Genomic DNA, 113,631 nt, shown 5'->3' with positions numbered 1-113,631 from the left:
GGGTGTTGTGCTGGTTGTGTTCAGATAAGCTGATTCCATCCGAATGCGAACGATCTGAGTCGCTCGTTGGCAGTTTCTGCTTCGGCGTTGCTGAAACGGTTTGAGGGTGTCATAGAACTCTTCTCACACCGTGATGATCGTACTTCTCGGATTGTCTCCGCGTTCGTACTTGGTGATCGCGACGACGAGACGAAGTCACAGGGTGAACCGCCTCGGGGTCAAGCCCCGAGGCTTCCCGTTTCAACGACGCGACTTACAGGAACCGACGAAGACTGTCCTCCATCGGTTTCCACAGCGGTCGCAGTCTCCACGGGCGTCGATTCAGCCTGTCCCAGACCTATAGTAGTCGGTAGAACTTTTTACTCAGAGAGATATGTTGCCTGTAATGGATCACCTCAACGAGATCTCCGTCAAAGAACTCCAAGAGGCGCTTGACAATGTTGATGGAAACAAGCCGACTCAACGGCTGTTAGCTGCGATCGCGTACAAAAACGGCGTCACGCAAACCGAACTTGCCGAGTGGTACGACACAGAGCGAAAGACGATCTATAACTGGCTCAACCGACTCGATACCGACGAACCGCTTGAACAAGCTGTTACAGATGCTCACCGATCTGGTCGGAAACGAAAAATATCAGAAAAACAGCAAAAAGAGTTTGAACAAACAGTCCACGAATCACCCGAAGAGATCGGCGTTGACGCGCCGGCGTGGACGCCGGCGCTCGCACAAGAATATCTTGAAGAAACGTACGGCGTCGACTACTCAATCCCAAGCTGCCGGCGGTTGTTGAAAGAAGCGGGATTGAGTTATCAAAAACCACGCCGTTCAGCCGCTGAATCCGACGAAGACGACCAAGAAGCGTTTCACGACGAGATCAAAAAAAGCAGCGAGAGATGGACGCCACAGTAGTCTGTATCGATCAAACCAAGAAATCCGTCCAAGTCGAGCCGCGTGCCGCGTGGTTTCCGCGCGGCACGCGGCCTTCTGTTGAATTATCCGGTCAACGGGAGTACACGTGCTTGCTCGGCGCAATCACCGAGGACGGCGATCGCTTTTTCTCACGGCTTACCGAGTACATCACCGCCGATCACGCAAAACATTTCAGTTTAGCACTATGTGACGAATTTGAAGAGGATCTGATCGTCGTGCTCGATGGCGCACCGTATTTTCAGGCATCGGCCGTCACGGACCTCGCGGCCCGTGACAACCTCGCCTTTGTGACGCTCCCGTCATATTCGCCGGATTTGAACCCTATCGAGGAATGTTGGAGACAGCTCCAAGCAGCTCTCAGCAACCGGTTCTTCGACTCACTCGGTGAACTTACAACAGCGATCGACACCGCTCTTGACCAAATTTCTATCCCAAAAGTGAGCAACTATTTCTAACGTCTACTATATGCTGGCTGTCGAACTCTCGGTCCATGAACACGCGGTCAACGTCGACAAGCTCTATTGCTGAGTCGAGGAGGTCCTCGACGATCTCTAGGCGGGTGTCACCCTTCCGGATGGGACGTGCGTCAAGAACCAGTGGTACGGAATCACCGACGAGCTGGACGGTCGCCCACTGATAGGCGTACTCGGCGGTCTTCTCTTTCGTGCCGATAATCTCGTCTTTGTGGCCCGTCCGGTCACCGGTGAACGGGTCGGCTTCCGTCGTGTCGATAGCGATACAGCTGCGCTGGTACAGGCTTCGCATCTGGGCCGTCCGATTGACGAGTCGCTGGGCAGCCCCGCGATACATCTCACGGATGCGCTCGATAGACAGGGATCGTATCTGGTCTCGATGATTATGACCGAGAGGCGTCCGCTCGCGTGTCGTGTCGTAGCGGAAGCTGCGGGCGCCCTCATTGGCGGCGAGGTTCTCTTGAAGGCCGAGATACGTTTGTAGGTTCCAAAACGCGTTCTCGTGGATAGCACAACCACTCGCGCGGTCGAGCGAAAACACCGGATAGACGAGGTGGCTGACGTGAGTCGTGAGCTGTTGTTTGCGCTCGAACGCAGATGGGCCGGTCGTCTCGTCGTCATCGGTCTGGCGACGCGGAATTGTACGCGGCGGGGTCCGTGGAACCGAGACCCCAGCGTCGGACGCTTTGAAGAGGATCGTCCGCGCGGCAGTTTCGATACACTCGCGGAGGTCGGAGGTGAACCGATAGTGCCAACTCCGCCAGAGCGTCGACTGGTCGGGCACAGTCTCGAACCCGAGGCGACGGCGGAGAGAGGGTCGGTCTTACAGATACGAGCAGAGTGCCGTTTCGTAGTCCCACCCGTAGAGTTCCTTGAGGAGAAACCCACGGAATAGCACCACCATCTCGTACGTCGTGCTCCCAGTGTAGCGGTCGTGAGCGTCGAATTCGACGTAGGCTAGCGGCCAGTGAGCGACGAACGCTTCGATAGAGTCGTGGGCGTCGTGGTCGAACCAGACGGTCGCGAGGACCCGGACATCTTCAGCAAGGCCGGCTGTTGAACTCCGGTCGTAGAGGGGCGTCGCATGATAGGCTGGCCAGTCGTAGTAGGACGTCTGGGCGATGCGACGGTACACAGCACGTCGAGAGGATTGTGTCGGTGTCATCGGACAGCGCTACTATAACTGACGACAAAAGCTACTTTGGTGAATCACCCACTCGACAGTGCTCAATACAGAGCACACACCTATAACCTGAATCCTCACACTTCCATGCCGTCAATAAACACAGTCGTTGTATCCCCCGCGTCACGTGACGTTGGTCAACGTTGGCGTCAAGCGGTTGTATGTATGCGACGCTTACCGGTCGCGGACCGGACCGGTACGCGGCTCCCACGGTCGGATCGGGCGGCTGCGGAGGCGGCGCGATCCGCTTCGAACTGGAGCGTCCGCGGCGGACCGTCCGCCGACCGTCTAATCGGGTCTCGCGATCGGTTTCAGTTCACGTTGCGGACGGGTTTAGATAAAAGTACCATGGTATATAAGGTCATACACTTATGTTGGATATAGTAATTATTAGAGACAGGCACGTCCTCGCGGAAGAGGGTCCGGTCCCCGTTCAACACAAGTATGACACCACAAATCGCCACCGAACAGGACCGGGAGACCGACCGAGACGGACCCTCGCGCGGCGAGATTTTCACCGCGTTGAGCAACGCACGGCGACGAAACGTGGTCACTTATCTGGAAGAACACGGGGATGACGCCCGGGTCCGCGACATCGCCGAGCAGCTGGCGGCGTGGGAGAACGACCTCGAAATCAACGAGGTGACGTACAAACAGCGGAAGCGCGTCTACACCGCGCTCCACCAGTCTCACCTGCCGAAGCTGGCGGAGAGCGGGTTCATCGACTACGAGCCGAACAGAGGGATCGTCTCGCTGACCGAGGAGAGTCGAGAGCTTCAGGCGTACCTCGAAGTCGTCCCCGAGAACGAGATCTTGTGGAGCGAGTACTATATGGGGCTCGCCGTCGTCTGCGGACTGCTCTGCGGTGCGGCGTGGATCGGGACGGTCCCGTTCGCGGCCGTCTCTGGCTACACGTACGCGGTCCTCTTCGCGGTGGTGTTCGGCGTCTCCGGGGCGGTACACCGCACGGTGACGCGCCGGAACCGGGTGTAGGCGCTCGGGGGGGGACGCAACTTAGTGTTTAGTAGACTCGGATGGTCCGTTGAAATCCTCAGCAGTCGATGTTTCCACACTCAATCTTCAGTACGCAGTTCCCATCGACCGGCTGTTTCAGGTGTTGACATCCTCCTCCGCGTAAACGCGGAGGAATCCCGAGCGGTGGGAGTTTCAGGTTTCCAGTCCGATCACCGGACTACCACACCTTTCGGGCACGGGTAGTCCCACAGCGTCGATGTGGTGGACTGCTGGCGGTGCCAAGCCGCCGTTACCCCTATCCTCGACCATGTATGGCGTCCCAATGTTGTTTTTGCCACGGGGGCGCCAGCAGGCGTCAGCGGAGTTGGGGATATCGTGTCGCGTGCTTTGAGCGGTCGGCACAGACACACCCTTCGAGGATGTAGCGTTCACCGACTACCCTTTCAGATACTGTCTCGTTACGCGGGCGGACAGGCCGCCTCTGAAGGACGGTCCGGAATCCGCTCCGTTCCGACCGATTCCTACCTTCAGATAGAGCGGCCTGTCAGTTAAATCTCCGTCTGTGAAACTCTGTACAGACGTTCGGCTAGTGGATAGCTTCCCACCATGTCGGCTTCATCACCCGCCTAAAGGCGGGTGTATTCGCCTTGCCGTCTCTATAATGTATCTGAAGAAGAGGATTTTAACAAAGCCTATTCTTCCTCTCTGGATGTCCGGAACGATTCTTTGAGCGCATTTCGAAGAATACTGTTATCTAACTCATTTTCTTCAATACCAGTACTGGTTGCTCGAAATCCGATTCCCTCATCATTCAGAAAGGCAACAATGAGCGGGTATAGTTCCTGTGCATCCCTTTCTAGGTCCTGAATCTCGTCCAGCTCCTCTATCATATCATACGATACCTCACCGCTGTCAACTTTTTCTGGGTCTAGGCCAATCCACGTGGCTATTGCTCGGTCGTCCTCGTTAGTATAGTGGCGGATAACTTGGTAGAAAGCGAATCGATCTTCCGGACGTATACCGCGCTGAACGATAGATTCTGTCTCCTCGTATCCTCGTTCGCGTATTTTTTGTCGAGATCTGCGAATTTTGTGGTATCGTAGACCCTCTCCAAGAGCATATCTCGTTTCTGCCCAACCACCCGAAGCCTCGAATTTTCACGACCGTTTTCGTTATCCTTGCTCATTTTGTATTGCTATTCTAAAATTACAAGTGGTAGATACTAAATTGGTCCCCGTATCTGCTACGCTCGCAGAACAGCATACAACAATACCGGAGAGTCGTGCGGTCGGCACGCAGACATACTGAACGGGTGACTCACCCCGTACTGACGTCGAAGGAAAGGAACATATCGGTTCCACCTTCTGAAGCTGTGACCGTAACATTGAGATAGTTGGTCTCATCTTCAGTTGGGTCTATTAGTGTAGTTCTTCGACGAGCGCAGCAACCGCCTCGTCGACGAGATCGCTGTCAAGGCGACCTTGCCAGAAGTCGATATCCTCGTGGTCGATCGATTGTACTCCCCACGGGACAATCTGACTCTCATCCGGGGTCCCACCACGAAGCCAACTCTCACCAGGAACGTCGATCAGGCCGTCCATCCAGGATTTCGACGTCAACGTGAGCGCAATATACTGCTCCCCGTGGAACGGACGGCCTTTATGATTCAGGAGAATGAGCCAGGGCCGAGCATCTTCCTCGCCTTTGAACGGATCATCCCCGTAGACGACGTCGCCACGCTCGAAAATTGGTCTCTCTCCGTCGGTCACTATTCGTCCTCGACGCTCGGATGCGGTTCCTCGGGTGCGTGTTCGCGCCAGGACTCCTTGTCCTCTGTACCGAGTCGCTGGTTGAACAGGGCGGTCGCCCGTTCGTACCCGCTGTATCCGTCGAGTCGCTCCGTGTCGTCGGTTATCGCCCAGTACGTCGCTTTGTGTTCAACGAGATCGCGGCCCTTCAGTCTCGAGAGCGCGGTGCTGACCGCGCCCTCATCGAGACCGATCTGAGAGGCGATCTCGCGAGCCTTGAACGCGCGATCATCGTTGGCGGCGAGAAATCCGAGGACCTGATCCGGGACGGAGAGTTCCTCGAGTTCGTCCTCGCTCGTCTTCTCGAAGGTATCCCGGTCGATGGACATTATTGAGCAGAAATACGGTGTCAACCGTAATGAGAGTTAGGTGTGAAAGTGGTGAAAACGCTGAAGGAGATACTTCGTCCGTAGACCCGTCGAAGCAGTTCGAGAATCGTAGACATTGAGACGGCCAGTCTTAACTACTGTATAGGTCGAGAAGTTTTGCAGTTTCGGAGGATAAGCTAGTTCCAGGTCGAATTAGCATCAATTCGTGGTGATTTGGAGCGTTCTGGGATCAATTCTGAATCATTACTCTCGAACTACCAGACGAGCGTATGAAATTGCGTGAATTTTGGCGCTGCTGAATAGGGTTGTCACTCTCGAACGGCAGACTCAGCGAGGTCTCAGCCGGTTAGTCGTGCGGAATCAACGCTGACATGACGGGTTTCGATTGCCCGACGCTCTCCTTGTCGACGGCCACGACGGTTTCTTTCCCGATGTTCTCGGTCGGAGCGGATACGCAAAGAACGCACTCAAAAGTACGTCCCGCAACTCACGACGACGTACAACGCGGGCGACCTCCACGACGACCACCCTGTTCGGTTCACCAATGAGGGCCTACGACTCGACCACAAGCCCGAGAACGCTATTGAGTGGTTTGTCAAGATTCCGCACCACGAGGACTATTACCTCTGGATGCCAGCCCAACCGAACCCCGAACAGCGGGACTGGTTGGAAGCGTTGAACGCTGGTGATGCGGAAATGGGCGGGGGTCGGCTGTTCGAGCGAGAGGGGACGTGGTTCCTCCACGCCACCGCTACTCGCGACGTTGAGGAAACTTCTGAGGTGTCCGCCGAAGAACGGACGCCCATCGGAGTGGACATCGGGGAAGCATCACTCGTCACGGTGTGTCACCGCGACGATCACGGTTCTCCGACCGCACCTGAACTGTGGGCCGACGAAGGGAAGACGGTTCGTCAGCTCCCTAAGAGCTACTTCACCGCCAAGCGCCGACTCCAGACGCGCGGAAGCGAGCGTATCGTGGAGTCGTTCGGTGGCGACCTATGGAACCAGATAGACGACGTGTTCCACCGCGTCACCCGCGAAGTCGTGGAGTACGCCGAATCCGTCAAGAATCCCGTTCTCGTTCTGGAAGACCTGACGTACATCCGGGAGTCGATGGACTACGGTGAGTTCATGAACCGGCGTCTCCACGGATGGGGGTTCGCCAAACTCCACGCGCAGATACGCTACAATGCCGTCGAGAAGGGGATCCCCGTTGACACGGTGAATCCGCGTAACACGTCGAAGGAGTGCTACGGGTGCGGTGAAGTGGGATACTGCCCGCGACAGTCGACGTTCACGTGTACGAACGACGCTTGCTGGATGGGCGAGTACCATGCGGACGTGAACGGCGCGACAAACATCGCAGACCGCTACCTCAGCGGAGGGAGCCATTCGAGAGAACACAGAGATGACGATGACTCGGCTGAGGATGGGGGGCGTTTGACCGCCCCACAAGACACCCACGCCGATGCTGAAACTCAGCAAGGGACGCGTGGAACGAATGCGTCTTGAAACCGCAGGGCCGCTCTCAGCCTGAAATCCCGTGGTGGGATTCCCGCGTCTTCAGGCGCGGGAGGAGGTCAATGGAGCGCGTCGCCTGTATCGAGCCAGCGAAAAGGATCCAGTGCTCGGTCAGTGCCCCATCGCGCCACCGAGGGGCTGGTAATGCGGGAACATCGGATGTGGGAGGTGAACACCGAGTGCCATCAATCCGTGCGCAAGCAGCACGTACCCCAGCACGACGAACACCACACCGAGTAGCCGATGAACGCGTCGCCGGTGGGCGACGTCGATCGATTGGATAATCGTCCCATAGAGGAAAACTGCCGGAATCGTCCCGATGCCAAGGGCACCGAGAGCGATTCCCCCTGTGGTCGGGGAGCCGCTCGCGAAGGCGAACAGATACGCGGGATACAGCATCGGGCAGGGGAGAAACGCGTGGACGGCTCCCAGCCCGACAATACTCGGGCTGTTCACGTGTCGGTGAACTCTCGCTGCGAGCCACGACGTAACGCGCTGGACGCCAGGGATGCGAATATCGCCTCCGCTTCCACCGATGACGTACCGAACGCCCGTCGCCACAATGAACCCTCCGACCGCAAGACCGACAACACCTCGCAGGAGGTCGGCGATCGGTGTCAGCTGGTCAGCGGTAACGAATACGACGCTCCCGAGCGCGCCGAAGACGGCCCCGAGAATCGCGTACGTCGTCGCCCGGCCGACGTTGAACAGGAAATGCTGGCGAACCTCGTAGGTCGTGAGATGACCGGCACGCCCGTCGTTGGCTGTCACCGTCCCGCCATCGGGCTGCGGCGTCATCTGTTTCGAGTACATCGTCACAAGTGGACCGCACATCCCGATACAGTGTGCGCCGCCCAGCACGCCGATGAGGACGAAGAGGACGACGTCAATCCGGAGGAGCGACTCGATCATAGTCGTTCTCGGTTGCGTGCGGATTTGTATCGTCTGGTGTACCTCTCGAATAAGACTGTATGGATGATGTCGAGTGAAAAGAACGCATCAAGATGGCTTTGTTGAAATCCTATTCTTCAAACATTTTCTCGCATGAAACAGTCGATTGATGAGAGCCCCAAAGCGACCGTATCTCGGCTTGTGACAGGAACTATGCTCGCAGGAACGGTCCGTCAAACATGGTCTTCGTACCTGATGAGCTCCCGGATCAACTCTTAGTTGATTACGAAAACGCGACCGTGTATGGGGATTTGGAACAAGAGAAGGTGCTTCACCAAGGCAAGGTTCGTGTTCTCCCAAACGGGTGGGTTGCGTTGCCCACTGACCGACTCCTGTCTCCTGAAGCGGTACACCACATCGATCCATAGAGATCCGGTACTGAGCGATCAGGGTTGTGAAACTATCAACCGTTGAGTATTTCAACAGAGCCACACGACTAACCCGCTGAGATCTCGCTGGGTCCGCCGCTCAAGAGTGACAACCGTATCCAGCAGCGCCAAAATCCACACAATTTCGTACGCTCGTCTGGCAGTTCGAGAGTAATGATTCAAAATTGATCTCGGAACGCTGAGAATCACTACGAATTGATGCTAATTCGACCTGAAACTGGCCTATCCTCCGAAACTGTGGGAAACGTGTTGACAAGACAAATCGGGGACTGTTTCGGCCACAGAAGTACGTTGGAACAATTAATTTCGAGCCCAGTTAGGTCGGGATATGAGCTGGACCCGTCGTAGAGTGCTCGCGTCCATGGCTGGTGTATGTGGGGCCTCCGGATGCCTTGCCTCCCCTGACCGATCACTGCCGACAGCACCGACCAGTGGATGGAACCAGTCACGATGTGATGCCCAGAAAACGGCTACATCCGATGTCACAGTCCCTGAACGCGGAAATCTAGCGTGGGGCGGTGGCAGTGGCCAGATGCTGTCGGTAGTGGCTGATCAGACCGTGTATACTGTTGACGATGACGATGGCCTTACCGCACTCAATGCCCAAACCGGCGAGCACAGGTGGCAAACAGCCCTCGATCACGACCTTGACGATACGGAACCGGTTGGTGTCTCAGGAGGCATCATCAATGATCAGTTGTTAGTTGCGACCCGGGGGAGGCTCTATTCGTTCAGTACTGCCGACGGCAGTGAGCGGTGGCAACGAAAGCTTCCGGGGCATGTATCTTCGATATCGACGACAGTCGTCCCAGATCGACAGATCGGGCTGATTGATTTTACGCACGGTCAGAAGTACTACATTATCGCCGTTACGGCCGAGTCAGGCGAGATCAAATGGCGAGATTCTGTACTGCGAGGCGGCGGACGTGGACTAGCAGTATTTGACGATCACGTATATGTTACTGGAACATCTAAGACAGGTGAAGAAGTTCTACGCTGTCTTGAAATAGACACCGGGGAGTTGATCTGGCAGCAAGGAATCGCAGATACTGACCGCTATTCGACGCATGTCTGTGTGACGAGTGGTGTCCTAATCGGTGAGGGAGCCGATATTACTGTCTATGATCATAGCGACGGAAAGCAGAGAGCATCTGTAGAGTTTCCGCACGGACGGGTTCGCAGTATCGCCGTTGACGATGGTACCGCTTTCGTGCTTTCCGAATCCGGTCTCGCAGCGGTATCGGTGCCAGACGGCGGCAGGCAGTGGTCTCTGTCGAGAAATCCGACCCGACATTTTGTCCGCGGCCCACTCGCAGTTGGGCGCGAAAGCGTCGTCGCACCAGTGTTCATGGAATCGCTTGGTTGTCCAGCAGTCGTTGCGTTTGAGCGGATCGATGGAACACGGCGTTGGCACTATACTCTCGGTGACGACTTTGCGTGTGGAACGATCTGGTCTCAACCAGTCCTCGCCGACGGAGCAGTGTTTATCGATACCAGCCCGCATACTGTGACTGCTCTTGGAGATCTTTCCCAGCAGGATTGACTCTCTGTGGCTCTGTTGAAATCCCATTTTTCAGGGCGAGAATCCCGCCGTTTACGGCGAGGAGGATGTCACAGCGGATATCGCAGGGCTGTGATGCGTGGTTTCGGCTAAATCATACTGACTGCCGGGGTATCAGCTCTCACAGGCTTTACATTCGAGGATATCTCGGCTGAACTTCTGTGCGGCGTTGACACTGTGTTGGTAGTAGAGACTCTTCACCCCTTTTTTCCAAGCCTCGATGTAGAGCTGGTTGATCTCCTTGACGCTCACTTCGCTCGGATCGATTGAGACGTTCAGGCTCTGTGCCTGGTCGATGTGTTTCTGCCGCTGCGCTGCCTGGTTAATGATCGCCATCTGTGGAATCTCGGCGAAGGTCTTGAACACCTCCTTCTCCTCGTCGGTTAGGCAGTCGAGGTGTTGGACGCTCCCGTCGTTCTGTGCGATGCTGTCCCAGACTTCACGCTCATCTCTGCCTCGCTGTTTCAGTATCCCCTCGAGGAATCGGTTCTTCTGCGTCGATTTGAGCTTCGCACCGTCACGGACGAAGTAGTTCGATTTTAGTGGTTCAATGCTCGGACTGACCTGCCCCAGGATGACGCTGCTGGATTTCGTCGGGGCCACGCTCATCGTCGTTGCGTTCCGGCGACCGTAGCCGTCGAGCACTTCCGGCTCACCGAACTCGTCGGCGAGCCGACGACTCTCCTCGTAACTTCGCTCCTTGATGGTGCGGAAGATTGCCTCATTTTTTTCCATCGCCTCCATGCTGTCGAACGGAATCATCTCGCTCTGGAGGTAGCTGTGCCAGCCGAGGACGCCGATGCCGATCGCCCTGTGCCGTTTCGCAAACCGCACTGGCCGTTCCATGAACTGCGTCCCCTCCGCCTCTTGGATGAACTCCTCCATGACGGCGTCGAGGAACCGCGTCAGCGTCTCTACTGCGTCGGTGTCTTTCCACTCGTCGTAATGGAGCGCGTTCATTGACGAGAGACAACAGACGAAACTCTCGTCCGGCGTGGCGGGCAGCGCAATCTCGGTACACAGGTTGGAAGCGTTGATCTCGTAGCCCTTGTCCTTGTATACCTGTGGCTTCCCGTCGTTCATGTTGTCCCGGAAGATGATGTACGGGACTCCGATGTTGATCCGCGTCTCGATGATCTCTGCCCATGTCTCTCGCTTCTCCTCGTCGCCGTCGACCATCGCCTGGAACCAGTCGTCACCAATGATGACGCCGTAGTAGATGTCCTGTACAGGGTCGCCCTCGGTCTTGATGTTGAGCCACTCGTCCAAGTCGTCGTGTTCGATGTCGATGTACCCCGCGAACTGTCCGCGCCGCGTCTCTCCCTGGCTGACAACGTTGATGATCGTGTCGAACAGCTCGGTAAAGCTATAGCTCCCGTTGCTCTTGCCGTTGTTCGTGATCGGGCTGCCTCGGGGCCGGATCTCGCCGAAGTACCCGCTGGTCCCGCCGCCCAGCTTGGTCATCTCGCCCACTTCGGCCTGTGTGTAGAGGATGCTCTCCATGCTGTCCGCCATGTAGCTACCGAAGCAACTGATGGGCAGGCCTCGGTCCAGACCGAAGTTCGACCACACTGGACTCGCGAGGCTGTAGAAACCCCGACTCATGTAGTCATAGAACTTGTCCGCAAAGCCGTCATCATCCAAGATTTCTTCAGCCCGCTCTCCGATCTCTCTGACCCTTTCCTCGGCTGTGACGCCCTCAAGCAGGTACCCCTCGTTGAGGAATGCCCTGCTATCCTCGTTCAGCCAATAGAACGGTTCCTCGTGCTGCTGTTGTACCTCGTCGAGTGCTGGTTCTGTTTGTGCCATCGTTAGAACATGTCCTCTGCGGTAACGCTCTGCGAGTGCTTGTTGTACGTGGTCGACCGCTTGCTGAAGAAGTCGTTATCCTTCGTCATCATGATGTCCTCATCGAACCACCGCGTCTCCTCGAGCAGGTCATCGTCCGGGTCGAATATCGGCTCGACACCGACGTTCTCGAGGCTCTGATTGAATCGATCCCGGAGGAATGCGTCGACGTGCGCCCGGGGAAGGAACTCCAGTTCACCCTCACCGAAGATCCAGTCTAGTATCTTCATCTCGGCCTCGAACGCCTGCTGACAGGCGGCTTGGACCTCTTCTTCGAAGTCTTCGTCGAAGAGGTCCGGATTCTCCTCGCGAATCGTCTCCACGAGTTCGACACCGAATAGCCCGTGAATCTGCTCTTCCTTGCTGGTCGCCTCGACGGCGTTTGCGATCCCCTTGAACTTCTTTTCGTGTTTGTCGAAGCTCGTCATGATGAGGAACTGCGAGAACAGCGAGACGTGTTCAACGAATGTGGAGAACAGGAGGAGACTCATCACGTACTCCTGTGTGTCGTCGCTCTCGCTCTTCTCAAGATACTCGTCGAGGTAGTCAATCCGCTCTTCGATTGCGGGGACGTCGGTCACCTCCTCGAAGTCTTCCGCAATCCCCAAGATGTCGAGGAGGTGACTGTACGCGTCCATGTGTCTGACTTCACTCTCTGCGAAGGTCATGCCGACGTTCCCGACCTCTGCTTTGGGCATCTCGTCGTAGATGTCTGCCCAGAATGTCTTGACCTGGACCTCAATCTGCGCGATGGCCAGCATTGTCCGCTTGATAACGGCCTTCTCGGCAGAAGTCGTGTTGACTTTGAAGTCTTGGACGTCTCCTGAGAAATTGAACTCCGTGTGAACCCAGTAGCTGTTCCGTATCGCGTCTTTGTACTCAAGAACGTCGGGGTATTCGTACGGTTTGAGCTGCGTTCGTTCGGAGAAGATGTCAGTCTCTGACTCTCCGCCTGTGGTTTTGCTTTCAGTCATTGGTACGTACTCTGGAGGAATCGTTCTCTGTTGGGTGGTTTCTGTTGCCGTCGTTCTCTGTGCGTCTGGACCTGGGCCATGCTCGTCCGGTCAGGGATTGACCGAGCATTCGTTTGATCTGCGTATGGTTGTATCATAGTGAACCGTCCGAGGCGTCGAAGTCATCAAGTTCTGCATCCAGGACCGCATCAAGTTCTCTCAAGAATTCCTGCGGCTCAGAGAATGCTTTGTAAACGGAGACAAACCGAATGTAAGCTATCTTATCGAGCGTGCGGAGGTTCTCGGAGACGAGTTCGCCGATGAGACTCGAAGAGACGATCCGTGCCTCTTGATCTTGTAGTTCGCTCTCGATATCGTCAACGAGAGTAGTCACTGTTGTCTCCGTCACATCTCGCTTCTCAACGGCTCGCTCGATCCCTGCGCGGAGTTTCTGTCGGTCAAACGGTTCGATGGTTCCGTCGCGTTTTTTCACTTGGAGGGATTCCCACTCCGGACGTTCGTAGGTCGTAAAGCGGAACGAACAGCGTTGACACTCGCGGCGTCGTCGGACGGAGGTTCCGTCGGTACTGGCCCCTGTATCGATGACGCGTGTTCGCTCGTTCCCGCAGTCCGGGCAGTTCATAGTTGTCACTGCTTAATCCTCCATGGTCTTAACCCCATATGTGGTGCCTCTCGATTTTGACCGCAACATCTGGTGGTGAGGGCTGTCACATAAACCTTACCCAATAGAATTGGAATAGTACAATTCAGTTTGATTGCCGGGCGTGGGTGATTGGGCTCAGATGTATTGAGCACACCAGGTTCAACTGCGCTACAGCGATTTTTTCGAAGACAGTTGTACCCCGCTGTGGGGTAGCAACGGTCGTACTCAAACATTTGGAGGGTCGCTCATAGGAAGCAGATTGTTGGTCGCAGTAGTGACCCTCGATCTGGGGTAGTAGAATCCCGACGAGGAGGACGACGTTCATCCCGACCCACGGCCCGAAGTTCTGAATCGCGAGTGGAAGCCCAGTCGCGAGGATACCCAGACTGACCCAGTCGAGACTCATCAGATCCGTTGTCGGACACGACCCCGAAAGCACCTGCGCCCGATGGACGGGATGAGCGAGGTGAACGGTCAGTCTCGTGAGCAAGAACACCGGCACGAGAAGCACGTACGCGAAGAGACGAATCTGGAGTCCGGCCGTCGTAGCGACTGCGCCGACGGCGGCCGCGGTCGAGAAGTCGAGCACGCCGTTGACGAACCAGAAAGTCAGGATCGACGGCGCAAACAGACACCCGTGTAAGATAGCGGTGAGGTGCCCCGAGGAATACGAGAACTCCTGTGAGAGGAGGTCGCCGAGACTCGAGCGGAGCCGCCGCCCGATGTCGACGAACCGAGCGGCTCGACTCGACGCGTCGGCGTCGCTCACCGTCGGCACCCGCTCGGTTTTTGTGGCGCTGTCTCTGAGTCCATGGCCGACCAGTCACTGGAAGCGGTTCCCGGGCCGCGTTCTTGGATGCCGTCTCGGCCACCTTGCTCGGCATCGGAAGCGCGTGAATGGCGCCGGCCACGTCGTTGACGGCCTCGCCGGTCCGCGTCGAGCCGTGCGAGCTCTCGCATTAGCGGTCGATCCCGTCGATCTCGAACCTTGCGCCGCCGTCCGCGGACTCCTCGACGCTGATCTCCCAGCCGTGTGCCTCCGCGATTTCGGCGACGATGGCCAGCCCGAACCCGGTTCCGTCCCCCGTCGTCGTGTGACCCCACTCGAAGACGTCGTCCTCGTCGTCAGCCGGGACTCCCGCCCCGTCGTCCGCGACGTAGAAGCCGTTCAGTTCCGGTCCGTCGAGCACGCCGACCCGAACGGTCACCGACGGTCCGCCGTGGTCGCGGGCGTTCTCGAAGAGGTTCACGAGCAGTTCGTGAAGGCGGTCTCGGTCGGCTCGGAGCGTCGTCGACGACTCGATCTCGAGGCTTGCCGGCGCCATGTCACAGTCGGCCCAGACGTTACGCGCGATCACCGCTAAATCGACATCCTCCCGCTCGTGAATCAGATCGCCTTCTCGGGTAAGCTGAAGGAGCTCCGACAGCATCTCTTCCATGCGGTCGGCGGCGTCCTCGACCGCGTCAAAGTGTTCTGCGTCGCCGGTCTGTCTGGCGAGTTCCGCGTGCCCCTGAATGATTGAAAGGGGGTTCTGGAGGTCGTGTGAAACGATACCGGCGAACCGGTCGAGCCGTTCGACCTTCTGCTCCAGCCGGCGTCGGGTTTGAACGCGTCCCGAGATGTCCCGGAGCATCGCGATCATCCGTCTCGGTTCGGCGTCCGCCGTGCCCGCCGTCGACTCCAAGGCCGCTCCGGAGACCTCGGTGGGGACCTTCTCGCCGTCCTTCGTCAGACACGTGAGATCGTCTGTGAAGCCGGTTCCCTCGCTTTTGACCTGTGAGATGAACTCCTCTCGAACCCGGTCGATGTCGTCCGGGTGGATGCCCTCGGGATCCATCGAGAGCAGCTCCCCGCGGGAGTACCCCAACAGCTCGCACGCGCGAGGATTGACGTCGACGAACGACTCGGTCTCGAAGTCGACGATCATGACGGCGTCGTTGTTGTGCTCGAAGACCTTTTGATACCGCTCTTCGACCGATGCGGGGTCCCCACCGGTCCCGCTCGCCTCAACGCCTTCGCCGCCGTCCGTTGATTCGTTGCCCATGTGTCGGCTGTCCGGTTTGCGGTTCTGGCGGTCGGTTCGACCGGTCGGACCCGAACGGCGGGCCGACAGTTGCGGCCGAAGTCTGTTTCCGCCTCTCTATGGTCAGTTACTGCTCCGATGATATAATATTTCACTGGCCGGACGCAGGGGACATCGGGCGGCTCTCGTGTGCCGGTGCGCTCGGCGATGTGCCGGTCTTCCCCGACGCGCGCCACGGCGTCGCAGACACAGCGGATTACTCCGGCTTCCGCGCGTCCGCGTCGACAAACGTCTCACAGGTGAGACAGTACTCGCGCTCCTCTTTCAGCTCCGACGGCTCGATGATCGCGAGCCGGCTCTCGGTCTCGTCGCCGCAGGTCGGACAGGTGGCGTCTCCGCTCATAATTCGATCTGAATGGGTCTACGCTTCGTCCCCGAAGTTCTCCTCGTAGGCGTCGGGGTGATTCTCCTTGGCGTGGTCTTTCAGTTCGTCGAGCGTGTCGAACGTCGCGCCGCAGTCACACGCGTGGATATCGCCGTCGTCGTGGTCGTGATCGTGGTCTGACATCGTATCTGATAATATGCGGACCACGATTAAATAGCCCCCGCGGAAGTGTACGCTAACCGCCTCGGCGGGAGCACACTCATGAGTCGACAATCACGCGATCGCAACGGAAGCGGAGGGTCGGACGGAACGGTCGACCCGGAGGGGAAGGCGCCGCTCTCGACGCTCACAGCCGAGCATGCGAAGCTCCTCTCGGAGATCGGGACGGAATTGAGCGAATCGAGCGACGCGATCGAGTCGCTGTCTCGCGGTGCCGCGGAGGCGAACGAATCAAGCTCCGACACAGCGTCGCTGGCGGAGACGGCCCGAGGGTCGGCCCGTGAGGCGAACGCCGACGTCGACGAAGCGAAGATCGCTGCCGCCGCAGCCGAGGAGAAACTGGAGACGCTCCGTGAGACAGTCACCGAGATCGACGACATCGTCGCGATGCTGAACGAAATCGCCGACCAGACGAACATGCTCGCATTGAACGCCTCTATCGAGGCCGCCCGCGTCGGCGAGGCGGGCTCCGGTTTCGCCGTCGTCGCAGACGAAGTCAAAGACCTCGCCGAACAGGCTCAGGAGCGCGCGACGGAGATCGAGGCGACCGTCGAGGATGTGCGTTCGACCGCCGACGAGACGATAGCAAAGATCGAGACGGTCGACACGCGGACGGACACCGCGGCAGCGTCGATTACGGACGCGGTCGACGACCTCGACGGCATCGCCGACAGCGCGGTTCGAACCTCCGAGAACGTCGACGAGGTGAGCGAGACGACGCAGGCGTACGCGGACGACCTCGACCACATCGCCAGGGACGTGATCGACGCGATCAGTCAGGCCAACGAGATCGACGAACGGACGGACCCCGCCGCGGAACAATAAGTCGCGTCGAAGCCGCCGGACTCGCACCCCTCGCTTAGAGCTCCATTTCGGCCGCCGAGTCGACCTCGAACCGGGTAACTTCCGGTTCGCCGGCGAGCAGGTCGGGCAGCGCCGCCTCAAACTCCTGGAAGTGGTCGGTCTGCGAGTGCGCCTCGAAGGCGGCCTCGTCCTCGTACTGCTCGAAGAACCGGACCACGTTCGGGTCATCCACGTCCGTCGCCGGCCGGTAGTCGATCATCCCCGGCTCGGCGCGGGATTTCTCAGCGAGGTCGGCGATCAGATCGAGTGCCTCCTCGCGCTTGTCGGGGTCAATCGGGAATACGGCGTGTAACACAATCATGCGACTCCCGCTCGTCGGCCGCGACGGATAAATCCCGGTCGCGAGGGCGCGCGATTCGGGCAAACGGCCGGAGCGACGAGGGGCGACGAACGCCAGCGTAAGCTCCGAGAAACCCCGTTACGTCCGCGTTACCCGTGAGACCCGTGCGTGATAATCGGCACCGACGAATTAAATCGGAGACCGTCACAGTCGCTCACATGGATTCGCGACAGATCACGGGCTGCGTCCCGCTTGACCGTCGGCGGAGGTGGGCCGAGTGACGTCGGATCGAAGCCGCCGCAGGGCGGTTCGAAGTCGACTCGTCCCCGCCGTAGTGGAACAGAACCGGCTCGTCAAGTTCGGCCTCTCGATCGCCTTCGTCATCGCCGCGATCGCGGTGACGGGCCTCTTTACCATCCGCCAGACGGCCGGGGTCGTCGACCCGGCCGCCCACGCTGCCGTGACACGAAACATTCTGTTGATTATCGGCGTCGCGATCGTCGGCCTCGGAGCTGTCGGGGTGGGACTCGCACGTCCGACGATCCGTGAACTCGATGAGCTTGGCCGACGGGCAGAAGCACTGGAAGACGGCGATCTCGATGTCGACCTCGAACCGAAGACGAACGACGAGATCGGCCGGCTATACGAATCGTTCGACGCGATGCGGACCGCGCTCAAGAGTCGTATCGAGGACGTGGAGGCGGAGCGGGAGCGCGCCCGCGAGGCCAAACGCGAGACGGAACGGTTTGCGGATACACTCGAAACCCGTGCCGAGGCCTTCGCAGGAACGATGGGCGAGGCCGCCGAGGGAGACCTTACCGCTCGGCTCTCAGTCGAGCGCGACGACCCGGAGGCGCTTCACGAAATCGCGGACGCGTTCAACGAGGCGCTATCAGAGCTCGAGACCACTGTCTCCGACGTGCGCCGCTTCGCCGACGAGGTGGCGGACGCGAGCGACGCGATGACGACGAGCGCGGAGGAGGTCGCCGCGGCCGCCCAGGAGACGAGCGGGTCGATAGACGAGATCTCTGCCGGCGCGGAGAAACAGAACGACCGGCTCGTCGAGATCGCCGGCGAGATGGAGACGATGTCCTCGACGACCGAGGAGGTCGCCGTCTCGGCCGAACAGGTCGCATCGACGTCGGAACGGGCGACCGAGCTCAGCGACGAGGGCCGATCGGCGACGCGGCGCGCCGTCGAGGAGCTCCACGCCGTTGAAGAGCGCTCCCGGTCCGCGACGGAGGCGGTCAGTCAGCTCGAAGCCGGGATGGAGCGCATCGGCGTCATCGTCGACACGATCACGGAGATCGCCGACCAGACGAACCTGCTGGCGCTGAACGCCTCGATCGAGGCTGCGCGGGCCGGCGAGGCGGGCTCCGGGTTCGGCGTCGTCGCCGACGAGGTGAAGAGTCTGGCCGAGGAGACGAGCGAGGCCGCCGCGGAGGTCGAGTCGCTCATCGCGGAACTCGAAGAGCGGACCGACGAGAGCGTGACGGAAATGACGGCGATCCGCGAGCGGATCGACGCGGGCGTCGACACAGTGGAGGCCGCAGAGGCCGCGCTCGCCGACATCGACGACCGCATCACCGAGGCGGACGACGGGGTCAAAGAGATATCCGACGCGATGGACGAGCAGGCCCGCGCGGTCAACGACGTGACGACCTCGGTCGACGATGTCGCCGAAATCAGCCAGCAGACCTCGACGAACGCCTCGTCGGTCGCAGCCGCCGCGGAGGAGCAGGCCGTCTCCTCGGACCGCGTCTCGGAGAAGGTGGAGGGCCTCGCCGAGCGGACGACTCGCCTTCGGGAGTCACTCGCGACGTTCCGGACCCACGACCGGACGGAGACGACGGGAATCGAAGTAGACTCCGACGGCACGGCCTCAGCCGCCGACGACTGATGTGGGGTTGGTCACTCCCGAACTCTCGGGCCCGGGCCGGCGCTGCCCCCGTAACCGCAGCGTAACAACGTAACGGAGTCCCCCGATAGCGTTTATATAGGCTACTACCGCCGATCCGTATGGGAAAGTACGCGGTGTTGCTCAGCGCGGGCCCGGACAGGACCGGGAGCGCGCTCAACGGGGTTGAGTACGCGCTCCGGCTCGCCGACGGCGGCCACGACGTGCGGGTGTACCTAGACGGGCGAGCGACCCGGTGGCCGGACGAGCTGTCGACCCGCGCCGATCACCCACTCCGCGACGGGCTCGACCGGGCGGTGGCCGGCAAGGTCGAGGTCGCCGCCTGCGCCTTCTGCGCGGCCGCGTTCGACGCGACCGCGGGCTGCCGAACGGCGGGGATCCCGCTCCTTGGAACGGCCGGCGAGGAGCACGGGCCGGACGTGGCGGCCCTCGTCGACGACGGCTACGAACTGCTCTCGGTGTCCTGACGGCCATGCGGTCGGGGGCGCCCCCCCCGTCCGCCTCTCCGCGGTTGGTTTCTTAAGTACGCGTGCCGAACGAAGTCTCGAGAGAGACGCTGAATGACCGACCGGCATCACCCGCTTCGCCCGACGGCATGAGCGACGCCCCCGAACCCGGATCGGCGGCGGGCGACGACGCGGAGTCGAGGGTCTTCCAACGGCTGTTCGAGCACACCCCCGACGCGGTCCTCGTCATCGACCCCGAGGCGAACCGCATCCTGCGCTGTAACGATCGGGCCTGCGAGCTGCTCGGATACGACCGAGAACGCCTCCTCTCGCTCGGCCCGCCCGACATCCACCCCCACGACTACGACGTGTTCGAGGCGTTCGTCGAGCGCGTCCGCAACAGGGGGAGCGGGTTCACCGCGGAGCTGTCGTGTCACACGCGCGGCGGCGAGGTCGTCCCCGTCGACGTCACCGCGACGACCGTCCGGTTCGAGGGGGCCGACCGAATACTCGCGATCGTGCGGGACGCGTCGGCGCGCACGGAGCGAGAGCGCGAGCTGCGCCGCCGGTCGGCGGCGATGGCCGCGGCGGACGACGGAATCGCCGTGCTCAACGCGGACGGTGTCGTCGTCCACGCCAACGCCGCCTACGCCTCGCTGTTCGGGTACGACGACCCGGACGCGATCGCCGGCGCGGCGTGGGGCGAGCTGTACGCGACCCCGGACCGGTTCGAACTCGACTGTCGACCCGCGGTCGTCGAGTCGGGAGAGTGGCGCGGCGAACTGACCGCCTCCCGAACGGACGGCGACGAGCTGCCCGTCCGCGCGTCGGTGACGGGCCTCGAAGACGGCGAATTCGTCTGCGTCGCCCGCGACGTGAGCGAGGAGCGCCGTCGGGAACGCCGTCTCACCGGGGTGACCGAGGCGAGCCGCGAACTCCTCGCCGCCGCCGACCGCGACGACGTGAGTCGCATCGCGATCCGGACCGTCGTCGGCGCGCTGGGCCACGAGATCGCCTGCGTTCGGCTGTACGACCCCGACGCCAACGAGCTGGTTCGGACCGCGATGTCGGATGCGGCCGCGGCACTCGTCCGGCAGGCGGTCGCGTACGACCTCAAGTCGTCGAACGCCGGTGCGGCGTACCGGAGCGAGGAGACGGTCCGAAACGAGTCGAGGACGGACGACGCGTACACCGACGACCCCTGTCGGGCCGAAGTCCACGTGCCGCTCGGCGAGTTCGGAGTGCTGAGCGTCTTCGATCGCGAGGCACCGCTGACAGAGGAAGACGTCCGGCTGATCGAGCTGTTCGCCGGCGTCGTCCGCTCGGCGTTGACCCGCGCCGAGCGCGACGAGCGGCTCCGGTCTCGGCAGGACGAACTGGAGCGTCGCCGCGAGGAGCTGTCGGCGGCCGACCGGTTCAACACCCTCGTCACCGAAGTGATTCGGTCGGTGCTGCGGGCGACCAGCGGTGCGGCGGTCAGACAGTCCGTCTGTGACGAGCTCGCCGACTCGTCGCTGTACGAAGCAGCGTGGATCGCGACCGTCGGGACGGAAGACGACGCCGACGCCGTGACGATTGACTCCAGTGCGGTCGCGACGGACTCGTTCAGCGAGACCGACGCGGAGTCGTTCCTCACGTCGCCGTTCGCGCGGCAGCTGGTCCGGCAGGCCAACGAACGGGACGCCGCGGTCGTCCAGCGGCGGCGGTTCGAGTCCGAGAACGATACCGAGGCGGGCGCCGAAGCCGATTCCATCGCCGCCGCGGTCCCCGTGGCCTGCGGCCGTCAGCGGTTCGGCGTCCTCGCCGTGGCTGGGACCGAGGAGAGCGGGTTCGCCGAGGCGACGCAGAGCGGACTCGAACTGCTCGGGGAGACGCTCGGGTTCGCGATCATCGCCGACCGGCGCCGGAACACGCTGATCGAGAGCGACGCGGTCGAGTTGGAGTTCTCCTTCGCGAGCCCGCTTGGCGACCTCTCCGCGGCGTTCGACTGCCGGTGTGACCACCTCGGGAGCGTCGCCGACGGCGACGACACGCACGCGTACGAGACGCGGATTACGCACGGGGACTTCGACGAGATCCGATCCTTCCTCGACGAGTATCCCGAAATTCGCGAGTGCCGACTCGTCGAATGTCGCGGCGAGACGTGTACCGTCGAAATCACGGTCGCGGGCGCGCCCCCGAGGCTGCTCGCCGAGGCCGGGTTCGGACTGGTGTCGCTTCACGCGAGCGACGGCGACACGAGGCTGATCGCCGAGGTTCCGAACGACGAGGACGTCACGCGCGTGCTCGACGCGCTCTCGGAGTACTGGGACGACGTCGAGTTAGTCGCCAAGCGCCAGACCCCGACCCGCGGGGCGGACCTCCCGGTCCCGACGGACGGCGCGGCGGGGCTCACCGACAGGCAGCGGTCGGTCCTGGAGACGGCCTACGAGAAGGGGTACTACGACTGGCCCCGTGACCACACGGCCGAAGAGATAGCCGAGCACCTCGACATCGCCTCGGCGACGCTCCACCAACACCTCCGCGCGGCCGAGCACGCGCTGGTCTCGTCGTTCGTCGACGACGAGTGAGCGCCGCGGGTCGGACCGAGTACCTACGTGTCTCGGTACCCCTCGCCCGAGACACGTAGCGTGGGTGACCATACCGGTGGCGCGTGACGCACAGTGTATGAGCACCGAACCGATCCCGCTGTCCCGACTCGACGGCTCGCACGAGCGCACGCAGCGCCTCCTCATCGAGGTCGCCGACGTGTTGGGCCACAAGTGGCACCCGGTCATCCTCACGCAGCTGCTGAACGGAGAGCACACGTTCAGCGAACTCGCCGCGGCCATCGACGACGTGTCGAACAAGATGCTCTCGGACAGCCTCTCGACGCTCGAAGCGGAGGGGCTCGTCGACCGCGAGGTGGTGAGCGAGAAGCCGGTCCGGGTCAAGTACGCGCTGACCAGCCGGGGCCGTGAGTTGGAGGCGGTCCTCGATCCGATGCTCAGGTGGGGCCGCGAACACTTGACTGAGAACGGGGCGGAGCGGACGCGGAAGCCGACGACCCCGCGCGTTCCCGGTCGCCCCGGCAGAGAGGTGGCGGACGATGAGTAGCCGAACCGACCTGCCGACGGAGCTCTCGCCCGACACGCGGGCCGAACACGGAGTCGGTCAGCGAGGAGCGAGAACCGACGAGCCGAAGCTCGCGGTGAAGGCCCCCGACCGCGAGGAGGTGTTCCGGACGGTGTTCGGCCTCGGCGAACAGGACGTCCGAACGTACGACGCCGTCATCGAGGTCACGGGAGCGACGACGAGCGAACTGGCCGATCACCTCGACCGCGACCGCAGCAACGTGAACCGGTCGCTGAAGCGGCTCCGCGAGACCGGTCTCGTGACGCGGGGCCGCCGACTGCTCGACGAGGGGGGTCACGTCTACCAGTACTACGTCAACGACGAGGCCTCCGAGGACCTCGTCGCTCGTGCGGTCGATCGATGGCGGTCGGCGGCGCTCGACGCCGTCGCGTCGGAGTAGCGCCGCCCGCCGTCGACCGTCCACTCCGTCTCTATTCCGTTTCACTCCCGGGCGCGAGCCCGAACGCCTCGTCGCGGACGTGGTTTTCGACGAGCAGCAGGTACGTCGCCTGGCTCCACTGGAGGTTCGAGTTCCACCTGACCCGGCCGCTTCCGTCGACGCGCTCGGGGAGGAGCCCGGCGCTCGTCGTCCACTCGCGGGCGTCCTCGAACACGTGGTCGGCGACCGCGTCCGGGTCGCTCCCGCCGAGCCAGCGGGCAGCGTCGGCGTACGCCTCGCAGAGCGGCCAGCCGCCGTCCTCGACGGTGCCGGTCGGCGTGTAGCGGTCCCCGGGATACCGACCGAGACAGGGGGAATCGCCTGCGACCCACGCCTCGTCGTCAGCGGCCGCGAGCGTCGCGGCGACGGAATCGCTGTCCGCGTCGACGACGTTCCACGGCCAGACGGCCATGAACGCCGCCGCGTCGGGCCGAGCGTCGGCCGACGGGTCGGACGGCGTCTCCGGGCTGTCGGCCGTGACGAGCGCGTCGCCGTACGGCGTGGACTTGAAACAGTACTTCTCGAAGTTCTCCGCCCAGACGGTCGCCTGCTCGCGGCACTCATCTGCGAATCCCTCGTCGCCGCTCGCGTTCGCGAGTTCGCCCATCGCGCGGAGGCCGGCGATCGCGGCCGCGGTGCCCTCGGTGCTGTGGCCCCAGATCTCCTCCCACGGGTCCTGGTGTTTCTCCGGGAAGCCGTAGCCGTTGTCGTACGAGAGCAGGAACTCGGCGGCGCGCCGGGACATGTCGTAGTGCTCGTCGAGGAGGTCGTCGTCGCCCGTCTCCCGCCAGACGAGCCAGTGCGCGTATATCGGACCGCCCACTTGGTCGAGTTGGAGCGCCCGCCAGTGAGCCTCGCCAGTGACGTAGTAGTTCTGCCACCACGTCCCGTGTCGGTCGATCCCCCGGTCGTCGACGACGTCGCCGGTGATCTGGTTCTCGTCAAACCACCGGAGCGCGAGCCGTGCCTCATGCTCGGCCCCGGCCGCGATCAGCGCCTGCGTGATGATCACCTGATCGCGCGGCCAGATGAACTTGTACGTCATGTCGCTCGGCTTGAACGCGCCGGCGATGACGCCGCAACAGCCGTCCTGCGCACACTTCATCGCCGTCAGCGACCGCTCGTACAGGTCATTGACCGCGGGGTCGTCCGTCGGGCCGTCCGACACCGTCTCGTGCCACTCCTCCCACGCTGTCGCGAACGACGCCCGCTCCGACTCGTACCCCCGATCGAGGAGCCGGAGGGCGTGTTCGATCGCCGACTCCTCGCCATACCCGAACCCCACCCCAATGAGCCACGACGCCGCGTCGGTCTCGCCGACGTACAGCCCGACGCCCACGTCGAGGTTCCCCTCGGCCCCCTCGGCGTCGTCGATGAACCCGTCGTTTCCCTCGTAGATGTCTGCCCAGGCGCTCCGGTCAGGCCCCGCCGTGACGCCGGTGTGACCGATCCGGCGGCCGTCGAACTTGCGGTCCCCGTCCCGGTCCTGCGCGAGCGCGAGCCACCGGTCGCCGTCGGTCGCGACCACCAGTTCCGCACCGTCCCGCTCGGTGACGAACGCCTCCTGGACCGCGTTGGGGTCCTCGTGGTCGTGGCCGTGGATCCCGAGGTTGGCGACGGTGTAGAACGTCCGCTCCGCGACCGTCTCGAAGTCGGCTTCCGTCTCGATCAGCAGGCCGCAGGTGTCGACGCTCGCGACGACGCGCTGCGTGAGGGTTCCGGTTGATCCCGGCCCGTCGAAGCGGTTTTCGAGGGTGATCTCCGGGACCGTACTCGACGCGTACGACACGTCGCTCTCGACGGCGTCGTCGCGGGCGTCCAGCGTGCGTCCCTCGTCGGCGTTCCACGCGAGCGCGTGAAGGTCGTAGAACAGTTCGATGTCCGACCGAAACGCTGAGGTCTCCTCGATGATCGCCCCGTGGCGGCCGCGCTCGGGGTCGTCGTACATGTTCGCGGTCAAGAGAACGTTCGCGCCCTCCTCGCGCGGGGCGCTGAGGATCGCGTCCTTGTCGCTCGGAACGGCCGGCGCGTTCGATTCGATTGGCATGGTTAGTGAACGATTGACGCGCTGATAAGACCGTGGCGGAAATGTGTCTATGTTACCAACCGTCACGACAGGTGGGGGTTCTCGCGGTCGGTGACCCGTCGGTAACCCGCTTACCTGACGGTTCGGGAAGGAATATGTCGTCGGGGACCCTCCGATCACGTATGTCATCCGACGCGGCTTCCGGCGACGGCGCACAGGCGGGCGGAATCGTCCACGTGGAGAGCGCGGCGTCCTTCGAGGAGACGATCGCGGAGAACGACCAGGTGATCGTCGATTACTTCGCAGAGTGGTGTGGCCCCTGTAAGCAGCAGACGCCCATCCTCGAAGAGCTGTCGGGAACGATCGACATCCCGATCCTCGGCGTCGACACCGACGAGCACAACGGACTCGCCGCCGAGGCGGGCGTCCGGTCGATCCCCACGGTCGCGATCTACCGCGGCGGCGAGGAGGTCGAGCGGTTCGTCGGCGTCACGGGCGCCGACGAGATCCGGGCGGCGCTGGAGTGAGGGCGGGAGGCGCTGAGGCGGTCTGACGGAGATCGGACCGCGGTGGCCGTCGACGCGTCTTCCTGTGTCGGTCCGTCTCCGCCGAGCATCTTAGCCCGTAAACCGTCTCAGCGACCGCATCGTATTCGGATCTGCGTTGCTGAGCGCCGGACGCGGTGGCTACCGGACCGGCATCGTCGGACGGCAATTAAGAGAGCCCGGAGGCTTACGCGCTCTCGTCCCGTCGGTCGGCACGTACCGCCGGGGACAGAGCGGCCCCCGCGATGCCGACCGCAGTTGCGACGTTCAGGTAGCGCGTCGGCCGGGCAAACCCGACGGCGACCTCGACGACCACCCAGACGAGGAGCGCCAGCGCGACGCCGATCGCTCCCGACCACGCCCACCGTCGCCGCGTGTAGAGGCCGTAACAGACGACTGATGACGCCAGACCGAACACCAGAAACAACGCGAAACCGGGAAGGAGGAAGTTCTCGATCGGTGTGTTGTCGAGCGGCCCGGTCGACAGTCCAACGAGTTCGCCGGACGGGGCCACGAGTAGCGCCGTGCCACCGGCGAGCGCGCGAACGGATAGCTGTCCGAGCAGCAGAAGTAGGAACCAGAACGAGATCGGACGGCCACGGACACTCATCGTCCGGACTCGAACCGCCTCGTACACGAAAGTTAGCAATTTCTGAAGCAGCGAACGGCCTGTACCGAGAACAAGATCGGTCCGGGTGTGCGACCGAGGCGCACGCTCATAGTGGTTACTTATAGTAACCGTTCGTCTTCACTCGTATGAACGAGAGCACAGACCACACGAACAGGGACGACGGAACCCGCGACGGGACCGACGACTGTACGACGACTGGGTCGTTCGACGACCACGGCATCGACGACGGGTTGGAACTGATCCGGCGCACCCACTACCGGCTTGTCGCCGACGGCGACGACGCGTTCGAGCCGACGGCCCGGTTCCTCAGCCGCCTCGCGGACGCGTTCACGCGAGCGTACCTCACCGCGACCGACGCCTACGAGCTCCCGCCGCACGTCGCGGCCCCGGTCGACGACGCGCGCGTCTGGGTCGGGGTAGAGTTCGCGGACGACCCCGACGCCGACCTGCGCGGGGAGGTGATTCCGGCGTTCTACCGGCACGCCGCCGGCTTCCACTGCGCGTACCGGGACTGAGGAAGGCGATCTAATTGGGGCAGCCCGACATCGGCGAATTACCGTTTCGGCCGCCCGGGTGCGGTCCGTTCAGACCGCGTGTGCGCGACCGCCGCAGTAGCCGGCTATGTTTATATATTGACGAGTATCATGTATGATCATGTCTGACACGATAGAGTGTCCGGAGTGCGAGGCAAGCATCGATTCGACCGACGACCTCGAAACGGAGGGCGAAGTCGCCGAGGTCGAACCGGAGGACGACGGTTCGTTCCAGCTCTACGAGAACCACGACCTGTTCCTCTGTAAGAACTGCCGGAAGCCGCTCGGCATCTCCAGGCCGTAGCCCGTCTCGCGGTCGGGGGACGATTCAAGAACCGACGCGTTCCGTCCCGCGTCTGTGCGTACCGGCTACAACACGGGTTTTTGTTCAGTCCGTGTGTTTGCGGTCGTATGTCACAGTCACTCGACACGGAGTCGTACGACGTGGTCGTCGTCGGCGGGGGTCCCGCCGGCCAGACCGCGGCGCTGTACAGCACTCGGTTAGGCCACCGCACCGCCTTGGTCGACCGCGGCGGCGGCCGCGCGGCGATGATGCAGGAGGTCCACAACCTGATCGGCACGCGAGAGGAGACGAGCGGGAACGAACTGCTCGGAGTCGGGAAGGAACAGCTGGAGGAGTACGGCTGCGACCTCCACCGCGACGTGATCGCCTCGTGTAATCGCGGGAGCGACGACCGCATCGCGCTGGAGGGGAACAGCGCGGTATACGAGACCGACGCCGTCGTCCTCGCGACGGGATTCAACGACGTGCGCCCCGATCCGCCGCTGCCGCGAACCGGTCGCGGGCTCCACTACTGCCTCCACTGCGACGCGCACATGTTCGTCGACAAGCCGGTGTACGTGATGGGCCACGCCGAGAGCACCGCGCACGTGGCCGGTATCATGCTCAACTTCACCGACGACGTCGACATCCTCACGCGAGGCCACGAACCCGAGTGGAGCGGCGACACCGCCGACATGCTCGAGAACCACCCGATCGACGTGGTGAGCGCGGACGTCTCCGGCGTCCAGAACGGCGAGGACGGCTGGCTGAAGGCGTTGGAGTTCGAGGACGGGACGACCCGCGAGTACAAGGGCGGCTTCGCGATGTACGGCTCGGAGTACAACAACGGGCTGGCCCGCGAGCTCGGCTGCGACCTCAACGACGACGGGACCGTCGACATCGGCGATCACGGCGAGACTTCTGTCGACGGCGTGTACGCGGTCGGCGACGTGACGCCGGGCCACAACCAGCTCCCGATCGCGCTCGCCGACGGCGCGAAGGCCGGCATCTCGATCCACTTCGCGCTCCGGGAGTTCCCGCGGACGCCCGAGGCGCTGCGGGAGGCCGGCCCCGTCCGCGACGAGGAGGTCCCCGGCATCCCGGACGAGCTGCTGGAGCAGGCGGTGGACTTCCACACGTACGGCGGGGACTGACCGAATTCAGCGGTCGTCGGACCCGACGGCTCCGCCGTCGACCCGAGCCGCGTACTCACCGACGAGCCGCGCGTACGCCTCGGCGTTCTGCGCGAGCGCGTCGACCGTCGTGTACTCGTCGGCCGCGTGGGCGGTGTCCGTTCCGAAGCCGAACTCCACGGTCGGAATCCCGTCGTGGCGCAGGTCCTTCGCGTCGCCGCCCCCGGTCGCGCTCCGACGGTAGACCTGCCCCTCGACGACCGACTCCGCCGCGGCCGCGCTCGCTTCGACCAGCGGCGAGTCGATCGGCTCGTAACTCCCGCGGCTCCACGAGACGTCCGCAACCGATATCCCCTCGATACCGCCGAGACAGCGCCGGATCGACCCGAGCGCGTCACGGGTCTCGACGGTCGCGGTCAGCCGCACGTCGACCTCCGCCCGCGCCGATGCCGGAACGGCGTTGACCGCGCTGCCGCCCTCGATCACGCCGAGGTTGATCGTCGGATACCGAAAGAGGTCACGGACGGTCTCGGCGTCTAACTCCTCCTCATGGAAGCCGACCGACTCCTCGACTATCGGCGCCATCTCCGGGGCGACGTCCAGCTCACGCGTCCCGAACTCTCGTTTCAGTCGGTCGACCGCGGCTGTCAGTCGGTCGATAGCGTTGATACCGAGCATCGGCCGCGACCCGTGTGCGGCCTCGCCGGTCGCCTCTAGCGTCAGCCAGATGGCGCCGCGGTCCGCGATCGACACCGCGCAGCGGCCGTCCCGCGAGGTCGTCTCCCCGATGACGCAGGCGTCGGGCGCGAACTCGATCGCCTCTCTGACGCTCGGGAGGCCGGCGTCGCCCCCGGTCTCCTCGTCGCTCACGAACGCGAACTGGAGGTCGACCGGCGGCGCCGCGTCGGACTCCGCGTACGCGAGCGCGACGTGAACCATGGCGGCGACGGCGCCTTTCATATCCGTCGCGCCCCGCCCGTAGAGCCGGTCGCCATCGCGCTCGCCGAGCGGGTCGCGCGACCACTCCGTCTCGTCGAACGGGACCGTGTCGAGATGGCCGACGAAACACAGCGTCCGATCGGCGGCGCCCGGCAGCGTCGCGACGAGGTTGGGCTTCTCCGGGTCTACCGCGATCCGCTCGACGTCGACGCCGGCCGCCTCCAGCCGCGACGCGATCCACGAGACCGTCGCCGCGGTGTGGCCCGGCGGATTAGCGGTGTCGTGGCTCAGGAGCGTCTCCGCGGACGAGACGAGCTCCTCCCGGTTCGCGGCGAGGAACCTCTCGACCGAGTTCGGAAGGCGTTGCCGCGTCATCGACTCACGGCATTTCTCCGTCCATCGGCCCGCGGTACCAGCGCCCCGTCTCGGTCCCGCACTCGGCGCACCGGGTGATGACGGCCTCGCGGCCCGACGCCTCGCTGTCGTCGCCCGGTTCGGTGACGCGGTCGAACTCGCTGTCCCGCTCGGCGTCGCAGTCGGGACAGTACCGGAGCCGCGGCATCTCGCCGTACTCCAGCGGAGCGCCGAGCACGAGCGCGCGGACCGGCTCGTCGCCGCGGTTCCGGCCGCGCTGGAGCTCGTCGCGGCCGAACCGCACGACCTCGTTTGCGTCCACCTCGACCGACCCCTCCTCTGTTTCGAACGTCGCGGTGCCAGAAATAACGTAGAACGCTTCCTCCTGAACCTCGTGGCTGTGGTACGCGAACGCGAAGCTGTCGCCCGGTTCGAGCTCGTAGTAGTTCACGGCCATGTCGGTGAGCCCGAGCGCGTCGGTGAGCGGTCGCATCGCCGCGGCCGGCTGGAGCGAGTTCTCCACGTCGTCGACGCGGACGCGTTTCATACCCGCCAGTGCGCGGCCAGTCGAATAAGCGACGCGGCGCTGTGCGGTGACGCCCCCAACCCGCGAGCGACCGAGTTATGGCGGGCGAGCGCCAGTCGCCGACGTGACCGTCCGACGAGTCCTCCCGCGGGACGCGATCCCAAGCGTCGACGAGCCTCGGTTCAGCGGCGCGTACGATGGGGACGCCGACGACCGCGTCGTCGCCGTGACCGACGCCGATCCGCCGCGCGCATACCCCGTGCGGTACCTTCAGTTCCACGAGGTTGTGAACGACGCCCTCGACAGCGGCGACGGCGGCGATCCGATCGCCGTCACGTGGTGTCCGCTCTGCGGGAGCGCGGTGGTGTACGACCGGACGCACGCGGGGCGGACACTCGAGTTTGGCGTCTCCGGAAAGCTCGCGGACGACGACCTCGTGATGTACGACCGCGAGACGGAAAGCGAGTGGAAGCAGTCCACCGGCGAGTGTATCGACGGTGCGTTCGAGGGCGAATCGCTCGCCGTCCGCCCGGCAGCAATGCTCTCTGCCCGAGAGTTCCGTGAGTCGTACCCGGACGGCGTCGTCCTCGACCCGCCGGGCGGCGAGAGCGAGGCCGCGAGCGACGGCGACGATCCCGCCCCGATTGACTACGCCGAGTCGCCGTACGAGGCGTACGCCGCGGGCGAGGGGTTCGGGCTCGCGGCACACCGCGGCGCGGCCGACACCCGGGAGTGGGACGGCCCCGCGGATCTCGATCCGAAAACCGTCGTGTTAGGCGTCGGTTTCGACGGGAACGCGCTCGGCTTCGCGTTCTCTCGGGTCCGGCCGGCCGGCGGCGTCGCGCGGGCGACGGTCGGCGACCGGGACGTCGTCGCCTTCGCGACGGACGACGGGATCCACGCGTACGCGGACCCCGGTCACGAGTTCGAGTGGAGCGACGCCGGCGTCGTCGGCGACGGGACGACGTGGGACCCGGCCACGGGCGCCGCGGCGGACGGGCGCCGGCTCGACCGGCTCCCGGCGCGGCGCCTCTACGCGTTCACGTGGCTGGACGACCACGGCCCCGAGGCGTTTTATCGACCCGACTCGCTCGACTGAGTCGACGTTCTTCACCGAATCGACTCCCTCGGCCGGGCCGACCGTTCACCGCCGACGTTCCGCCGCGCCTACGCCCCCGTACTCGACGCCGGTGAGGTCGGCGACGTCGCGCTTCCACGTCGTCAGGTCGCGGCGCTCGAACTCGGTCAGCGAATCGTGGCCGCACGCCCGGGCCATCACCTTCATTAACTTCACCGTCGCGGCGAAGTAGTTGGCGAGCCCCTCGGCGGCCGAGTCGATCACGAGCCGGTCGCGAAGTCCCTCCTTCTGCGTCGCGATCCCGACCGGGCAGTTGTTCGAGTCACAGGCGCGCATGCCGAGACAGCCGATCGCCTGCATCGCGGCGTTCGCGACCGCGACGCCGTCGGCGCCGAGCGCCAGCGCCTTGATGAAGTCCGACTCGGTGCGGAGCCCGCCCGTCGCGATCAGCGTCACGTCGTCCGCGTTGCGCTCGTCGAGGTGGTGGCGTGCCCGTGGAATCGCCGCGATCGTCGGCACCGAGATATTGTTTTTAAACACGTCTGGGGCGGCGCCCGTTCCGCCGCCTCGCCCGTCGAGTATCAGGTAGTCCGCCCCCGCCTCCAGCGCGAAGTCGATGTCGTCCTCGACGTGTTGCGCGGAGAGCTTGAACCCGACCGGAATGCCGCCGCCGACATCGCGGACGCGGTCGGCCATCGCCGCGAAGTCGTCCGGCGTTTCCAGGTCGTCGAACCGCGCGGGGCTGACGGCGTCGGTGCCCGGTTCGAGGTCCCGAACCTCCGCGATCTTCCCCTGGACCTTCTCGCCCGGGAGGTGGCCGCCGGTGCCGGTCTTGGCGCCCTGGCCCGCCTTGAAATGGAACGCCTGTACGTCCGCGACCTTCTCGATGTCCCAGCCGAACTTCCCGGTGGCGTACTCGTAGAAGTACCGCGAGTTGACGGCCTGCTCCTCGGGGAGCATGCCGCCCTCGCCGGAGCAGACCCCCGTCCCGGCCGCGTCCGCCCCCTTCGAGATGGCGACCTTCGCCTCCTCGCTCAGGGCGCCGAAGCTCATGTCGCTGACGAACACCGGGATCTCCAGTTCAAGCGGGTTCTCGGCGTTCGGGCCGATGACGAGCCCAGAGTCGACCGGCGCCTCGTCGTCGAGGGGGGTGCGGTCGAGCTGGGCGGTAAGGATCTGGAGGTCGTTCCAGCTCGGCAGTTCCGTCCGCGGAACTCCCATCGCGGAGACGCTCCCGTGTTCGCCGATCCCCTCGGGCCCCTCGCGGGCGAGCTTCTGGATGTAGTGGGTGTGCGGCTCGGTCTCGGCCTCCGGCTCCCCGTAGAACTCGGGGTTCACGGCGGCGTCCACGTCGTCCGCCTCCTCGGCGCCGTCCGGTAAGTCGTACGGCTCCGGGTGGTCGTCGGCCCACTCGGCGACCGCCGCCGCGTCGACGTACACCGCCGCCTCGCCGTCGTCGTCGGCCTCGATCCACGCCGGGAACTTCTCCAGCCGCTCGGAGTTGTCGTACTCGCTGATCCCGGTGTCGTACCGGTAGTCCCAGCCGTGGACGCCGCAGATGAGGTCCTCGCCCTCGATGTGGCCGTCGCCGAGGAGCACGCCGCGGTGGAGACACCGGCCGTACAGCACCGACACCTCGTCGTCGTACCGGACCACGACGAGGTCGACGCCGGCCGCTCGGGCGTGGGTGGGCTCCCGGTCTCCGAGGTCTCTCCACGTCGCGACCCGCTCGGGGTCGCGGGCGCTCTCAGCGCTCATCGGGTCCGTCGCTCCTCCGTCGGGCCCGTGCGTCCGTCGCCGCTCGTGCCGCGCTTCGCGTCGCCGATCACTGGCGCCATTGATGACTAAATCCTCCGTCTCACGGGGTATAACCCTCCGGTGAGTGTGACGTAACCGCCCCGTCGAACGTCGATCTCTCGCCGGTCGACGATCGAGTGTCGTGTGAGGGAGTCACATGAACGTAACCGTGTCACGCGCCCCTCAGAGAGCGTTTATGTAGAGCGTCGCGTCGTGGAGGGTATGGCAGCCGAGACCGAGGCGGCCGCGTTGGAGCCGCTCACGACCGCTGAGATGGAATCGACGATGGCCGGGATCAAGCGGATGCTCAAGATCGGGGCTGCGTTCGCCGCCGTCGGCTACCTGCTGGTCGGGTTCGCGCTCTTCGTGGAGATCACCGCGTTCCACCCGCTGTTGGAGGAGTACTTCACCACTCACACCGGGTGGAGCCTCGCCGGCGGCGGCGCGGACCGGGCGGGGGAAACCGCACTCAACTCGCAGCTCGCGACGATCCACTCGTTCCCCTCCGTGCTGTTGTGGCTAAAGCTCGGCGGCGTCGCGCACGTCCTCGTCGGGATCTTCGTCGCGCTCGCGGCGATCGTCCGGACGCTGGCGCTGATGCCGCACCGCCTGGCGTACGAGCTGGCGGACGAGTAGGTCCGCGCCGACCGTCGCCTCTCAGCGCCTCGACAGCGGGACGGCGAACTCGTCGCCGAAAGGGTCCTCGTACTCAATGTCGAGCCGGTCGTACACCGTCGCGGGAATCGAGAGGTCGACGAGACGGAGGTCCCCACCGATAGCCGCGAGCCCGGTTTTCGGCAGCGCGAGCGTGACCGTGTGGTCCGGCTCGACCGCGGCTCCCGGGGTCTCACCGGTGGTCGCGTCCGTCCCGGACGGGACGTCGAGCGACACGACCGTTTCCGCCGTGTCGCCCGCAGCCTCGATCAGCTCCGCGGCGGCGCCGCGGGGCGCGCCGGTCAGTCCGTAGCCGATCAGCGCGTCGACGACGAGACCGTCGAGCGCCGCGTCGACCTCCGCGTCGCCGTCGGGCGATCCGATCGACACGTCCATCGCTTCCAGGATTCGCAGCTGTTCCGCAGTGACGCCGTCGAGCGCGGCGGGGTCCCGGTCGAGAACGACCCGTACGGGGAGGTCCCTGTTCGCGAGGTGGCGGGCACACGCGAGCCCACCGCCGCCGTTGCCGCCGTTGCCGGCGAGCACCGCGACGTGGCCGTCGCTCCCGTCGCTCAACCGGACGTCGAGGACGGCCTCGGCGAGTCCCCGACCGGCGTGTTCCATCATCCGGCGGAGATCGAGGCCGATCGCTTCGACGGCAGCGCGGTCGACCGCCCGCATCTCCGCAGCCGTGACCGCCGTCACGGGGCGCCCATCGGGGTCTTCGAACGCGGACCCGTCCATGCGGCGTCGTTCGAGGCGCGCGTCAAAAACGGTTCGGGGTCGGAGAACGCGGGAGCTACAGCGTGATGACCTGGTCGACGCCGACCTCGCCGAGCGCCTCGTAGAGGTCGGGGAAGCAGCCGACCGTGGCGCCCTGGACGGTGTCCGTCGGCTCGTAGTGGTCGCGGCCGTGTTCGTCGGTGTGGTCGAACTCGGCGAGCCCGCGGCGCGTCGCGCACTGGTCACAGAGCATGAGCAGGATCTCCTGCTCGGCCGCGACGTCCGCGAGCCGCTGGCCGAGCGGGTCGTCCTTGCGGAGCGCGTACGTGTTGTCGTGGAAGAAGAACATCCCGACCACGTCGGCGCCGTGCGCGCCGGCCTCTAACTGCGGGAGGATCATGTCGCCGAGCACGTATTCAATAGTCTGTCCGGCCGTCGCGAAGACGTATGCGACCTTCATATGGTGGGGACGGACACCGGCGGAATTATTGCGATGACTCCGGCAGGGTTCCCCGCTGTCGGTGACGGGTCAGACGACGACCGCGCCGAACGGGTACGCCGGCGTGTCGGCGGTCCAGACGGTGCCGTCCGCGACGTCGACGAGCGAGATCCGGTCGTCGTCGTAGTGGGACGCCACGAGCCGCCCGCCGCCCACCGGGGCCGCGACGAGGCTCGGTGCGTTCGTGTCGACGAGATCGCCATCGAGCGAGCGGAGTCGAGCGGCCTCGGCGTCGAGCACCCACCAGCGACCGTTCGCTCTGAACAGATCGACCGGGCGGGAGAACCCCTCGTGGACCGATTCGAGCGTCAGATCCGGCGAGAACTCGTGGACCGTCCCGTCGGCCCTGCCCGGGACGAATACCCGGTCGAGGGTGACGACGAGGTCGTACGGATCCGCGCCGACCGCGGCCTCCTTGCGAATCTGTCCGACTCGGGTCGCGGGTGCGTCCGGATATCGGTCTCCGTGACCGGCCGGCTCGAATGCGACGATCCGGTCCCCCTCCTGATCGACGGCGTACCCGTGGTGCCCGTCGGGCGCGAGCGCGACGCCCTGTACCCTCGCCTCCGGACCCACGTCGACCGAACGGATCCGCTCGTGGGTCGCGGTGTCGACGACGTCGACGACGCCATCGCGGCGGCTGCCGCTGTAGAGGCGTCGTTCGTCGGGACCGACCGCGAGTTCGTGCGGTTCCGCGCCGACGCCGATCCGGTCGGCACGTGTCAGTTCCACCGGATCGATCACCGCGAGCGCGTCGCCCGCGGAACAGGCGACGTACAGCTCGCCGTTCGCGCTCGCGAAGTGCGACGGGCCCAAGACGCCGGTGTCGACGCGGGTCACCTCGCCGCCGGGGGCGACCGCGGTCACCGACCGCTCGCCCATCGTCGCGACGAACGTCCGGTCGGCAGTCGTCGTCGCGTGGACCGGGTGGCTACCGACCGGGACCGAACCGAGCGGCTCGCCCGTGGCGAGGTCGAACAGCGCCAACACGTCGGCGCCCTCGCAGGGGACCGCGACGACGCGTTCCGGCGCGTCGCCCGGGTCCCCGTCGGGCCCGACGTCGTCGCCCGCGTCCCCGCCGGCTGCGCCGCTCGCTCCCGCGTCGGCGCCCTCGCCGCTCATCCCGTACAGGAGAAGTCGCCACTGCTGTCGTCGCCACCGACGCTCCCCTCGGTCTCGACCACGACGTTCGTCGCCGTCTCGACGGGGTGTCGGCCGCGGTCGTCCGCGTTCGTCCACTCGCCGAAGCCGCCGTCGTAGACGCGGACGTCCTCGAACCCGATCGCCCGCAGCGTGAGCCACGTCGAGGTCGGGTCGACGTTGTCGTCGCCGTACACGACGACCGTCTCGCTCCGGTCGAGTCCCGCCTCGCCCTCGTACAGCTGAACGAGCCGGCCCGGGTCCGTCATCCGGCGGCCGGCGACGTTCCCTACCCAGTGGACGTCGACCGCGCCCGGGAGGTGGCCGTGGCGCTCGTGGTCGTCGTTCAGCGCGGCCGAGCCGGCCGCGGCCAGGTACGCCTCCGGCACCCGCACGTCGACCAGCCCCGGGCCGCCGTCGTTGAACGAGCCGACCCGCTCGGCGAGCCACCCACGGGTGACCCACGTCGACGGCGCGGGGTCGGGCTCGTAGTCGGCCGCCGAGACGTCTCGGCCCGACCCCGTCCCGAGCCGGCCGTTCCACCCGTCGAGACCGCCGTTCAGCACCTTGATCTCGCCCCGGTGGCCGACCGCCGCGAGCGCGAACGCGGTCCGCGTGACCCGCGAGCCGACGCTCGCACCGTACACGAGCACGTCGTCGTCGGGCGCGACGCCGACGGACCCGAACGCGGCCGCAATCGCGTCGGCGTCCGGAACCGCGCCGCCGTCCGTGCCTGTCCGGCTCGTGATCGCGTCGAAGGGGACGCGGCGGGCGCCGTAGATCCGCTCCTCGCGGAACCGCGCCGCGTTCCGCGCGTCGAGGACGACGGCGTCGTCGCGGTGCTCGGCCAGCCAGCTCGGGCCGACAAAGTGGGCGACGTTGCCCGTCACCTCGTACTGCGCCGCCACGTTGGCGGGCGTCGAGACGCTCAGGCAGCCGGCCGTGCTCGCCGCGCCCGCGACGGTCGCGCCGGCCGCGGCGCGGAGCAGTCCGCGGCGCGTCGCGTCGCCGCTCCCGTCGTCGCCGTCGGGCTCCGGGATTTCTTCGGCCATTAGCCGCAGTAGCAGTGGTCGTCCATACACCACGACGCCTCCATGTCGCCGAACGTGATCCCGAGCGACGCGAGCGAGGCCTGGAGGTTCGACACCGCGTCGCTCTCGGGGCGGACGGTGCCCGCGGCGGCGCCCGTCGGCGACTCGCCGACGTCTATCGTCGTCGCGACCTCGCGGTTCGCGTGGTCGATCACCGCGAGCTGGTTCGCGGTCTGGACCGGAACGTACAGCTTCTCGCGGTTCGGTCCCCACGCGCCGGCGATGCTGGCGCCGCCGACGTCGAGCGTCGTCGCGTACTCGTTCGTCTCTAGGTCGATCACGCCGACGCCCTCACCGGGGATGAAGAGATACGCCGCCGAGTTGTCCGGGGCGACCTCGCTCGTGATCGGCGCGCCCGGCAGCCCGTCGTCGCGAGTGACCTTCGCGATCTCCTCTGGGTTCTCGGGGTCGGAGATGTCCCAGACACTCTCGGAGCCCTCGCGGGGTACCTCGGGGTCGCCGCCGAGCGTCCCCTCGCCGTTCTCCACGAGGAGCAGCTCGCCGTCGAAGGAGGCCGTACACATGAACGGGAGGACGTTCCCCTCGTTCACCGGCTCGCCCGCGTCGACGCGGGTCACCGTCTCGAACGGGTCGACGCTCAGCACCCGGATCGCCTCGTCGGCGACGTCGACGACGAACGCGTAGTCGCCGTCCGGCCCGAGCGTCATGTCGCAGGGGCCGACGTAGCCGGTCTCGATCTCGGCGGTCACCTCGCCGAACGTATCGCTCTCGCGGTTCGCGTCGACCCGGAAGATCGCGTGGTTCGCGTCGCCCTCGGGGTCTAAGCCGGTCGTCCCGCCGGAGGCGATGAGGAGGTGCTCGCCGTCCGGCGTCAGGTTCGGGTAGTTCGGGCCGAACCCGGTTTCGACGTACGCCAGCTCTTCGAGGGTCCGCTGGTCGACGGCGCGGACGCCCCCGGCGACGTTGAGCCAGAGCACGTCGTGGTCGGACTCGGCGCCGGTGGAGTACTGGTTGGCCGGGAAGGAGGCGGTGGTCCCGAGGAACCCCGAGGTGACGAGCTCATCGGCCTCGGCGTCGATGACGCTCAGCGTCCGGTCGCCGTTGTTGAACACGAACATCGTCGGGACGGCGTCGCCGTCGCCGCCGTCGCCGCCGCCACCGCCCGAACAGCCGGCGAGGGCGGCGGTCGCGCCGACCGTCCCGGAGGCCTGAAGCAGGCGGCGCCGGTCGACGCCGTCCGCGAATGGGTTTCGGCGGTCGTCGTTCGCCAGCTCCTCGCCCTTCGCGGGTCGCGGGGGCGCCGTCTGCCCCCCGTCGCCGGAGTCGCTCGACCCGCAGCCGCAGTTATCGCTCATACGTCTCCGATGATTTCTTGCGGCTAAAGCCTCGCCGAACGCCCGTCTCGTTGCCCCGTGTCCCACGTTCCAGCAACACTTGCGCGAACCTGCGATAGAAGGGGTTCGTTACCGTGTCCGGCGCGGATTTAGGTGCGAGGACGGTAGAGCAAGGCGATGATACTCTCGCCGAGCGCCTACATCGGCGTCTCGATTGCCGTCGGTCTTGCCTTCGGGATTCTGCTGCAGAAGGCGCGCTTCTGTTTCGTCAGCGCCTTCCGCGATTTCGTCGCGTTCAAAGACACCCGCGTGCTGAAGGGACTGCTCGCCGGCATCGCCGTGATGACCGTGTTCTGGAGCCTCCAGGCGACGTTCGGCTACTTCCGCGGCTTCTGGACCCCCGCGTGGGGGCTTGGCTCGCTGTTCGGCGGCTTCGTCTTCGGGCTCGGGATGACGCTCGCCGGCGGCTGCGCCTCGGGGACGCTGTACCGCGCCGGCCAGGGGTACCTCCAGTTCTGGCTTGTCCTCCTGTTCATGTTCGTCGGCTACATCCTCTTCGCGTTCGCGTTCCCCGTCGCGGAGACGTACTACTTCCAGACGCTGAACCCGTTCGAGGGGCAGACGCTGTACCTCGCGCTCCCCTTCTCCCCGGCGGTCACCGGCGCGCTCGCGGTCGCCGTCGGAACGCTCGCGTACGCGTTCGTGAAGGGGCGGAGCCAGCTCCCGGACGACCCCTCCGGCGGGACTGGCGTCGCCGCCGACGCGCGGGCGCAGGCGTCGCTCGGTGCCTCGCGCTCGGTCGCGGCGGTGAGCACCGGCCTGCGCGGCATCGCCGACGGCACCGTCGAGTACGTGCGCGGCCTCCGCGACGACGACCGCCCACTGAAAGCTCGCCTGCGCGACTCGTGGGACGCCCGGACGGCGGGCGTGGCGATGGCGCTCGTCGCGAGCCTCTGGTTCTCGGTCCACGGCCACTGGGCGATCACCGGCAGCGAGGCGCGCTGGGCCGGCTACCTCCTCGCGCAGACGGGCTTCGACGTCGCGAGCGTCGACTACTGGGGCTCGGTGCTGTTCCGCGACGGGAACATCTCGCTCACCATCGACATGCTGATGATCGCGTCGCTGATCGTCGGCTCGTTCGTCGCCGCGTACGCCTCCGGCGACTTCCGGATCCGGAAGCCGAAGCTGAACCGCGTGCCGAACTACGCGGTCGGCGGCCTCCTGATGGGCGTCGGCTCGCGGCTCGCCGCCGGCTGTAACATCGCGAACCTCTTCTCCGGGGTCGCGCTGCTCTCCGTCCACTCCTTCCTCGCCGGCGCGGGGATCATCCTCGGCGTCTACGTGATGACCCACTACATGTACCGCGAGGTCGGCTGCGCGATATAATCGGGTTTCTCGACCGGTTTCGACTTTCCTAGTCGAGGCGGTGACGCGCGTGGGATTGACGAAGTGACTTCCGGGGGATCGATGGCGCAGACCTCCAAAGCCCCAGCCGCTCGGCGATGCGCGATCGACAACTGCGCGGTGAACACCGCCAAAGCCCCAGTCGTGAGGCGGGCGCACGCTCGCTGTGCTCCTCGCTCAGTCGCTCACTTTGTTCGCTCCCTCGTTGCGGTGCTTACGTCGCCTGCGCCCGCCTCACGACTCCCCTTTTGAGTCCCACCCCGCACCGCTCCGCACAGCACCTCGCGACTCCCTCGCGCGTGCGATTCGCGGCCTTCGGCCGCTCGTCGGCACGCACCACCGCCTCGCCGTATCCACTACTGGAACTGCGTCGAAGTCGTGTAGCCGCGACGCCACTCGAAAACAGAAAACGCCGGAAAACCAGGCCGTCCGCTCAGGCGTCCGCCGCCGCGCCCGTCTCCAGTTCGAACGTCCACTCCCCGTAGCCGCCGGCCATGCTGGCGACGACCACGTCGTCCTCGACGCCCTCGTAGCTGCTGATCAGCATCGCGGCCTGCTTCGAGGACTCGCCGACGGGGCACGCACAGACGACGTCAGTGTCGTCCCAGTCGATGTCGGGGACCCGCGACGGGAGGTCGCCGAGCGGGACGTTGATCGAGCCGGGGATGTGGCCCCGCTCGTACTCCTCGGGCGGTCGCGTGTCGATGACGCGGATGTTCCCCCTCTGGACGCGCTCGTTGACTTCCTCGGGGGTGAGCTCCTCGACCATGGTTACTCCTTCCGCATGAAGATGCGGTAGCGGCCGTCGCCGGACTTCCACACCTTGGCGGTCGCGTCCTCGCCGACCGCCTTCGGGACGTTCTCCGTGCTGGGCACGTGATCCGTCTCCTGAACGAGCACGTCGCCGGGCGAGAGCCCCGCGATGGCCTTCTTCGCCTCGACCTGCGGGTACGGACAGACCTCGCCGGTCATGTCCTGCACCTCGGTCGCGTCCTCGAACAGCGCCTCGGCGGTCTCGTCGTCGAGCTCGTCGGGCATCTCGACGACGTCGTCCCACGATAGTTCACTCATATACACTCATACGACACTCGTCGTGGAACCCCTTTCGTGACCGGCAGGCTTCTCCCGTATCTCGGACGGGCGTTCGCCGCGCACGACCGCGTCGAGGTCCGAGACCACCGTTTCCGTCGGACTCTTATTCGGGAGCGGCAAACGGAGGGTATGACCGGACACGCCGTCGACGAGTCGACGATCTTCGAGACGCCGCTGCTCGAACTCGACCTCAATTTGGAGAGCGACGCCGCGGTGTACGCAAAAGCCGAGTGGTTCAACCTCTACGAGGCTCCCCACGGCGGCGGGTCGATCAAATCGCGGATCGCAAAGGGGATGCTCGACGGCGCCGAGGAGCGCGGCGACCTCGAGCCCGGCGTGACTGTGATCGAGCCCACCTCGGGCAACACCGGCAGCGAGGTCGCTCGACTCGCAGGGGCGCGCGGCTACGACGTTGAGATCGTCATGCCCGACAACGCCGCCGGCGGGAAGGTCGAGGCCGTCCGCGACGCCGGCGCCGAGATCCACTTCGTTGACGCGGACTTGGGGTACGACGCGGTCATCGAGCGCTGCGAGGAGATCGTCGCCGCGGACCCCGACGCCTACTACCGCCCGAACCAGTACGAGAACCCCGACAATCCCGGAACTCACGAGCGGACGACCGCACGCGAGATCCACGCGGCGACCGACGGCGGGGTGACCCACTTCGTCGCCGGCGCCGGGACCGGCGGGACGATCACCGGAACGGGCCGCGGGCTGACGAACCTGACCGACGGGGCCGCCGAGATCGTCGGCTTCGAGCCGGAGGAGCCGCTCCACGCCATTGACGGCCTAAAGTACCTCCGCACGGGCGACCACTACCACCCGGAGACGTACGACGAGTCGGTGCTCGACCGGAAGCTGTACGTCCCGACCGACGACGCCTACGACCGCGCCCGCGCCCTACGTGAGCGGTACGCCAATGACCCAATCCCGATCGCCGATGCCGGGCAGTACGACGCGGAGACGATCCGCGAGCACCTCCGCGTCGACGGCCAGTTCGTCGTGGGCACCTCGGCCGGCGCGGGCGCGGCCGCCGTCGCGGCCCTCGACGCGGCCGGCGACCTCGCAGACGACGACGCCGTCGTGTTCATGCTGTGCGACCGCGGCGACAAGTACGCAGACATCCCGCTGTGGGAGGAGTACCTCTGAGCGCCCGAAAAGAGCCGAGAAGTGTCGACCATCTTATCGGCCGCCGCTCGCCGCGGGGATGACCCGCACCTGCGCGTCGTCCGGAACCTCCGCGTCGAGCCCGTCGACCGGAGTTCCGTCCACGTAGACGTTGATGAACTCCTTGATCTCGCCGTCCTCGATCACGCTGTCGCGCAGCTCGTCGCCGTGTTCCGCGGCGTGGTTGTCGAACAGTTCTGCCACCGTTTCGCCGGCGACATCGACCTTCGACGTCGCTGACCCGCCGACCAGCGCGGCCGGGAGTTTAATTGTGGCCATACCGCTCGTTCGACGCTCATCCTCAAAAGGGGCGTGTCGACGGCAACGTCGACCACGGTCTGACACGGTTGCCGTCCGCGTCGGAGTGAGTTCCGCCGGTTCCGGCAGACTCGCAACTTCTCAACGGTGGCGATACCGGCAGCTACGGAACTCTCGCCGCGGCGATCGGCGCGTCACGCGCCGTCTGTGCGCCCGCGACGCACCTCCGAGATGGCGGCAGTACCCACCGGTGGACGGCCGGCTTAACCGTCCGCAAACGGTATAGAAGCGTGAATGAGTGATCTCGACCTCGACCCAACGCAACTCGACCGCTACTCCAGACACATCATCCTCGACGACGTGGGGCCCGAGGGACAGAAGGACCTACTGGACGCGAAGGTGCTGGTCCTTGGGGCCGGCGGGCTCGGCGCGCCGATCATCCAGTACCTCGCCGCTGCCGGCGTCGGCACGCTCGGCATCGCCGACGACGACGAGGTTGAGCTGTCGAACCTCCAGCGACAGGTCATCCACGGTGACGACGACGTGGGCCGGAAGAAAGTCGACTCGGCGGCGGAGTTCGTCGCCGACCTCAACCCCGACGTCGACGTCGAGCGCCACGAGCTACGCGTCACGCCGGACAACATCGAGGAGCTCATCGACGGCTACGACTTCGTCGTCGACGGCACGGACAACTTCGAGACGCGCTACCTCGTCAACGACGCGTGTACCCTCGCCGGGATCCCCTTCTCGCACGGCTCCATCTTCCGGTTCGAGGGGCAGGTGACCACGTTCGCTGGCGACGACGATTCGCCGTGTTACCGTTGTTTGTTCCCGGAGGCGCCGCCGGCCGGGATGGTCCCGAACTGCGCGACCGCCGGCGTGTTAGGCGTCTTGCCGGGCACCGTGGGCTGCCTCCAGGCGACCGAGACGGTCAAACACCTCATGGGCAAAGGCGAGAGCCTCGACGGCTCGATGCTGTTCTTCGACGCCCTCGACATGGAGTTCGACAAGGTCGAGATCCCCAAGCAGGACGACTGCCCGGTCTGCGGCGACAACCCCGCCATCGAGTCCGTCCACGACGTGGAGTACACCGCCTCCTGTGCGATCGACGTCAGCGGCGACTCCGAGCCGGAGATCGAGGCGAGCGACTGAGCCCTGTCTGACCCGCTGTCTTCTCTCGGTTTTCCGCTCCGGTTCCGACTCCCGGTCGACCCGGCTACCGTTCGCTCCGGACCGACACCGTCTCCTGTTCGAACTCGTCCGCATCGTCGCGCCAGCGCCACGACCCGACGAACGGGTAGCCGTCGAGCGCACAAATGACGTACGAGTGGCCCGGCCACGTCGCCCGCGCGGCGTCCGTTTCGCTTGGGTGCGTCGGGCCGGTCGGGTGCGAGTGGTAGAAGCCGACCACGTCGAGGCCCGCGTCCTCGACAGTCTCGATCAGCTCGAACTGCTCTTCGGGGTCGATCAGGTACCGGATCTCGGGCGTCTCAGCGACGTTCTCCGCGGCGTACGTCTCCGTGACGACGCTCGGGTCGCCGTCGTCGCCGTGTTCGCCGGCGAGGACGCCGCAGATTTCGGCCTCGCCGCCCTCGTACGCCCGATACACGATGTCGTCGTACGCCGCTCGCGTGAGTTCGATCATGTCGGGAGATGGCCCGACGGCGTCATAAGTCCGTCCCGACCGGCAACGGGCACGGCGCGTAAGAGGTAACGGCAGTTGTCGAGGGTGCGATTCGATATTTATATTCGGGCGTGAGAGAACCTCGCATGAGCGACGCGTCATCCCGATCACCGACACCGACGGCTGATGAGGCTCTTCATACGACTCTCGATATGCCGTTCGAGGACGCCGTCCCCTTCGTCCAGATCGAACACGAACTGGCTGATTTCGAAACGGTACGCGTCACTCGCCTCGATCAGATGATCGCGGGTATGCTCGGACACGACGACGTTGAGCGAACCGCTCTAATTGTGGTCTGTCACCCAGAAATCGCACATGACGCCCTCCAGATCGATCCAACCCTGGCCGGCATGTTACCGTGTACGACGACCGTCTACGAGCGCGCTGCGGACGACCGCGTCCATGTCCATCACGTCTCAGCGACAAAGGCGATCCGGGACTTAGGTTGCGCGCCAGCCGACTCTGACGAGGCTGTAGAGGACTTGGTCGCGAAGACAGGCGAGCTGATGGCTGTCGTCTGGGCGAACATCGAAGAACACGGTCAAAAATAATAGGCACCGCCGAGCTGGTCGCCCGGATTAGAACGTGATGATCTCGTAGTCGTCGTCGACGAGCGAGCGGATGCTCGGGTGGCCATCGTACTCGTCGAGCGTGACGAGCCCGGAGTCGGCCACGGCGTCCTCGACGCCGAACGCGCCGGAGCAGAAGTCACAGACGGCGGCGTCGTCGCGGACCGCCTGGTAGAGCTCGTGGTAGTCGCTCTCTTCGTCCTCCAGCTCCGGGATCCACTGGGTACCGGCGCCGTCGAAGATCAGTTCCAACTCGTCGTCGTCGTTCTCGGCGAACTCCTTGGCCGCTTCGAGCGCGTTCGCGAGGCGACCGTAGTCCGAGTGCGATTCGTTACCGGCGAGAATCACGATTGCTGCTTTTGCCATCGTGGTCGTTTATAAAACACACACGTACAAAACCCGTCCGCGGGTGTGTGTTCGGAACACCTTCTCGGCACGCGATAGCGTGTCAGGTTCGTCGGAGCGCACTACGAGAAGTCCTCGGCGTCGAACGACCGCGGCTCTGGTCCTTGGTCGACGAACTGTACCGACCCGTCGTCGATGGCAACGAGCGCCGCCACCCCGCCGTACCCGTGCGTCTGGTCGTGACCGCGGACGACGACCCGGATGACACCGTCGGGAATCGCGACCGTCGCTGACCGCGTGAACGGCTGCTCGGAGTGAGCGTGGAGCAGCTCCCGGCGCCTGAGCCGCGTCCCGTCGAGTCGCTCGACCTGCCACCAGTTCGCGTACCCCTCCTCGCCGTCGTCGTCGTGGTGGAGCGTCACGTCGAACGCGTAGCCGTCGTCCGTCGCCTCGAACGCGACGTCGACGACGTTCGCCTCTCGGAGGTCGCGGTCGTCGGCAGCGGGCGGTTCCGATTCGGTTCCGACGCTCGCGCCGCCATCGGTGTCGTTTCCGGACCCGGTGTCGGCTTCGGGACCGGCATCCGCTTCGGGACCGGCGTCGCTCCCGGCGCAGCCGGCCAGGGCGATCGCGCCGCCGCTCGCGAGCCCCGCCAACAGTCGGCGCCGAGGGAGGTGACCGCGGTCGTTCATACCGGGCGTTCGGCGGAGAGCGACAAAACTGCTCTGGCGACCGGCAAGTCGCCGTGTTCGACCGCGGAGTGGCTGTAACGGCTATCCGTGGTGATGATGTCCGTGGTCGCGACCGCCGCCGCGCGAGAACTGCCCGGAGAAGGCGCGGTCGACGACTTCTGAGAGCGCTGGATGGATGTGGACCGCGTCGCGGATGTCCGCGACTGTTCCGGAGCCGGCGGTCATCGCGACGACGACCTCCTCGATCAGGTTCGACGCCTCGGGCCCGATGATATGGCACCCTTCGATGTTGCCGTCGAGGTCGATGAGGACCTTCACGAACCCCTCAGCGTGCATCGCGCTGCCGCGGGCCGTCTCGTCGTACGCATACGTGTTGGTGGCGTACTCGACGTCGGCCTCGCGGAGGTCCTGTTCCCGCGCACCGACACCGGCTACTTCGGGCGAGGCGAACACCGCGAACGGCATCGCCGAGTAGTCGACGGGTTCCGCCTCGTCACCCAGCAGGTTCCGGACAACGGCCTTCGCCTCGTGGTTCGCGCTGTGTTTCAGCAGGTACTCGCCGACCACGTCACCGAGCGCCCACACCCCCTCGGCGTCGGTCCGGAGGTACTCGTCCGTCTCGACGAATCCCCGCTCGTCGGTCTCGACGCCTGTCGCGTCGAGGTTCAGTGAGTCGGTGTTCGGGCGGCGGCCCGCCGCGACGAGCAGCGCGTCGCCCGAGACGGTCATGCTCTCCGCCTCCTCGGGCGCACCGACTGTCTCTCCGCCCGCGCGGACCGAGTCGGCCTCGGGGTACGGTCGGGCCTCGACGGTCACCTCGCCGTCCGCCTCTTCGGCGGCGACGGCCTCGTACCCGGCGTACACGTCGAACCGGTCGGCGTAGCGGTCGGTAAACGCCTCGCCGACCTCCTCGTCGGCCTCGGGGAGGAGGTTCTCTCGCCGGCCGACGATCGTTACGTCGGTGCCGAACGTCCCGAAGAAGTGGCCGAGTTCCGCGGCGATGTAGCCGCCACCGACGATCACGAGGCGGTCGGGCGCCGACTCCAGCCGGAGCGCCTCCGTGCTCGTGAGGTAGTCCACGTCCTCGATCCCGTCTATCGGGGGGATCGAGGGACGAGTGCCGGTCGCGACGAGGACGGTGTCGGCCCGCAGCGTGGCGCCCGCATCGTCGCCGTCGACGATCTCCACGGTGCGGTCGTCGACGAACCGCCCGGTCCCCTCGAAGAGGTCGTGGGCGTCCGAGGACTTCAGCCCCCGTCGGATGGAGTCGGAGCTCTCAGAGACGTCCTCCGTGACTTTTTCGACGATCTTAGCAAAGTCGACACCGTTGACCTCGGCGTCGATCTCGAACGCGCCGGCGCCTTCGACTGTCTCCATCACGTCGGCGTGGTAGAGGAGCTGTTTCGAGGGGATACAGCCGCGGTTGAGACAGGTCCCGCCGAGTCGCCCCTCCTCGACGACCGCGACCGAGTTCCCCCGGCCGGCCATCGCGTTCGCCACGTCCAGTCCCGACCCCGACCCGATCACGAGGAAATCAAACTCTTGCATGGATTGATCGACGGGATCTAAGGTCATCAACCCCGGTCCGTTGTGGCGTGAGTTGTACACGACCGCCCAGAACCGGTGTGCGAGCGTTTAGACGCCGAACGTTGTCACGAGAACGATTCCGCCGACAATCCCGAAGACGACGCCGAGCCCGCGCTCCATCAGCCCGCTCGGAACGTGTTTGCCGACGCGGGCACCTATTGTTCCACCGACGATTACACCGGGAATCGACCAGACGACGACGTACCACACCGGCGTCGCCGCCAGCGCGTGGACGGCCGCCCCGGCGACCGCGGCGATCGCCAGCACGAACACCGACGTGGCGACGGCGACCCGCGGCGGCATCCGACAGCGCGCCACCAGTTGGGTCGTCACAATCTCGGGAAGGCCGGCGCTGATCAGCCCCGTGATCACTCCGCCGAGCGCCGCGAGCGCGACGCCCGGCGGGCGCCAGCAGGTTGGGTAGACGAACCGCTCGCCGTCGGTAGCGTTGACAACGGTGGTACCGCACTCCGCGTTCTTCTTTTCGAGGAACTCGCCCTCGCGCTCGCCGGGTTCGGTCTCTTCCGGAGAGTCCGAGTACAACAGGAATCCGCCGAGCACGAACAGCCCGACGCCGAACCCGCCGCGCAACAGCGTGTCTGGGACGTAGTGCGCCGCAAACGAGCCGATCACGATTGCCGGCAACGCGCCGACCAACAGCCACTTCGCGGTCGCGTAGTCGACGACGCCCTGTTTGACGTACGACCGGAGCCCGTTGCCCATCCCGAACACTTCAGTCATCAGGCCCGCGCCGACCGCCTGCGCGGGGCCGAACCCGACGGCCAGCAGAAAGAACGGGCTAAAAAAGAGCGCGCCCGAGACGCCGGCCGCGATGGCGATCATCGAGAACAACACTGACGCGGGGAACACCCACCAATGATCGAGGACTCGATCGACCGACACCACCGAGAGTAGCGGCAGCGGGTCGACCCCGGTCGCTAGTACGAGTGCGCCTGACATCGCTTACTCCGGATGGTGAGCGCCGTGTCCGACCCACAGCAACAGCAGGTGGGTCGAGATCGCGAGCGGGAGCCAGCCGACCGGCAGCGCCGCCGCGACGGGATCGACGGCCCCGATGACGTACGCCGTCGGGAACGCAATCGCCGTCCAGAATGCGACGCGTCGAACGGTCGCCTCTATCCCGCGACTGACCGCCGATCCGGCCGCCGCGGTACAGCTGTGTACCGGGCGGTCGTCGCGCAGGCATCCCGGGCCACGACCGTCCGCGTTCGTGTTCGTGCCCACGCCTTACACCGGGAGCAGCGCGATTCCCGCGCCCAGTACGACGCCGTAGACGACGTGGAAGAAGCCGAACGCAGCCATCGTCTTCGGGTCGGGTTCCATTGCGAGGACGATTCGCATCCAGAACATCATTCCGCCGACCATCAGGACGAGCCCGAAGGCGAGCCCCCACAGGACGCTCCCGACGAGGGCCCCGGCGCCGACAGCGAGCCCGAGTGCGGTCGCACCGACTGCGAAGGCAGCCCCCGCGCCGACCCCGTACAGCATGTGGAGCAGCATGCCCTGTTTCATGTACGCCTCGGGCCCCTCGTCACCGATGTACTTCGCCCAGAGGGCGGCAGTCGGCGGCGGCGAGTCGTCTCCCATCGTCATCATGAACATCGTCATGACAACGGTCGCGATCAGTCCAGCGATCAGTCCGGTGAGTATGCTTACCATGATGTGTGACACGCGCCGGCGAGCCGACGCAGGTTACTTCTAGTAACCTAGATGCGAGACTATCACATAAAGGCGCGCGAACAGGTCGGTAACCGGGTTATGTGTAGGTAATGGATTCCGACGAATGACCTCACAGATACGACTTCCCGTCCGGCAGTTCGCACTCGTCCCCGTGACATCGCGCGGCGTGTTCGACGGCCGTGAGGTCCGGTTCGTCGTCCGTCTCCTCGCTTCGCCACGCGTACTGGACGGTGCGGTCCGGATCGACCACGAAGACCGCCGAACGCGCGACTCCGCGGTGGTCATCGATCTCTTCGGCGCGCACGCCGTACGCCTCGGCGACACGGCCGTCGCTGTCTGAGAGCAGCGGGAAGTCGATGCGATGCTGTTCGGCGAACGCACGGTGACTGTAGACGGTGTCGGTGGAGATCCCGAGGACGACGGTGTTCTCCATGAGCGACAGCGCCTCGCTGTCACGCAGCGTACACATCTGGCTCGTACAAACGGGGTGGAAGTCGAACGGGTAGAACACCACCACGACCGCCCACCCGTTGTCGGCGTACTCGGCCAGCCCGTGCGTGTCGATTCGTCCGCCGCCCGCACCGGGAAGCTCGAACGTCGGCGCTGTCTGTCCGGTTTGGAGCATACGTGAACAACGACGGCCGGTGGGTATGAGCCTCGGCCGATCGTGCGGTGTGATTACACACACCTCAGTACGCGACCGAGCGACCGAGCGCCCGAGCGCCACCGTCAGCATACGGCCGACCTCGCGGCCGTGTCTCGGCGCCACACAGTCAGCGGTCATTTATGAATAACCGCGTCATCTCAGGCGTATGACCCTCGCGCTTTCCGTCGAACTGGTGGCGACGATCGCCGTCGTCGTCGGGGTCGCGGGCGCCGTCAACGGGGTCGCAGGGTTCGGATTCGCCGTCGTTGGGACCATGGTACTCGCCGCGACACTCGATCCCGCGACCGCCGTCACGTTCATGATAATTCCGATGTTCGCTGTCAATCTCGCGCTCGTCGGCGATCTCACCCGCGAGGAGCTCCGCACGTGTGGAACCCGATTCGCGCCGCTGCTCGTCGCCGCGCTGGTCGGCACTCTCCTCGGGATGGCACTCCTCGACCGGCTCCCGGAAGCCCCGCTCCGGATCCTACTCGGGTTCGTCTCGCTCGGCTTCGTCGCGACGAATCAGCACGCCATCCCGTTACCGTCCCTCCCTGTCGTGAGCGAGCGGGAGTTCGCCGATACGCCGCTCGTCATGGGGGTCGTCGGCGTCGTCTCAGGCGTCCTGTTCGGCGCGACGAACGTCGGAGTCCAGCTCGTCGCGTTCGTTCGGAGCTTCGACCTCTCACACGGGCTGTTCGTCGGGGTCGTCGCGCTCGTGTTCGTCGGCATCAACGGCCTCCGAGTCGGCGCTGCTGGAGCGCTCGGACTCGCCTTCAAGCCCGGGACTGACGACATGCGGAACTCCCGCGCGATCCCGGTGGTCCGCGGGCTCCGAGAGCGCGGCGCGACCGTGACCGCGTACGACCCGGTCGCAACCGAGAACGCCAGAGAGTACCTCGACGACGTCGACTACGCGGAGTCCGCGGACGCCGCACTCGCCGGCGCCGACGGCGCCGTCGTCGTCACCGACTGGGACGAGTTCGCGACCCTCGACGAGGAGTTCGACGCGATGGCCGACCCGGTCGTCGTCGACGGCAGACGGGTCGTCGAGCGCCGTGACGGGATCACGTACGAGGGACTGACCTGGTGATAAAAAGTAGTCGTGCGTCTCAAGGTAGCTCTCTAAGACCGGTGTTCGAGACTCGACTGCCCGTTCTCTACGCCACGCCACCGTACCCGCCCTCGCCGTAACCAACGATCCCGAACTGCTCATCGCCCGGGTCGGGCGGCGCGTCACTCGTATCGTCGGTGCCGTCACCACCGTCATCCGAGCCGGTCCCACCGTCACCGGTTCCAGTATCACTGTCTTCGGTGTTCCCGTCGCCACCGGTTCCAGTATCACCACCATCCGAGCCGGTCCCGTCGTCACCGGTTCCGGAGTCACCGTTCTCGGTGCTTCCGTCGTCGCTAGTTCCGGAGTCATCGCCCCCAGTGTTTCCGTCGTCGCTGGTTCCGGTATCACCGCTCCCAGTGTTCCCGTCGTCGCTAGTTCCGGTATCACCGCTCCCAGTGTTTCCGTCGTCACTAGTTCCGGTGTCACCGCCCCCAGTGCTTCCGCCGTCGCTTCCAGTGCTGTCTCCGGTACCGCTGCCGCCGGTGTTCCCGCCGCTATCGTCGCCGGACGTCGGTGACTCCTCCGTGTCCGACGTTTCGTCCCCCGTTTCGTTCGTCGGCTCTGCTCCGGGAACCGGTTCGTCGTTCGTATCGGTCGTGTTCCCGGTCGACACCGGGTCAGTCGTGTTGGCGACCTCGCCTGATTCAGTCGTATTTCCGGTCGACACCGGGTCAGTCGTGTTGCCGACCCCGCCTGATTCGGTCGTGTTCCCGGTCGACACCGGTTGGGTGGAATTGCCGGTACCTTCTGTTCCCGTCTCGTTCCCTCGCTCCGTGTCACCGGTTTCCGTCTCGGTTGTCGGTCCCGTCCGATTACTCCCGCCCGTCGAAAGCGATCCCGCGCTCGTCGTGGTGTTCGTCGTGCTCGTCGTCGACTCGTTCGAGGTCACGGGTCTGCCGCCGTAGCCGAACGCCTCGATCTCGGGCGTCTCACGCGTGTTCAGTATTCCGGCGGACACGCCGCCCACGGCGGCCGTGAGCGCGGCCAACGCACCGCGGCGGGTAAGCGTGATACCGCTGTCGTCGTCCTCGGTCGGCTCCTCAGCAGGCGTGTCCGCCTCCGCTGTTGCGTCGTTCACGTCGCCCGTGGAACCGTTCCCACCGTCCGCGACCGCGCCCGCGTCTGAAGACGTGTCATCACCGGCGGCCGACTCTGGCTCCCCGGGTTCGTCGTTCGAGGGCGTGTCCGTGTCACCCGACGTTCCGGCTGCGACGGCGGGCGTGAGGAACGGATCCGCGGGCTGGGGGAGCCAGAGTGCCGCGTTCGAGGCCGTCCCGTCGTGACCGTCTCGGAGGCGCCGGTACACGCCGCGAGCGAGCTCCCGATAGCGCTCGGCGCCGGGATCCGACGGCGAGTCGAGCACGGCCGCCGCCCCGCTCGCGACCGCGTCCGACTCGGGAATGGTCGCGAGAATATCGCAGTCCCACTCCAGAGTGTCGGCGTCGCCCTGAGCTCGAGTGAGCACGGTTCCGAGCAGCGGCCGCCCGTGTTCCCGGAGCGACCCGTGAACCGCCGCCGTGTTCCGCCGTGCCGCGTCGTCCGGCGTTGAGACGACGACGGCACCGTCCGCCGCGTCACACGCGCCCGCCGTCGCGTCGCTGAACGGGTCTCCCGTGTCGCAGACGACGACGTCGAAGCCGTCGATCGCCTCGACGAAGTCCTGGATGGCCGCCGCGTCGGGCACGGCGAATCGACCGCCCGGAAGGACTTCGGCTCCAGCTGGTCCGGTGTGGACCGCCTCGTCAAGCGTTGCGCGTCCCGCGAACACGTCACGGAGCGTTGCGTCCGGCTCCGGAATTCCGAGCGCGGCCGCGAGCGACGGGTTCGCGAGGTCGCAGTCGACGAGCAGGACGTCAGCGCCGGCGTCTGCGAACACGGCTCCGAGGACCGCGACCGACGTGGTCTTCCCCGTCGCCCGCGTCCCGCTCGTGACCGCCACCGTGTATTTCATTTGTCTATCGACTCTTCCCCGGGTCCGACGGATATATTCGATCCTCAAATTATCAAAAATGAACTACAATTGTTGGAAAATAGAAATTAGTGCGACAATGAATGGTAGCGTGTCTCACGGTGTTTCGATACGAGCGATGGCCGTACGGTCAGGATCGCATCACGGGGAGGAACCCGCTGGCCTGAGTGTGTCCGGTCAGGCGCTTCAGGCCGAGCCCGAGGCCACAACCAACACGATGGCGTTCCATACGGTGACGAGAGCCCCGACGAACAGCAGCCCGAGGGGGATACCGACTCGCTCCGGGTCCGGAACCAGTCTCCAAGTGAGATACGAGAGGCCGATCACCGCGAATTTCAGCGCCACCATACCGGGGAACCCATAGCGACTGACGATCGGATCGCCGAGGGGGCCGACCTCGGCGATCCGTCCTGACGAAACGCCGATACCCGTAGTGATGAGGTCGCCGACGACGAAAAACGCGACTGCGAGAGCCCAGAGTAGATATGCGAACGAGGGCGAGGCCAATCGTTCGTCGACGGCAGTCATCGTCCGAGCTGTAACATGCCGGCGGAGTGAGTGGACCGCTGTGGGGTCTGATAGCAATATTGCATAGCTCTGGATCGGATAACAGTGACTGCGGTGATAAACTAAACGCTACTTTTATCATGAGACCTGACCCCGGAGAGACAGTATTACGTCACTTATAATTTGAGAAAGGTTGCCGTCGAATGAGTTCGATCGAAGGTGTACGGATCAACACACAATCTTAAACCCCTCATGGCCTACATACAAGATACAGAGCAATACAGATGCACTCGTACTCCGCATACGATTTACGACTCCGGTCGGTGTTCGAGCTGCCGGAGCTGCCGGGGATATACGCGGAGGAAGACGGCTGTGACGTCAGTATTACACGAGATGAGGTCGAGCCGGTTCCGGAGTCTGTAGACGGGGTTGGCGGGCGCCGGATCCAAGCGAGCCGTGACGGGATCCGGCTGACGTACGACTCGATCGGCTCGTTTCTCGTAGACGCTGGAACCCGAATCGTGTGCGACCCGAGAAGCGAGGCGGCGGAGCAACGGGAGTTTTTTCGGAGACTCATCGAAAACGAACTGCTTGGACTGGTGCTTCACCAGCGCGGTCACCTCGTGCTCCACGCGAGTGCGGTTTCGATTGACGGGAGGGGCGTGATGTTTTTAGGTCCGAGAGGCGCCGGAAAGTCGACGACAGCAGCGGCGTTCGACGCGGCAGGGCATTCCGTTTTGGAGGATGACGTCGTCGCGATCCGGTTCGACGAGAGCGGACCGACGGTGGTTCCGGGAGTTCCACAGCTCCGCCTGGAGTCCGACGCCGCCACTGCGCTCGGCCTGCGGGACACGACGACGCCTGCGGAGGAATCGTGGTACGAGAAACAGATGCTTCCGATCAACGACGTGCCCGAACCCGTCCCGTTGACCCGGTGTTACGTCCTCACCGAGGGCGACGAACTCGAGATAGACGAGCCCTCTGGATCTGAACAGTTGCTCAGCCTCGTCACACAGCGGTACGCGCAGGGAATCGTCGCGGACTCAGACCGCTCAGATAGCCACATGGAACAGTGTTCGCGCGTCGTAGAACGCGCAGGCGTCCGAGTGTTGACTCGCTCGCTAGATCATGAACGGCTGCCGGATCTGGTCGATCTGGTCACCGACGACATCTAGTGGAACACGGCTGAAGGCGGCTAATCAACGGGACCGAAATCGAGTAGAGGAAGCGACCAGAACGGCTACGATACCCCGTACTGGTGTGCTAGCCTTATCGTAGGGATAATCTGACTGTGTTCGCACCCGGAACCACAGTGATTGAAAAGTCGCAGGTGTGAACACTACGTTGGACGCACTGAGGGGGTACACCTCGGAAATAAATGGGTTTGAACGGGTCCGATTACTTGTACCCGACGGACCCTTTCAGGTTGATAGCCGGTTCGTCAACGTCAGTACCGGGCTGTTTCTTATTACCTGCTTTCGTGATCGATTCTACCGCCCCGTGCTTGACGACCTCGGGAGCCTCGTACCGATTTGAGCTCTTTTCTGCCATTTGCTGCGGGTTAACCCAGTAAGTATCGAATAATAAAAGTTGGCAATAAGAAGGCCCGCGTGTGGGGCTCCGGATAGACACGAGACATTGGTGTCTCCGAACAAATCAAGACCTAATTGAGTAGCGATGGAACACGAAGTCCTCTCGTGCGAAGCGATTCTAGCTCGCGATGGTGAGCGCATGGGTCAGTGTACGATTGGCAGGAGTGGTCGGCCTCAACGACCGCCCGACGGAGCAGTAGAAGTTCTGTATTCAATCGAAAATGGTCATAAAAGGGCTGGCATCAGGTCGAGCTGATAAAAAACAGATTAGGAACGGACCTTATTTATATCCGACAGATCCCTTGAGATTAATGACCTGCTCGTCCGTGTCTTCGCCGAATTGCTTCTTATTACCCGCTTGGGTGATCGATTCTACCGAACCGTGTTTGATAACCTCCGGAGCCTCGTACTGATCTGAGCGGTGATTGCTCATCCCGTGACATCATTAGTTAATCAAATTAAATAAATACTATGTTTAATTCTGTATGATCGCCTAGAATAATAGCGCCCCCGTGGTCATCGAGCGACATTCTGTTCGTCCAACCAACTGGCGAGTGAGAAAGCGACCCACAGCGTATTCGGGTCGCGTGGATGTGGATCGTCGTTGAACCGCTCGTAGACCTCGGACAGCGCCTGTGGGTCGATGTAAGGGCGGAGGATGCCAGGGTCCTCAACGAGAGCTTTGACCTCGCTGTCAGCGGCTGAAAGCGCGTGTGCGAACGCCTGGTTCATCATCGTTTTCCACGGTCGACATCGGATCTTATCGGGGAGCACGTCCTCTAACGCGCGACGGATTATCAGTCGGGTCCACCCGTTACGGAGCTGCTGTGTCGGCGGGATAGCGAGACTGAATTCGATCAGCCGGATGTCGGTGAACGGGTATCTGGGTTCCATACCGAACGCCGCGTGCGTCACGTCGTTTGCTTCGAAGAACTCGGTCATTCCACCGCTCATCAACGACCGGTACTGCCACCGACGAGCGCTCCGCTTCAGTACTGAACCCTCGTCGTTCAACCGCCGGTAGCGCTCTCGGAGCCCGGTTCGGTTCACGAACGACCGGTCGAGGGTCGGGTTGAGTCGCTGTGTCCCCGTTGGCTTTCCTCGAAGCCGCCGGACGAGATCCTTCGCTCGGCGCGGGACCAAATTTGGAAGCACCTGTCCCACGAATATCCCTCTCGGTCGGCGGTCGAGGACGTCTCCCATCGCGTCCAACTCCCGATAGAGGTGTCTCCACCGGCCAGTACGCACTAACTGTGGGAGGAGGCCGAGTCCGTAGTCGACGGCGCTGTCTCCGTGTGAGCCCTCAAGAATCACGCCGATCCCGTCCTGACTCGCTTGTTTCGCGAGCGTCCACTTCAGGAAGTGCATCGTGTTTTTTATCGGCTCATCGTGATACTGTATGGCCTCGTCGATGTGATCTACGGCACTTAGATCATCGAGGAAAACGTAGTGAGAGTCGATCCCGTCTCTCTCGACGAGGGTTTCGATATACTCGCGCTCGTCGGAGGCACTGCTTTGGTCGGACACCCCGGAGTACGTAGCAAGCGTGGTATCCGCAGGGAGTAGGTCACGCGCGACCGCCGTGATCGACGAGGAGTCTAGCCCGCCGCTAAGGCTCGTCGCAGTCGGCGAATCAGTTCGGAGGCGACAGGCAACTGCCTGCTCAAACAGCTCTCTGAACCGGGTGGCGTACGCCTCGTCCGACTCAAGCGTGACCGTTCGCGTCGGGTCGAGATCCCAGTACTGCCACGTTCGGTCCGTTTCCGCCGAAACAGCCGTGGCGTGGGCGGGAGCCAGCCGTCGGACGGACTCGTAGAACGAGTTCGTCTTGTCTTCGAGCCGCCCGAGCAGAAAGTCACCGACACGAGATTCGTCCAGAGAGGGTGTGACACCCGGCAAAGTCAGAAGAGATTTCGGTTCCGAGGCGACTGCAAACACGTCGTCAGTGATGTGGTAGTACAGGGGCTTGACACCGAGGTGGTCGCGGGTACAGAACAGCGTTTTTTTCGCCGAGTCCCAGACGACGAACGCGAATGCGCCGATTAGTTCGTTCACGCAGGCGTCGCCCCACTCCCGATACGCCTCCAGAAGCAGCTGGCTGTCGGGTACCGTTCGCGATACGTCGGTAAGACCGAGTCGACGTAGTAACTCCGGTCGGTTGTCTAGTCTAGCGTCGGAAGCGACAGCGAGCCCGTCGTGGGTGTACGGTTGGTCGTCGACAGTACCCTGCGGAGTCGTTACAAGTTGCTGGTGTCCGATACCGACAATATCGTTCGACCACTCTCCGCCGCCGTCGGGACCCCGGTGTTCCATGGCAGTAACCATTTGATGTAGCCGGTCGGGGTCCGGGCCGGCACCTGTTCGATCGAATACGGCGGCGATACCGCTCATAACTCGGTCGCGGCGTCTATCGACGGCAGCGGTTCGTACCGGTCCAAGTCATCCACGTCGCCGATGAGTACCTCGTCGTCGTACTCGAGCCAGCTGTGCGCCTCCATCGACGCGTCGGACTCGGTCGCGACGCCGATCTTGTGGTCCGGCTCGAACGCGTACAGTCGTAGCAGTGTCTCGGCGGCCAACGATCGCACGAGACACGTCCGGTTGCCCGGAAGACGATAGTCAGCTATCTTCACCGCCGAAACGACGCGGTGTGGTGTCGGGTCCCCGAGAACGAACCGCCTTCCGTAGTTACCGATCCGTAGCAGCGACGCTCTGGTGCGAGACATGACTACGGTCGTGAGCACAGGTGGAAGTGACAACAGAAGTGCGACAGCCAAGAGAAGCCGGACCGGATCGCCGGGAGACCAAGAGGGGATCACCGTTGAGTCACCGACAAGGGACGTCATTCGTCGAGACGGACGAGGTTTTCATTCTCCATCTCGGCCAGCATCTCGGAGACATCGCGCTGACACTGTTCGTACGCTACGTCGTACTCGGCGACGATTGCTCGTGAGATATCGTCGAGAGTTTGAGGTTGTTGAATCAGTTCCCAGATCAGCGTACCGACTTCATTCACACTGTAGTACTCTCCGGCGTCTTGATGAAGAATGACGGTTTCGCCGTCGACGACCGTGGAGATACACTGGTCCGCTGCCACAATCGTCGTTGTCTCAGCGAATTTATTTGCGCTATTCATCGTTTGATGTTGTTCTATCATTCCATATGAATGTTTCTTCGGTGATAGAGGATGTTGACTCCGAAGCGGCGCGAATGCGCCAGAAAAAATACGTTAGAGAGTGGCTGATACCCGATTGTTCCGGTGGGCGCGGGTAAGACCGACTGGTAGACCGGTTTCCGTTTGGGCCTCCACCAGACAGATAATCGCTACACCAAGGTTCGTCCGTGATCATTTTTTAATTTTGTGTAGCAGAATTCGGAGGGGTCGAACAAGATAGTACAGCGGATAGAGCTTCTGCGGCAGCGAAATCCACTGGTAATCGCTCGGCCACGGAGAGACGGCCTTATTAAACGCCTCACGAAGCGAATCCCGTGGCGTGTTGTTCAGGAGCAGAATGATTGTCAGCGGGTCGAGATCAAGCCGATCACCGGTCGGATCAGCAGAAAAAAGAGCACAGAGTATTGCCGAACCGATATTCGCGCGTGGATCCGCAGATATCTGCCGGCGAACACTACGAGGAACATCAATCTCCGCTAACTCGGCCGCGACGGCGATCCCGAGTAGTGCAGCTGTTTTCCATCCGTACTGTGCGGCACGATCGATGATGTCGTTCCACTGAACATCCTGCTGTAAGAGGAGAGCAACGTCACAGACCCACGAGAGACGACACCAACCGTGTTTGGTACCGTGCGCTAGGAGAAGCACGACGCGGTCCTCGGGTGACAGCGCGGGTACCGACTCGCCGGCCAACGAAACTGACGTTCGACGCTCCCACAGGTCCGAGAAGAGTCCCTCTCCGTTCCGATATTTCCCCACGAACTGATGTCGGAGATCGATCGGTATCGCGTCCCGTTCGTTTAGAAAGTGGAATTCACCTTCCCACTGGAAGATCGAGCCGTTGACGAGCTGTGACGGTGGGATACCGGCGAACTCCGTCTGCTTGTATCCCTGATCTTGAAGGACTCCGTGAGCATCAAGCGGGTCTTCTTCGATAACGAGAAAGTCTAAATCACTGAACCAACGGCGGCTTATACTTCCGTAAGCAACCTCAGCAACCACTGGGCCTTTGTATGGGATCACCTGGATCTGGTTCTCCCGAAACGCGTCATTAAGATCGTGTAATCGCTCGACGTACCGAATGTTCTTCAACGCACGACTGCGACAGCGGTTCTGTACTGTCTGTGCGTACTCTCGGGGGACGAGTTCCTCTATTTCACTGATGGATTCGTTGAGCAGGGGGACGATACCGTGGCCGCCTGCGAGTGTAAGCACGTCGCTCCAATCGGGATCAGTGTGAGCGATCTCCCGGAGTCGCTCCTCCGCCTGATCCGGATTCCCGACCTGACGGACGAGGTTGAACACGAAGTCGGCCTCGGGAGTTGTGGGCATCAGCATACGTTGAAAAATCGTTAGATTACAGTGTTGGCTCCGGATAGGCCAGTCATGTTTATATTGTCCATGAACTGGATATGAGTACTAATTCAACATATATGAGGTTGTGTGTTTGTCACGAATTCTCTGGCGCTCAATTATATCAGGGTAAAACTTATTCGCGCGTTTGCTCTCCTCTATGTAAGCGACCCCGAATCAAATATGTCAGTTGATACCCGAGAGAAGCTCTCGGCGTTGTATGAAGCAGCGCTATTCCGGCCACTGCTCGGCGCCGCGATCGTCATCGTTAGCCTCGCAACGGCACTGCTCGAGGGTATCGGTTTGGGCTTTTTATTGCCGATCGTCGAAATTTCTCAGTCGTCAACAGCACCGGAGGGGGCTGACGGCATCCTAGGAGCTTTTGTACGGATCTACTCGTTCCTCGGTGTTCCGTTCACGCTTGAGTATCTTGTTCTCGGCATCGGCGGAGTTATGGGTGTCCGCTTTGGGCTGAGTTTCCTTACCGCGTGGGTCCGATCGGTCCTCAGCATGAGTTATCAGCGGCATCTCCGTCAAGAGTTGTTTGGGTCGCTTATGTTCGGCCCTGTTGAATACATCGATAACCACGGATCCGACGAGTTGTTAAACAGTCTCATTACGGAGACGAACCGCTCGGCGAGTATCGTCATGGGCCTATACAATGTGATTGAAGTTTCGCTCCGAGGAGTGATCTACCTCGCAATCGCTGCAGTACTCGCACCGATGCTCACACTGATTGCGGCGATAGCGCTTGGGGTAAGCACGCTGTCTGTCCGCTACGTTCTTGAACCAGCGTACGCTGCCGGTGACGATGTCGCTACGGTGAACGACCGCATTCAGACAATCTCCCAAGCTGGTGTCCAGGGGACACGAGAAGTCCGCCTGTTCAACATGCGGACAGATCTCATCGGACGGATGCAGGACACGCTAAACGAGTACGTGCGAAACGGCGTCCGGCTGCGACGCAACCAGGCTGCGCTCACGAACCTCAACAAGTTCACCAACGCTCTCGTCGTCTTCGGTCTCGTCTACGCGGGGATCAGGTTTACGAACATTTCGCTGGCCGAACTGGGTGTCTTCCTGTTCGCAGTCTTCCGACTGTCGCCTGTCGTGAACCAGATCAACACGACCGTCTATCGGTTGGACGGACAGCTACCACACTTTATTCGCGTACGGTCTCGGGTGGAAGACCTCCGCGAGAGAGGAGTGACAGATACTGTCGGTGAGCAAGCAATTGATTCCGTCTATGAGGTCACGTTCGACGACATCTCGTTCGCTTACGAGGACGAGCAGGTACTCAGTAATGTCTCGTTCGGCGTCAAAAAGGGAGAGAAAATCGCACTCGTCGGTCCGTCGGGCGCCGGGAAGTCGACAATCGTCTCATTGTTGGGTCGGCTTCAGACGCCGGACGCGGGGGAGATCCTCGCGGACGACACCCCCATCGACGAGCTCGACGTCGAACAATGGCGCGAACGCCTCGCGGTCGTGCGCCAAGCACCGTTCCTGTTCGACGATACGCTCATCGAAAACGTGAAAATCGGGAATCAGGACGCCACGCGCCGGGACGTCGAGCGGGCGTGCGAGACCGCGCAGGTGACGGAGTTTCTCCCGGAACTCCCGGACGGTTACGACACGGAACTGGGCGAGGACGGGACACGGCTCTCAGGGGGCCAGAAACAGCGGGTCGCCATCGCGCGGGCCCTGCTCAAGGACGCCGACGTCCTCGTCCTCGACGAGGCGACGAGCGAGCTCGATTCGAACATCGAACGGGACGTGTACGCGGGGATCAGCGGCCGAGAGAGCGAGTACGCGACGATCAGTATCGCCCACGACCTGTCAACCATCGACGACGCCGACCGGATATACACGCTCGTCGACGGGAAGATTACGGAAGACGGGACCCACGAGCAGCTCCTGTCGGGCGACGGAACGTACGCGGAGCTGTACGCCACCCAGACGTAACGAGGAAACCGGCGGCGATCGGGGACGAAAGTCCGATAGGTGTTTAATAAATCCGTTTATCCGGTACACTCATCCGACTATACGCAGAGTGAAAGGCATGTGCGGCATTGGCACAGACCAGACCATCCCACTGGAGGCGCTTCCGCTCCGGTCGGAGAGCGTTCTCACGCTCGTCGACGGGGACGGCGTAATCAGGTACAGTAGCACCTCGGTGGAACGCGTCCTCGAGTACGACCAAGACGAGTTGGTAGGCGAGCACATCACCGAACGCGTACATCCCAACGACCGCCCGCGGGTGTCCGAAATGGTACAAGCGCTGACCGGGGAGCAAGAGCAAGCGGACAGGTCGGTCGAGTGCCGATATAAAAAAGCGGACGGAACGTACGAGCGGGTCGAATCCGTCGGGTCACCGCAGCCCACGGATGAAGGGTGGTATCTGATAACGACGACCGACGTCACAGACCGGGACGCGAGTGATGTGGACGCCGAGGCGAGAGAGGAGTTCGACGAGTTCACGAAAGTGGTGAGTCACGACCTCCGAAACCCGCTCAACGTGGCCTCGGGGCACGTGGAGTTACTGTACGAAGACGTAGCAGAACAGAACGAAGAGTATCGTCAGCGGCTTAGGAAGGTGATGTACGCCCACGATCGGATGGAAGCGCTCATCGAGAACCTCTTGACGCTCGCCCGAAGCGGGGGAGAGGTCGACGCCGCAGAGTGGATAACGTTCGACTCGCTGTGTCAACGGTGTTGGCAGAACGTGTCGACCGCGGACGCAGAGCTCGTGATCGAGTTCGACGGCGAGATCCGGGCCGACGCGTCGCGGCTCCAACAGCTCGTCGAAAACCTCGTTCGGAACGCCGTCGAACACGGCGGCGAAGACGTGACGGTGACGGTCGGGGAGACGGACGACGGCTTTTACATCGCCGACGACGGTGCGGGCATTCCGGACGAGATGAAAGACAGGGTGTTCCAGAACGGCTTCTCGACGCTTTCCGACGGGACCGGATTCGGCCTCGCGATCGTGAGCGAGATCGCTGATGCCCACGGCTGGGAGGTCGAGGTGACGGTGAGTCAGGGCGGCGGCGCGAGGTTCGAGATCACCGGCGTCGAACGCCGATAACGCGAACGGCGACGCACCCGAACCGGGGAGGCGAGTGAGGGACGAACGATACCAGCGACGCGTATCGAGCGCCGTCGATCGCCTCGTCAGGCCGCCGAGACCCGGTCATCGACCGCGCTCATGAAGAACGCGTTGAACACGGTCTGGATGCCGAGAATCATCACCGTGAGCGCGATGACGTGTCCCGGGGTCGCAGCGACGAGGGCGACGTTCCCTGTGGCCCACCCAATCGCACCCCAAGTGAGATACAGCGCGCCGGCCGTGAACCCGACCAGGCCGACCGTCGAGAGCCGTTCGAGGTTCATCCGTTGAATGACAGTCTCGGTGACGACGTCGTTCGGGCGCTGGATCGGATCGCTCGCCAGCGTGGCGAAGACGCCCATGTTCGCGGCCTGATACCCGACGAGCACGAGCAGCGAGCCGGTGATCGCTGCCGTGGTCCCGAGCGAGACGCCGCCGAGCGAGACGCCGGTGGTGCCGGACAGCAACAGCGAGAGCCCGGTGATTCCGAGAACGGCGCCGGGGAGCGAGAACAGGTAGTTCGGTGCGTTCAGTAGCATGAAGCGAACGTGGCGCCAGCCGTCGCGGAAGCTCTCCAGCGTGGCCTCGCCTTCGCGCTCGTGGTACGTGATGGGGATCTCCTTGATCGTGAGGTCGCGCGCGCCCGCGTCCATGATCATCTCGGAGGCGAACTCCATGCCCGTCGTCTCGAGGTCGAGTTCGTCGAGGACGTCGGCGTGAAACGCTCGGAACCCGGAGTGCGCATCGCTGACACCCGCTCCGTAGAACACGTTCAAGAACTTCGTCAACAGCGGGTTACCCACGTGTTCGTGGAGCGCCGGCATGGCGCCGTCCTTGATGTCGCCCTCCAGGCGACTCCCCATGACCATGTCGGCGTCGCCCTCAACGACCTGTTTCAACAGTCGCGGGAACTGTTCGAAGTCGTACGTGGTGTCGGCGTCGCCGATGATGATGTACTCCCCGCGACAGCGCGCGAAGGCGTACCGGTAGGCGTACCCGTAGCCGGGCTCGTCCGGCTCGACGACGACCGCGCCCTCTTCGCGCGCGATGTCGGGGGTACGGTCGGTCGAATCGTCGCTGATGACGACCTCAGTCCGGTAGCCGGACCGTCGCACCGCGGCCTTGACGAGGTCGATACACTCAGCGACGCCCTCCTCTTCGTTCATCGTCGGCATGACGACGCTGACCGTCGGGTCCACGTCGGCCTCCGGCCCGACGAGAAGTGACTCCGGCTCGTCGGGCTGCTGTACTGGGGTTACTGACTGCGTGCCTCGTGCGTCTGTCGACGTCATTAGGTTGATTTGGTGGCTTCTGCGTTCGGGACACATGGAGACGGCGTCACGCGCCGGTATCGAGATCGTGCCGTCGCCGATCGGAACGGCTCTCGGGCGCTCCGGTCTCAGGCGAACGGGTCACAGTCCATGCGAGTCTATCACTAGGGTAACTCCCGAGACTCGTATAAAAATATTTGTAATAAACCACCCAATCTGTCGGTGTGTGCCGAACGTCTGATCTACTGGGCCGTTATTTGGACAAATATGGACTCGGAACGCTGTGATGCGACGACGACAACTGTTGGCTGGGGTTGTCGTGGTCTCGATGGGAGCCACGAGAGTCGAAGTCGCGTCCGTCGACGGATACGGTGCCGGCGGCGGGTACGGGGAGAACGGGTACGGTGAGTGAGAGCACAGGGAAGACGGAGACGGTGAGTGAGAGCACAGGGAAGACGGAGACGGTGAGTGAGAGCACCGATATGGACGGGTTGTGACTCGGTTGCGGGCGGAAACGACAAAACGAGCCGCAGGGAGAACCGCGGCGGCTACTGCGTGACGAGATACGGTTCACAGACGCGGTGGACGCCCTCTTCGAACGGAATCCGCGGCTCCCACCCCGTCGCCTCGCGGATCCGAGAGATGTCGGCACACGTGTCGTGGACGTAGTTGTTCAGGGGGATCGGTTCGTACTCTGGCTCGACGGCGGTGCCGAGCACGTCGTTGATCAGCTCGACCATCTCGTTGAACGAGTACGGGTCGCCGGTGCCGAGGTTGTACACGCCCGCGAGGTCGTGATCGGCCGCCGTCTCGAGTCCGCGAACGATATCGTCCACGTGAGTGAAATCACGGGTTTGCGAGCCGTCACCCCACAACACCGGAGATTCACCGGCCGCGATTTTGTCCGCGAACTGCGAGACCGTGTTCGCGTACTCGCCTTTGTGCGCTTCGTTGCCGCTGTAGCCTTGGTACACCGAGAAGAATCGCATGCCGGCGAGCGAGAGCCCGTCGTAGAAGTTGTTGTAGTACTCGGCGTATCGCTCTCGGCCGAGCATCGACGCGTCGTAGCCGGTCGCCGCGTCGAGGTCCATGTCCTCGGGGCTGGGTTCGGTTCGACTGCCGTACGCCGACGAGGTCGAGGCGTACACGATCGTGTCACAGCCGTCCTCGTACGCCTGCTCGACGACGTTCACGAACCCCTCGATGTTGACGCGGGCGCCCTCGCGGGGGTTCTCTTCGAGCATCTGCCGGGACGAGAGCGCGGCGAGATGAAAGACGACGTCGACGTCCGTTGGGAGTTCCTCGTCGAGCACGTCCGCCTCGACGTACTCGACGCCGTCGTCGAGATTGTCGGGCGTGCCGAGGTAGCCGTTATCGAGCGCGACGACGTCGTTGTCCAACGCGAGGGTGTTCGCGAGGTTCGAACCGATGAATCCTGCTCCGCCGGTGACGAGAGCGCGTCTGTCTTCCATACACGTAACGCAGTCTCCTAGCGGGCATAAAAATCTAGTGTGGGCAACGGCGCTGAGCCGCGGTGTTGAGGATTGTAGCGGTTCGACAAGAGATCGTCCGCCGCACTCATACGTGTGGCACGTCCCGCGGTCGTCGTGGAAAACACGCGAGCGGCCCGTCTCGGTCGTACTCTCCTTTCACCGATAAATACACCAGATATTAGAAACATCCGCACATACAAGATAAACAACCATTACAGACGTATGGGCGTAAACTATTGAGAAGCGGTAACAAGTGTCTGCTGTCCAACTGACGTATAACCATTACGGTCATACGGGTGTAAATGTAGGTTCGTAAACTACCGCGGTGTTCGAAACGACGTTCGATTCGGTCGGGGATGAGGACGAACGACTGCGGATACCGAATCAAACGTCGGACTGAACCGTGGACGTGGGTGTCGAGAGAGTGTGCACGAGATCGGTGTCAGTTCACGGGTCCGGTGCGGAAGTTGGACCGGGCGTCCGCACCGGCGGCAGAGCGAGACTGGGGTTCCCGAGGAGCAGAGTCGGGGAAAACAGAAAACGCCGGCACGGACCGCGCTACATGTAGCCGAGGTCACGCAACCGCTCCATCAGGTCCTCCTTGTCCTGCGCGCGACCGGCCCGTTCGGTCGTGTTCTGGAGGTCCTGTTTCCACGCCGGGACGCTCTCCGTCTTTTCCGTACTGACTTCGCTGCCGAGCGAACGGAACCCGGCGAAGTATTTAGGCGAGATGGGAATCTCGTCCTGACTGACGCCGTCGGGGAGGTCGTCGTCGGTGTCAGGGACGTAGCCGTCGTCCGGGAACGCCGTCACCGTGTCGGGGACGACGTAGCTCCAGAACACGTCCCAGACGTCGGCTTCGTCGAACTGGAGGATCGGCTGGATCCGGTCGTGCGGCGGGTATATCTCCGGGTCGTGGCGCGGAGAGAAGAACGTCTCGTCGGCTCGGGCGTCCTGTTCGTCCCACCGGATCCCCGAGATAACCCCGTCGATGTCGTACTCTTCTAAGGCGTCGTTCAACGCGACGGTCTTCAGCAGGTGGTTGCCGACGTAGGTGTCGAGCAGGAACGGGAAGGTGTCCTCCTCGTACTCGAGGATGTCCCGAACGTGGTGTTTGTTGTGGTCCGAAAGCGCCGAGACGGGGATCTCGTCGCCGGGCGTGAGCCCCTGCGCTTCGGCGTAGGCGCCCACGTCCTCGTTGCGCGCGAACACGATCTCGACGCCCCACTCGTCGGCCCAGTGTTCGACGAAGTCGATGATCTCGTCGAAGTGCTGGTAGTGGTCGATGAAGACGGCGGTGGGCTTCTCGTAGCCGTACTTCTCCGCGACCTGGTTGATGAAGTACAGCGTCAGCGTGGAGTCTTTCCCCCCGGTCCACATCACCGCGGGGTTGTCGTACTCCTCGAGTCCGGTCTTGGTGACGTCGATCGCCTTCTCGATTTTGTGCTGGAGCGACGGGTAATCGGCCGGGCCCTCGCCTTCGCCGTCGGTATACGATACATCGACATCGACTGAGGTGTCGGCTGCCATACGACTAGTGCTTTCACCGAATAAAAAGAGTCTTTCCGTGTTTGGACAGTCGCTAATACCCCAGTTTTTACACAGTCTCGGAAAATATATGAGACTAAATGGAAGATTTGCTGATTGTTGGAGTGTTTCTCGCCGCATTTGTTGGCATAAACATTGGCGGGTCGTCGACCGGTGTCGCGTTCGGGCCGGCGATCGGAGCAAACGCAATCACACAGGTTGGTGCCGGCGTGTTGATGAGTATCAGTGCGATTATCGGTGGGTGGACCATCGGTCGCAACGTGGTAACGACAGTCGGGAACGATATCGTCGCAACCCCTGTTTTTAGCCTCTCAGCGGGCTTCATCGTCTTAGCGTGTATCGGCGTGACGTTGCTCGTGGCAAACGTTCTGGGCATTCCCACGTCAACGTCGATGGTCGCGGTTGGTGCCATGGTTGGAATGGGAATTGGCAACGCGGGTGTTGAGTGGGGAGTGCTTGTCAGAATCGCACGGTGGTGGGTCGTCGCACCAGTGCTCGCGTTCGGGATTGCCGCGGCGATAGGCCGGTGGAAGTACGACGAAATTGCGGCCTTCGGAGGGATTTCGGAGCCAACGACGAGTCCGGTGACACTGCGTTGGACAGCGGGACGGCCGGAGCTGGAGATCGCTGAGGACGCATCGAGTTCTGATATCTGGTCAACCGTGCTACTCCTGGTGATCGCGTGTTATATGGGGTTCTCTGCGGGAGCCAGCAACGTCGCAAACGCTGTGGCACCGCTCGTTGGGAGCGGAATGGTCTCGCTTGATGCCGCTATCCTCGTCGCAGTTGGCGCGATATCGTTCGGTGCCTTCACAATTGCCCGTCGAACCATGGCGACAGTCGGAAGCGATCTAACAGCGTTACCAATGACAGCGGCTGTCGTTGTGGCGACGATCGGCGCAACAATCACGACTGGACTATCATACCTTGGAATTCCGGCCAGTCTCGCGCTCTCGACTGTCACAGCAATCATCGGATTGGGATGGGGCCGAGCACAGCGAGGCAAGTCTCGCGTTGCGCCCTCGCCACCGGCGACTCGTGAAGAGACGGTTCGGTGTGAAAAAACACCGTCCTACGCTGTTCACCCCTCGGCAGTGACGCTTTTCCAAGGGTCGATGGTTGCCCGAGTACTCGCTGTCTGGATGATTGCCCCACTCGCTGCTGGAGGGGCTGCGCTTGCTGTGACAATCTCACTGTTGTGAAAGCGTCGATATGGTAAACAACTAGCTCAAATTACACGTATACAAGGCTATTTATTACTGCGTCTGTGGCTTCCGGTATGGGACTTTTCGATAAACTCGGGGGCGACTCGAGCGGTCGTGTCGTCTTCCTCGGGATTGATGGAGTGCCGTATGAGCTTATTGACGAACATCCTGAGGTCTTCCCAAACCTCACTGAGATTGCTGAGTCTGGGAGCGGTGGGCAGATGTCCAGCATTGTCCCGCCCGAGTCAAGCGCCTGCTGGCCAGCGTTAACTACGGGAACAAACCCCGGAAAAACTGGCGTATACGGGTTTCAAGACCGTGACCCAGGGAGCTATGAAACGTATGTGCCGATGGGAAGCCACGTGAGCGCCCCACGTGTATGGGACATGGTGACAGAAGAGGGTCGGGACGCGTCTGTGTTCAACGTTCCCGTGACGTTTCCGCCGTCGACACGGATCCAGCGACACGTGTCGGGTTTCTTGTCTCCCTCAATCGAGAAGGCTACCGGCGATGGAGATGTTCAGCAAGTTGTGGAGGGGTTCGGGTACCAAATCGATGTGAACGCAAAATTAGGCCATGACAATGACAAATCTGAGTTCATCCGTGATGCCGAAAAGACGATTTCAGCACGCCACAAAACGTTCCGACATTATCTTCAGAAAGATGATTGGGACCTCTTTTTCGCGGTCTACATGACGACCGACCGGGTGAATCATTTCCTGTTTGGTGATTACGCAACCGACGGAGAGTATGCTGACGAGTTCCTCGATTTCTACCAAACACTTGATGCGTATATCGGAGAGGTTCGACAGTTAATCGATTCGGAGACAACGCTGATCGTCGCGTCCGACCACGGGTTTACTCACCTAACGCATGAGGTGTATCTCAACAAATGGCTCGAAGAGGAGGGGTGGCTTGAGTACGCGACCGAGGATCACGACGAGTTGGGAGATATTAACAGCACGACGCGGGCGTATTCGTTGATTCCTGGTCGTGTGTTCCTCAACCTAGCTGGTCGAGAACCAGATGGAGCAGTCCCAGATGCCGAGTATGAGTCTGTTCGTGATGATCTAATTGCTGACCTCGAAGAATTAACTGGGCCAGATGGACGGAACGTCTGTCGCCGGGTTGTTCGTGGAGAGGATGCGTTCAGTGGCGGCGACACAGAGATTGCGCCGGATCTGGTCATCATTCCGGCCGACGGATACGATCTGAAAGCCGGATTCACGGATAAGGACGAAGTGTTTGGGACGGGACCAAGAAACGGGATGCACAAATTTGAGAACGCGTGTCTGTTTTCGACGGACCCAGACCTAGCGTTAACGGACGTTGATTTGCTCGACATCGTCCCGACAATTCTTGAGTTGATGAATGTCGATGTCGACGGCGAACGATTAGACGGAACATCGTTGGTCGCGTGACGCCCTGAGCAGTGGCCCACATTGCTCAGCCACACCTGAAAAAACACAGAATATAATCCACGTAGAGATGACGTGCGATCGGCCACTCGTCACAAAAATGCCGTTAGAGGGGTTAACCCAAGCAAAAATATTATACAGCAGCATGGGAGATATGAAGAACATGGCCGAAAAAACAGACGCCCCGCGCTGTAAGTGCGGCAAAATACTAGGCCGGGGGATCTCAGCACGGAGCCTCTGTGCCGAATGCCGCTCAAAAAAGAAGGCGACATAGTAACGAATGCCTCACTCGTCGGCTGAAGCCAATCAATTCGCCCCCCAATCACCAGTAGCCTCAGATCAAGAGTCTCGCCCAACCGAACCACCACTCTTATTGAGTAGAGAAAGGCCGCATCGGCCCGAGCAAAAGCTCAAGGAGCAAACTGTACTTATGTTGTCGCGAGAGTGTATAATCAGATGAGAGACAGTGCCGGTGAAAGGCGGCTCGGCAACCTAGCTTCAATTACCGCAGCCATCGAGGCCACATCGACGAAGATTAGGAGTGTTGAGATTCAGTCTGGTAGTGAGTTGTACGAAGCACGGGTACAAGTCGCAATTCCGCTAAACCGTGTGAACGGACTGGACCGAGCTCGGATGAAATCAGATCGTGCCGAGTTTGTTGACAACGAGTTACGGCTCGAGCTGGTGATGGAGATTAGCAGTCGTGATCGACATAGTGTCGAGACAGCACAGTCTGCGCCGAAACAAAGTCAACCAGAAAACACTCGTGAGAACAGTGAAGAAATTAGAGATCAGTCGGACCCGCAATTACAGCAACCAGCACAGAGAACAGAGAGCCGTAGCGAAGAGAAGCAGAGCGGCGAGACTGAAACAGCGCCAGTTGGGGACGCAACCTCTGAACCGACTACCGAGCCGGATGATCAGACATCGAGTAGTACAGAATCTCAAGGAGAGATTCCGAAGTACCAAGATCCAGAGCAACTAGCAGCAGTGTATGATGAAGACACAACGTTCGAAGAGATGCGGCAAGCGCTTGATGTTGAGGTGACAGCGCAAACGGTTCGTAAGTATATGATTAAGCACGGGATTCATGAGCCAGAGCCACGGCCCGATCGGTTACTCGAAACAATCCGCGCAGCTGAACTTGAGCTTATGAATAGTGAAGAAGGTCGCCGACCAAGACAGGTGGATAGTTCTGCGAGCGCAGACGACGAATCATCGTGAGGCGAGTTGAAACCGCATCGCTACTCACGGGGCATGTGCGGCACGTTCTGCGATGAAAAGAATACCACAATCAAAGGGTAATTTATCAAAAAATGATTGTTTGTGCCATTAAAAACAGAGCGTTCTAGTAGTACAGAGTACAGTATAGCACATGCCCAGTAAACTGTTCAGACCGATATTTCTACTACTGATCAGTATAACTCTTACAGCTATCGCGATAGGGGTAATCAACACACAAACAGATGTGACGATTAGTTTGTGTCTCATTATAACCGTCTATCGGTGAACGAGCGCTCGGCAGTGGCAAACAGGATGCCGTGTTCCGAAAATGCCCTAAGCGGCGTATTAGATCATTTCAGAAGCGAGCTCTTGGGTAGCACGTCGAACTGCTTCATGACTCGAAAGTGTTGGTTCCCAGCCAAGCGCTGAGAGTTTCTCGATTGAGAGTCGCATTTTCGGAACATCGCCTGTCCACCCGCGGTCGCCACCAGTGAATGAGTACGTTGGGTCAAGTTCTAGCTCGTCGCTCACAATATCTGCAATCTCTGTTACCGAAGTGGTCGTGCGGGTGCCGAGGTTGTACGTGTTGAGATCGTCGGCTGTGGTTTCGATAACGTGTTGAATCGCGTCAACACACTCAGTGACGTGAAGATAGGATTTCTCTTGCCGACCGTTGCCCAAAATGGTGAGTTCGGACGGATCGTCGGCGAGCTTCTGAATGAAGTCCGGAATCACCGTCCCCCGCTGGTGAGGGCCAACGATGTTCGCGAACCGGAAGACCCAGACCGTGAAATCATACGAATGGGCGTACGTCGAGAGGAGTGCTTCGTCGGCCAGTTTTGATGACCCGTAGATAGAGATTGGCTCCATCGGCGCAAAGTCCTCAGGCGTTGGGCGTGGGGCCTCACCGTAAACCGTTGAAGAAGAGGTAAACGCGATGTTAGAAACACCGACGTTTTCCATACGTTCAAGGATATTGTATGTCATCGCGGTGTTCTCTTCGAACAACTTCCGGTCGTTGTCAAAATTCGTGTCCGTGAATGCTGCGAGGTGAAACACGATGTCAATTTCTTCAGTAAGAACCTCTGCGACGCCTTGCGGATCCGTGAGATCCGCGTGGATGAACTCTGCGTCGTTGGGCACCCTCGCTTGAGTTCCCTTCGAGAGATCGTCAACGACCCGTACTGACGCCCCGTTCTCAGCAAGTTTGGCTGATAGGTGACTCCCGATAAGTCCCGCACCACCTGTTACGAGGACATTAGCGTCTGCTAATTCCATACGACCGAATGAGCACATAATGGTAAATAAATTTGGTATATACTGGAGGAGTGGAGGAACGTATTGATGAATGACAGCTATTAGGACTAGAATGGGTCAGATATCTAGAACAGGCTTACTCACATGTTTGTCACAGGATAATTGAATGGCTTTAGCTTGTGCTGCGGAAAGTTTGTGCGTAGCTTCAGTTGGGGTTACCCACATAAAGTCAGTATGCTCTTGACTCAGTCGGACTCGTTTCCGTTCAGCATTGGAGACATAATATACCCCGAGTCGGTCGTTGTTCTGGTCGTTGATCCATGAGTTAGCGAGTAAGATATCTTTGATGTTAATTGAAAGAGAGGTTTCTTCGCGAATCTCTCGACGGAGACCTTCTGAAACCCCTTCGTAGGAACTTAGTCGACCGCCAGGAAGTTCCCAATCATGATCTGAGTCGCGTTGTAGTATGAGTATACTACCAGAAGGATCAAAAATCACACTACGGACACTCACACTAGGCCTGAGAAGCTGTTCAGTCATAGAGTTTCTATGAGAGATGAGCAATAATAAAAATTTGTTTTGTATGAGTAACTGCGTGTTGACGATGAGTTCTGATAGTACCAGGTAATATACTATTATTTATATATTAGATCAAGCCGAAGATCAGAACTGTAATCGGGACTGTATTAGTGAGTAGTGTAAATTCTTAATATATTATTTTTATCTTAGTTGTACGCTATAGCCTATCGTCACAGGCCAATAACCGAGTAAATATTTGTCAGAACCCCTTTAGCGTCGTTTTCTTAACAGCACGCTGTGCTATTTAGATATGCTTGTATATCAAATACTTATTTTTAATTCTGTATTGTAAATTCTATAAATATAGCTATTTTCATTAGAAATTCTTATTTAATAGGGCATATATTGTCGGCCTAGTTACCCGAGTACATATAATATAATTTTACTAATAAGGATTCACAGTATATCTTATGTGTCGTGTGTACAGTGTTGACTCCTGAGGCCTACATGCGAACAAACGACATATAGTATGTAGACTGTCAAGTATACGTTGGCTATCTATTGGCATAAGTGAGAGATATCGAGCTTGATTTCAACCAACGCGAAGCTAGCATATCGTGGTTCTGTTTGTTATGAGGGTTCGTTTAAATTTAGGCAGTTATTAGATTCGCATTAGATATGAGATGCTGCTCGCAGTGCCACGGTTGAGCTACACAACTACCGATGATAATAGGCCACATCAGTTCCAATGGGTCGTATGAGCGAACACAGAGATTATCGCGCCGGTTTCCGTACGCAGCGTGAAGAGATCGAGGACAAACAGTTACCCACTACTGGAGAGTTTCCAGACTGGCTCTCTGGGGATCTCATCGGGAACGGGCCGGGACAGTTCGAGGCCGGCGACACAGGCCTGCGACACTGGTTCGACCCGTTCGCCATGCTCCGGCGCTTTCGGATTGACAACGGTGAGGTTAGGTACGCGAACAAATTTGTCCAGAGCCGGGATTACGCATTCGCACAGGATCATGGCGGCGTCCGAACCCCGTTCCCAGGAACACCTCCCGATCGATCGGTCTGGACACGACTGCGTCAAGTTCTCGATGGGACATTTCCGGACAACCCAGTCATCGGTATCCAGCGGTTCGGCGACGAATTCGCGGCGGTTACTGAGTCACCGACAGCACTGACGTTCGACCCTGACACGCTCGAAACGACGGGACGAATCGATCTCACGGCTGGATTGGACTGCGATTTGACTCTCGCTCATGTTCACTACGACCCTGTCGCGGAAGAGTTCATCAATCTGGGGGTGTCGTATGGTCGCAACACGGTGTATACGGTGTTCAAGCGGCCGAGAGACGGTGGGACGCCGACCCCGCTGAGTCGGCTTCAGTTCGACGAGGCACCGTACATTCATTCCTTCGCTGTGACCGACCAGCACGTCGTCGTGACGGTAAACGCGTACGGGCTGGATACCACGCAGCTCCTCAAAGGTACCGTAACGAAGGAGACGTTCCTTGACGCGTTTCAGCCACTGTCGACGCCCCTCCGCTTCGTCATCCTCGATCGCTCGACCGGTGAACACGTGGCAACCGCGTCGGCGTCACCGGCGTTCATCTATCACCACGCGAACGCGTTCGAGCGTGAGGGCGAGCTCGTCGTCGATGTAGTTGCGTTCGACGATGATCGCGCAGTGACCGGACTCGCATTGTCAAACCTCCGGAGCGACGATCCGGACCTTCCACGAGGCGACCTGTGTCGGTACACGGTACCGTTGTCCGGCGGTGAGGCAACTCGAGAGCCACTCCACCGTGGTCCAGTTGAATTCCCAGTGATCAACTACCGAGCGGTTAACGGTACATCCCACCGATACGTCTACCTCGCCGAAACTGACGGAGCGTCAAGTCTACCGACAGATATCACGAAGGTGGACGTCGACACCGGCACGGCCCACCGCTGGCGCGAGTCAGGTACTCATCCAGGCGAACCGCTGTTCGTCCCCGCGCCTGAGGCAGAAAACGAGGACGACGGGGTGCTGCTCTCGGTCGTATTAGATCCCGAGGCAGACCGCTCCCGGTTGGTCTGTCTCAACGCCGAGACGCTCGGGGAACTCGGCCGAGCCGAGCTCCCGCATCGTCTCCCGTTCGGATTCCACGGGCAATTCTACGGCCCCGTGGCTCCCGGACGGAGTATGGCGTGAGGTGTCGGATCAAAAATGAGATAGCTCTCGGGAGCCCACCACCCAGCACCGATGAAATCCCAAGCGAGGTGAAGGAGGCTGAACAGCAGCAGGACAATGAGAAGTATCACGAGTGCCGAAACGAGACCTACAATTGCTCCCTGCCTCGGATGTGACGTAGGAGAAACCAGCCATCGCCACATCACTGTTCCGACGACCACACGACGAGTGGGGCGAGAATCACTACGTGAACTGGCGAGCAAAACTATCCACTACTGGATACCGGTCCGTCTCCGAGTGAGTACACACGGCAGTTCGGTTGAACCACAGATAGGATGAGTGAATCACGACCTGTCTGACTGTAGCCTCTGTGTTCGGCAATTCACTCTTATTTTCAGCAGTATGCCACTTTGGACCCCACCGGCGCATATTTGACTGCGGACGTAAGACATCGGGTATGGCTGGAGATAGACTCACCATTTCTCTGGACGAACAGTCGAGAGAAGATCTCGATGAACTTGTTGAGCAGACTGGAGAAGGACAAAGCGAGACCGTGCGGCGAGCTATTGTCTTCTACGCGGCAAACTTCCAAGTAGCGAATTCGAAGACAAACGTCGACTTAGAGCAGTACCACAGGATGCTGTCAGGTGGTGAGCACGTCCTGCTCGACATCGACTTCTTACATGGCTTACTCGACAGTGTTGAACTTGACAGCGGTGAACCCAAACCTGAATTTCAGCAGGTAATCGACCAAGTTGCTGAGTTCCACGCCGATGAGTATGGCACGCGGTTTACCTGCCTCGCAGACATTCTCGATTGGCTGTCATTCTGTGGTTTCTTGACCGCAAGAAGAGCGAATAACGACACGTACCATGTTGTCTTCCCAACAGAGAAGATTAAGTGGTTCATGACTCGTTTCATTAAGCGCAGTACTGAGAAGTTGGACTTCGAGGTAGAAGTCTCAGAAGGTATCTCAAAGGTCCTTATTACAGAGGTTTAGTTTCATTCAGAGTCATACAGAGTATGCTCCCATCTTAATTACTCTTTTCTAGGAGAGATCCTTGGTACAACATATCAATGAAGCACGGCACACGAGCCGACAGACGCTCAATGGTTGGCATAAATCGATGGGGCGGTGCTCGGTCGAGCGAGGAACAATGACGACGGCCGTCGGCGTTGATGTCGGCGGTACGTTTACCGACGTGGTACTCATCGCAGAGGGCACGCTCACAACGACAAAGGTTCCCTCGACGACAGACCAGAGCGAGGGTGTCATCCGTGGGATCCAGCAGGCCTGTAAGGACGCAGGAATTGACCCGTCCGAGATCACCGAGTTCTCACATGCGATGACGGTATCGACCAATGCCCTGCTCGAAGCTGACGGCGCCGAAACGGCACTCGTGACCACGGACGGTTTCCGTGACGTACTGGAAGTGGGTCGGCAGACGCGTCCAGATCTCTACGATCTTGACGCTGAGAAGCCGACACCACTGATACAGCGTCGGAACCGGTTCGAGCTTCCAGAGCGGACAACGATAGAGGGCGATCGAACGGTTCCCGACGCGGACGTGATCGATGATCTTATAGAGCAAATACGCGAGCGGAATGTCGAGAGCATCGTTGTCTCTTTCCTTCACGCATACGTTGATCCGAGCAACGAACAGCTCGTAGCCAAGCGGCTTCGGGAGGCACTCGATGTCTCGGTGTCGGCCTCTCATGAGGTTCTCAACGAGTTCCGCGAGTACGAGCGGACATCAACAGCAGCCGTTGACGCGTACGTTACGCCGGTGATCGACTCCTACATCGGACAGTTAGCGGAGCGTGCTAGCGATCTGGGGCTGCCTCAGCCCCGAATCATGCAGTCCAACGGTGGAATCGCCGAGGCAAGTGAGATTCGTACCCACGCCGTTCAAACTGTACTATCTGGTCCCGCGGCGGGCGTCGTTGGAGCAAATGGGACAACGGTAGGAGAAGACGAATTTGAGGGATTCGTTACATTCGATATGGGCGGTACGTCGAGCGACGTGAGCCTCATTCGAGATGGCAGCGTGGAGCGGACCACAGAAAGTGAGATCGATGGCCACCCAATCCGCGTTCCGATGGTTGATGTGACGACTGTTGGAGCTGGCGGTGGGAGCATCGCGTGGGTCGACGCTGGTGGCGCACTCCGCGTAGGACCTCGGTCAGCAGGCTCGAAGCCAGGGCCTGCCTGCTACGGTCATGGGGGCAAAGAGCCAACGGTGACGGACGCAAACCTCGTGCTGGGCTATCTCAGCGAGGAGACGCAACTAGGCGGGGAACTCAAGCTCGACGTGGATGCCGCTATTGATTCGCTTGAACGACTGGCGGACGAAGCTGATCTCGACTCCGCACGAGAGGCCGCAGAAGGCGTGTTCCGCGTTGCGAACACCAATATGACTCGAGCGATCCGCTCAGTCACTGTAGAACGAGGACACGATCCCCGCGAGTTCGGTCTCGCCGCATTCGGCGGTGCAGGTCCTGTACACGCCGCGGCGCTCGCGAATGATCTTGACATCGGAACCGTCGTTGTTCCTCACGTTTGCGGCGTGCTATCTGCGTACGGTCTGCTCGACGCCGACGAGACGTACGACGCTGTCCGAACGTATCAAACGCCTCTGTCGGAAACAACGGGAACAGAACTTAAGGCGGTGTACGAGCAACTTACGGCCGAACTACCGTCCGACCGCAGCGCAGGTGACATATCGCTTCAGTGTTCAGCTGACCTCCGCTACCGGGGGCAAAGCTTCGAACTTGAGGTTGACGTGGAGCAGCCTATCGAGACTGACGTACTTCGGACCGCATTTGAGACGGCCCACAAGAGAGTGTACGGCTATACGGCCGAGGAACCAGTTGAAGTGGTAAATCTCCGAGTCACCGCGACGATCCCACGGAGCGCTTCTGCGACTGAGCTCACAGAAGAAACCTTCGAGAAAGTGGCAGAGCATACTGCCGTGTTCAACGGTACGGAGTACACAACTCCTGTCTACCGTCGACCAACGACGAGCGGGACCACAATCGACGGCCCAGCCGTGCTCGAACAAGACGAAAGCACGACTGTTGTTCCTCCCGAGTGGGAGGCAACTGTACAAAAGAACGGCTCGCTCGCACTCACGGAGGTACAACGATGACGGTTGACGACTCGACAGCCGAAAGTATCGACTCAGTGACTCTTGAGGTGTTTCGAAATAAACTTGAGAGCATTGCTGAGGAGATGGGAAAGGTACTTATACGAAGTGCCTACTCGCCGAACATCAAGGAACGGCAAGATTGCTCTACTGCGCTGTTCGATGCTGACGGCCGGATGGTCGCACAAGCAGAGCACATTCCGGTTCATCTCGGCGCGATGCCGGACGCCGTTGCCGCCGTGACCGCAAAGGATCCCGAGCCGGGTGATGCGTACATCCTGAACGACCCGTTCGAGGGAGGGACCCATCTCCCGGACGTGACGATTGTTTCACCAATCGCAACAGAATCAGATGTCATCGGCTACGCCGTAACACGGGCGCATCACGCGGACATGGGTGGGATGACTCCCGGGAGCATGCCCGCCGGCGCTACTGATATTTACCAAGAGGGGTTACGCCTCCCCGCGGTCAAGCTCCGCTCCGGAGGCGAGCTGAACGAGGATCTGCTGGCGATGATTTTAGCGAACGTACGTAACAGGACCGAACGGCGAGCAGACCTTCGCGCACAGCTTGCGGCCCACGATCGTGCTGAAGACCGATTGCGCTCGCTTATCGACGAGCACGGACGCGACCAAGTCAACCAAGCATTCGGCGCGGTTATCAACTACTCTCAGGCCCGGATGACAGATGAGTTGACTGCTTTTCCCGATGGAACTTACGAGGCCCATGATGTGCTTGAGGGCGACGGCGTGAGCGACGCAGAGATACCGATTAGGGTGTCCATCACCGTCGATGGGGCCACAGTCGAAGTTGACTTCACAGGGACCGCCGACCAGTGTGCCGGCAACATGAACGCACCGCTGTCGGTGGCGAAGAGCGCGGTGTACTTTGTAGTTCGGTGTATCACTGACCCCGAGATTCCCCCGAATTATGGGAGTTACGCCGACATCACTGTTACCGCTCCACAGGGAACGGTCGTGAATCCGACACCACCGGCGTCGGTCGTTGGGGGCAATGTTGAAACCAGCCAACGACTCACCGACGTGGTGTTCGCGGCGTTCGCCGAGGCTGCCCCTGAACGTGTGCCAGCAGCATCGCAGGGGACCATGAACAACGTTATTATTGGGAACCGCGATCGTGGAGGGTTCACATACTACGAGACTATCGGCGGTGGATTCGGCGCACGACCCGACAAAGACGGGATGGACGGCGTCCAAGTTGGGATGACTAACACGCTAAACACACCAATTGAGGTACTAGAAGCTGAGTATCCCTTCACAGTCGAACAATACGGGTTCCGTGAGGGTAGTGGCGGCGACGGGCAGTACCGCGGCGGCTTGGGACTGGTTCGGTCAGTAACCATCGAGACCGAGGCAGTAGTCTCATTGCTGACTGAGCGCCGGCGTCGTCGTCCACAGGGCGCTGCGGGCGGCGAGCCCGGGGCAGCGGGTGAGAACCTCGCTAATGGTGAGCCGTTACCCGCCAAAACTACTCAAGAGGTAGAGGCAGGTACAACCATCACAGTCCGGACTCCTGGCGGCGGCGGATACGGTAATCCTAGCAAACGGACAGCCGACGACCGCAAAGCGGACCGCCTCGACAAGAAAGTGAGCGACGACCACGAGGATCAATGACTGACACACACAAACTCGAGGAACTGTCCTGGCCCGCGGTCGAGCAATACATCACCGACCGCGAATCGCCAACGGTGATCGTTCCCATCGGCTCGACGGAACAACATGGTCCACACCTGCCGTTGGCCGTCGACGCATACCAGGCGAGAGAGTTAGCCACTGAGATCGCCGTAGCAGCCGATGTGTTGACCGCACCACTTATACCGTACGGTGATGCGAACCATCATCTTGGCTTCCCGGGGACGATCTCGCTGTCTACAGAGACGGTTGTGTCGGTGCTCACCGACGTGTACGCAAGTCTCGCAGGCCATGGGTTTGAGAACATCATTACGGTTAATGGCCATCGGATCGCAAATCTCCCAGCAATCAGGACGGCGATGCAGCAAGCCGCCGCACAATGTTCAGATACGTCATTTGCGGCGATCGACCCACTTCGGTTTGGAGTATCTATCCATGAGCAACTCCGAGAGGGTGACCCCGAAGACGGGATGCATGGTGGGGAGTTTGAAACATCGTTTATGCTAGCTCGCTATCCGGAGCTCGTTGATACGTCGGCATTCGAGAAGGCAAGTGCCGATCCCGGCCCACATTCAACGCTAAATCTCATCGGGAACGACGATCGAGTGATTACCCCGAGCACAGGACATTCGCCTACAGACGGCGACCCTGGTCACGTCGGTGACCCGACGTTAGCTACTGCGACGAAGGGAGAAGAGCTCTGGGCAGAACTCGTGGCGAACGCCGCTGAGTTTGTGGAAGCTATACACGGAGGAAGGCAATGAACGACCATGCCGTACACGATGACATCGAGATACCGGTCAAAAATGGTGCCGTCCGTGCGACACGGCACGAGCCCACGGACGAGAGTCCTCAACCAGTCGTACTGATCTACACCCCGTATCACAAAGATGATCTGTCAGATACACGGTCAGACCCGATGGTTAGCTACCTCGTCCGTGCGGGCTTCGAGGTGGTTATCGCAGACGCCGTAGGGACCGGGGCATCTGACGGCCTTGTGGAACAGCCATTTACCGAAGCCGAAGGACTTCACGGGAGTGCTGTCGTCGAGTGGCTTGCTAATCGGCCGTGGTCAAACGGCCGCGTCGGCGTGATTGGGAAATCCTATCCTGGAACCACGGCCCTCGAGATTGCAGCTCAGAATCCAGATGGGCTAGCGGCGATCGTGCCTATTCACGCACCCGCAGCCATCTATGACGCCTACTTCGATGGCGGCGCACTGGCCTCGCTCCGAACGTGTGGTCAGTGGGCACCAAACTTCGAATACCTCCCCCTCCAGCCGCCAGTCAATCGCGACATATCAGCGTGGGCAGAACGATGGGCCGACCGTCTTGATTCACTTAAATATCGTGAGCCGTTCCTCTTCCAATATCTTGCTCATCTTGAAAAAGACGAGTACTGGGCTGAGAAAGACGTAGCCGTAGAGAAGATTTCAGTCCCAACACTTGGTGTCGGTGGCTACCGCGACGCGTTCGGTGGGGGGACAGTTGACTACTCGGACCGTATCGATGCTCCCACAGAAGTGATATTGGGCCCGTGGCGCCACACGATGCCCGAGCAGGGAGAGGCCGCTCGCATCGATTTCCTCGGGGAGGTTGAGTCATGGTTTGATCATCACCTCCGCGAGGGTGACGAGCGAGAGCCCAACCCAGAAATCCGCTACTGGACTGAACGCCCTGATGAGGAGAACTATCACTCTGGTGAGTGGCGGACTCTCGAGTCGTGGCCGGTTGCCGAGGATCACACTGTAGATTTTGATTTTGGGCCGGACGGACTCTCTACCGACGTGTCCACGCCAGACAGTACAACAGATCGTTGGCATGTCGACTACAGTGTTGGAACCGCCTCGATCGGATTCGAAATTCCCGGTGGGACGGATCTAGACACGACCCCCGACGATGACCGGTCGCTGACCTACGAAACGGGGCCGCTTGACGGTGCGTTCGAACTAACGGGCAGCGGAGAAGTACATCTTGAGCTCATCCCAGACGAGCCCGCACAGCTCGTCGCGGTTCGGATCGTTGATGTAGGTCCGGATGGCACCGGTCAGCTCGTCACTCACGGTGTGCGTCGCTGTGAACTCGCCGGCAAAATCGACCCGTTAGGAACGCCGGGTACAGCGACGGAACCGTTGACTCCCGGGGAACCACATGATGTTGGCGTGTCGCTACGGCCGACGTCCCACGTGTTTGAGCCAGGTCACACACTCCGGGTTGCCGTCAGCGGCGCCTTCTTTCCTTACGTGTCACCTCCAGACGGTAGTGCCGGGTTTTCCCTTCGGACTGCGGGCTGCGAATGTCGGCTTCCTGGTCGGTTCCATAGTGAGAGTCCGACGTTTGAGGATAGATACTCGTTTGACCCACCACAAGACATCTACAGTGAGCCGGAGTCACCAAGTTGGCAGACGGCCGTTTCGCATACAGACGACACCGTTACCGTGTCACTGTCGCGGGCCTACTCACAGCAACTCTCAGAGGCCACATTCGACTACAAGACTGAGACGACAGCAAGCGTTGAGCGCGAGACGCTGAGCACAGAGACAATCGACCGTCAGACAACGACGACGCTTTCATTCCCAACTGAAACCATTACCTCACGGGTGGATAGCTCAGTAAGTCGATCGTTCGCGACGGTACAGTACACCGCTGAGCGCGACGGAACAGTATTCTATCGTGAACGAAAGCGGACTGCTGTCAACCGCTGATCCGGCACACAGTGGAAGAAACCGGACGTCACAGGTCGTCGGACTTGTGGTCGTTCATCGGGTCTGTTTTGGTTCGACCTCGTGACACTCGGTCATGCGTTCGTCGTCTTCCTCTGTAGGCACTTCACGCCACTCAGGATCGACTTGGCGGCAGTGTTCAGTTGCGATCGGACAGCGTGGATGAAAGCGGCAGCCACTGGGAAGATCGATCGGCTCAGGTACCTCGGAGCCAATTTTCGAACTCTCCAACGGCTCCCGCGGGTCCGGCGAAGGAATACTCTCAACGAGCGCCTTCGAGTAGGGGTGTTTCGGATCATCAACAATCGCATTGGCATCACCCATCTCGACAATCCGACCGAGGTACATCACGCCAATACGATCGCTCAGGTACCTAGCTGCGCCGATGTCGTGAGTGATGATAAAAAACGAGATGTTCCGCTCGTCGCGAAGTTCATCAATAAGATCCAGCACACGTGCACGAACACTTGCGTCGAGCATGCTCGAAGGCTCATCAGCAACAATGAACTCAGGATCAAGCACCAGCGCTCGCGCAAACAGCACACGCTGGAGTTGCCCGCCACTGAGCTCCTCCGGGTAGCGATCAAGGAAGTCGGTGACAGGAAGGAGATTTACGTCGGTAAGTGCCCGGTGGATCCGGTCGCGCTGCTCTTGATAGTCGGTAATCCCGTGGATCTCCATGGGTTGACACAACAGTCCCCAGACAGTCCGCTTAGGATTGAGCGCCTCGAACGGGTCTTGATACACGATCTGAAGATGCTGACGCATAGTCTGCATCTCACTGTCTGACAGCGAGGCGAGGTCTGTCCCGTTAAACCGAATTTCGCCGGCAGTCGGTTCGATCACACGAAGTAAGGTTTTGCCGAGAGTGGTTTTTCCACATCCGGACTCACCGACGACAGAGAAGATCTCTCCCTTGTCGATCGAGATACTCACACCATCCACGGCGCGGACCCGCTCGTCGTCTGTGAACAGCGACTCGATCCAACCTGCGCTTTTGACGTAGTGTTTTTCCAGGTTCCGCACTTCGAGTACCGGATCTTCACTCGTGTCCTTCTGCGCTGTAGTGAACTCAGAGCTCATAAATCAGACACCTCTTCATGGTGGAAGCAAGCTGCCTTATGTCCATCTCCCACCGGTTCCATCGGCGGCTCGTCAGTCTCACATTGTCGGGTGGCCAGCTCACACCGTTCAGCAAACCGGCAGCCACTTGGTGGGTCCCGGAGGTCAGGTGGGGTGCCATCGATTGTCTCAACTTGATCCGGCGGCCGTCGAGGGTCGATGAGACTCTGTAGCAACAGCGCGGTGTAAGGATGCTTCGGCGCGTCGTACAGCGCTTCGGCAGGTGCGTTCTCAACGATCTTGCCCCCGTACATCACCCCAATCCGGTCCGAGAGCTTCATAATGGCCGCAAGGTTATGCGAGATGACGAGCATCCCGAAGTTCAGCTCCTCTTGTAGCCGCTGGAGCATATTGAGTACCTCTGCCTGTACAATCACGTCAAGTGCCGTCGTCGGCTCGTCAGCGATCAGTAGGTCCGGTTCACAGGCGATCGCCATCGCGATGGCGGCCCGTTGTTTCATTCCACCAGAGAGTTCGTAGGGATACTGCTCTGCCACATCAGCTTGGAGATTGACTTTCTCCAACAATTCGCGGACACGGCTCTCTCGCTCAGTTTTCGGAACGATATCGTGGACGCGAAGTGGCTCTCTAATCTGGTCACCAACAGTTTTGACAGGATTGAACGCATTCTGGGCGCCCTGATAAATCATTGAAATATCGGCCCATTGAATGTCCTTTACTTCTGATTTGGGTAGTTGTCCGATCTCTCGGCCCTCAAACAGAATTTCTCCATCAACGATGTCTCCCTGCGGCGGAAGCGCCCGAACAAGACTCAATCCCAGCGTCGACTTTCCGCACCCGGATTCACCCACTAGTCCATACGTCTCCCCGCGAGCGATCTCAAAGTCGACACCATCGACGGCCCGTACGGGGGTGTCGGCCTCGTCTTCACTGTAGTACGTCGAGAGGTTCCGAACCGACAGTAGTGTGTTGTCAGTCCCAGTTGATCGCTCCTGTCTCTGTTTGCTCATAAGTATCGGGTGTGTGATTCGTTTGTTAGCAGTTCATCTCGGGCCATCAATCGTCACCCCAGGTCCGCCGCTGGAGACGCGGATTGAGTACCTCATCGAGTGCGCTCCCGACGAGGATGAAGCTAAACGCTGCCAGCACGATACCAAACCCGGGGAGAATCATCCACCACCAAGCACCACTGCTCAGAGCGGCTTGTTTCTGTGCGAAGTAGAGCATCGTACCCCAAGAGATACGAGCGGTGTCGCCCAGTCCGAGGAAACCAATCGCAGCCTCCATCAGAATAGTGTACACCATCTGAAGAATACCGTTCGCGAACACAACCGGTAATATGTTCGGAAGGACCTCCTGCCGCATAATGCGGAGATCAGACGCACCAAGCGCCTCAGTCGACTCAACGAAGTCGTTCTCACGGACACTGAGCGTCTTTGCTTTGATTGTCCGGGCTGGGATCGGCCACGAGAGCAACGATAGGATCAGGATGATGTTCCAAACGCTGCTACCTGCGTACGCGGCGAAGACGACGACCAGCACGAATGGTGGAAACACGAGGCTCATGTCGATGGCCGTCGTGATCCAGCGACCGATGCGACCGCGGTAATAGCCGGCTGGGACACCAATCAGCGTCGCGACAAGCGTTGCGACAACACCACTAGTGACGCCCACCAGCAATGATATTCGGCCACCGTAGAGGAAGCGGGAAAGAACATCCCGTCCTAAGTCGTCGGTGCCGAACAAGTGTTCGACTGATGGGGCTGCTAGCGCCGGTCCGACCCCGTAGGCCTCCGGATCGTACGGCGCGATCAGGGGAGCCGTAATGCTGATGAACACGATGGTTCCCAGCAACACCGTTCCGAGGAGGCCCTTCCGGTTCGTCAGGAACGCACGTGTGAACTGCCGGAACCGGTCCACACGTCTGTTTTGGTTTCCGCCGGCAGTCTCCTCAGCCGTACTCATCTGTACACCTCAATGTGGAAGCTGTGTTGTTGGTTCATTCGCCACCTCCGATCCGAGGGTCGATGATCGTGTACAAAATCTCCGCGAGGAACATCGACCCGAGTACCATGACGGCAAGGAAAAAGAACGTTGCTTGGATAACTGGGTAGTCGCGGGCTAACACCGCCTCAAACATTAGCTGCCCCATGCCGGGGTAGCTGAACACAGTTTCGACTAGCACCGCACCTCCGGCAAGCCGACCGATCTGAAAACCGAGTTGAGTTAATACTGGAGGGAATGCTGGCGGGACAGCATGGCCGAACAGCACCTGTCGCTCAGAGAGACCCTTGCTCTCGGCAATCTTGATGTAGTTCTCCGGGAGGATATCGAGTAAACTCCCGCGCATCAGGAAGGTGTATCCTGCGAGGAAGTACGCAGACATGGTCACCACGGGGAGCACTGTGTGGTATGATAGGTCAACGAAATACGCGAAAAACGAGGGGTGAGTGGCGCTACTTGTCGCACCCGAAATTGGGAACCACGGGATAACGTACCCGAAGACGAATACAAGGAGAATTGCGAGCCAGAACGTCGGAATCGACCGGAAGAATAGCGAAGACTGGGTGACAAATAGATCTTCGCGCTCGCCAAAGTTCCAAGCTGCGAACGCACCGAGCGGAATCCCCACAACGACGCTGATAGTAACACTCGCACCCATCAGGTACAGCGTCCGTGGCAATCGCTCAATAATGAGATCTATGACGGGAGTCGGGTAACGGGCGAACGAGACGCCGAAGTCGCCGGTGAAGGTGTTTGACAAGTAGAGCAGAAACTGCTCCCAGACAGGCTTGTTCAGCCCGAACTCCTGTAACAGTTGTTGACGTGCCGCCTCAGTGAACCCGGGACCGACAAACCGTGTCGTCGGGTCGCCAGGCATCACTCGTGGGATCGCGAAATTCACTGTAAGGATAGCGGCGAACGCCGCGAGATAATTACGGACCCGTGTGGCGATGTACGCTTTCTTCGAAGATGTGTTTGCCATTCGTTGAAAAAGGAGATTATGAGCTACTTGGGATCGAGCTGGACCATCGGGCCGCTCCCGGGTTCATGCCCGTAGGGGCTCTGCATTCCGTAGCGGGGAATCGGATTAGTACTCTCCCAAGCACTGGATCGAATACCGTGGAGCAGTTGTGGATAGTAGAGTACGACCCACGGGAGTTCGTCGACGAGGATCTCCTGTGCATCATAAAGGTACTCTTGACGCTTCTCAGGGTCAGTTGCCCGGCGTTGCTGTCTCATCAGTTCGTCGAACTGTTCATTGTGGTACTGACTAGTATTGAGCGTCCCTTCCTCCTCGAACACCGGCGAGAGGAACGGGTCGGGGTCGAACCAGACACGCCAAGTGTTGAGCGTGAGATCGTAGTCCTGTTCGACCGAGACCTTCTGGGTGTGGGAGTTGGACTCCATTGAATTAACCTCAACAGAGATGCCAACCTCACCAAGTTGACGGGAGAGCACTTCTGCGATCCGAGGCCAGTTCCCCGTGTTCTGGATTGAGAGGACAAGTTCCAGCGGGTCACCGCTCGGCATCACTCGGCTGTTACCCTGTTGCTCGTACCCGTTCTCCGACAGGATACTGCGGGCCTGTTCTTGATTGTGGGCGTAGCTGCTTGTCTCCGAGTTGTGGTAAAACTCCAGTCCCGGTGGGACCGGCGAGTAACCCGGCGTAGCATAGCCCGCGTTGACGAGCTCAGCGACAGTGTCGCGGTCAACCGCGTATGCCATTGCCTTTCGGAGCGCTTCGTCCGAGAGTGGCTCACGGTTGGTGTTGATTCCGAGGTACGTGACGTACGTTGATCCGCCTTCGACTACCTCCAGATTGTTCGCGCTCTCTATTTCCTCGACATACTGTCCAGGCTGGAGGCGCAACATGTCACCACTCCCCTCCTTCATCGTCAGCACCTGCGAGTCTGTCGAGGCAATAATCTCTATTCTGACGCTATCGTAGTCAGGCACCTCGCCCCAGTACTCGTCGTCAACTGAGAAGTTGATGAACTGATCCTGCTCGCGGTTTTCAAAGACGAATGGCCCGCTTCCGATTGGATCTTCTGTATTCGAAGCCTCGGTGGGATTGTCGAACTCCGACCAAATGTGCTTCGGAATAACCAGCCCCAGATCGGCGAGCACCAGTGGTAACGCCGCATACGGCTGGGTCAATGGGGTTGTAACCGTGTATTCGTCTTCAACGGTGATTTGATCGGGATCTGCTATCACACTCGACAGAGAGCCGAGGTAGGGCCAGTCGTACTCTTTGATCGAGCGGAAAGTGAAGGCGACATCCTCTGCGGTCAGAGGCTCACCATCGTGCCATGTAATCCCTTCCTGAATTGTCCACGTGTAACTGGCACCATCTTCAGATGTTTCCCAGCTTTTTGCGACATGACCAATGGCCTGTCCCTCGCCATCAACACTTGTTAACGGCTCGTACATCATCCGAGCGGCGTCGTAGTCCGGAATGGTGAGCCATCCGAGTGGGTTGATGTTGTTTACTCCGCCAGGCCAGATGACAGAAAGCTCGTCATCGGTGGTGCTGCTCCCATCACTTCCGTCACTCCCGTCGCTCTCAGTCGTGCCGTTGTTTGTCCCTGTACCATCGCCGCTTGGGCTACCGGAACAGCCGGCCAGCATCGCCGTGACGGTACTCGCACTCGTCGCTTGCAAGAAGCGACGGCGATCAAAACTTATCTTTTCGTTTATGTCATTTTTCATAGTATTAGTTGTGTTTTGGAGTGGTAACGTTGGTCGTGTTTTGAGTGAATTTGGCCTGGTTGTTACACACTGTCACTCAATAGAGCGATGTATAGCATACCTGTTAAAGGTAGTTGTGAATGCTGAATACCTCTGAGTACTGTGCCTGCTGTCGTATGAAGAGTTCACATCGATAGATCCATACTGGTGAGATCAGGTTGGACCAGCAGACAAGGAAAAACAACAGATTCTTGATTTATTTGATAACGAAATGTCATACCCACTCTGGAAGCGGCCTTGGAACCAGCTGACCACTACTACCTATCTGGTGACTGAGTTCGAGTGGGCTACGAGCACAGTCTTTTCCGGAAGTCTGAGAGCGCCGCGCCGTCGATTAGGAGACGCAACTTGTCCGCGCTGTCGAAAATGTGCTAGCACCGCTTGGCTAGGATCGGTCGCAAATTCGGCAAGCACTCGCGGAGACACGGGTACCGGAGTTGCCGGCATTCGCAAGTAGTGGAGAAATTTAACCAACACAGGATCGGATACAGTGTATTGTTGGTTAATGCGATGCTATATGGGAGCCAGACTGTCGTTTCTCGGCGGGTATTCCCCACTATGTTGGCTATTCATTCGTCTTTAGTTAAGATTGAAAGTAATATATTTCTCAGAAGTTTTTTTTTTGAGTATTAGAAGCGACAGAGAAGATACCAATGCTGGCGAGATCGGGCGATAAGTAACCATCACAAACGGCCCTCTCTTGCTGTAGCTAGTGGAGCTAGGCCGTATTTGGGCGAAGCCACGGCTACCGAGAATTACGGAGGGTATTAACTAAAGACAGAGGGCTGGCTACCTCCCACGAGTAAAGCCGTGTGTTCCCGCTTCAAATTAGTATGAAATTACAACACCAGATGTGAGTGTAGCAGCTAGCACGTTGCGGACTACACACCCCTCTATCGATGTGTTCTCGACGTTCGGTGCTGTTAGATAAGCTAGAAGTTGAATCACGGTTAGAGTAAAATTCTCATACAACAGGCGTCACTTTGAGGCGAAAGAGACACACCCCTCTATCGATGTGTTCCGCTCACTCGTCGTCGAGGCGATACTAGTGAGATCTGAGCTGTAATTGTCGATAGAGCCCAAAATCGGCGTCTTGAACTGTTATACGTCGGGTATTGTAAGGGAGCTAGCGGCACAAAGCTGTCGTTGTGAAAGCCACAGAATACACGCTGTCAGAACACATCGAACACATCGATAGAGGGGTGTGTGTGTTTGTATTAGTTGAAGAAGAGAAGAAGAGAGAATGAAGAGAATAGAACGAATCGTTCAGAACATACGAGAGCACGGTTCGTTCGATTTAGACGGACAAGACGTGACTACCTCGAATACGCCAGTTGAACCAGCCAGCAAATCACCCCACCCTGCGAAGACATCGAACACATCGATAGAGGGGTGTGTGTCTTCGAGCGTGCGATCGTGAACACATCGTCACCGGCTACTGGTAGTTACCCCGTTATCACTGTTCTCACGCGATTAATACGGTATTGTGCGGTTTCAAACGTCTAATTACACTTCGATAGAGGTGGGGAATCTTTTTTATACAGGGCGGTATCAGTATGCGTATGGGTATTGACGACTCCGATGATCCTTTAGAGAAGTCGGGATCGCCGGAGGATGAGACAACGGCTCAAGCAGAGCTGTCGAATACGTCTCACGTCACAACTGGTGATTCACAGTCCAAGGGCGATCCTGATTCTGAGGAGCCCTCCCAGTCGATCGAGGATATGCTTCTCGAGTTTGATGACCAGAAGGGGCTAATTCGAGAACGAGCGCTACTTGATCCTAACTACGTCGTCGAAGAGGACCGCATTGTGGGTCGCGACGAGCAACTCCAGGAGGTCACCAAAATGCTCCGTGTTGCGCTTGGAGACAACCGACCGCCAAATTTGTTCCTCTACGGCCCGTCCGGAACGGGCAAGTCGCTGATCACAAAGGCCGTTTGCCATAACATCAGCCGGATCTGTAAAAGCCGAGATATCCAGTTCGGCACAATCGAAGTGAACTGCCAAGATCTGGATACGCTGGGTATCGCCGTGTATGAGCTCGTCCAACAGGCTGCCGATGAAGCGGGGGTTGCTGTCGAGGTTCCTAAACACGGCGTCGCGACGAAGGAGAAATGGGACGAACTCTACCGTATCGTTAACGAGCATTTCGACTCCGTCGTGTTTGTCCTCGATGAACTGGACATGCTCGTTGGACGACGGGACAAACAAGAGCCCGCGTTCTCGCGACTACTATATCAGCTCTCTCGGGCTGGGACGAACGACGACCTAAACGCGTATATCTCGGTCGTTGCGATCTCGAACGACACGAAGATGATGGAATCTGTTGGGAGTCGCGCAGTTAGCTCGTTTACTCCCGAAGATGTCCATTTCGACGATTACGATGCCGATCAACTTCAATCGATTCTTCGACGCAGGCAAGATGCCTTCCACGAAGATGTCGTCGACGAGGCTGTCATCCCACTTGCGGCGGCATTCGCCGCACAAACTCATGGTGACGCCAGGAAGGCGATTGATCTCATGCGTGTTGCCGGTGAATTAGCTGAACGGGAAGGTGACACTCGCGTTCGGGAAAAACACGTCCGCACCGCACAAGCCAAAGTCGAAAAGAATCGGGTGCTTGAGGTTGTCCGTGGTATTAGTACACAAAAGAAGCTCTGCTTATACGCAACCGCAGCCGTCGCCTCCAAAACCGATAGCGGGTCTGCTCGAAGCACGACCGGCTACCGCGTGTATCAGTACCTGACTGACGCCATCGACGCTGATCAGTACCACCAGGAAACGTACGTCAATAAAATGAAAGAGCTCACAACCTATTCGCTGGTCGACTTCGAACGTCGGAGCCACGGCCCGAGCTCTGGAATGTTCCTTGAGTTCCAGTTCGGAGAGCGACCAGAAACAATTCTGGAAACACTTCGAGAGGATTCGCGCATTGAGGCGGTCTCCGAAGATGAGGTCAACTCCGTCGTTGAAGCTCAAATTCGCAACCAGACGTAGGGGTGACTCTCACTAAGATCACCGTTCGTCGCCCTCCAGATCCATTCAGGATCGAGTAGACCTGATACTGTGTCCATTAGTTTGCGTATACACCCCTCTATCGATGTGTTCCCTAGGGTTGTATCAAGGAACAATTGTCATTCTGTACGCTAGTCTTAGGCCCCTTGCTCATGATATCCCGTTAGTTCACGTACACACCCCTCTATCGATGTGTTCAAAACAGCCTGCTACCACGATACAACCTGGATTTTATTTCGACTCAATCTACAGATTAAATACTGTTTTCCGTTAGCCTGAGCACACACCCCTCTATCGATGTGTTCGGTGTGTCTGTTATCAACCCACAGAAGATATGCGTCTCACCTGTTTGACCCTATTAAGTAACTTTCCATTAAATCGAGTATACACCCCTCTATCGATGTGTGATCTCGTTTTTGAAGGGCTAAAACACCAGATTATCGAGGAATTTGTCCGGAGAGCATGGACGGCTCTACTGACCTAAGTCCCAGTATACTTGTCAGAAGCTACTCGTCCGCGTCGACTGGCCCTTTGTATTGTGAGCGGATCTTTTCCCCTTCCCGCCACTGCCAGTAGTAGTAGCGGTTACCATTGATCGCCTTGATCGTGATCGTCGCTTTGGCGGGGACGTCGTCTGGGAGATCATCAGGTCGCTCTTCATTTTGGTCGTCAGCTGACTCCTCGTCGGACTGACCGCCACGTGCTTTGTGCGATGCGAGCGCCTCGGCGTAGCGTGCGACGTATCGGAGATTTGTTGGCGAGTAGCTGTTGAGTGTGTCAACGATCTCTGTCGGGAGATCTTCCGGTGGCGTCGGTGGCTTGGGAGACATCGTCAGTCGCTTCGTGTTAACCAACAGTGTGCCAATAGAGATAGATTTGTTGGTTAATTTTCTCCGCTCTTATGTAGAAACGCGGAAAGCCCGTATAATTACACTCAGACAGTTCTAATCTGGCGATATGTCTTCCACTGAGTCAGCGCTCGGCGGGATGTTTCGGCAGCTAATCGAGCTCGGAGTTATCGAGATCAACACCGAGCCGCTCGATGCCCGCATCGAGCGGCGGCTCAAGCAGTTCTGGGAGAATACATCCTGTCCTCGCTGCGGTCACCAGAGCATTATGACGTGGGAAAAACACGACCGAGTTCGGTGTCGTAATTGCGAATTTAAGCCAGTATACACCCATGGAACGCCATTTCACGAGAAGCACCTCTCCTGCGGTGAGGTGCTTCTCGCTTTCACCCTCTACGCAGATACACTGCTGAGCATCAACCAGATTGCGCCGCTGCTCGGTCGTGCTTACAAAACCATTCACACGGCGATTCGGGAGGCGGAAGCCGCGGTTCAGCGCGGCTTCCCCCTCACCTGGGAACTGTTTAACCAGACCATCGATGGACCGACACAGGTCGACGAATCTGGCAAAGTCTGTTCTGGTTACAAAGGTCAAGAGCCGCCGCGAAACAGTCGTTCTCGCGGCGGCTCGTCGCGCACTGGCCGATCACGCTGGCGAGGGCGTCACGGTGACCAGCTGACGCTCGTCGCGGCGTGCCGCGACTCGCTTCGTGTGATTCGCGGACAGCGTGGGATCGACTACGAAGGCGATCTTGAGCCACTGATTCAGGAAGCTGAAGACCTCTCCCAGCGGCTGGGAGAGGTCTGGACAGATGGACTCCAAGCGTACCGCGAGATGGATCGGGATCACCGAACGGTCGTCCACAAAGAGAGGTACGTATCGCCTGACGGAGTCCACATCAATCAGGCAGAATGTCTGTTTTCGCTTGTTCAACCGTGGCTGCGGAAGTTCCGCGGCCTGTCCAAGCAAGGCTTGGAACAGGCCGCTCATACATTCGGGATCATTAGATCGCTGAATCTCACAGGCGCATCCGTCGATATCACCATTGACTGCCTTGTTATGGGGGCTTTCCGTAGTTCTACATAAGAGCGATTTTCTCCTGACGATCTACCACTGACCACTTCAGAGATATCCGCTAAATCATTTCGCCGCAAATGTCTCTGTTGAAATCCTCAACTGATGATATATTCTTGGAGCCGTAATGAATACAGCGCGCGAGTCGGTCACGAGAGAATGGTTGTTACTGAACCAGTTGAATCGGTAGCTACAGAGCGCGGCTCTAATACAATAAGGGTTGCCCCGTAGCGGTTCAGCCACTTTGCTCAGCGAGTCCGTAGCTTACAGAACTCGGGGAGCGATGGTTATGAAGACCCCGTTAGGAGTCGCCGGGACGCTCCTCGGGATTTAAACATCCACCCCGGCCGTAGTCGCCTTGCTCACTCTCTGCGCTTCCGAGAATCGAATCGGTACAGTAGGGCCACAGTGAGGCGACGTACGTCGAGCCGTTGTGACGAAGGTATATTCCAGAGGGGAGAGTTCCGTCGGTCTGCGGGTCGCTACGGTCATAATAGGGTAGCGGAGAGAGCGCCGCTCTGACGTCCGAAAACTCCGACCTGTCGAGGCGCTGGTCGGCGACCGAACGCTCCGCTGCACGGCTGAGCGCTGTTCGAATCGGCTCGACGGAGCGAAGTCGTTCATCACTCGACGGCGTCACCGTTGCTCCGTCTGGTGTATCTGTGCGAAGAATCTCTAGTAAGCCACCGTTGTCTCCCGGGTCAGCGAGACAGCCAGAGAACGCCGCGATGCTCGTCACACTACAAAGGTGGAGCACTCGACGACGGGAGAGCGGTGAACCCATACACGGACAAAGCATCGGTTGAAATTAATTATTTCCGTCTCGACTCCATCGGGCTGGCTGTTACATACGCAAGCGCGTTCTATCGGCTGACTCGTGATTTAGATCGTCTGTATTTCGCACGTAGCTTCTATCAGCTCTGAAGTATTTCAACAGAGCCAGTTTATACCAATCGAGGGTGGAAATGGAAAATACGTCGGTGGCCTCGATCCCGTTGCCGCCGAGGGGCGGAGGCCGCATTCGTTCCGCGGCTCGTGCTGGCGTCCGTCGGCTCCTCCGTCAGCCGAGGAAGTCGATCCCGGTGATCTCGAACCGCGCGCCGCCGCTCTCTGCCTCAGTCGCGACGACGTCCCAACCGTGCGCGTTGACGATCGTCCGGACGACCGAGAGGCCGTAGCCGTGCCCGCCGTCGCGCGTGGTGAAACCGTGGTCGAAGACCTCCTCCTCGCAGCCGTCAGCGATCCCGGGGCCGTCGTCCTCGACGAAGAGGCCCGTGTCGAGGGGCCCGACTCGGACCGCTGCGTCGTCGCCGCCGTGCTCCGTCGCGTTTTGGAAGAGGTTCTCGAACAGCTCGCGGAGTCGGTCGGGGTCGCTGCTCACCGACGGAACGGGCTCGTAGGTGAGCGCCGCTCCCGACTTCCCACCGAGGCTCCGCCAGGCGGCCTCGACGACCTCGCCGACGTCGGTCGGCTCCGGGTCGCTGACGACGTTCCCCTGTCGCGCGACGCGGAGCAGGTCGTCGACGAGCCGTGCCATCCGGTCGGTCGTCTCGCCGATCCGTTCGAGGTGTTCCTCGTCACCGGCCTCCTCGTACAGCGTCAGGCTCCCCTCGATGACGTTCAGCGGGTTCCGAAGGTCGTGCGCGAGAATATCGGTGAACTCCTTGAGGCGGTCGTTCTGCCGCTCTAACATCCGCTCGTACTCCTTCGCAGTCGTCGTGTCCCGGCTGATCGCCGCGTACCCGCGGAACTCGCCGTTCCGCAGCGGCGACAGCGTCAGGGTGCCCCAGAAGACGGAGCCGTCCGCGCGCCGGTGCCAGTGTTCGAACTCGACCGATTCTTCTCTCGGCTCCGCGAAGAAGTCCCCGGGAAGTGAGTCGGAGTCCGCCTCGCCCTCGTCGTCGGCGAACAGCATCCGGACGTGTCGGTCAAGGACCGCCGTCGCGTCGTGTCCGTAGAGCGCCGTCGCCGGCGCCGGCCACGCGACGATGTTCCCGTCGGCGTTCAACATGAAGATTGCGTGCGTGGAGACGCCTTCGAGGAGGCGACGGGCCACGGGGTCTCCCGACTCAGAGGCGTTCGTCGGAGGATCAAGGGCGTTCGTCGCGGGGTCGGGATCGTCTGTCACACGAGGGGATTACGCTCCGGTTACCAGTCTCTTCGGACTGGCTTACCAAGGTACTTATACCAGAACCAATCGGCGAGGCCGCGGGCGTCAGTCTGCCAGTTCGACCACCAGGACTTCCATGTCGGAACCCGTGCCCTCGGTCCGATACTCCCACGTTCCGCGGGGATCGACGCCGTTCTCGAGGGCGTCGCAGAGCACCCGACCGAGGGCGACCTCGAACTCCTCTGTACTCGATATGTCGTCTTCGGATGAGTCGCCAGTTGTCATGATGAAACGTACACTCGACTGCGATACGATGCTGTCGCGAAACTCACCGCCGCGCAAACAGAGACCGCAGTCGTCTGTTTCTGCGATTATTGATAGGTCTCCTAAACGGATAATACTACCGAAACACATGGTACACCAAGGTGAATCGCGCTCCAGTAGAAGGTTTCTACCGAGTTTTTAACGCGTTTGCGACAGAACAGTGCTGTATCTGATGAGCGTTATCGTTGAGTTGACTATTCCATCTGTCGAATTCGAATTGGGACGGATCCTCCGGATCGAAGAGCCGACGCAGCTCACGCTGGAAACGATGGTGCCGCTGGGCGGGAAACCCACGCCGTTCGTTCGGATCCAGAACGAAGTCCGCGAGACGTTCGAGCGCTCCGTCCGTGAACACCCCTCGGTCAACGACATCCAGCTCGTCGACACCCACGAGGACGAGACGCTGTACGCGCTGAACTGGGACCCCTCGGAAGCCTCGCTGCTCCGCCGGATCCTCGACTTGGACGCGGTCCTGCTGGGTGCGACCGGAACCGCCGACACGTGGGGGCTCGAACTCAGGTTCCCGAGCCACGAGGCGCTCTCGTCGTTTCAAGAGTTCTACCTCGACGAGGACATCGACGTCTCGATCGAGCGCATCTACAACCCCACGAAGCCGGACGCCGGTCCGTGGTACGGGATGACGCCTCCGCAGCGCGAGACCCTCGCGGCCGCCGTCGAGGCCGGCTACTACTCGCTCCCGCGGCAGATCTCCACCCAGGAGCTCGCGGACTCGTTCGGCATCTCCGATCAGGCCGTCACCGAACGCCTCCGGCGCGGTATCTCCACGCTGGTACTGAACACGCTGCTGGTCGACGAACCGGACGAGTAGCCGCGGTTCTGGCGGTGAAGCTCTGTTGAAGTTCTATTCTTCAGATACGTTTTGTCCGAAACAGCCGGTCACTGAAAACTGCGAATTAGACGGGTCTCTGACACGTGAGAGACAAGTGACGGTACGGACAAGACGGTAGTTGAGAAAATCATCGAAGGAATCGCCGATGCGAAAGATGTGAAGCCGGAGAACCCTCACATTATGCTCGAAAATCACTATCGGTTTCCGTCGGGAGAAGAACAGTACGGAGCGGAACACCGCCGAGGACGGGACGGTCCTCGGGGTTGACCTCGGTATCCAAAACCTCGCTGTCACCAGCACCGCCTTCTTTTTCACCGGGCGGGAGTTGACTCACGACTTCCGCGAGTTCGAGAAAGTACGCGCCGGACTCCAACAGACTTGGACGCGAAGCGCCCATCGGGCGCTCGAACAGTCGAGTGGCCGGGAATTTCGCTACGTGCGTGACGTACTTCACCGAGCGTCGAACGCTATCGTGGACGAAGCCCTCCGATATGAGTCCGACGTGATAGCCTTCGAGAACCTAACCCACATCCGCGATCGCACAGGTGCGTTGTGGGGTCACAAGCGGGCGTTCCGAGCGCTGTACGAGAAAGTGGCGTATAAATCCGAAGCGAAAGGTATCTCAGTGAAGCAAGTCGGGTCACCGTACACGTCACAGCGGTGCGCCGAGTGTGGCTTCACAGCTGAGGAGAATCGCGCGACCCGCACCGATTTCCGGTGCGTGAAGTGCGAGTCGGAAGCGAACGCGGACTACAACGCGGCGAAGAACACCTGGATGCGGTATGTCCGTCGGGGCCAACAGTCGTCTCGCTGGACGGGCAATAGTCAGCATGCCCTAAAGTCTGGAACAGTGACGCCGCGTGGCGGATTCACCGCCTACCTGGATGGGTTCGAGGCCGAGTTCATGGACAAGCCCCACTCTCTACGAGCGAACCCCTCAGAGTGAGCGAAGTAGGGTGGGGTAGTTGACACACCTTATCGGCAAAGGCGAGACCCTCGACGGGTCGATGCTGTTCTCCGACGCCCTCGACATGGAGTTCGACAAGGTCGAGATCCCCAAGCAGGACGACTGCCCGGTCTGTGGCGATGACTCGGCCATCGAGTCCGTCCACGACGTGGAGTACACGGCATCCTGCGCGATCGACGCTGGTGGCGACGCCGAACCGGAGATCGAAGCGATCGAGTAAGAGGTTTCCCTCCGACCCGGTTTGGGGCGACGCGAACCGGAGAGTTTCCGAGGCGCAGATGGTTCGTAGCGCCGGTCTCGCTGTTTCCCGTTGAGCGACCGCGTGCCGAGTGCTGTGAGAACACTCGCCGTCTGCGGGGTTCGTTCAGCGCTCGCTTCGGATCGAGACGGTCTCCTGTTCGAACGCCTCTTCGTTGTCGCGCCACCGCCACGAGCCGACGAAGGGGTAGCCGTCGAGTGCGCAAATGACATACGAGTGGTCCGGCCACGTGGCCTGTGCGGCGTCCGTCTCGCTCGGGTGCGTCGGTCCGGTCGGGTGCGAGTGGTAGAACCCGACCACGTCAAGACCCGCCTCCTCAACGGTCTCAATCAGCTCAAGCTGCTCTTCGGGGTCGATCAGGTAGCGGATCTCTGGTGTTTCCGCGACGTTCTCAGCAGCGTACGTCCCTGTGACGACGCTCTTGTCACCGTCAGTGCCGTGTTCGCCAGCGAGCACGCCACAGATCTCTGCCTCGCTGCCTTTGTACGCCCGATACACGATGTCATCGTACGCTGCCCGCGTGAGTTTGATCATACCCTGAGATAGCCTGATGTCCGGATAAGTCCGTTCCGACCGGCAAGAGGGGAGGCGAGTCAGGAGAACCGGCGGTCATTGAGGACGTGACGTACGCAAAAATAGGGGTGCTGTTCGCGGAGTTGACGCCGTCTCCGAGTCAGCGTTGTGTCGGGTGAGCGCGCCGAACCGTTTAGAACGTGATAATCTCGTAGTCGTCGCCGACGAGCGATTCGGGTTCGAGCCAGCAGTCACGAATACACTGAAGCGCCGGGAGACAGATCGGATCGAACTCGCCGGCACCGTCGTCCCTGTTCATACCGCGAGCTGGTGGCTGGCCTCGTCGTAGGCGAGTGCGGCTTGGATCACGGTGAGATTCTGCTGACTGTGCGCGTACAGAGGCGTTATAACAAGATACTGTCTAATCACAGTCGGATGGCTATACTGGACGACCTCTCGGGGTTCGAGTTCGAGGACCTGATAGAAGATGTCTTCCGCAACCTCGGCTACGAGAACGTCCGCCAAGCTGAGAAGACAGCTGACGAGGGCCGAGATGTCCTGATGGAGGAAGTCGTCGACGGAACACGGAGAGCAATCGTTGTCGAGTGTAAGCACACGGGGACGGTCGGGCGGCCAGTCGTCCAGAAGCTCCACTCGGCGATCGCGACGTTTGACTTTGACGGCCCCAAACGCGGAATGGTCGTCACGACTGGCCGGTTCACGGACCCTGCTCAGGAGTACACAAACCGACTCCAACAGAACGACGACCCCCACCCAATCGAGTTGCTCGACGGCGAGGCTCTCCGGGAGATCGCCGACGAGATCGGGCTTGATCTCTATAACGGTCGCATTGAGATTCTCTGTGACGAGACGCTACGTCCCCACGATCCGACAACAGATGTCGACGCCCCTGTCAAGGAGAGGTTCCGTGACATCGAGAACATCGAGGCCGCCGACCTTCCGGAGCCACATTCGACGGTGACGTTCCGCCCGGTGGTTGCGGTCACCGCGGACACGAACGCTGTCTTCGAGACATCGGTAGGCGTCATCCACCGGATCAACGATCGCACACAGTTCGTCGTCCACGCTGACCGTGGACATCCGAAGGTGGCCGACGACGACGTCGCGACGCTAGTCATCGAGAACTTCCACGCGGCGGTCCCCCTCGATATTGGACAGTTAACCGAGGTATTCGACGACGTCGAGGAGCGCCGATTTGGGCAGACCCAAACAGAGTACAAGGAGTGGGCTGTTGACCGGCTTCAGGACTATCACACGACGACGGTGACCTATACCGGCGACAACAACGTCACCTACAACAAGACGTGTAGGCCGAATCTCTCGGATATCTCTGTGCAATCGATCGAGCCGGTGTATCTCCCTGAGGTTCGGCAGACGACCGAGCTGCAAGAGTATTCGTATCCGTACGAATACTATGCTGCTGGCCCTTCACGGGTCACCTTGGAGGACGGGATTCATCGGTGCGTCCACTGCGAGACGAGCGGTATCGACGAGACCTACACCTACTGTCCGAACTGCGGGGCGATCGCCTGCCGCAGCCACATCAAGACCGAACGGGTGGAAGGTGAGCCGGTCTGTACGGGCTGTGCGGTGACCGAACGGTTCGCGTTGAAGCCGAAGTACTTCTACGGCGAACAGAATCTCGAGACGTTCCGCGAGGAATACGCCGAGATGCCACTTCACGAGAAGGCGATGGAGAACCCGTTACTGGCGGGCGGCAGCGTGGTCGCGGCGCTGCTGCTCATCATTGGACTGCTCGTTATATAGATCAAGGAGAATACCTGCGGCTTCAGCCGCAGGATGAATCCGACAACTCGGAGTCAATCTATGCTACAATAGCCACACTGAGATTTGGCAATCCGCATCTTAAAGCGACAGGCAATCCCACGTATAGATAGGAATCAGACTGGGAACAGAGCGACTCCCGTTAGTCCTACGATGGCGGCCTGTCCGCCCCAAGCAATGAGACAGTAATCGGAACCAGTTGGGTGAACGGTCGGTTCTTATAATGAACCGATGCAGTGCCCGACTGCTGTACGCACCACAGAAAGTAACTCCAAGTCCAGCGAAGTCTGCCGGACTCCCCGAGGCAAAAACAACTCCGGGAGTCCGAACACGATAGAGGATAGGAGTACCGGGGGCTTGGCACTCCCAGCAGTCCCACCCGTCACAGTCCGTGAACCCCACACGGATTCTCACCGTGTCGGAGTTCGGTGGAACTGTAAACCTGAAATCTCCAACGCTCAGGATTCCTCCGCGTTTACGCGGAGGAGGATGTCAACGGCGGGGTCATCTGAACGGGCTTGCTGATCACCTAGACTGGTGGTATTTATATCACCCTAGAAGCCCTGATGGGCGCTAACCCAGCGTTGAGGTCTGTTTGTCTACATTTACTTCGCAGTCGACGCCGTCGCTAGGCGCATCGGGTCACTCGAGAGTTGGCGCGGTCCGACGGATATTTCGCTGTTGGCGGCGACCTCCTCGTGAATGAGTCGCTACGGGACGGCCGGCCGATTCTTGCTTCTGTGTGCCGTCTGGGGCACCGCGTTCATGGCGACGGACGTCGGCCTGGCTGATCTCCCTGCGGTGCCGTTTGCGGCCGTGCGTTTCGACATCGCTGCCGCACTGTTGTTTGTCGCTGTGGTTGCCTCCGATGCGGATATCCGTCCCCATACTCGGGACGACTACGTCTACGTGCTCGTCGGTGGCGCGCTCACAATCGGTGCGCACCACGCATTCCTCTTCGCGGGCCAGCGGTACGTCACGGGCGGTGTCGCGGCCGTTCTGTTGGGTCTCGTCCCCGTGGTGACACCTGCGCTCACGCGGCTCGTCTCTACTGAGGAAGAGTTTACCGCTGCCACCGCACTCGGCGTCGTGCTTGGATTCGTTGGCGTCGTCGTCATCGCTGATCCCGACCCCGCGAATCTCGCGGACAGCGTCTTCGGAGTGTCGCTCGTGCTTGCGTCCGCACTTGCGTTCGCCGTCGCCGCGGTCGTCACGCACAGCAGGTCGCCGTCGATGCCGTTCCTCTCGACGCAGGCGTGGATGATGGCTATTGGCGCCGTCGTGCTCCACGCCGCTGTGATCGCAGTCCCTGGTCAATCGTTCGCGGCCGCCACGTGGACCCCGTCCGCACTCGCCGCACTTGCGTACCTTTCTGCCGTTGCTGGCGTCGGCGGCTTCTTGCTTTATTTCACGTTACTCGACGACCTCGGACCCATCGAGATGAGCTTCATTGAGTACGTCATCCCCGTGTTCGCAGCGCTGGCCGGCTGGCTCGTGCTTGGGCAGGAAGTGACGCCGGCGACCGTCGCCGGGTTCGGGTTCATCGTGGCAGGGTTCGTCGCCGCGAAGTGGCGGACATTGCGTGGAACATAGTGGTGCGTGATTGGTGACTTCGGGAGACCTTCCGAACACTTCGCTGGGGTCCCAGTGGTTGGCAAGTGCGGTACACGATCAAAGGATCATCTCACGAGCCGATTTTGAGTGGATCGCCTCCCTCCCAAGCGAGGATAAGATCTTACTTATTGGTAGAATTTGTGTCAATTCGTAATTCGGCGAAGTTACTACCTAATTTGCGGGTTGGTTCGCAACTCATACATACAAGGTTCAAGATCATAATTTCACGCCCCATACGAATGTCAGAACGCCCTCCATCCGATGATTCAGACGAACAACCCTTCGATACCAATCTGGCCGACTGGCCATCAGATGACTCGGATCAAGACCAGTCGGCGCCACCGTGGATTCCGCTTGGCATTGTTGGGATTCTTGCTGTTGCCGTCGGCTGGTTCTTCCGGCCGTGGCTCCATGGCCTCATCTACACGGTGTATACGACGCCGCTACTGTTGCTTGGCATCATTGCTGGTAGTATCGCGGCGTGGGTTACCGTACGTGCGGGCGACCGCGTTGAGACCGTCATCAACACGCTCTCCAGCAGCGACCACACGATTACCCCACTTCGTGTCGGTGTAGTCGTCGTCGTGATCGCTGCGTTCGCGCTGATGCCCGTCGCTAACGCAGTCGCTGGCGTCACATTAAGCGACCAAACAATGAGCCAGACGGCTACTGTTGAGCAACTCGACGATGTTGACGCCGACAATCCCCGAATTGTCACGCGAGCGGTCGCCGAACGGTACGCATCGAACACACTCAACCGGCCGCAGTACCGCGTCGGGGAGACCGATATCAGCGTGGTGAATGGGACTCCCTACTGGGCTGCTCCGCTCGCTCCGGATGGCCTATTTAACACGATCACAAAGCGTCAAGCCGGAACTGTCCTTGTCGATATGACAACTCAGCAGGCGAATGTACGGTCCGTAGACGGCGAGCTCGAAACTGGCGTCGGAACGATCTTTTATCGGAACTACCGCTGGAAGCTCCTCAAATCGCAGGCGTATCTCGTGGACTACGGTGATCCGAAGATGGTCATCCACAATGAGACTCAATACATCACCGTCCCATACACTGAGCCCACATTCCACTTGACGCCGTTACCACACTCGACACCACAGTGGGGAGGCGTCGCCGTCATTGATCCAAGCGGTTCGATCGACATGCTCTCTCCCTCTGAGGCTGCGGCTAGCCCAATTCTTGACACTCAGCAACTGTATCCAGAGAAACTGGCGCTTCAATCGGTCGCGGCAACGAAGTACCGAAATGGAATCCTCAACACCTATACGAGCCACGAAGATGAAATCGAGATCGCACCGCTTCCCGGAGACGGAAACGACCAGCCGTTCTTCATTCTTTCTGAGTCGGGGCCGCAGTACGTTGTTGCTGTCGAACCGTACGGCGACGCACAGGGTCTCCAAGAGTTGTGGACAATCGACGGCCAAACCGGAACCTTCGAACGCTACATCCCAACTGACTCGCTGTTCGGCCCACAGCGAGCAGCAGATCTCGTGCGGCAATCAGCGCCACAGACAGACTGGGACCGCTTTTCGCCAGCCGAACCCATTCTCACAGTCATCGACGATCGAGAGTATTGGCAAGTGCGCGTCGTCCCCGAAGATAACAGCGGGATCGCGTACGTCGCGTTTGTAGACGCACGGTCCGGGAACGTCGATTCGTTCGAAGAGACTGACGCGATCTCGCAGTTCCTCGCTGGCGAGACACCGGTCGAGAATCCTACCGAAACAGACCCAGTGACGCCTACGGAGACGCCGACGGTTATCGTCCAACGAGTTGCCGAGAACGGTACTGTAATTGAGACCATGAGAGTGTACGACGACGAATCGCTCGAAATACGGACACCCACGAACACCTCCGTTGGTACAGAGAACGCGACCGCTCAAGCCCTCGGCAGTTAGGGAAATGGCTCGGTAATGTGGGCGCTATTGACTTCGGCATGCTGTCCACCTGACGAAGGCCCATTTAAAAGCCGCTACCCAACTTGTCCGATGTTATTCGATCCAAACGGTTTTGCGATTGACAAACTCCTTGATCCCAGCCTCGGAGAGTTCCCGGCCATAGCCTGAGTCCTTGACACCGCCAAACGGAACCCGTGGGTCGGACTTCACCAACTGATTCACGTACACGCAGCCCGCGTCGATACGGCTTGCCACACGCTCACCGCGGTCGCGGTCCTGCGTCCAAACGCTGGCTCCGAGTCCAAACGGTGTGTCATTAGCCTTGGTGATCGCCGACTCCTCGTCGTCAACCTCGTAAACCGTAGCTACTGGGCCGAATGTCTCCTCCGTGTCGACGGGACATCCTTCCGGGGGATCAGTCAAGATGGTCGGCGGGTAGAAGGCTCCTTCTCTGTCGAGAGGCTCACCGCCAGTCACGAGCGTCGCTCCAGCCTCGACGCTTGCGGTGACCTGTTCATGAAGAGTTTCCATAAGATCTTCTCGGGCCTGTGGCCCGATATCGGTCTCCTCGTTTGTGGGATCTCCCACAACGAGCGAATCCATCTCGTCGGTCAGTGAGCCAAGGAATTCATCGTATACGTCCGTGTGGACGATGAACCGTTTCGCGGCAATACACGATTGACCACCGTTTAGATTCCGCGCCCAAGCGCCTGTCTCAGCCGCAGCCGATAGGTCCGCATCGTCGAGGACAACGAATGGGTCGCTCCCTCCAAGTTCGAGGACGGTCTTTTTGAGTTGGTCACCGGCGTTCGCGGCTACCGCACGTCCAGCTGGACCACTTCCTGTCAGCGTTGCGGCCCGAACCCGACTGTCCGTCAGGAGATTATCTACGAGATCCGATGGAATCAGCAGCGACTGGAAGACGTCATCAGGATACCCGGCCTTCTGGAACACTTCCTCGATTGCGAGCGCGCACCCAGGTACATTCGACGCGTGCTTGAGAATCCCCACGTTTCCAGCGGTGAGGTACGGTGCGGCAAAGCGGAACACCTGCCAGAGTGGGAAATTCCACGGCATCACCGCTAAGACAGTTCCGAGCGGTTCGTGTTCGGTTTTCACTTCCGACCCCGGAGGACTCGGATGGTGGTCGGCTTCGAGATACGCACTTGCGTGTTCCGCGTAATGCTCACAGACCCACGCGCACTTTTCAACCTCGCCAACCGCCTGTGAGATCGGTTTACCCATCTCCCGCGTCATCGTCTCGGCGTACTCCTGTTTGTTCTCTCTGAGTACCTCTGCCGCGTTCGCCAGAAGTTGCTCTCGCTCCCGAAGCGGGCGGGTCTGCCAGTCTTTGAATGCTTGTTCTGACCGGTCTAAGGCCGCTTCAACGTCGTCTTCATCGTGATCGTCGTATGTCTCAACACGAGCCCCCGTTGCTGGATTCACTACATCCATGCGATCTGGGAACGCAACACAGGTACATTAACATTGGTCACGTTTGATAGCTGCTCAGGTAACCGGCCCGGCACTCAGAACTGACGATCTAATTCTGTACTGGGGTGTTTAGCGGAGCACAGAACCGAGATAAAGGGATGGTGTGTCATGGACCTACACATTTATGTAGTGAGCGACACTCACGGACGATTGTTAACAATGGAAACCGAAATTGGGGATGAAGAAAACAAGGAAAAGCAGACTGGGGGGACACCGACGAGTTCAGCAAGTCAATCGCCGATTGGGCGGCGACGGTTCCTACAGGCGACCGGTGCGGGGACGGCGGTCGCACTCGCCGGCTGTTCAGGCGGTGGTGGCGACAGTGGGCCCGTAACGCTCGGTGCCGCATACATCCTCTCAGGGTTCGCCTCGTTGTACGGCGAAGAGGCAGAACGGGGAATTGAGTTTGCGCAGTCGCGGATCAATGACAACGGCGGTATCGACGGGCGGGAGGTCGATGTGATTGTCCGTGACACCGAAGCAAGCGGAGACACGGCAATCCAGCAGATCCGTAGTCTTGTCCAAGAGGACAACGTCGACGGACTGTTTGGGCTCGACTCGAGTGGCGTTGCGCAGGCAGTTGCGCCACAAATATCCCAACTTCAGGTCCCGTTCATGATCACGCACGCGGCAACCCCGTTCGTCACCTCGCCGCAGGGTGAACATGAAGACTCCGTTGGGAACGAGTACGTGTTCCGCGATTCCAACAGTCTCGCACAAGACGTGTACGGCGCAGCGCGCGTTGCCGAGGAACTCGATGCCACCGAATGGGCCACTATTGGGCCAGACTACGCCTTCGGGTACGAGACGTGGGATTACTTCCAGGCCTATTGTGACGGACTCGGTGTCGAGGCTGAGTTCACGGCCGAGCAGTTCCCGGCGCTGGCGACGAGTGACTACACGCCATTTATTAGCTCCATTCTCGACGCCGACCCTGACGCGGTACTCACCCCACTGTGGGGGGCTGACCTCACAACGTTCATCGGGCAGGCTGAGGACGCCGGCTGGTTCGACCAGATCGACCACACGCTGTTCAGTGTCGGGATGGGGACGGACTACCCCAGCGACGGCAGCCCCCTCCCGGAGGGAGAGTACGCATCCACCCGGTATGATCCGTTCGTCCCTGACTCAGAGACGAACAACTCGTTCCGTGAGGCGTACTACGAGGAGTACGGCACGCTCCCAACGTACAATGCCGAGGGAGCATACCGCGCGCTCTATCTGTACAAAGACGCGATCGAATCAGCCGGTAGCACAGAGGCCAGCGCGCTCGTCGACGAATTCACCGGCATGGAGCACTCGGGCCCAGTCGGTGAGTACCAGTTCAGCGAGACAAACCAAGCGACGGTCGCGTCAGTCTGGGGCACCGTCACATATGACGATGAGTGGGAAAGTAACGTCCTCGACCCGGTGAACCGATACGAGGCGGGTCCCGACGTGCTGTCGGAAGCACTCGGCGACTCTGACCTGCCGACGGGTATCTAACCCTCTTGCCGTTTTTATGAGTCTCACATCACTCGTTCCACTGATCGGTATCTCTGACGTTGTCATCGGGCTCAGCCTCGGGAGTCGCCTCTTTTTAATTGCGGTTGGGCTGAGTCTCATCTTCGGCGTACTCGGTGTGCTCAACTTCGCACACGGCGGGTTCTACATGCTCGGTGCGTACGTCACCCTAGCGGTGGTCTCGAACGTCATTGACAACTTCTGGATCGCCGCTGTGGTGGGCGCTTTGGCCGTTGGTATCGTTGGTGCCGTGATCGAATTCTCTGCGATCCGGCGGCTGTATGACCGTGTCGACTCTGATCTTGACCAGCTGATAGTCACGTTTGGTTTCGTACTCGTCATTCACGAGACAGTCCGGTTCATCTGGGGGTCGGGATCGTACTCGATCGATCCGCCAGACGTGTTCAACTTCTCTGTGACGTTCGGCGGGAGTACGTTCAACGCGTACCGGCTGGTCGTCATTGGCTTGGCTGTCGCGGTGCTCATTGGACTGTGGCTGTTCATCACGCGGACGTACTTTGGATCGCTGGTCCGAGGGACCTCCTCAGATCGTGAGATGGCAGCCATGCTCGGTGTCGACGTGCCGCGGCTCTACACTGGGGTCTTCTTCCTCGGTAGCGTGCTGGCTGGCCTTGGTGGAGCGCTCTCCGCACCGCTCCAGTCGACCAGCCCAGCCCTCGGTGATCAGGTGATCATTGACGCGTTTATCGTCGTGGTCATCGGCGGCCTCGGCTCAATGAGCGGCGCGTTCGTCGGTGCGATGCTCATCGGCATGATGCAGAGTCTCGGCCCGCAGTTTATCAGTGCCGGCAGCATCGCGATTCCATTCCTTGCGATGGTGATCGTGTTGCTGATCCGTCCTGAGGGACTCTTCGGGGGGATCGGCGAATGAGCGCGACCGACACCAGCAGTCGGGTTAGCCAGTTTAGATCCGCTGTCGCCGAGGGCTGGACCCGTGAGCGGTTTGGCGTCCTTGGAGCCCTCGCATTAATCTTGATCACCTTTGCGCCGCCGTTCCAAGTCTACCTGTTCACCGACTTCCTCGTAGTTTCGCTGTTCGCGCTCGGGTTCAACCTGCTGTACGGGTACACCGGTCTGCTGTCGTTTGGCCACGGCCTGTTCTACGCGGGTGGCGCGTACGGGATCGCAATTGTATTGCGAGACCTAGGACCGATGATCGCTGATATTGTCGGTACCGGAATTTCGCCGCTCGTCACGTTCATGATTGGTGGCGTTGTCGGCCTCGTACTCGTTATCATCGTCGCTGTGCCTGTCGGATGGCTCAGTGTCAGGTTACAGGAGATCTACTTTGCTCTGATCACCCTTGCGTTTGGGATGTTGGGCTACTCGCTCATCATCCAAGATCCGGCGGGACTGACAAACGGTACTGACGGGGTCATTGTTCTCCTCGGGACTGTAGACCTCGGCGGTACAAGCCTTCGGATTGGTGGCAGGCGGATCTACTACGTAATCTCGACCATTACCGTGGTCGCGGCAACGTACGGAGTATGGCGCATCGTCAACTCACCGTTTGGGACCATCTGTAAGGCGATCCGAGAGAGTCCTGACCGGGCGGCCGCGCTCGGGATCGATGCGAGCCACCACCGCTGGATGACGTTCATAATTTCGGCAGCAGTCGTCGGAATTGCAGGTGTCCTTCGCGCGGGGCTCGCCAGCGTTGCCTCTCCAGGACTGACCCACTGGTCGACGAGCGCAATCGCCGTTATCGCTACCGTCATCGGCGGTGCGACCTACTTTTACGGCCCGTTCGTGGGCGCATTTATCTTCCTGTACATCCGGTGGGCGATTAGTCGCTTCCCGGCTCTGGAGGCCTACTGGGAGCTGTTCTTCGGCGCGTTGCTTATCGCAGTTGTGCTGTTCTTCAAGCAGGGTGCTGTTGGTGGCCTCTTGCTGCTCCGCGATCGAGTGCTCGGCAATAACGACGACAGTGACCCTGGTGGACGAGAGAATACCGTTGACCCCGGTGAACAGGCCTCGGCTGCGTCAGATCACGAGGACGAACCGGGCAACAATAACATGGCAACTGACAGAGGTGATGACACGTGACAACCGTCCTCAAGACAGACGATCTCCGCAAACAGTTCGGAGAACTGACCGCCGTCGATAACGTCTCTATCGAGATCGACGACGACAAAATTACCAGTATCATCGGACCAAATGGAGCGGGAAAGACGACATTCTATAATCTCCTTACTGGTGTGCTCCAGCCAACGGGCGGATCTATCTGGCTTCGAAGCGGCGATCAAAACGAACTTACTGACGTTACCGATGCGGAGCCGCACGAAGTTGCGCAAGCAGGACTCTCGCGGTCGTACCAGATAACGAATATTTTTGAAGGACTCACTGTCCGCGAAAACGTCCGTGTGGCTCGGATCAGCCACGAAGGGACCCGACTTGACTTCCGCTCGCGGGCAACTGGTGATGAGTCCGTTGAGGCCGACATCGAGGAGATACTGGAGCTCACTGGGCTCACAGACATCGCAGATACACCCTGCGACACGTTGAGTCACGGCGAAAAACGGACCGTCGAGATCGCCTTGGCGCTCGCTATCGAGCCGAACGTCTTCCTGATGGACGAGCCCACCGCAGGCATGAATCCGACTGAAGTCACGGAGATTGTCTCGTTGATCCGGGAACTCGATGCGGACCTCGACGCAACATTCGTGGTAACTGAACATAACATGGATGTCGTCACTGACATCTCTGATCGAATTGTCGTGCTTGCCGAGGGAGCGATCCTCGCAGACGGGACACCACAAGACGTGCTGGCGGATGAACGGGTAACCGAAGCATACCTCGGAAGTGATAGCGTATGACGATACTCACAGTCGACAAAATCGACACGTACTACGGGAACAGCCACGTCCTTCACGGGGTTTCGCTAGAGATCGACGAAGGCGAGGTAGTGACACTACTCGGACGCAACGGCGCAGGGAAAACGACCACCATGCGCTCGATCATTGGTGCGTCTCCCCCACGGTCCGGCTCTGTTACGTATCGTGGCGAGGAGATTACAGGACTCTCATCTGATGCGATTAATGGACTGGGAATCTCGCTCGTGCCGGAAGATCGCCGGGTGTTCCCCACTTTGACCGTCCAAGAGAACCTTCGCTTGGCACATAACCTAGCAAGCGATCCGCGGCCGGTTGAAGAGATGTATGAGTTGTTCCCTGCGCTTGACAATCTCCGTGATAGCAACGGACGGAACCTCAGTGGCGGCGAACAGCAGATGGTCTCGGTCGCTCGCGCGCTTGTCCAGTCACCAGATGTGTTGCTGCTTGATGAACCGACGGAGGGGCTCGCGCCGGTGATCGTTGACGATCTTAAAGAAATCGTCCAGACTGTTGTTGAACAGAACGTGACTGTCCTATTGACTGAGCAGAACGTCGACTTCGCGTTCGAACTTGCCGAACGGGGATATATCATGGATACTGGAGAGATTGTTTTCGATGGGACGGTCGATGAGATTCGGGACCGAGAGGACCTGCTTGAGACGTACCTCTCTGTGGGGACTGCCGATGCCTGAGGAGCTTACACTCCGTCCGTTCTTCTGGCGGGCCACTCGGCTCTTCCCCGAGACTGAGGTCGTCTCACGCACCCACGATGGGATCGATCGCTACACCTACGCCGACTTTGGCGATCGTGTCCGGCGGCTTGCGGCCGCGCTGGCCGATCTCGGTGTCACGTCCGGCGATCGAGTCGGGACGCTTGGATGGAATACCCACCGACATCTCGAGGCGTATTATGCGGTTCCGCTCTCTGGCGCGCAGCTCCATACGGTAAATCTCCTGTTACAGGACGACAACGTCGAGTACATCGTCAACGATGCCGCCGACGACGTACTGATTGTTGACCGTGATGCCGTGGCGATCCTCGATCGCCTGTGGGACCGTATCGAGGGGGTACGCGAGGTCGTCGTCATGGATGACACGGTGCCGAAGACCGAGGCAGACTTGCCGCTGTCGGCCTTCGAAGACTTGATCGCGGACACAGATCCCATAGCGTCGTGGCCACCGCTCTCGGAAGACGATCCAGCCGGGATGTGTTACACCTCTGGGACGACAGGGAAGCCGAAGGGTGTTGAGTACACCCACAAGATGCTCTACGCCCATGCTATGATGGTGATGACGCCCGCTGCGCTCAACATCGCTGAGGACGACGTTGTGATGCCGGTCGTCCCCATGTTCCACGTGAACTCTTGGGAGTTCCCATATGCTGTGACGATGGCCGGCGCAAAGCAGGTCTACCCAGGGCCGTCTCCAGATCCCGCTGACCTCGTCAATCTGATTGAGTCTGAGGAGGTGACGCTCACTGCGGGGGTCCCGACAGTCTGGATCGATGTCCTTGATCACCTAGATGAGCACGGCGGTGACCTCTCCTCGCTTGAGCGTATCATCGTTGGCGGCAGTGCTGCCCCACGGGAGGTGATGCGACGCTACGAAGACGAATATGAGGTGACGATCGAACACGCGTGGGGGATGACCGAAACGATGAGTATCGGCTCAGTTTCCCGGCCGACATCCGGGACTGCCACCGACGGCCGCGAAGCGGCTCCCGACAAACGAGCGAAGCAGGGGTTACTCTCACCCGGCCTTGAGATGCAAGTTGTCGGGGATGACGGCGAGTCAGTCGCATGGGATGGCGAGGCGTTCGGTGAGCTGCTTGTTCGCGGTCCAACTGTTGTTGGGGAGTACTACAACCGACCGGAGGCCAACGAGACGGACTTCGTCGAAGCAGATGACGGCGGGAGCCGATGGCTCCGCACTGGGGACATCGCCACCGTTGACGAAGACGGCTACATCGAAGTTGTTGACCGGGCAAAGGATGTCATCAAGTCCGGCGGTGAATGGATCTCCAGCATCGAACTGGAGAACGCCTTGATGGCACACAGTGACATTGCCGAGGCGGTCGTCATTGCGGCGCCACATGAACGCTGGCAGGAGCGGCCGTTGGCGTTTGTCGTTCCGAAAGCGGGCTGTGAGATTGACGTAGAGTCTGTCCGGACGTTCCTCCAAGAGGAGTTCCCACGCTGGTGGCTTCCAGACGACGTCCAGATCCGTGAGGAGATTCCGAAAACTGCGACCGGGAAATTCGATAAGAAGACGCTTCGAGAAACGATCGAGGAGCCGGAACTCCCGTATGCGCCTGGCGATGGGGGTGGCCAATGACCACTGATGATACGACCGCGGCCGGAGCTGACATGGCACCAGTGGATGTCCTTCCAGACCTTTCGGGCCAGGTTGCTGTTGTCACTGGTGGCGGGCGCGGCATCGGACGCAGCATAACTCTCGGGATGGCTGCTGCGGGGGCCACGGTCGTCCCCTCGGCGCGGACAGCTACTGAGGTTGAGGCTGTTGCCGACCAAGCCCGCGATCTAGGTGTCGAAGCCCGCGGCATCACCGCCGATGTGACCGATGATGATGACGTCGAAACGCTATTTGAAGAGACGGTGGAAGCGTTTGATTCGCTCGATATCCTCGTCAACAACGCCGGGTTCAACCCTGGAGACGCGCTTGGTGACCCGACTGAAATTGAGTCCGCTGCGGTCGATAGTGTTCTCGACGTGAACCTGCGGGGATCGTTTCGAACGCTCCGAGCTGCCGGCCCCCATCTCCGGGAAGCAGGTGGCAGTGTCGTCAATGTCGCGAGCGTTGCGGGAGAGGTTGGCCTGCCGAAACAGCATCCATATGTCGCGTCGAAACACGGCCTCGTAGGATTGACAAAGAGCGTAGCGATGGACTGGGCACCAGATGTGCGGGTCAACGCGGTTGCCCCCGGCTACGTCGCAACCGACCTCACTGAAACGCTACAGGAGAACGAACGGCTTCGAAAGTCGATCCTCAACCGGACACCGCTTGACCGGTTTGCCGACCCCATGGAGATTGCCGGCCCCGTCGTCTTCCTCGCAAGCGACGCAGCGAGTTTCATTACCGGCGAAACACTCGCTGCGGACGGTGGCTGGACCGCACGGTGAGACGGTTGGGTGACAATGGTCAATGGGGACTACAGCCGCTCCGTCTCTCCGTTGATGTACGCGAGTGTCCGCGACGCGAGCTCGGGAACCTGTGTTTCCATCTTTGGATACAGTGGGTCGTCGCTATCGTCATTTAGGTGCCTCGCGAGAAACATCTCGCCGAGCCCAGCCATCTTGTACGCTGCGAGTGCGCGGTAGAACCGCTCGTGAACGAACTCACGTCCCGTTACTGTCTCATAGTGATTGATTACCTCCGAGCGAGTCGGGTACCCTTCGCGAGCTGTGAACGTCGACATTAAATCTGGCATCGCCGGGTCTGGGTCACCCTCATCGTACCAGAACAACAGCAGCCATCCGAGATCGGCAAGTGGGTCACCGAGCGTCGACAGTTCCCAGTCGAACACAGCAACGACCTCTGGCGGTGTCCCTGGCCCATACATCACATTGTCGAGTTTGAAATCTCCGTGGACGAGCGTCTCTGGATGGTCATCTGGGACATTGTCGGCGAGCCACTCACCGACAGCCACGAGGTCAGGAACTTCTCTGACAGACTCCGTTGTCCCAAAGGCCCACTCAAGTTGCTCCGTCCACCGCTCGACTTGTCGAGTTGTGTATCCCTCTGGGCGACCGAATTCGGCAAGTCCAACTGCCTCGTAATCAACGGCGTGGATAGCCGCAAGCGTGTCGATAAGTTCGGTTCCGATCTGCTTGCGTGCGTCGGGATTGGCAAACCGACTTGCTTCGGCGTCTCGCAATACGCTGCCGTCGGCACGCTCCATGAGATAAAAGTCGCTTCCGAGCACTGAGGGGTCGTCGCAAGCGCGCAACGTCCGGGGTACCGGAACGCCGGTGCCGGAAAGTGCGTCGACGACATGGTGTTCGCGGAGTACGTCATGGGCGGTGTCAGCCGTCTTACCGGGCGGCGGTCGTCGGATCACCAGTTCGTGGTCGCCCCACGTGACGAACAGCGTTTCATTTGAGTGCCCCTCTGCGTGTCGCTCAACGTCGAACGTATCCACCTCCCCGAACTCCTCGGTAAGGTACTCACTGAGCGCGTCATCGTCAACCAGCCGGTCAAGATAGCTAGTATCAGTCACGACCGTTCTACCCCCATTCGATGCGTGGCGAGCGATGACTGCGTTGGCCTGTTCTCCAAGCGAACGGATTTATTGGTAACGGGATATTCGACTAACATTGTAAATTAATTTCTCGCTGACTTGGAGATCAGCTTCGCTTATTATAGCCTTTTGGGGTAATAGCCGGGTCGCGTTAAGTTAGAGGATGAGGCGGACGAGTTCTGAGTGTCTATGACAGATTTCGACCGCCTCAGCGAACGTACCGCGTGGATCGACTTGTCGTTTGTGGAGCGAGATCGAACTCCGCGCTGG

The 113,631-nt window shown here is 60.7% G+C and carries 105 protein-coding genes and 5 pseudogenes; 48 read left to right on the top strand and 62 right to left on the bottom strand.

Annotated features, from left to right (window positions below; genetic code table 11):
* Window positions 1–20: 20 nt before the first annotated feature.
* Both EXE51_RS06145 and EXE51_RS18220 read right to left on the bottom strand, forming a co-directional pair.
* Window positions 21–104: pseudogene (locus tag EXE51_RS06145) on the bottom strand (IS6 family transposase); the annotation flags it as partial.
* 114 nt (window positions 105–218) lie between these two features.
* Window positions 219–341: pseudogene (locus EXE51_RS18220) on the bottom strand (RNA-guided endonuclease TnpB family protein); the annotation flags it as partial.
* Between the two features lie 44 nt (window positions 342–385).
* Between EXE51_RS18220 and EXE51_RS06135 the strand changes: the two are divergent.
* Window positions 386–1,386 (top strand): IS630 family transposase gene (locus tag EXE51_RS06135; RefSeq protein ID WP_137692244.1). Its coding sequence is split into 2 segments (ribosomal slippage): window positions 386–878 and window positions 878–1,386, totalling 1,002 coding nucleotides; the frame shifts between segments, so codons are not numbered across the junction.
* Here the strand turns inward: EXE51_RS06135 and EXE51_RS06130 are convergent.
* Window positions 1,385–2,569, bottom strand: a pseudogene (locus EXE51_RS06130) (transposase); the annotation flags it as partial. The gene EXE51_RS06135 and the pseudogene EXE51_RS06130 sit on opposite strands and share 2 nt — an antisense overlap.
* Window positions 2,570–3,031: 462 nt before the next feature.
* Between EXE51_RS06130 and EXE51_RS06125 the strand changes: the two are divergent.
* Window positions 3,032–3,580, top strand: a complete 549-nt coding sequence (locus tag EXE51_RS06125; RefSeq protein ID WP_137692243.1) for a hypothetical protein — start codon at window positions 3,032–3,034, stop codon at window positions 3,578–3,580.
* A gap of 674 nt (window positions 3,581–4,254) precedes the next feature.
* On the opposite strand, the gene EXE51_RS06120 is transcribed toward EXE51_RS06125, so the two are convergent.
* From EXE51_RS06120 to EXE51_RS06105, 4 genes are all read right to left on the bottom strand, one after another.
* The gene (locus tag EXE51_RS06120) at window positions 4,255–4,452 is read right to left on the bottom strand and encodes a hypothetical protein (protein ID WP_137692242.1); all 198 of its coding nucleotides are present in this window, start codon (window positions 4,450–4,452) and stop codon (window positions 4,255–4,257) included.
* Between the two features lie 56 nt (window positions 4,453–4,508).
* Entirely contained in the window at window positions 4,509–4,748 is a 240-nt protein-coding gene (locus EXE51_RS17845; protein WP_137692241.1) for a hypothetical protein, read from the bottom strand.
* A 232-nt stretch (window positions 4,749–4,980) separates the two neighbouring features.
* On the bottom strand, window positions 4,981–5,331 hold the full coding sequence (locus EXE51_RS06110) for a type II toxin-antitoxin system PemK/MazF family toxin (RefSeq protein ID WP_049933410.1): 351 nt from the start codon (window positions 5,329–5,331) through the stop codon (window positions 4,981–4,983).
* Entirely contained in the window at window positions 5,331–5,699 is a 369-nt protein-coding gene (locus EXE51_RS06105) for a helix-turn-helix domain-containing protein (protein ID WP_049933409.1), read from the bottom strand. Before EXE51_RS06105 ends, EXE51_RS06110 begins: the two co-directional genes overlap by 1 nt.
* 445 nt (window positions 5,700–6,144) lie before the next feature.
* On the opposite strand from EXE51_RS06105, the pseudogene EXE51_RS06100 reads away from it, so the two are divergent.
* Window positions 6,145–7,211, top strand: a pseudogene (locus EXE51_RS06100) (RNA-guided endonuclease TnpB family protein); the annotation flags it as partial.
* A 120-nt stretch (window positions 7,212–7,331) separates the two neighbouring features.
* Here EXE51_RS06100 and EXE51_RS06095 read toward each other — a convergent pair.
* Window positions 7,332–8,132, bottom strand: coding sequence for a sulfite exporter TauE/SafE family protein (locus tag EXE51_RS06095; protein WP_049933407.1), 801 nt, complete (start codon window positions 8,130–8,132; stop codon window positions 7,332–7,334).
* A 960-nt stretch (window positions 8,133–9,092) separates the two neighbouring features.
* Here EXE51_RS06095 and EXE51_RS06085 point away from each other — a divergent pair.
* Window positions 9,093–10,103 (top strand): PQQ-binding-like beta-propeller repeat protein, encoded by a 1,011-nt coding sequence (locus EXE51_RS06085; RefSeq protein WP_158413883.1) that lies wholly within the window; start codon window positions 9,093–9,095, stop codon window positions 10,101–10,103.
* A gap of 132 nt (window positions 10,104–10,235) precedes the next feature.
* Here EXE51_RS06085 and EXE51_RS06080 read toward each other — a convergent pair whose 3' ends face one another.
* The 7 genes from EXE51_RS06080 to EXE51_RS17500 form a co-directional block, all read right to left on the bottom strand.
* Window positions 10,236–11,930 (bottom strand): ribonucleoside-diphosphate reductase subunit alpha, encoded by a 1,695-nt coding sequence (locus tag EXE51_RS06080; RefSeq protein WP_094553314.1) that lies wholly within the window; start codon window positions 11,928–11,930, stop codon window positions 10,236–10,238.
* Between the two features lie 2 nt (window positions 11,931–11,932).
* Window positions 11,933–12,943 carry a ribonucleotide-diphosphate reductase subunit beta gene (locus tag EXE51_RS06075; protein ID WP_137692239.1) on the bottom strand — a complete coding sequence of 337 codons (1,011 nt, stop codon included), beginning with the start codon at window positions 12,941–12,943 and terminating at the stop codon, window positions 11,933–11,935.
* Between the two features lie 133 nt (window positions 12,944–13,076).
* Window positions 13,077–13,565, bottom strand: a complete 489-nt coding sequence (nrdR, locus tag EXE51_RS06070) for a transcriptional regulator NrdR (RefSeq protein WP_089309352.1) — start codon at window positions 13,563–13,565, stop codon at window positions 13,077–13,079.
* Window positions 13,566–13,689: 124 nt separating this feature from the next.
* Window positions 13,690–14,355: a hypothetical protein gene (locus EXE51_RS17710; RefSeq protein WP_199234029.1), complete on the bottom strand. Its 666-nt coding sequence runs from the start codon at window positions 14,353–14,355 to the stop codon at window positions 13,690–13,692.
* 190 nt (window positions 14,356–14,545) lie between these two features.
* A complete protein-coding gene (locus EXE51_RS06060) occupies window positions 14,546–15,631 on the bottom strand; it encodes an ATP-binding protein (protein WP_137692238.1) in 1,086 nt (361 codons plus the stop codon).
* Between the two features lie 235 nt (window positions 15,632–15,866).
* On the bottom strand, window positions 15,867–16,013 hold the full coding sequence (locus EXE51_RS17505; RefSeq protein WP_158293593.1) for a hypothetical protein: 147 nt from the start codon (window positions 16,011–16,013) through the stop codon (window positions 15,867–15,869).
* Between the two features lie 18 nt (window positions 16,014–16,031).
* Window positions 16,032–16,178 carry a hypothetical protein gene (locus EXE51_RS17500; protein ID WP_158293594.1) on the bottom strand — a complete coding sequence of 49 codons (147 nt, stop codon included), beginning with the start codon at window positions 16,176–16,178 and terminating at the stop codon, window positions 16,032–16,034.
* A 78-nt stretch (window positions 16,179–16,256) separates the two neighbouring features.
* Between EXE51_RS17500 and EXE51_RS06055 the strand changes: the two genes are divergently transcribed.
* Window positions 16,257–17,039 carry a methyl-accepting chemotaxis protein gene (locus tag EXE51_RS06055; protein ID WP_241990593.1) on the top strand — a complete coding sequence of 261 codons (783 nt, stop codon included), beginning with the start codon at window positions 16,257–16,259 and terminating at the stop codon, window positions 17,037–17,039.
* 34 nt (window positions 17,040–17,073) lie between these two features.
* Here the strand turns inward: EXE51_RS06055 and EXE51_RS06050 are convergent, their stop codons facing one another.
* On the bottom strand, window positions 17,074–17,379 hold the full coding sequence (locus tag EXE51_RS06050; protein ID WP_137692237.1) for a putative quinol monooxygenase: 306 nt from the start codon (window positions 17,377–17,379) through the stop codon (window positions 17,074–17,076).
* A gap of 313 nt (window positions 17,380–17,692) precedes the next feature.
* Here EXE51_RS06050 and EXE51_RS06045 point away from each other — a divergent pair, with 313 nt between their 5' ends.
* From EXE51_RS06045 to EXE51_RS06025, 5 genes are all read left to right on the top strand, one after another.
* A complete protein-coding gene (locus EXE51_RS06045; protein WP_241990592.1) occupies window positions 17,693–19,258 on the top strand; it encodes a methyl-accepting chemotaxis protein in 1,566 nt (521 codons plus the stop codon).
* Between the two features lie 119 nt (window positions 19,259–19,377).
* Window positions 19,378–19,743 carry a DsrE family protein gene (locus EXE51_RS06040; protein WP_137692235.1) on the top strand — a complete coding sequence of 122 codons (366 nt, stop codon included), beginning with the start codon at window positions 19,378–19,380 and terminating at the stop codon, window positions 19,741–19,743.
* Window positions 19,744–19,871: 128 nt separating this feature from the next.
* Window positions 19,872–22,292, top strand: a complete 2,421-nt coding sequence (locus tag EXE51_RS06035) for a bacterio-opsin activator domain-containing protein (RefSeq protein ID WP_137692234.1) — start codon at window positions 19,872–19,874, stop codon at window positions 22,290–22,292.
* Window positions 22,293–22,389: 97 nt separating this feature from the next.
* The gene (locus EXE51_RS06030; RefSeq protein WP_137692233.1) at window positions 22,390–22,818 is read left to right on the top strand and encodes a helix-turn-helix domain-containing protein; all 429 of its coding nucleotides are present in this window, start codon (window positions 22,390–22,392) and stop codon (window positions 22,816–22,818) included.
* The gene (locus tag EXE51_RS06025; RefSeq protein WP_137692232.1) at window positions 22,811–23,236 is read left to right on the top strand and encodes a helix-turn-helix domain-containing protein; all 426 of its coding nucleotides are present in this window, start codon (window positions 22,811–22,813) and stop codon (window positions 23,234–23,236) included. Before EXE51_RS06030 ends, EXE51_RS06025 begins: the two co-directional genes overlap by 8 nt.
* 31 nt (window positions 23,237–23,267) lie before the next feature.
* Here EXE51_RS06025 and EXE51_RS06020 read toward each other — a convergent pair whose 3' ends face one another.
* Window positions 23,268–25,322: a glycoside hydrolase family 15 protein gene (locus tag EXE51_RS06020; RefSeq protein WP_137692231.1), complete on the bottom strand. Its 2,055-nt coding sequence runs from the start codon at window positions 25,320–25,322 to the stop codon at window positions 23,268–23,270.
* A gap of 161 nt (window positions 25,323–25,483) precedes the next feature.
* On the opposite strand from EXE51_RS06020, the gene EXE51_RS06015 reads away from it, so the two are divergent.
* Window positions 25,484–25,828 (top strand): co-chaperone YbbN, encoded by a 345-nt coding sequence (locus EXE51_RS06015; protein ID WP_241990591.1) that lies wholly within the window; start codon window positions 25,484–25,486, stop codon window positions 25,826–25,828.
* Window positions 25,829–26,033: 205 nt separating this feature from the next.
* Here the strand turns inward: EXE51_RS06015 and EXE51_RS06010 are convergent, their stop codons facing one another.
* Window positions 26,034–26,456: a hypothetical protein gene (locus EXE51_RS06010; RefSeq protein WP_137692229.1), complete on the bottom strand. Its 423-nt coding sequence runs from the start codon at window positions 26,454–26,456 to the stop codon at window positions 26,034–26,036.
* Between the two features lie 146 nt (window positions 26,457–26,602).
* On the opposite strand from EXE51_RS06010, the gene EXE51_RS06005 reads away from it, so the two are divergent.
* The 3 genes from EXE51_RS06005 (at window position 26,603) to EXE51_RS05995 (ending at window position 28,447) form a co-directional block, all read left to right on the top strand.
* Entirely contained in the window at window positions 26,603–26,992 is a 390-nt protein-coding gene (locus EXE51_RS06005) for a hypothetical protein (RefSeq protein ID WP_137692228.1), read from the top strand.
* 139 nt (window positions 26,993–27,131) lie between these two features.
* Entirely contained in the window at window positions 27,132–27,314 is a 183-nt protein-coding gene (locus EXE51_RS06000; protein ID WP_137692227.1) for a hypothetical protein, read from the top strand.
* 107 nt (window positions 27,315–27,421) lie between these two features.
* On the top strand, window positions 27,422–28,447 hold the full coding sequence (locus EXE51_RS05995) for an NAD(P)/FAD-dependent oxidoreductase (protein ID WP_137692226.1): 1,026 nt from the start codon (window positions 27,422–27,424) through the stop codon (window positions 28,445–28,447).
* Between the two features lie 6 nt (window positions 28,448–28,453).
* Here EXE51_RS05995 and EXE51_RS05990 read toward each other — a convergent pair whose 3' ends face one another.
* Window positions 28,454–29,740: a M20 family metallopeptidase gene (locus EXE51_RS05990; protein ID WP_137692225.1), complete on the bottom strand. Its 1,287-nt coding sequence runs from the start codon at window positions 29,738–29,740 to the stop codon at window positions 28,454–28,456.
* A gap of 4 nt (window positions 29,741–29,744) precedes the next feature.
* Complete coding sequence (locus EXE51_RS05985; protein ID WP_137692224.1) at window positions 29,745–30,266, bottom strand: cupin domain-containing protein; 522 nt, start codon at window positions 30,264–30,266, stop codon at window positions 29,745–29,747.
* A gap of 103 nt (window positions 30,267–30,369) precedes the next feature.
* On the opposite strand from EXE51_RS05985, the gene EXE51_RS05980 reads away from it, so the two are divergent.
* Complete coding sequence (locus EXE51_RS05980; protein ID WP_137692223.1) at window positions 30,370–31,344, top strand: DUF3179 domain-containing protein; 975 nt, start codon at window positions 30,370–30,372, stop codon at window positions 31,342–31,344.
* 45 nt (window positions 31,345–31,389) lie between these two features.
* On the opposite strand, the gene EXE51_RS05975 is transcribed toward EXE51_RS05980, so the two are convergent.
* Window positions 31,390–33,081 (bottom strand): glutamate synthase-related protein, encoded by a 1,692-nt coding sequence (locus EXE51_RS05975; protein WP_137692222.1) that lies wholly within the window; start codon window positions 33,079–33,081, stop codon window positions 31,390–31,392.
* Between the two features lie 261 nt (window positions 33,082–33,342).
* On the opposite strand from EXE51_RS05975, the gene EXE51_RS05970 reads away from it, so the two are divergent.
* On the top strand, window positions 33,343–33,756 hold the full coding sequence (locus EXE51_RS05970) for a hypothetical protein (RefSeq protein WP_089308249.1): 414 nt from the start codon (window positions 33,343–33,345) through the stop codon (window positions 33,754–33,756).
* Between the two features lie 21 nt (window positions 33,757–33,777).
* Here EXE51_RS05970 and EXE51_RS05965 read toward each other — a convergent pair whose 3' ends face one another.
* The 5 genes from EXE51_RS05965 to EXE51_RS05945 all read right to left on the bottom strand — a co-directional run bounded on the left by EXE51_RS05965 (window position 33,778) and on the right by EXE51_RS05945 (window position 38,543).
* On the bottom strand, window positions 33,778–34,518 hold the full coding sequence (locus EXE51_RS05965) for an NAD(P)H-hydrate epimerase (protein ID WP_137692221.1): 741 nt from the start codon (window positions 34,516–34,518) through the stop codon (window positions 33,778–33,780).
* 55 nt (window positions 34,519–34,573) lie between these two features.
* The gene (locus EXE51_RS05960) at window positions 34,574–34,957 is read right to left on the bottom strand and encodes a SaoD/DsrE family protein (protein WP_137692220.1); all 384 of its coding nucleotides are present in this window, start codon (window positions 34,955–34,957) and stop codon (window positions 34,574–34,576) included.
* Window positions 34,958–35,026: 69 nt separating this feature from the next.
* Window positions 35,027–36,118 carry a YncE family protein gene (locus tag EXE51_RS05955; protein ID WP_241990590.1) on the bottom strand — a complete coding sequence of 364 codons (1,092 nt, stop codon included), beginning with the start codon at window positions 36,116–36,118 and terminating at the stop codon, window positions 35,027–35,029.
* Entirely contained in the window at window positions 36,115–37,188 is a 1,074-nt protein-coding gene (locus EXE51_RS05950) for a sulfurtransferase (RefSeq protein ID WP_137692219.1), read from the bottom strand. Before EXE51_RS05950 ends, EXE51_RS05955 begins: the two co-directional genes overlap by 4 nt.
* On the bottom strand, window positions 37,188–38,543 hold the full coding sequence (locus EXE51_RS05945) for a hypothetical protein (protein ID WP_137692218.1): 1,356 nt from the start codon (window positions 38,541–38,543) through the stop codon (window positions 37,188–37,190). The genes EXE51_RS05950 and EXE51_RS05945 overlap by 1 nt, the downstream gene beginning before the upstream one ends.
* A gap of 156 nt (window positions 38,544–38,699) precedes the next feature.
* On the opposite strand from EXE51_RS05945, the gene EXE51_RS05940 reads away from it, so the two are divergent.
* Window positions 38,700–39,908 carry a YeeE/YedE family protein gene (locus EXE51_RS05940; RefSeq protein WP_137692217.1) on the top strand — a complete coding sequence of 403 codons (1,209 nt, stop codon included), beginning with the start codon at window positions 38,700–38,702 and terminating at the stop codon, window positions 39,906–39,908.
* Window positions 39,909–40,359: 451 nt separating this feature from the next.
* Here the strand turns inward: EXE51_RS05940 and EXE51_RS05935 are convergent, their stop codons facing one another.
* Window positions 40,360–40,695, bottom strand: a complete 336-nt coding sequence (locus EXE51_RS05935) for a rhodanese-like domain-containing protein (protein ID WP_137692216.1) — start codon at window positions 40,693–40,695, stop codon at window positions 40,360–40,362.
* Between the two features lie 2 nt (window positions 40,696–40,697).
* Complete coding sequence (locus tag EXE51_RS05930; protein WP_089308257.1) at window positions 40,698–40,997, bottom strand: sulfurtransferase TusA family protein; 300 nt, start codon at window positions 40,995–40,997, stop codon at window positions 40,698–40,700.
* A 150-nt stretch (window positions 40,998–41,147) separates the two neighbouring features.
* Here EXE51_RS05930 and EXE51_RS05925 point away from each other — a divergent pair, with 150 nt between their 5' ends.
* Window positions 41,148–42,167: a PLP-dependent cysteine synthase family protein gene (locus EXE51_RS05925; protein ID WP_137692215.1), complete on the top strand. Its 1,020-nt coding sequence runs from the start codon at window positions 41,148–41,150 to the stop codon at window positions 42,165–42,167.
* 33 nt (window positions 42,168–42,200) lie between these two features.
* Here EXE51_RS05925 and EXE51_RS05920 read toward each other — a convergent pair whose 3' ends face one another.
* The gene (locus EXE51_RS05920) at window positions 42,201–42,464 is read right to left on the bottom strand and encodes a MoaD/ThiS family protein (RefSeq protein ID WP_137692214.1); all 264 of its coding nucleotides are present in this window, start codon (window positions 42,462–42,464) and stop codon (window positions 42,201–42,203) included.
* A gap of 273 nt (window positions 42,465–42,737) precedes the next feature.
* On the opposite strand from EXE51_RS05920, the gene EXE51_RS05915 reads away from it, so the two are divergent.
* Window positions 42,738–43,595 carry a molybdopterin-synthase adenylyltransferase MoeB gene (locus tag EXE51_RS05915; RefSeq protein ID WP_137692213.1) on the top strand — a complete coding sequence of 286 codons (858 nt, stop codon included), beginning with the start codon at window positions 42,738–42,740 and terminating at the stop codon, window positions 43,593–43,595.
* A 64-nt stretch (window positions 43,596–43,659) separates the two neighbouring features.
* Here the strand turns inward: EXE51_RS05915 and EXE51_RS05910 are convergent, their stop codons facing one another.
* Complete coding sequence (locus EXE51_RS05910) at window positions 43,660–44,088, bottom strand: desampylase (protein WP_137692212.1); 429 nt, start codon at window positions 44,086–44,088, stop codon at window positions 43,660–43,662.
* A gap of 125 nt (window positions 44,089–44,213) precedes the next feature.
* Between EXE51_RS05910 and EXE51_RS05905 the strand changes: the two genes are divergently transcribed.
* Window positions 44,214–44,678: a DUF302 domain-containing protein gene (locus EXE51_RS05905; RefSeq protein ID WP_137692211.1), complete on the top strand. Its 465-nt coding sequence runs from the start codon at window positions 44,214–44,216 to the stop codon at window positions 44,676–44,678.
* Window positions 44,679–44,705: 27 nt separating this feature from the next.
* On the opposite strand, the gene EXE51_RS05900 is transcribed toward EXE51_RS05905, so the two are convergent.
* The 7 genes from EXE51_RS05900 to EXE51_RS05870 form a co-directional block, all read right to left on the bottom strand.
* Window positions 44,706–45,062 (bottom strand): DsrE family protein, encoded by a 357-nt coding sequence (locus EXE51_RS05900; protein WP_089308263.1) that lies wholly within the window; start codon window positions 45,060–45,062, stop codon window positions 44,706–44,708.
* A gap of 101 nt (window positions 45,063–45,163) precedes the next feature.
* On the bottom strand, window positions 45,164–45,733 hold the full coding sequence (locus EXE51_RS05895; RefSeq protein WP_137692210.1) for a hypothetical protein: 570 nt from the start codon (window positions 45,731–45,733) through the stop codon (window positions 45,164–45,166).
* 81 nt (window positions 45,734–45,814) lie between these two features.
* Window positions 45,815–47,281: a dihydrolipoyl dehydrogenase gene (locus EXE51_RS05890; protein ID WP_137692209.1), complete on the bottom strand. Its 1,467-nt coding sequence runs from the start codon at window positions 47,279–47,281 to the stop codon at window positions 45,815–45,817.
* Between the two features lie 87 nt (window positions 47,282–47,368).
* Window positions 47,369–48,280 (bottom strand): sulfite exporter TauE/SafE family protein, encoded by a 912-nt coding sequence (locus EXE51_RS05885; RefSeq protein ID WP_137692208.1) that lies wholly within the window; start codon window positions 48,278–48,280, stop codon window positions 47,369–47,371.
* Window positions 48,281–48,283: 3 nt separating this feature from the next.
* Window positions 48,284–48,565: a hypothetical protein gene (locus EXE51_RS05880; protein ID WP_089308267.1), complete on the bottom strand. Its 282-nt coding sequence runs from the start codon at window positions 48,563–48,565 to the stop codon at window positions 48,284–48,286.
* 3 nt (window positions 48,566–48,568) lie between these two features.
* Window positions 48,569–49,000 carry a hypothetical protein gene (locus EXE51_RS05875; RefSeq protein ID WP_241990589.1) on the bottom strand — a complete coding sequence of 144 codons (432 nt, stop codon included), beginning with the start codon at window positions 48,998–49,000 and terminating at the stop codon, window positions 48,569–48,571.
* 130 nt (window positions 49,001–49,130) lie between these two features.
* Window positions 49,131–49,646, bottom strand: a complete 516-nt coding sequence (locus EXE51_RS05870; protein WP_137692207.1) for a redoxin domain-containing protein — start codon at window positions 49,644–49,646, stop codon at window positions 49,131–49,133.
* Window positions 49,647–49,833: 187 nt separating this feature from the next.
* Between EXE51_RS05870 and EXE51_RS18170 the strand changes: the two genes are divergently transcribed.
* Window positions 49,834–50,760, top strand: a complete 927-nt coding sequence (locus EXE51_RS18170) for a TSUP family transporter (RefSeq protein WP_137692206.1) — start codon at window positions 49,834–49,836, stop codon at window positions 50,758–50,760.
* 67 nt (window positions 50,761–50,827) lie between these two features.
* Here the strand turns inward: EXE51_RS18170 and EXE51_RS05860 are convergent, their stop codons facing one another.
* Together EXE51_RS05860 and EXE51_RS05855 are read right to left on the bottom strand one after the other, a co-directional pair.
* Window positions 50,828–52,735, bottom strand: coding sequence for a MinD/ParA family protein (locus EXE51_RS05860; protein ID WP_137692205.1), 1,908 nt, complete (start codon window positions 52,733–52,735; stop codon window positions 50,828–50,830).
* Between the two features lie 204 nt (window positions 52,736–52,939).
* Window positions 52,940–53,281 carry a hypothetical protein gene (locus EXE51_RS05855; protein WP_137692204.1) on the bottom strand — a complete coding sequence of 114 codons (342 nt, stop codon included), beginning with the start codon at window positions 53,279–53,281 and terminating at the stop codon, window positions 52,940–52,942.
* Between the two features lie 716 nt (window positions 53,282–53,997).
* Between EXE51_RS05855 and EXE51_RS17895 the strand changes: the two genes are divergently transcribed.
* Complete coding sequence (locus EXE51_RS17895) at window positions 53,998–54,435, top strand: hypothetical protein (protein WP_241990588.1); 438 nt, start codon at window positions 53,998–54,000, stop codon at window positions 54,433–54,435.
* A gap of 223 nt (window positions 54,436–54,658) precedes the next feature.
* Here EXE51_RS17895 and EXE51_RS18215 read toward each other — a convergent pair whose 3' ends face one another.
* The 6 genes from EXE51_RS18215 to EXE51_RS05820 all read right to left on the bottom strand — a co-directional run bounded on the left by EXE51_RS18215 (window position 54,659) and on the right by EXE51_RS05820 (window position 59,359).
* Complete coding sequence (locus EXE51_RS18215; protein WP_137692203.1) at window positions 54,659–54,811, bottom strand: lasso RiPP family leader peptide-containing protein; 153 nt, start codon at window positions 54,809–54,811, stop codon at window positions 54,659–54,661.
* A 321-nt stretch (window positions 54,812–55,132) separates the two neighbouring features.
* On the bottom strand, window positions 55,133–55,285 hold the full coding sequence (locus EXE51_RS18210; RefSeq protein ID WP_137692202.1) for a lasso RiPP family leader peptide-containing protein: 153 nt from the start codon (window positions 55,283–55,285) through the stop codon (window positions 55,133–55,135).
* An 83-nt stretch (window positions 55,286–55,368) separates the two neighbouring features.
* Entirely contained in the window at window positions 55,369–57,243 is a 1,875-nt protein-coding gene (gene asnB, locus EXE51_RS05835; RefSeq protein WP_137692201.1) for an asparagine synthase (glutamine-hydrolyzing), read from the bottom strand.
* Window positions 57,240–57,698 (bottom strand): lasso peptide biosynthesis B2 protein, encoded by a 459-nt coding sequence (locus tag EXE51_RS05830; protein ID WP_137692200.1) that lies wholly within the window; start codon window positions 57,696–57,698, stop codon window positions 57,240–57,242. Before EXE51_RS05830 ends, asnB begins: the two co-directional genes overlap by 4 nt.
* Window positions 57,695–57,988 (bottom strand): PqqD family protein, encoded by a 294-nt coding sequence (locus EXE51_RS05825; protein ID WP_158413879.1) that lies wholly within the window; start codon window positions 57,986–57,988, stop codon window positions 57,695–57,697. Before EXE51_RS05825 ends, EXE51_RS05830 begins: the two co-directional genes overlap by 4 nt.
* Before the next feature lie 210 nt (window positions 57,989–58,198).
* Window positions 58,199–59,359, bottom strand: a complete 1,161-nt coding sequence (locus EXE51_RS05820; RefSeq protein WP_158413878.1) for a nucleotidyltransferase family protein — start codon at window positions 59,357–59,359, stop codon at window positions 58,199–58,201.
* A gap of 111 nt (window positions 59,360–59,470) precedes the next feature.
* Here EXE51_RS05820 and EXE51_RS05815 point away from each other — a divergent pair, with 111 nt between their 5' ends.
* Both EXE51_RS05815 and EXE51_RS05810 read left to right on the top strand, forming a co-directional pair.
* Window positions 59,471–61,342, top strand: a complete 1,872-nt coding sequence (locus EXE51_RS05815; protein ID WP_241990587.1) for an ABC transporter ATP-binding protein — start codon at window positions 59,471–59,473, stop codon at window positions 61,340–61,342.
* A 97-nt stretch (window positions 61,343–61,439) separates the two neighbouring features.
* Window positions 61,440–62,465 carry a HAMP domain-containing sensor histidine kinase gene (locus EXE51_RS05810; RefSeq protein ID WP_137692197.1) on the top strand — a complete coding sequence of 342 codons (1,026 nt, stop codon included), beginning with the start codon at window positions 61,440–61,442 and terminating at the stop codon, window positions 62,463–62,465.
* Window positions 62,466–62,551: 86 nt separating this feature from the next.
* On the opposite strand, the gene EXE51_RS05805 is transcribed toward EXE51_RS05810, so the two are convergent.
* The 3 genes from EXE51_RS05805 to EXE51_RS05795 form a co-directional block, all read right to left on the bottom strand.
* Complete coding sequence (locus EXE51_RS05805) at window positions 62,552–63,778, bottom strand: glycosyltransferase family 2 protein (RefSeq protein ID WP_275543461.1); 1,227 nt, start codon at window positions 63,776–63,778, stop codon at window positions 62,552–62,554.
* A 527-nt stretch (window positions 63,779–64,305) separates the two neighbouring features.
* Window positions 64,306–65,229 carry an NAD-dependent epimerase/dehydratase family protein gene (locus EXE51_RS05800; protein ID WP_137692196.1) on the bottom strand — a complete coding sequence of 308 codons (924 nt, stop codon included), beginning with the start codon at window positions 65,227–65,229 and terminating at the stop codon, window positions 64,306–64,308.
* 579 nt (window positions 65,230–65,808) lie between these two features.
* The gene (locus EXE51_RS05795; protein WP_137690544.1) at window positions 65,809–66,780 is read right to left on the bottom strand and encodes a phosphoadenosine phosphosulfate reductase family protein; all 972 of its coding nucleotides are present in this window, start codon (window positions 66,778–66,780) and stop codon (window positions 65,809–65,811) included.
* 98 nt (window positions 66,781–66,878) lie between these two features.
* Between EXE51_RS05795 and EXE51_RS05790 the strand changes: the two genes are divergently transcribed.
* From EXE51_RS05790 to EXE51_RS05780, 3 genes are all read left to right on the top strand, one after another.
* Window positions 66,879–68,000 (top strand): inorganic phosphate transporter, encoded by a 1,122-nt coding sequence (locus EXE51_RS05790; protein WP_137692195.1) that lies wholly within the window; start codon window positions 66,879–66,881, stop codon window positions 67,998–68,000.
* Window positions 68,001–68,077: 77 nt separating this feature from the next.
* Window positions 68,078–69,424, top strand: coding sequence for an alkaline phosphatase family protein (locus EXE51_RS05785; protein ID WP_137692194.1), 1,347 nt, complete (start codon window positions 68,078–68,080; stop codon window positions 69,422–69,424).
* A gap of 453 nt (window positions 69,425–69,877) precedes the next feature.
* Window positions 69,878–70,645: a hypothetical protein gene (locus EXE51_RS05780; protein ID WP_137692193.1), complete on the top strand. Its 768-nt coding sequence runs from the start codon at window positions 69,878–69,880 to the stop codon at window positions 70,643–70,645.
* Between the two features lie 345 nt (window positions 70,646–70,990).
* On the opposite strand, the gene EXE51_RS05775 is transcribed toward EXE51_RS05780, so the two are convergent.
* Together EXE51_RS05775 and EXE51_RS05770 are read right to left on the bottom strand one after the other, a co-directional pair.
* Window positions 70,991–71,923 (bottom strand): NAD-dependent epimerase/dehydratase family protein, encoded by a 933-nt coding sequence (locus EXE51_RS05775; protein WP_094583223.1) that lies wholly within the window; start codon window positions 71,921–71,923, stop codon window positions 70,991–70,993.
* A gap of 96 nt (window positions 71,924–72,019) precedes the next feature.
* Window positions 72,020–72,442 (bottom strand): NUDIX domain-containing protein, encoded by a 423-nt coding sequence (locus EXE51_RS05770; RefSeq protein ID WP_094583224.1) that lies wholly within the window; start codon window positions 72,440–72,442, stop codon window positions 72,020–72,022.
* A 736-nt stretch (window positions 72,443–73,178) separates the two neighbouring features.
* On the opposite strand from EXE51_RS05770, the gene EXE51_RS05765 reads away from it, so the two are divergent.
* The 6 genes from EXE51_RS05765 to EXE51_RS05740 all read left to right on the top strand — a co-directional run bounded on the left by EXE51_RS05765 (window position 73,179) and on the right by EXE51_RS05740 (window position 82,102).
* Window positions 73,179–74,621 carry a carotenoid oxygenase family protein gene (locus tag EXE51_RS05765; RefSeq protein WP_137692192.1) on the top strand — a complete coding sequence of 481 codons (1,443 nt, stop codon included), beginning with the start codon at window positions 73,179–73,181 and terminating at the stop codon, window positions 74,619–74,621.
* 436 nt (window positions 74,622–75,057) lie between these two features.
* Window positions 75,058–75,600: a ribbon-helix-helix protein, CopG family gene (locus tag EXE51_RS05760; RefSeq protein WP_094495136.1), complete on the top strand. Its 543-nt coding sequence runs from the start codon at window positions 75,058–75,060 to the stop codon at window positions 75,598–75,600.
* A gap of 157 nt (window positions 75,601–75,757) precedes the next feature.
* Entirely contained in the window at window positions 75,758–77,749 is a 1,992-nt protein-coding gene (locus tag EXE51_RS05755; RefSeq protein ID WP_137692191.1) for a hydantoinase/oxoprolinase family protein, read from the top strand.
* Window positions 77,746–79,380, top strand: a complete 1,635-nt coding sequence (locus EXE51_RS05750; protein ID WP_094553233.1) for a hydantoinase B/oxoprolinase family protein — start codon at window positions 77,746–77,748, stop codon at window positions 79,378–79,380. Before EXE51_RS05755 ends, EXE51_RS05750 begins: the two co-directional genes overlap by 4 nt.
* Window positions 79,377–80,162, top strand: coding sequence for a creatininase family protein (locus EXE51_RS05745; protein WP_137692190.1), 786 nt, complete (start codon window positions 79,377–79,379; stop codon window positions 80,160–80,162). Before EXE51_RS05750 ends, EXE51_RS05745 begins: the two co-directional genes overlap by 4 nt.
* A complete protein-coding gene (locus EXE51_RS05740; RefSeq protein ID WP_137692189.1) occupies window positions 80,159–82,102 on the top strand; it encodes a CocE/NonD family hydrolase in 1,944 nt (647 codons plus the stop codon). The genes EXE51_RS05745 and EXE51_RS05740 overlap by 4 nt, the downstream gene beginning before the upstream one ends.
* A 54-nt stretch (window positions 82,103–82,156) precedes the next feature.
* Here the strand turns inward: EXE51_RS05740 and EXE51_RS05735 are convergent, their stop codons facing one another.
* The 5 genes from EXE51_RS05735 to EXE51_RS05715 are packed head-to-tail and all read right to left on the bottom strand — an operon-like array spanning window position 82,157 to window position 87,916.
* On the bottom strand, window positions 82,157–83,203 hold the full coding sequence (locus EXE51_RS05735) for an ABC transporter ATP-binding protein (protein ID WP_094553235.1): 1,047 nt from the start codon (window positions 83,201–83,203) through the stop codon (window positions 82,157–82,159).
* A complete protein-coding gene (locus EXE51_RS05730) occupies window positions 83,200–84,213 on the bottom strand; it encodes an ABC transporter ATP-binding protein (RefSeq protein WP_094495142.1) in 1,014 nt (337 codons plus the stop codon). The genes EXE51_RS05735 and EXE51_RS05730 overlap by 4 nt, the downstream gene beginning before the upstream one ends.
* Window positions 84,214–84,259: 46 nt before the next feature.
* Window positions 84,260–85,168, bottom strand: coding sequence for an ABC transporter permease (locus EXE51_RS05725; RefSeq protein ID WP_094495143.1), 909 nt, complete (start codon window positions 85,166–85,168; stop codon window positions 84,260–84,262).
* 34 nt (window positions 85,169–85,202) lie between these two features.
* Complete coding sequence (locus EXE51_RS05720) at window positions 85,203–86,189, bottom strand: ABC transporter permease (protein ID WP_094495144.1); 987 nt, start codon at window positions 86,187–86,189, stop codon at window positions 85,203–85,205.
* 23 nt (window positions 86,190–86,212) lie between these two features.
* Window positions 86,213–87,916, bottom strand: a complete 1,704-nt coding sequence (locus tag EXE51_RS05715) for an ABC transporter substrate-binding protein (RefSeq protein ID WP_137692188.1) — start codon at window positions 87,914–87,916, stop codon at window positions 86,213–86,215.
* 1,601 nt (window positions 87,917–89,517) lie between these two features.
* On the opposite strand from EXE51_RS05715, the gene EXE51_RS05710 reads away from it, so the two are divergent.
* Window positions 89,518–90,954, top strand: coding sequence for an orc1/cdc6 family replication initiation protein (locus tag EXE51_RS05710; protein ID WP_179233280.1), 1,437 nt, complete (start codon window positions 89,518–89,520; stop codon window positions 90,952–90,954).
* A gap of 524 nt (window positions 90,955–91,478) precedes the next feature.
* Here the strand turns inward: EXE51_RS05710 and EXE51_RS05705 are convergent.
* A complete protein-coding gene (locus tag EXE51_RS05705) occupies window positions 91,479–91,802 on the bottom strand; it encodes a hypothetical protein (protein ID WP_137692187.1) in 324 nt (107 codons plus the stop codon).
* Between the two features lie 127 nt (window positions 91,803–91,929).
* On the opposite strand from EXE51_RS05705, the gene EXE51_RS05700 reads away from it, so the two are divergent.
* Entirely contained in the window at window positions 91,930–92,907 is a 978-nt protein-coding gene (locus EXE51_RS05700; RefSeq protein WP_137692186.1) for an IS1595 family transposase, read from the top strand.
* Window positions 92,908–93,955: 1,048 nt separating this feature from the next.
* Here EXE51_RS05700 and EXE51_RS05695 read toward each other — a convergent pair.
* Together EXE51_RS05695 and EXE51_RS05690 are read right to left on the bottom strand one after the other, a co-directional pair.
* Window positions 93,956–95,023: a nitrogen regulation protein NR(II) gene (locus tag EXE51_RS05695; protein ID WP_137692185.1), complete on the bottom strand. Its 1,068-nt coding sequence runs from the start codon at window positions 95,021–95,023 to the stop codon at window positions 93,956–93,958.
* Between the two features lie 87 nt (window positions 95,024–95,110).
* Entirely contained in the window at window positions 95,111–95,290 is a 180-nt protein-coding gene (locus EXE51_RS05690) for a hypothetical protein (RefSeq protein ID WP_049933472.1), read from the bottom strand.
* A gap of 211 nt (window positions 95,291–95,501) precedes the next feature.
* Between EXE51_RS05690 and EXE51_RS05685 the strand changes: the two genes are divergently transcribed.
* The 3 genes and pseudogenes from EXE51_RS05685 (at window position 95,502) to EXE51_RS05675 (ending at window position 97,366) form a co-directional block, all read left to right on the top strand.
* Complete coding sequence (locus tag EXE51_RS05685) at window positions 95,502–96,158, top strand: helix-turn-helix domain-containing protein (protein ID WP_085682788.1); 657 nt, start codon at window positions 95,502–95,504, stop codon at window positions 96,156–96,158.
* A 217-nt stretch (window positions 96,159–96,375) separates the two neighbouring features.
* Window positions 96,376–97,125: pseudogene (locus EXE51_RS05680) on the top strand (RNA-guided endonuclease InsQ/TnpB family protein); the annotation flags it as partial.
* Between the two features lie 19 nt (window positions 97,126–97,144).
* The gene (locus EXE51_RS05675) at window positions 97,145–97,366 is read left to right on the top strand and encodes a hypothetical protein (protein WP_241990586.1); all 222 of its coding nucleotides are present in this window, start codon (window positions 97,145–97,147) and stop codon (window positions 97,364–97,366) included.
* 144 nt (window positions 97,367–97,510) lie between these two features.
* Here the strand turns inward: EXE51_RS05675 and EXE51_RS05670 are convergent, their stop codons facing one another.
* Window positions 97,511–97,939, bottom strand: coding sequence for a desampylase (locus tag EXE51_RS05670; protein WP_137692184.1), 429 nt, complete (start codon window positions 97,937–97,939; stop codon window positions 97,511–97,513).
* Window positions 97,940–98,111: 172 nt separating this feature from the next.
* Window positions 98,112–98,237 carry a hypothetical protein gene (locus tag EXE51_RS18125; protein ID WP_255509803.1) on the bottom strand — a complete coding sequence of 42 codons (126 nt, stop codon included), beginning with the start codon at window positions 98,235–98,237 and terminating at the stop codon, window positions 98,112–98,114.
* 116 nt (window positions 98,238–98,353) lie between these two features.
* Here EXE51_RS18125 and EXE51_RS05665 point away from each other — a divergent pair, with 116 nt between their 5' ends.
* The 3 genes from EXE51_RS05665 (at window position 98,354) to EXE51_RS05655 (ending at window position 103,251) form a co-directional block, all read left to right on the top strand.
* On the top strand, window positions 98,354–99,706 hold the full coding sequence (locus EXE51_RS05665; protein ID WP_049933479.1) for a restriction endonuclease: 1,353 nt from the start codon (window positions 98,354–98,356) through the stop codon (window positions 99,704–99,706).
* Between the two features lie 720 nt (window positions 99,707–100,426).
* Entirely contained in the window at window positions 100,427–101,317 is an 891-nt protein-coding gene (locus tag EXE51_RS05660) for a DMT family transporter (RefSeq protein ID WP_094521370.1), read from the top strand.
* 260 nt (window positions 101,318–101,577) lie between these two features.
* Window positions 101,578–103,251, top strand: a complete 1,674-nt coding sequence (locus tag EXE51_RS05655) for a hypothetical protein (protein ID WP_137692183.1) — start codon at window positions 101,578–101,580, stop codon at window positions 103,249–103,251.
* A gap of 93 nt (window positions 103,252–103,344) precedes the next feature.
* On the opposite strand, the gene EXE51_RS05650 is transcribed toward EXE51_RS05655, so the two are convergent.
* Window positions 103,345–104,706 (bottom strand): NAD-dependent succinate-semialdehyde dehydrogenase, encoded by a 1,362-nt coding sequence (locus EXE51_RS05650; RefSeq protein WP_049933126.1) that lies wholly within the window; start codon window positions 104,704–104,706, stop codon window positions 103,345–103,347.
* Between the two features lie 198 nt (window positions 104,707–104,904).
* Here EXE51_RS05650 and EXE51_RS05645 point away from each other — a divergent pair, with 198 nt between their 5' ends.
* Genes EXE51_RS05645 through EXE51_RS05615 form a run of 7 tightly spaced genes read left to right on the top strand, consistent with a single transcriptional unit; the run spans window position 104,905 to window position 112,243 of the window.
* Entirely contained in the window at window positions 104,905–106,230 is a 1,326-nt protein-coding gene (locus EXE51_RS05645) for an ABC transporter substrate-binding protein (protein WP_137692182.1), read from the top strand.
* Between the two features lie 16 nt (window positions 106,231–106,246).
* On the top strand, window positions 106,247–107,140 hold the full coding sequence (locus tag EXE51_RS05640; RefSeq protein ID WP_049933129.1) for a branched-chain amino acid ABC transporter permease: 894 nt from the start codon (window positions 106,247–106,249) through the stop codon (window positions 107,138–107,140).
* Window positions 107,137–108,315: a branched-chain amino acid ABC transporter permease gene (locus tag EXE51_RS05635; protein WP_137692181.1), complete on the top strand. Its 1,179-nt coding sequence runs from the start codon at window positions 107,137–107,139 to the stop codon at window positions 108,313–108,315. Before EXE51_RS05640 ends, EXE51_RS05635 begins: the two co-directional genes overlap by 4 nt.
* A complete protein-coding gene (locus tag EXE51_RS05630) occupies window positions 108,312–109,085 on the top strand; it encodes an ABC transporter ATP-binding protein (RefSeq protein ID WP_049933132.1) in 774 nt (257 codons plus the stop codon). Before EXE51_RS05635 ends, EXE51_RS05630 begins: the two co-directional genes overlap by 4 nt.
* A complete protein-coding gene (locus EXE51_RS05625; RefSeq protein ID WP_049933134.1) occupies window positions 109,082–109,795 on the top strand; it encodes an ABC transporter ATP-binding protein in 714 nt (237 codons plus the stop codon). The genes EXE51_RS05630 and EXE51_RS05625 overlap by 4 nt, the downstream gene beginning before the upstream one ends.
* On the top strand, window positions 109,788–111,437 hold the full coding sequence (locus EXE51_RS05620) for a long-chain fatty acid--CoA ligase (RefSeq protein ID WP_137692180.1): 1,650 nt from the start codon (window positions 109,788–109,790) through the stop codon (window positions 111,435–111,437). Before EXE51_RS05625 ends, EXE51_RS05620 begins: the two co-directional genes overlap by 8 nt.
* The gene (locus EXE51_RS05615) at window positions 111,434–112,243 is read left to right on the top strand and encodes an SDR family NAD(P)-dependent oxidoreductase (protein ID WP_137692179.1); all 810 of its coding nucleotides are present in this window, start codon (window positions 111,434–111,436) and stop codon (window positions 112,241–112,243) included. Before EXE51_RS05620 ends, EXE51_RS05615 begins: the two co-directional genes overlap by 4 nt.
* Window positions 112,244–112,272: 29 nt before the next feature.
* On the opposite strand, the gene EXE51_RS05610 is transcribed toward EXE51_RS05615, so the two are convergent.
* Entirely contained in the window at window positions 112,273–113,340 is a 1,068-nt protein-coding gene (locus EXE51_RS05610; RefSeq protein WP_094494241.1) for a phosphotransferase family protein, read from the bottom strand.
* Window positions 113,341–113,631: the final 291 nt, after the last annotated feature.

The sequence above is a fragment of the Halorubrum sp. CGM5_25_10-8B genome (assembly GCF_005435095.1).
Lineage (GTDB): Archaea > Halobacteriota > Halobacteria > Halobacteriales > Haloferacaceae > Halorubrum > Halorubrum ezzemoulense.
This window is presented reverse-complemented; position numbering and strand designations above follow the sequence as displayed.

What these genes read in the sequence shown, in the direction of transcription:
- EXE51_RS06125 (WP_137692243.1), top strand. Translation starts at nt 3,032, where the DNA reads ATGACACCACAAATCGCCACCGAACAGGACCGGGAGACCGACCGAGAC.
- EXE51_RS06120 (WP_137692242.1), bottom strand. Translation starts at nt 4,452, where the DNA reads ATGATAGAGGAGCTGGACGAGATTCAGGACCTAGAAAGGGATGCACAG.
- EXE51_RS17845 (WP_137692241.1), bottom strand. Translation starts at nt 4,748, where the DNA reads ATGAGCAAGGATAACGAAAACGGTCGTGAAAATTCGAGGCTTCGGGTG.
- EXE51_RS06105 (WP_049933409.1), bottom strand. Translation starts at nt 5,699, where the DNA reads ATGTCCATCGACCGGGATACCTTCGAGAAGACGAGCGAGGACGAACTC.
- EXE51_RS06095 (WP_049933407.1), bottom strand. Translation starts at nt 8,132, where the DNA reads ATGATCGAGTCGCTCCTCCGGATTGACGTCGTCCTCTTCGTCCTCATC.
- EXE51_RS06085 (WP_158413883.1), top strand. Translation starts at nt 9,093, where the DNA reads ATGCTGTCGGTAGTGGCTGATCAGACCGTGTATACTGTTGACGATGAC.
- EXE51_RS06080 (WP_094553314.1), bottom strand. Translation starts at nt 11,930, where the DNA reads ATGGCACAAACAGAACCAGCACTCGACGAGGTACAACAGCAGCACGAG.
- EXE51_RS06075 (WP_137692239.1), bottom strand. Translation starts at nt 12,943, where the DNA reads ATGACTGAAAGCAAAACCACAGGCGGAGAGTCAGAGACTGACATCTTC.
- nrdR (WP_089309352.1), bottom strand. Translation starts at nt 13,565, where the DNA reads ATGAACTGCCCGGACTGCGGGAACGAGCGAACACGCGTCATCGATACA.
- EXE51_RS06060 (WP_137692238.1), bottom strand. Translation starts at nt 15,631, where the DNA reads ATGGGCAACGAATCAACGGACGGCGGCGAAGGCGTTGAGGCGAGCGGG.
- EXE51_RS17505 (WP_158293593.1), bottom strand. Translation starts at nt 16,013, where the DNA reads ATGAGCGGAGACGCCACCTGTCCGACCTGCGGCGACGAGACCGAGAGC.
- EXE51_RS17500 (WP_158293594.1), bottom strand. Translation starts at nt 16,178, where the DNA reads ATGTCAGACCACGATCACGACCACGACGACGGCGATATCCACGCGTGT.
- EXE51_RS06055 (WP_241990593.1), top strand. Translation starts at nt 16,257, where the DNA reads ATGAGTCGACAATCACGCGATCGCAACGGAAGCGGAGGGTCGGACGGA.
- EXE51_RS06050 (WP_137692237.1), bottom strand. Translation starts at nt 17,379, where the DNA reads ATGATTGTGTTACACGCCGTATTCCCGATTGACCCCGACAAGCGCGAG.
- EXE51_RS06040 (WP_137692235.1), top strand. Translation starts at nt 19,378, where the DNA reads ATGGGAAAGTACGCGGTGTTGCTCAGCGCGGGCCCGGACAGGACCGGG.
- EXE51_RS06035 (WP_137692234.1), top strand. Translation starts at nt 19,872, where the DNA reads ATGAGCGACGCCCCCGAACCCGGATCGGCGGCGGGCGACGACGCGGAG.
- EXE51_RS06030 (WP_137692233.1), top strand. Translation starts at nt 22,390, where the DNA reads ATGAGCACCGAACCGATCCCGCTGTCCCGACTCGACGGCTCGCACGAG.
- EXE51_RS06025 (WP_137692232.1), top strand. Translation starts at nt 22,811, where the DNA reads ATGAGTAGCCGAACCGACCTGCCGACGGAGCTCTCGCCCGACACGCGG.
- EXE51_RS06020 (WP_137692231.1), bottom strand. Translation starts at nt 25,322, where the DNA reads ATGCCAATCGAATCGAACGCGCCGGCCGTTCCGAGCGACAAGGACGCG.
- EXE51_RS06015 (WP_241990591.1), top strand. Translation starts at nt 25,484, where the DNA reads ATGTCATCCGACGCGGCTTCCGGCGACGGCGCACAGGCGGGCGGAATC.
- EXE51_RS06010 (WP_137692229.1), bottom strand. Translation starts at nt 26,456, where the DNA reads ATGAGTGTCCGTGGCCGTCCGATCTCGTTCTGGTTCCTACTTCTGCTG.
- EXE51_RS06005 (WP_137692228.1), top strand. Translation starts at nt 26,603, where the DNA reads ATGAACGAGAGCACAGACCACACGAACAGGGACGACGGAACCCGCGAC.
- EXE51_RS06000 (WP_137692227.1), top strand. Translation starts at nt 27,132, where the DNA reads ATGTCTGACACGATAGAGTGTCCGGAGTGCGAGGCAAGCATCGATTCG.
- EXE51_RS05995 (WP_137692226.1), top strand. Translation starts at nt 27,422, where the DNA reads ATGTCACAGTCACTCGACACGGAGTCGTACGACGTGGTCGTCGTCGGC.
- EXE51_RS05990 (WP_137692225.1), bottom strand. Translation starts at nt 29,740, where the DNA reads ATGACGCGGCAACGCCTTCCGAACTCGGTCGAGAGGTTCCTCGCCGCG.
- EXE51_RS05985 (WP_137692224.1), bottom strand. Translation starts at nt 30,266, where the DNA reads ATGAAACGCGTCCGCGTCGACGACGTGGAGAACTCGCTCCAGCCGGCC.
- EXE51_RS05975 (WP_137692222.1), bottom strand. Translation starts at nt 33,081, where the DNA reads ATGAGCGCTGAGAGCGCCCGCGACCCCGAGCGGGTCGCGACGTGGAGA.
- EXE51_RS05970 (WP_089308249.1), top strand. Translation starts at nt 33,343, where the DNA reads ATGGCAGCCGAGACCGAGGCGGCCGCGTTGGAGCCGCTCACGACCGCT.
- EXE51_RS05965 (WP_137692221.1), bottom strand. Translation starts at nt 34,518, where the DNA reads ATGGACGGGTCCGCGTTCGAAGACCCCGATGGGCGCCCCGTGACGGCG.
- EXE51_RS05960 (WP_137692220.1), bottom strand. Translation starts at nt 34,957, where the DNA reads ATGAAGGTCGCATACGTCTTCGCGACGGCCGGACAGACTATTGAATAC.
- EXE51_RS05955 (WP_241990590.1), bottom strand. Translation starts at nt 36,118, where the DNA reads ATGAGCGGCGAGGGCGCCGACGCGGGAGCGAGCGGCGCAGCCGGCGGG.
- EXE51_RS05950 (WP_137692219.1), bottom strand. Translation starts at nt 37,188, where the DNA reads ATGGCCGAAGAAATCCCGGAGCCCGACGGCGACGACGGGAGCGGCGAC.
- EXE51_RS05945 (WP_137692218.1), bottom strand. Translation starts at nt 38,543, where the DNA reads ATGAGCGATAACTGCGGCTGCGGGTCGAGCGACTCCGGCGACGGGGGG.
- EXE51_RS05940 (WP_137692217.1), top strand. Translation starts at nt 38,700, where the DNA reads ATGATACTCTCGCCGAGCGCCTACATCGGCGTCTCGATTGCCGTCGGT.
- EXE51_RS05935 (WP_137692216.1), bottom strand. Translation starts at nt 40,695, where the DNA reads ATGGTCGAGGAGCTCACCCCCGAGGAAGTCAACGAGCGCGTCCAGAGG.
- EXE51_RS05930 (WP_089308257.1), bottom strand. Translation starts at nt 40,997, where the DNA reads ATGAGTGAACTATCGTGGGACGACGTCGTCGAGATGCCCGACGAGCTC.
- EXE51_RS05925 (WP_137692215.1), top strand. Translation starts at nt 41,148, where the DNA reads ATGACCGGACACGCCGTCGACGAGTCGACGATCTTCGAGACGCCGCTG.
- EXE51_RS05920 (WP_137692214.1), bottom strand. Translation starts at nt 42,464, where the DNA reads ATGGCCACAATTAAACTCCCGGCCGCGCTGGTCGGCGGGTCAGCGACG.
- EXE51_RS05915 (WP_137692213.1), top strand. Translation starts at nt 42,738, where the DNA reads ATGAGTGATCTCGACCTCGACCCAACGCAACTCGACCGCTACTCCAGA.
- EXE51_RS05910 (WP_137692212.1), bottom strand. Translation starts at nt 44,088, where the DNA reads ATGATCGAACTCACGCGAGCGGCGTACGACGACATCGTGTATCGGGCG.
- EXE51_RS05905 (WP_137692211.1), top strand. Translation starts at nt 44,214, where the DNA reads ATGAGCGACGCGTCATCCCGATCACCGACACCGACGGCTGATGAGGCT.
- EXE51_RS05900 (WP_089308263.1), bottom strand. Translation starts at nt 45,062, where the DNA reads ATGGCAAAAGCAGCAATCGTGATTCTCGCCGGTAACGAATCGCACTCG.
- EXE51_RS05895 (WP_137692210.1), bottom strand. Translation starts at nt 45,733, where the DNA reads ATGAACGACCGCGGTCACCTCCCTCGGCGCCGACTGTTGGCGGGGCTC.
- EXE51_RS05890 (WP_137692209.1), bottom strand. Translation starts at nt 47,281, where the DNA reads ATGCAAGAGTTTGATTTCCTCGTGATCGGGTCGGGGTCGGGACTGGAC.
- EXE51_RS05885 (WP_137692208.1), bottom strand. Translation starts at nt 48,280, where the DNA reads ATGTCAGGCGCACTCGTACTAGCGACCGGGGTCGACCCGCTGCCGCTA.
- EXE51_RS05875 (WP_241990589.1), bottom strand. Translation starts at nt 49,000, where the DNA reads ATGGTAAGCATACTCACCGGACTGATCGCTGGACTGATCGCGACCGTT.
- EXE51_RS05870 (WP_137692207.1), bottom strand. Translation starts at nt 49,646, where the DNA reads ATGCTCCAAACCGGACAGACAGCGCCGACGTTCGAGCTTCCCGGTGCG.
- EXE51_RS18170 (WP_137692206.1), top strand. Translation starts at nt 49,834, where the DNA reads ATGACCCTCGCGCTTTCCGTCGAACTGGTGGCGACGATCGCCGTCGTC.
- EXE51_RS05860 (WP_137692205.1), bottom strand. Translation starts at nt 52,735, where the DNA reads ATGAAATACACGGTGGCGGTCACGAGCGGGACGCGGGCGACGGGGAAG.
- EXE51_RS05855 (WP_137692204.1), bottom strand. Translation starts at nt 53,281, where the DNA reads ATGACTGCCGTCGACGAACGATTGGCCTCGCCCTCGTTCGCATATCTA.
- EXE51_RS18215 (WP_137692203.1), bottom strand. Translation starts at nt 54,811, where the DNA reads ATGGCAGAAAAGAGCTCAAATCGGTACGAGGCTCCCGAGGTCGTCAAG.
- EXE51_RS18210 (WP_137692202.1), bottom strand. Translation starts at nt 55,285, where the DNA reads ATGAGCAATCACCGCTCAGATCAGTACGAGGCTCCGGAGGTTATCAAA.
- asnB (WP_137692201.1), bottom strand. Translation starts at nt 57,243, where the DNA reads ATGAGCGGTATCGCCGCCGTATTCGATCGAACAGGTGCCGGCCCGGAC.
- EXE51_RS05830 (WP_137692200.1), bottom strand. Translation starts at nt 57,698, where the DNA reads ATGACGTCCCTTGTCGGTGACTCAACGGTGATCCCCTCTTGGTCTCCC.
- EXE51_RS05825 (WP_158413879.1), bottom strand. Translation starts at nt 57,988, where the DNA reads ATGAATAGCGCAAATAAATTCGCTGAGACAACGACGATTGTGGCAGCG.
- EXE51_RS05820 (WP_158413878.1), bottom strand. Translation starts at nt 59,359, where the DNA reads ATGCCCACAACTCCCGAGGCCGACTTCGTGTTCAACCTCGTCCGTCAG.
- EXE51_RS05810 (WP_137692197.1), top strand. Translation starts at nt 61,440, where the DNA reads ATGTGCGGCATTGGCACAGACCAGACCATCCCACTGGAGGCGCTTCCG.
- EXE51_RS05805 (WP_275543461.1), bottom strand. Translation starts at nt 63,778, where the DNA reads ATGACGTCGACAGACGCACGAGGCACGCAGTCAGTAACCCCAGTACAG.
- EXE51_RS05800 (WP_137692196.1), bottom strand. Translation starts at nt 65,229, where the DNA reads ATGGAAGACAGACGCGCTCTCGTCACCGGCGGAGCAGGATTCATCGGT.
- EXE51_RS05795 (WP_137690544.1), bottom strand. Translation starts at nt 66,780, where the DNA reads ATGGCAGCCGACACCTCAGTCGATGTCGATGTATCGTATACCGACGGC.
- EXE51_RS05790 (WP_137692195.1), top strand. Translation starts at nt 66,879, where the DNA reads ATGGAAGATTTGCTGATTGTTGGAGTGTTTCTCGCCGCATTTGTTGGC.
- EXE51_RS05785 (WP_137692194.1), top strand. Translation starts at nt 68,078, where the DNA reads ATGGGACTTTTCGATAAACTCGGGGGCGACTCGAGCGGTCGTGTCGTC.
- EXE51_RS05780 (WP_137692193.1), top strand. Translation starts at nt 69,878, where the DNA reads ATGAGAGACAGTGCCGGTGAAAGGCGGCTCGGCAACCTAGCTTCAATT.
- EXE51_RS05775 (WP_094583223.1), bottom strand. Translation starts at nt 71,923, where the DNA reads ATGGAATTAGCAGACGCTAATGTCCTCGTAACAGGTGGTGCGGGACTT.
- EXE51_RS05770 (WP_094583224.1), bottom strand. Translation starts at nt 72,442, where the DNA reads ATGACTGAACAGCTTCTCAGGCCTAGTGTGAGTGTCCGTAGTGTGATT.
- EXE51_RS05765 (WP_137692192.1), top strand. Translation starts at nt 73,179, where the DNA reads ATGAGCGAACACAGAGATTATCGCGCCGGTTTCCGTACGCAGCGTGAA.
- EXE51_RS05760 (WP_094495136.1), top strand. Translation starts at nt 75,058, where the DNA reads ATGGCTGGAGATAGACTCACCATTTCTCTGGACGAACAGTCGAGAGAA.
- EXE51_RS05755 (WP_137692191.1), top strand. Translation starts at nt 75,758, where the DNA reads ATGACGACGGCCGTCGGCGTTGATGTCGGCGGTACGTTTACCGACGTG.
- EXE51_RS05750 (WP_094553233.1), top strand. Translation starts at nt 77,746, where the DNA reads ATGACGGTTGACGACTCGACAGCCGAAAGTATCGACTCAGTGACTCTT.
- EXE51_RS05745 (WP_137692190.1), top strand. Translation starts at nt 79,377, where the DNA reads ATGACTGACACACACAAACTCGAGGAACTGTCCTGGCCCGCGGTCGAG.
- EXE51_RS05740 (WP_137692189.1), top strand. Translation starts at nt 80,159, where the DNA reads ATGAACGACCATGCCGTACACGATGACATCGAGATACCGGTCAAAAAT.
- EXE51_RS05735 (WP_094553235.1), bottom strand. Translation starts at nt 83,203, where the DNA reads ATGAGCTCTGAGTTCACTACAGCGCAGAAGGACACGAGTGAAGATCCG.
- EXE51_RS05730 (WP_094495142.1), bottom strand. Translation starts at nt 84,213, where the DNA reads ATGAGCAAACAGAGACAGGAGCGATCAACTGGGACTGACAACACACTA.
- EXE51_RS05725 (WP_094495143.1), bottom strand. Translation starts at nt 85,168, where the DNA reads ATGAGTACGGCTGAGGAGACTGCCGGCGGAAACCAAAACAGACGTGTG.
- EXE51_RS05720 (WP_094495144.1), bottom strand. Translation starts at nt 86,189, where the DNA reads ATGGCAAACACATCTTCGAAGAAAGCGTACATCGCCACACGGGTCCGT.
- EXE51_RS05715 (WP_137692188.1), bottom strand. Translation starts at nt 87,916, where the DNA reads ATGAAAAATGACATAAACGAAAAGATAAGTTTTGATCGCCGTCGCTTC.
- EXE51_RS05710 (WP_179233280.1), top strand. Translation starts at nt 89,518, where the DNA reads ATGGGTATTGACGACTCCGATGATCCTTTAGAGAAGTCGGGATCGCCG.
- EXE51_RS05705 (WP_137692187.1), bottom strand. Translation starts at nt 91,802, where the DNA reads ATGTCTCCCAAGCCACCGACGCCACCGGAAGATCTCCCGACAGAGATC.
- EXE51_RS05700 (WP_137692186.1), top strand. Translation starts at nt 91,930, where the DNA reads ATGTCTTCCACTGAGTCAGCGCTCGGCGGGATGTTTCGGCAGCTAATC.
- EXE51_RS05690 (WP_049933472.1), bottom strand. Translation starts at nt 95,290, where the DNA reads ATGACAACTGGCGACTCATCCGAAGACGACATATCGAGTACAGAGGAG.
- EXE51_RS05685 (WP_085682788.1), top strand. Translation starts at nt 95,502, where the DNA reads ATGAGCGTTATCGTTGAGTTGACTATTCCATCTGTCGAATTCGAATTG.
- EXE51_RS05670 (WP_137692184.1), bottom strand. Translation starts at nt 97,939, where the DNA reads ATGATCAAACTCACGCGGGCAGCGTACGATGACATCGTGTATCGGGCG.
- EXE51_RS18125 (WP_255509803.1), bottom strand. Translation starts at nt 98,237, where the DNA reads ATGAACAGGGACGACGGTGCCGGCGAGTTCGATCCGATCTGTCTCCCG.
- EXE51_RS05665 (WP_049933479.1), top strand. Translation starts at nt 98,354, where the DNA reads ATGGCTATACTGGACGACCTCTCGGGGTTCGAGTTCGAGGACCTGATA.
- EXE51_RS05660 (WP_094521370.1), top strand. Translation starts at nt 100,427, where the DNA reads ATGAGTCGCTACGGGACGGCCGGCCGATTCTTGCTTCTGTGTGCCGTC.
- EXE51_RS05655 (WP_137692183.1), top strand. Translation starts at nt 101,578, where the DNA reads ATGTCAGAACGCCCTCCATCCGATGATTCAGACGAACAACCCTTCGAT.
- EXE51_RS05650 (WP_049933126.1), bottom strand. Translation starts at nt 104,706, where the DNA reads ATGGATGTAGTGAATCCAGCAACGGGGGCTCGTGTTGAGACATACGAC.
- EXE51_RS05645 (WP_137692182.1), top strand. Translation starts at nt 104,905, where the DNA reads ATGGAAACCGAAATTGGGGATGAAGAAAACAAGGAAAAGCAGACTGGG.
- EXE51_RS05640 (WP_049933129.1), top strand. Translation starts at nt 106,247, where the DNA reads ATGAGTCTCACATCACTCGTTCCACTGATCGGTATCTCTGACGTTGTC.
- EXE51_RS05635 (WP_137692181.1), top strand. Translation starts at nt 107,137, where the DNA reads ATGAGCGCGACCGACACCAGCAGTCGGGTTAGCCAGTTTAGATCCGCT.
- EXE51_RS05625 (WP_049933134.1), top strand. Translation starts at nt 109,082, where the DNA reads ATGACGATACTCACAGTCGACAAAATCGACACGTACTACGGGAACAGC.
- EXE51_RS05620 (WP_137692180.1), top strand. Translation starts at nt 109,788, where the DNA reads ATGCCTGAGGAGCTTACACTCCGTCCGTTCTTCTGGCGGGCCACTCGG.
- EXE51_RS05615 (WP_137692179.1), top strand. Translation starts at nt 111,434, where the DNA reads ATGACCACTGATGATACGACCGCGGCCGGAGCTGACATGGCACCAGTG.